The sequence below is a fragment of the Streptomyces sp. NPDC017936 genome, assembly GCF_044328485.1.
Lineage (GTDB): Bacteria > Actinomycetota > Actinomycetes > Streptomycetales > Streptomycetaceae > Streptomyces.
The window spans coordinates 1-112193 of sequence record NZ_JBIRHK010000020.1 but is presented as its reverse complement, the minus strand read 5'-3'; the positions used below and the strand labels follow the sequence as shown (position 1 = coordinate 112193).

Sequence of the window (112193 nt, the reverse complement as noted above, 5' to 3'; positions counted from 1 at the left end):
CTGGACGTCGTCGCGTACGCCGGTGAGAACCACGGCAACGTCAAGCCCGCCAACTTCCTGGACATCGGTGGCGGCGCCTCCGCCCAGGTCATGGCGAACGGCCTCGAGATCATCCTCGGCGACCCGGACGTCAAGTCCGTGTTCGTCAACGTCTTCGGCGGCATCACCGCCTGCGACGAGGTCGCCAACGGCATCGTCCAGGCCCTGAAGCTCCTGGAGGACCGCGGCGAGAACGTCTCCAAGCCGCTCGTCGTCCGCCTCGACGGCAACAACGCCGAGCTGGGCCGGCAGATCCTCACCGACGCCAACCACCCGCTGGTCCAGCGCGTCGACACCATGGACGGCGCGGCCGACAAGGCCGCCGAGCTGGCCCACGCCGCCAAGTAAGCACTCAGGACGAGGACACCAACACACCATGGCTATCTGGCTCAACAAGGACAGCAAGGTCATCGTCCAGGGCATGACCGGCGCCACCGGCATGAAGCACACCAAGCTCATGCTCGGTGACGGCACCAACGTCGTGGGCGGCGTGAACCCGCGCAAGGCGGGTCAGACCGTGGACTTCGACGGCACCGAGGTACCCGTCTTCGGCACCGTCAAGGAGGCCGTCGAGAAGACCGGCGCCAACGTCTCCGTCATCTTCGTGCCGGAGAAGTTCACCAAGGACGCGGTCGTCGAGGCGATCGACGCCGAGATCCCGCTGGCCGTCGTGATCACCGAGGGCATCGCCGTGCACGACACGGCCGCCTTCTGGGCGCACGCCGGCAAGAAGGGCAACAAGACCCGCATCATCGGCCCGAACTGCCCCGGCATCATCACCCCGGGCCAGTCGAACGTCGGCATCATCCCGGGCGACATCACCAAGCCGGGCCGCATCGGCCTGGTCTCGAAGTCCGGCACGCTGACGTACCAGATGATGTACGAGCTGCGGGACATCGGCTTCTCGACCGCCGTCGGCATCGGTGGTGACCCGATCATCGGCACCACGCACATCGACGCGCTCGCCGCCTTCCAGAACGACCCCGAGACCGACCTGATCGTCATGATCGGTGAGATCGGCGGCGACGCCGAGGAGCGGGCCGCGGCCTTCATCAAGGAGAACGTGACCAAGCCGGTCGTCGGCTACGTCGCGGGCTTCACCGCCCCCGAGGGCAAGACGATGGGCCACGCCGGCGCCATCGTCTCCGGTTCGTCCGGCACCGCCCAGGCGAAGAAGGAGGCCCTCGAGGCCGCCGGCGTCAAGGTCGGCAAGACGCCGACCGAGACGGCGAAGCTGGCGCGGGAGATCCTGGCCGGCTGAGGTCCTTCGGCCGCACGTCGGTGGGCCCGTTCCCCTGGTGGGGGCGGGCCCGCCGGCGTGTCCGGCCCGCGCGGCGACCGCCCGGCGCCCGGAGCCGGGGCCTTTCTTCCGGGCCGTGCCGGAGCCGCCGGCCCTAGCGCGGCACCGGTACGAGCCGCTCCGGGCCGTGGGCGGTCTCCGCGCGCAGCTTCGCCCGGAGGGTGAGTTCCGTGGCCGACAGGGGGCCCGGGGCCGCCCTCGGCGGGATCCCCCGTACCGTCGCGCCCGGCGGGACCGGGGGCTCGTAACGGGTGGGGGCCGTGTGCAGGGTCAGGGAGGTCGCGCCGATCAGGGCGACCGTGAAGGCGATGGCCGCGCGGGTCCAGAAGCGGGCGCGGCGTTCGCCCTCCAGGCGGACGGCCGGCGGCCGGGCGGCGCGCAGGCGTTCCGCGGAGGCGGTCCGCACCAGGCGGCGGTGCAGTTCGACGGGGTCCGCCAGGTGGGGGAGGCGGGCCGCGACCGCCTGGCGGGCGTGCAGCAGCCGGTGGGCGGCCGCGGGCGTGCTCGCCTCCGTCTCGGCCGCCGTCTCCGGCAGGTCGAGGCCGACCCCGTCGTACAGCAGGAGGGTGCGGCGGTGGGGTGGCGGAAGGGCCAGGAGCGCGTCCAGCAGCGCGCGGTCCTCCGCGACGGCCGGCGGGGGTTCGGGGTGGCGGTGGCGGGGGCGGAACCGGTGCCAGGGGGAGAGCGCGTACTCGTAGACCGCCGCCCGCACCCAGCCCGCCGGGTCGGCGTCGACGGCCACCTCGGGCCAGCGCTGCCAGGCGAGCTGGAAGGACCGCTCGACCGACTCGCGCGCGAGTTCGCGGCGGCCGGTGAGGAGGAAGGCCTGGCGCACCAGGGCGGGTGCGCAGAAGGCGTAGAGCGCGTCGAAGGCCTGAGCCGGAGTCAGGAACCGGGAGCGGCCGCAGGACGAGTCCCGTTCCGGCGCGACGTCCGCTCCGGCCGGCATCGCGGCCGGGAAGCCGGTGGGTACCGAGGCCGCGGCTCCGGCCGGTCCCGACACCGGGGCCGGTGCCGGGGCCGCGGCGGGCGCCGCGGGCGGGCTCGCGCCGGGCGGTGCGCCGTCGGCCGCGGTCGCCCGCGTCCGCCACGCCGTCCCGGCCGCCGGCGCCGACGGGTCCCCCGCCGGGTGCGCCAGTGACGTCAGCAGGCGCGCGTACGCCTCCCCCACCTGGCCGCGGGGAGTCGCGCGGCCGGATTCCCAGGTGTGCAGCATCTCCCGGCCGACGCCGAGCCGAGCGGCGAGCTGAGCCTGCGTCAGCGAGGCCGCCTGGCGCAGGCGTCGGCGTTCCTTCGGCGGGGGGAGCGGGGTGTCGGAGTCGTGTGTCACCGGACGCCCCTCCGTACGGAAAAGTACATAAACATATATTGGGTGACACGGCGGAGGTTCTCCCGTTACAACGGAAAAGCGCGTGTCGTTGGGAGCATGACGGTCGTGACCCAGATGACCGCTCGCCGACCGTCGCCGTCCCCCCTGCTCGGCCGGATGCGCCACCGCCCGCCCGGGCTGGGGGCCAGCCTCCTGACCGGGGTGCTGGCGGCCGGGCTGGGACTCGCCTCGTCCGCCGTGCTCGTGATCGTGCTGTGGATCAGTTCGCCGTACCCGGACAGCGGGCCGGGCGGTGCGCTGCACGTCGCCGCCGCGCTGTGGCTGCTGGCCCACGGGGCGGAGCTGGTGCGCGCCGACACCTTGTCCGGGGTGCCGGCGCCGGTCGGGGTCACGCCGCTGCTGCTGCCGGTCCTGCCCGTGTGGCTGCTGCACCGGGCCGCGCGGGACGCGGTCTACGGGGCGGCGGGGGAGGACGGTCCGCTGGTGGGGGTGCGGACGGCGTGGGCCGGGGTCGTGGCCGGGTACCTCGCCGTCGGGCTGGCCGCGGCGGTGTACGCGGCGCAGGGCGCGCTGCGGCCCTCGTGGCTCTGGACGGCGGTGTGTCTGCCGGCCGTGGCGGTGGGGGCGGCCGGATGGGGCGTGTGGGCGGCGTACGGGTGTCCGCGCGGGCCTGCCGGACGGGTGCTGCCGGTGCTGCCGAGGTGGGCGCGGCGTCCGGTGCTCGCGGTGTCGGGACAGGGGTGGGCCGAGGCGGCCGTCCGGGCGGCGGCGGCCGGGGTGGCCGTGCTGGTCGGCGGTGGGGCGGTGCTGGTGGCGGCGTCCTCGCTGTGGCACCTCGGGGCGGCGCAGGAGGCGTTCCTCCGGCTGACCGAGGGGTGGTCCGGCCGGTTCGCGGTGCTGTTGCTGTGTCTGGCGCTGGTGCCCAACGCGGCGGTGTGGGGAGCGGCGTACGCGCTGGGGCCCGGGTTCGTCCTCGGCGTCGGGCACGTGGTGGGGCCGCCGGCCTCGGACCCCGCGCCGCTGCTGCCGCCGTTCCCGCTGCTGGCCGCGGTGCCGGAGGCGGGCCCCGGGGGACCGTGGAACTGGGCGGCCGGGGTGGTGCCGGTGATGGCCGGCGCGACGGTGGCGGTGTTCGTGGCGCGCGGGGCGGTGGGGCGTTCGCGGTGGTGGGCCGTGGGCGTGGTGCTGCTGGCGGCGGTGGTGGGCGGCGTGCTGACGGCGCTGCTCGGCGCGTGGGCGGGCGGGCCGATGGGGGCCGGCTCCCTCGCCGGCTTCGGGCCGGTGGGGTGGCAGGTGGGGCTGGCGGCGTCGGCGTGGGTGGTGTCGGTGGGGGTGCCCCTCGTCCTGGGGGCGCGGTGGTGGTTGCGCCGGAAGGCGCCGACGGCCGGCGGAGGGGGAACCGTCCGGGTGCCCGTACCGGCGCCGTCCGGCGTCCGGCCGGAGGAGACCGGCTTCGGGTGCGAGCCGTACGACGTCACCCGGGCGGAGCCCGTGGAGGCGGCGCAGCCGGTCTGGTACGCCGACGAGGTGCGGGAGGCCCGCTGGGCCGCCTTGCGGCAGGCGGGGGCGGAAGAGGGCGAACGGCAGGGCGGGGAGAAGGAGGAGGCGCGGGCGAAGGGGAAGGCCGGGAGGACCGGGAAGGCCGAGGAGAGGAAGAAGGCCGAGAAGGGGAAGAAGGCCGAGAAGGGGGCCGAGGGAGGCGGGGAGGGGAAGCCGGACCCACGGTGACCGACGGCACGGGATCGTCCTGCGCCGCCGCCACGGAAACCGGCGGCCCCCCAGCCACGCACCCCGGGCATCCTCCGTCGCGCACCCCGGGAATCCCCGGCCATGCGCCTCGGGGACTCTCAGCCCCCCACGCCCGACCCCCTCAGCCGCTCATCCCCCGAACCCTCAGCCGTTCGTCCCGCGAGCCCTCAGTCGCTCACCCCGAGGACCCCGCGCAGTTCCTTCGGCAGCAGATCGCTGCACGACTGCTTCGCCTCGTTCGTCAGCGCGTCGCTGGTGCACGTGTAGTAGTCCCGGTAGACCAGCTGCGCGGTGAAGGTCACCGCGACCAGGGCCAGGGCCAGGCCCGCCGTGACCAGGCCGCTGACGGCCGCGGTCGTCTGGGGGCGGCCGCCGGTCCCGGGGACGGGCGGGTCGTCCGGACCCGGGGTGCGCGGCTTGGCGCGCAGGGCGCTGATGCCCCAGTGGAGCGCCAGCGCGCCGAGCAGCAGGGCCACGTAGGGCCAGCCGAAGAGGGCGAAGAAGAAGGCCCACATGCCGGACAGCAGCGCGTACCGCGCGCGGCGCTGGGCGGGGTCGGCCGGGTCCCAGCGCGGGGTGGGCTTGGGGCCGCCGGGACCGCCCTCGGGGCCGCCGCCGGGGCGCTCGCCGAAACCGCCGGGGGAGCGGCCGGGCTGCTGGTCGCTCCACTGGCTGCCCCAGGGGGAGCCGTCGTGCTGCCGGCCGTCGCCGGGGTCGCCGCCGCCCCGGGCCGGACGGCGGGGCTGCCACGGGCGGTCCGGGGTGCCCTCCGGCGGCGGGGCGAAGGGGTTGTCGTCCTGGGACGGGGGCCCGGCGTCGCTCTCGTCGCCGCTCCCGCGGCCCGAGGGCGCGTCGGGCGGGGAAGCTGGGCGCTCCCGCAGCAGCACGGCGCCGCGCTCCCCTCCCTGTGGTGACTGCGGGGGGAGCGTGAGGAGTCGCAGACTGCGGTCCGGCATCAAGTGAGCGTCTTCCCCTAAGTGATCACGACGGTGATTCAACGGATACGGCTGTCTGGTGCGGGTGGTTACCCCGGGAACGATCCGCGCGTCGGCCGCGTTCCCGTGCCCGCTCGCCCCAGACGCTACCTTCCGGCCACGCCCCCGTCCCGTGGGGGCCGTCCGGTGTGCCGGTATCGTTGCTGACGGTCGGCCGCTTCGTAGACTTCCCCGTATCCCGGGGCGCGAAGCATTCGTATGAATGTACAAGCATGTGCGCGTGTGCGGATGCGGGCGTGTGCTACGGGCCGGCCGAAGGACAGAACGCTTCCCGAGAAAGGGCCCCGCCGTGGCCGCCAAGCCCGTGGCCAAGCAGGCCAAGCGCCTGGTCGTGCTGGTCTCCGGATCCGGTACGAACCTCCAGGCGCTGCTCGACGAGATCGCCGCCACCGGTGCCGAGGCCTACGGCGCCGAGATCGTGGCCGTCGGAGCCGACCGCGAGGGCGTCGAGGGGCTCGCGCGGGCCGAACGCGCCGGGATCCCGACCTTCGTGCGGAAGGTCAAGGACCACGCGACGCGTGAGGAGTGGGACGCCGCCCTCGCCGAGGCCGTCGCCGTTCACGAACCCGACCTCGTGGTGTCCGCCGGGTTCATGAAGATCGTGGGGAAGGAGTTCCTCGCGCGGTTCGGCGGACGGTTCGTCAACACCCACCCCGCGCTCCTCCCCAGTTTTCCCGGTGCCCACGGCGTGCGCGACGCCCTCGCGTACGGCGCCAAGGTCACCGGCTGCACCGTCCACTTCGTCGACGACGGCGTCGACACCGGCCCGATCATCGCCCAGGGCGTGGTGGAGGTCCGGGACGAGGACGACGAGAGCGCGCTGCACGAGCGCATCAAGGAAGTCGAGCGAAGGCTGCTCGTCGAGGTCGTGGGGCGGCTCGCCCGCAACGGCTATCGCATCGAGGGACGAAAGGTAGTTATCCAGTGACCGCCGAGAGCAACAAGCGGGCCGTCCGACGGGCGCTCGTCAGCGTCTACGACAAGACCGGCCTCGAGGACCTCGCACGCGGACTGCACGAGGCCGGCGTGGAGCTCGTCTCCACCGGGTCCACCGCCGCGAAGATCGCCGCCGCGGGCGTCCCCGTCACCAAGGTCGAGGAGCTCACCGGCTTCCCCGAGTGCCTGGACGGCCGCGTCAAGACCCTGCACCCGAAGGTCCACGCCGGCATCCTCGCCGACCTGCGCCTGGAGGACCACCGGAGCCAGCTCGCCGAGCTGGGCGTGGAGCCGTTCGACCTCGTCGTCGTCAACCTCTACCCGTTCCGCGAGACCGTCGCCTCCGGCGCCTCCCCCGACGAGTGCGTCGAGCAGATCGACATCGGCGGGCCGTCCATGGTGCGCGCCGCCGCCAAGAACCACCCCTCCGTCGCCGTCGTCACCAGCCCCGCCCGCTACGACGACGTCCTCGCCGCGGTCGAGGCCGGCGGCTTCGACCTCACCGCCCGCAAGCGGCTCGCCGCCGAGGCCTTCCAGCACACGGCCGCTTACGACGTGGCGGTCGCCTCCTGGTTCGCCGCCGACTACGCGCCCGTGGACGAGTCGCGGTTCCCCGACTTCCTCGGCGCCACCTGGGAGCGCAAGAACACCCTCCGCTACGGCGAGAACCCGCACCAGCCCGCCGCCCTCTACGTCGACGGCACGGGCGGCGGTCTCGCCGAGGCCGAGCAGCTGCACGGCAAGGAGATGTCGTACAACAACTACACCGACACGGACGCCGCGCGCCGTGCCGCGTACGACCACGACGAGCCGGCCGTCGCGATCATCAAGCACGCCAACCCCTGCGGCATCGCGACCGGCGCGGACGTCGCCGAGGCGCACCGCAAGGCGCACGCCTGCGACCCGCTGTCGGCGTTCGGCGGCGTGATCGCCGTGAACCGGCCGGTCAGCAAGGAGATGGCGGAGCAGGTCGCCGAGATCTTCACCGAGGTCATCGTCGCGCCCGACTACGAGGAGGGCGCCCTCGAAGCCCTCACCAAGAAGAAGAACATCCGGGTGCTGCGCGCCCCCGAGGCCCCGTCCGCCCCGGTCGAGGTCAAGCCGATCGACGGCGGCGCGCTCCTCCAGGTCACCGACCGCCTCCAGGCCGACGGCGACGACCCGGCGAACTGGACGCTGGCCACCGGCGAGGCCCTCTCCGAGGCGGAGCTGGCGGAGCTCGCCTTCGCCTGGAAGGCCTGCCGGGCCGTGAAGTCCAACGCCATCCTGCTCGCCAAGGACGGCGCCTCCGTCGGCGTCGGCATGGGACAGGTCAACCGGGTCGACTCCGCGAAGCTGGCCGTCGAGCGGGCCGGCGCCGAGCGCGCGCAGGGGTCGTACGCCGCCTCGGACGCGTTCTTCCCGTTCCCCGACGGCCTGGAGATCCTCACCGAGGCCGGTGTGAAGGCCGTGGTCCAGCCGGGCGGCTCGGTCCGCGACGAGCAGGTCGTCGAGGCGGCGCGGAAGGCCGGCGTCACGATGTACTTCACCGGGACGCGGCACTTCTTCCACTGAGCCCGCGCCTCACGGCACAGGGGCCGGACCCACTCCCCTCGGGATGGGTCCGGCCCCTGTGCCGTACCGGGCGCGCGGTCAGTACCGCGGGCGGCGGAACCAGTCCGCGGTGGCGCGCTTCGCGCAGAAGACGATCACCAGGACGGCGACGGCGATGATGACCAGGCCGAGGCCCCAGGCCGCCAGCATGAAGATGCCGGTGACGATCGCGAACGAGGCGTAGACGATCGAGCACACCCGCACCCCGTTGCCGCCCTTGGCGTACTGGAGCAGCAGGGCCACGCCCAGCAGCGTGAACACGGTGGCCAGGCCCAGGAAGAAGACGACGACGCCCTTGCCGAGGTCGGCGTACCGCTCCGCGTCCGCGTCGCCGGTCACGCCCGCCTCGAGCATCTCCTCGTCCCACCGGGACAGCACCCAGACGTACGAGCCGGCGATGATCGCGTGGGCCAGGGCGAGGACGCCCAGCAGGATCTGCGCGGCGCGCGTGATGCCCGGCATCGTCAGCGGGCCGCCCGGATGGCCGCCCGGGTACTGCGGGTCCCCGCCCGGGTACTGCGGGTACCCCTGCTGCGGGTACGGCGGCGCCGGCGGGGTGCCGTACCCCTGCGGGGGCGCGCCCGGCGGCGGACCCTGCTGCGGGTAGCCGTACGGGGGACCGGCCGGGGGCTGCTGGGGCGGCGGCCCGTAGGGGTTGTGCGGCTCGCCGAAACTCATGGCGGTCCTTCCTCCGTTGTGCTCGAGTGCGGGGACGACGCGCGGCACGGTGCGGAGGAAGCGCTTACGGACGCGGTCCGTCCCCCCGGTACTGCCCGCGGCACTGCGCGTCAATCGTTCTTCAGCGGCCGGTTCGTTGTCCAGCGGCTCCGACCGGACGTTGTGCGAGTGCAACCTCGCCGGCCGCACCGCGACGACCACCGGACCGGGCCGGGCGCGCGCCCGACGGGACCCGGGTCACCCGGATTGGAACCGGGAGGCCGTCATCCGGGAGGATGGGGCCATGACCGCCCAGATTCTCGATGGCAAGGCCACCGCAGCCGAGATCAAGTCGGATCTGACCGCCCGCGTGGCGGCGCTGAAGGAGAAGGGCGTGACGCCCGGCCTCGGCACGATCCTCGTCGGGAACGATCCCGGCAGCCAGAAGTACGTCGCCGGCAAGCACCGCGACTGCGCCGAGGTCGGCATCGCCTCCATCCAGCGCGAACTGTCCGGCACGGCGACACAGGAGGAGATCGAGGCGGTCGTGCGCGAGCTGAACGAGGACCCGGCCTGCACCGGGTACATCGTCCAGCTCCCGCTGCCCAAGGGCATCGACGAGAACCGCGTCCTGGAGCTGATGGACCCGGCCAAGGACGCCGACGGCCTGCACCCCATGAACCTCGGCCGGCTCGTGCTGAACGAGCCCGCCCCGCTGCCCTGCACCCCCAACGGCGTGCTGACGCTCCTGCGCCGCCACGGCGTGGAGATCAAGGGCGCCGAGGTCGTGGTCGTCGGCCGCGGCGTCACCATCGGCCGCCCGATGCCGCTGCTGCTGACCCGGCGCAGCGAGAACGCGACCGTGACCCAGTGCCACACCGGCACCCGGGACCTGTCCGCCCACCTGAGGCGGGCCGACGTCATCGTCGCCGCCGCCGGTTCGGCGCACCTGATCCGGGCCGAGGACGTCAAGCCGGGCGCGGCCGTCCTCGACGTCGGCGTCTCCCGCAGCGCGGAGGGGAAGATCGTGGGCGACGTCCACCCGGACGTCCGCGAGGTCGCCGGCTGGATCTCCCCGAACCCGGGCGGGGTCGGCCCGATGACCCGCGCGCAACTGCTCGTCAACGTGGTCGAGGCGGCGGAGCGCAGTGTCGGCTGAACCCCGTGACACCCCCGGCAGGACCGAGGACGTCGAGGACATCGAGGACATAGAGGTCCGCGACCCGGTCAGCGCGCCCGACGTCGACGGCGTGCCGCGCCGCGCCACGCGCCGCTTCCCGCTGTTCACGAGGGACACCGCGCGTCCCGAGGGCGCCGGCCGGGCCGCGCCCGGCGACGCCCTGGCGGCCCGGCAGTGGCCGATCATCGCCGTCCTGGGCGTGGTCGCACTCGGCCTGCTGGTGACCGCCTTCGACCAGTTCCGGATCGGCACCGTCCTGATCGGCGTCGCCCTGCTCGGCGGCGCGGTCCTGCGCTGGCTGCTGCCCGGCGTCGGCATGCTCGCGGTCCGCTCCCGCTTCACCGACATAGCGACCTACGGCGTGCTGGGCGCCGCGATCGTCCTGCTGGCGCTGATGGCCCAGCCGGATCCGTGGCTGGAGATCCCGTTCCTGAAGGACACCCTGCACTTCACGGTCGACAGCTGACCGTACGATCCGCGCGGCGGCCCGTCCCCTCCCCCGAGCCGGGACGGGCCGCCGGCGTGTTCCACGCTCCCGCACCGCCGGCCCCCTGTTCAACGGCCGGCCGCGCGCTGTGGCACAGCGGTGACGCTTTCGCCACCGTGTGCCCGCCCTGCCACAGTTCCCGCCGGTCCGGGAACCGGCCGGCCGCGGGACGTCGTCCCCCGATCAGACCGAAGGGGAGGACCGGGGGGACGCCGAGTGACGAGTGCCTGGCAGCCGCTGCCCGACGAACTGCCGTCGGAGGTGCGGCACTTCGTGGAACAGCTGCGGCAGCTGAAGGACGCCACCGGCCTCAGCCTGGCCGCGCTCGGCGCCCGCACCGCGTACAGCAAGTCCTCCTGGCAGCGCTACCTCAACGCCGTCCAGCCGCCGCCCCGGCAGGCCGTCGCCGCGCTCTGCCGGGTCGCGGGCCTGGCCGGCCCGGACGCCGAACGCCACTCGGTCCGCTGGGAACTGGCCGTCGAGGCCTGGCCCAGACCCGCTCCACCGCCCGTCACGGACCCGGGCGCCACGGACGGCCCGGGGAACGCGGGGCACACCGACGGCCCGGGGCGTCCGGAGGGCGCGCGGGACACCGGGGACTACGAGGACGAGCCCACGGTCCCCTGGTGGGACCGTCCGCAGGAGCCGGCGCCCCGGCCCGCCGGCCGGCGGCTCCTCCTGACGGCGGTTCTGCTGTTGCTGTTCCTGCTGGTCGCCGCGGTCTCAGGAGCCGTGACGTCCGGCTGAGCGCTAACGTGGCCGGAAGGGGACACGGCGGAGGAAGGGGGGGATCGATGCCGCGCTGGAAGGACCTGCCGGACGCACTCGACCCGCAGGTCAGGGAGTTCGCCGGTCAGCTGCGCCGGGTCGTGGACCGCGGCGGCCTGACCCTGGATCAGCTCGCCGACCGCACGCACTACGGCAAGGCGTCCTGGGAGCGGTACCTCAACGGCCGGCTGCTCGCCCCCAAGGGCGCGGTCGTCGCGCTCGCCGAGGTCACCGGCACCGACCCCGCCCCCCTGGTCACCCTGTGGGAGCTGGCCGAACGCGCCTGGAGCCGGACGGAGCTGCGGGACGACCGGGCGTCGCAGGCCGTACGCCTCTCCCGCGCGCAGACGGTGACGGCGCCGAAGCCCGGCGCCGCCCGTCCCGCGGGTGCCGCCCCCGTCCCGCCGTCGGTCCCCGGGGACCCCGGTGCGGCTTCCCGGGAGGAGGCCGGTCCGCCCACGAGCCGCCACGCGCGGCGGCCGGCGCTGTTCCTCGCCGGCGTGGCCGGGGTGGTGATCGTCGTCGTGGGCGCCTTCTTCCTCACCGACGGCGGCGACCCGCCGCGGAACGCGGCCGCCTCCACCTCTCCCTCCCCGTCCGCCACCCCCCGTCCCTCCCTGCCGCCGGGCGTGCTGTGCGCCGGAGCCGCCTGCACCGGCAAGGACGCGGAGGCGATGGGGTGCAGCGGCGGCCTCGGGACCACGGCCGAGAGCGTGACCGTCGGCACGACCCTCGTCGAGGTCCGCTACAGCAGGACGTGCGGTGCGGCCTGGGGACGGATCACCCAGGCCGGTCCGGGCGACGTGGTGCGGGTGACGGTCGGCTCCGTCCGGCAGACCGGCGACGTCACCACCGCCGGCGACACGATCGCGTACACCCCGATGATCGCGGTGAAGGAGCCGGGGGAGGCGCGGGTGTGCGCGGTGCTGGCATCGGGCCGGGAGGGCTGCACGCCGTAGGAGGCGGGCCGCCCCGGGAACCGTCCGGTGAGCCACCCGCCGGGCCGACCGGATCACCCGTTGGGCCGACCGGGTGAGTCGCGGCGCGCGGGCGAAAAAACCGGTGCGCACAGGAATACCGGAGCCGTCCGTGGGCACGCGACACGTACCCCCACGGGAGTCCGGCACCACCCGGCACCCCCACCCGGCGGCCGCCCGTTCCCCTCTCCCGGACCGGCGGCCGCCGCTTCGTGCCGGCTCCGGGGCCGGGATTCGGACCGGGCGGGCGCACCGGCCCACCGGGCTGTGGGACGGACCACACTCCACCCCGGCCGTCCGGCATCCCGGATGCGCGATAGCCTGACCGCCGAGAGATCTCTTGATGCCAAGAGATCGATCAAACGTCCGGGGCAGGGACGCCCCACCGCCAGCTGTCATACGGAGAACGCCATGACCCGCACTCCCGTGAACGTCACCGTCACCGGCGCGGCCGGCCAGATCGGTTACGCCCTGCTCTTCCGCATCGCCTCCGGCCAGCTGCTCGGCGCGGACGTGCCGGTCAAGCTGCGCCTGCTGGAGATCACCCCGGCGCTGAAGGCGGCCGAGGGCACGGCCATGGAGCTGGACGACTGCGCGTTCCCGCTCCTGCAGGGCATCGACATCTCGGACGACCCGAACGTCGCGTTCGACGGCACCAACGTCGCCCTCCTCGTCGGCGCCCGCCCCCGCACCAAGGGCATGGAGCGCGGTGACCTCCTCGAGGCCAACGGCGGCATCTTCAAGCCGCAGGGCAAGGCCATCAACGACCACGCGGCGGACGACGTCAAGGTCCTCGTCGTCGGCAACCCGGCCAACACCAACGCCCTCATCGCCCAGGCCGCCGCCCCGGACGTACCGGCCGAGCGCTTCACCGCGATGACCCGCCTCGACCACAACCGCGCGCTGACCCAGCTCGCGAAGAAGACGGGCTCGACGGTCGCCGACATCAAGCGCCTGACCATCTGGGGCAACCACTCCGCCACCCAGTACCCGGACATCTTCCACGCCACCGTCGCCGGCAAGAACGCCGCCGAGGTCGTCAACGACGAGAAGTGGCTGGCCGAGGACTTCATCCCGACCGTCGCCAAGCGCGGTGCCGCGATCATCGAGGCCCGTGGCGCCTCGTCGGCCGCCTCCGCCGCCAACGCCGCCATCGACCACGTCCACACGTGGGTCAACGGCACCGCCGAGGGCGACTGGGTCTCCATGGGCATCCCGTCCGACGGCTCCTACGGCGTCCCGGAGGGCCTGATCTCCTCCTTCCCCGTCACCACCAAGGACGGCGCGTACGAGATCGTCCAGGGCCTGGAGATCAACGAGTTCTCCCGCGCCCGGATCGACGCCTCCGTGAAGGAGCTGGAGGAGGAGCGCGAGGCGGTCCGCTCGCTCGGCCTCATCTGAGTCCTCCCGCTGTTCTCCCGCACCGGTCCCCGGGCGGCCGCGGCCGCCCGGGGACCGGTGCGTTCACCGTGCCGCGCGCTCGGCCGGGCGCGAGGACGGCACCCGGCGCGTCGCCCGCGGCGGGGCGGGGCGGGAGCTCGTGACGGGGGGCCGCCGGCCCCTCCCGCCCGCGACCGCGGCGCCCGCGCCCTGGAGGCCTACCCGGTGATCACGACACCGGGCGTGGAGATCACCTGGGGTGAGCTGCACGTCGGCAGCCGCGAGGTGTTCGCCGCGGCGGGCTTCACGGAGGTGAGCCGGCCGACGCCGCGGCGGGTGGTGATGCGCGTGGACTTCTGGCCGCCCGCGCACTTCTGACGCGTCGTCCGCTCCGGACCGTCGCGCTCCCGTCCCCCGCGAGCCGGCCGCAGCTACCGGGAGCGCCCACCGTCCCGGCCGCCCCTGCCCGCCGGGCCGGCGAGGCCGTCCCTGAGCCGGTCGGCCGTCTCCCGCAGGGCCCGGGCCGTCCGGCGCTGCAGTCCCGGTCCGAACGTGACGCGGGTGGCCCCGAGCGCACCGAGCTCGCCGGGCGAGGGGTCCTCGCCGTCCAGCCGGGCGAGCACGTTGACCGGTCCCCGGATCCCGGACCGCAGCAGCGGCAGCACGGCGACCGGGGCGCCGATCGGGTACACGCAGTCGGCGCCGGCGGCGACGTACAGCGCGGCCCGCTCGATGGCGCGGCCGGGATCGGTGACGCCCCGCAGGAAGGTGTCGACGCGGGCGTTCACGAAGAGCCGGTCGGCGGCCGCCGACCGCACCTCGGCGAGCCAGTCGGCGTGGGCGTGCGCGTCCTTGAGGACGCCTCCGACGGAGTCCTCGAGGTTGCAGCCCACGACGCCGGCCTCCAGCAGCCGTTCGACCAGTTCCTTCGGCGGCAGGCCGTAGCCGTGCTCGACGTCCGCCGACACCGGCACGTCCACCGCCCGCGCGATCCGCGCGACCGCCGCGAACATCTCGTCCGCCGGGGTGCGCCCGTCCTGGTGGCCGAGGGAGGCGGCGATGCCCGCGCTGGGCGTGGCGAGCGCGGGGAAGCCGGCGTCGGCGAGGACCCGGGCGCTGGCCGCGTCCCAGGGGCCGGGCAGGACCAGCGGGTCCTCGGGCACGGGACGGCGGTGCAGCGCACGGAACGTCTCGATCTTGCTCACGGCCGGTGACCTCCCGGTGGGACACGGCGGGAGACCATCACCCGGTTCCAGTTGTTGACGGCGACGACCAGCGCGACGAGATGGGCGAGCCGGGTCTCGTCGAAGTGCTCGGCGGCCCGCTCGTACACCGCGTCCGGGACGAAGCCGTCCGTGAGGACCGTCACCGCCTCCGTCAGCGCCAGCGCGGCCCGTTCCCGCTCGTCGTAGACGTCCCCGGCCTCCTCCCAGGCGCTCAGCAGGTCGAGCTGCCTCTGGCCGACACCGTGCTCGCGGGCGAGCGCGAGGTGCATGTCGAGGCAGAACGCGCAGTGGTTGAGCTGGGAGGCCCGGACCACGACGAGCTCGGCGAGCGCGGGGTCGCCGAGCCCCCTCCTGGCGGCGGCGCTGAGCGCGGACATGGCCTCTCCGACGGCCGGGTCCAGCAGCGCGGTACGCGGCTCGGTCACGCGTGCCGCCCCGGCTCGTAGTGCCCCGGGACCAGCCGGCAGGTCACCCCGAACCGGTTCCACGCGTTGATCACCGTGATCGCGGCGATCAGCTGGGCCAGCTCCGCCTCCTCGAAGTGCTCGGCGGCCCGCTCGTACACCGCGTCCGGGACGAAGCCGTCCGTGAGGACCGTCACCGCCTCCGTCAGCGCCAGCGCCGCGAGCTCCTGCTCCGTGTAGAAGTGCTCCGACTCCTCCCACGCGCTGAGCTGGATGATCCGCTGGACGCTCTCGCCCGCCGCGAGCGCGTCCTTGCTGTGCATGTCGACGCAGAGCGCGCAGCGGTTGATCTGCGAGGCGCGGATCTTCACCAGTTCCAGCAGCTTCGCGTCGAGGCCCTTCCGGGCGGCGGCGTCCAGCCGGACCATCGCCTTGAAGACGTCGGGGGCCAGCTCCGCCCAGGCCAGGCGGGGAGTGTGCGCGGGGGCGTGTTCCACGGTCGTCGTGCTCTCGTCGTACGTCGTCATGCCCTCGACCCTAGGAGCGGAACTGCCCACGGGTATGGTCCACTTCCATGCCGGAACACTGGGCCACTTCGGGCGTCGACCTCCATCTCGAACCGTCCGGTCCGGGCCTGCGCAGAGGCCTGACCGACGCCCTGCGCGAGGCGGTCCGCAGCGGCCGGCTGGCCCCCGGCACCCGGCTGCCCTCCTCCCGCGCGCTCGCCGCCGACCTCGGCGTCGCCCGCAACACCGTCGCCGACGCCTTCGCCGACCTGGTCGCCGAGGGCTGGCTCACCGCCCGGCAGGGCTCGGGCACCCGGGTGGCCGAGCGGGTGGCGGCCCCGCCGGCCCCGTCGGCCGGCGCGGCGCCCCGCCCCCGTGAGCGCGAACAGCCCGCCCACGACCTGCTCCCCGGCCGGCCCGACCTCGCGTCCTTCCCGCGCGCCGAGTGGCTCAGGGCGGCGCGCCGCGCCCTGACCTCGGCGCCGTACCACGCCCTGGGCTACGGTGACCCCCGCGGCCGTGCCGAACTGCGCACCGCGCTCGCCGGCTACCTCGCCCGCGCGCGGGGGCTGCGCGCCGGCCCCGACCGCGTCGTGGTGTGCGCCGGCATCTCGCACGGCCTGGGCCTCCTCGCCGCGGTCCTGAAGGCACGCGGGGTGCGCACGGTCGCCGTCGAGTCGTACGGCCTGCGTCCGCACCGCGAGCTGCTGGAGGCCGCCGGCCTGCGCACCGCGCCCCTGCCGTTCGACGGACTCGGCACGGACCCGGCCGGCCTGGCGGACGCGGGCGCCGTGCTGCTCACCCCGGCCCACCAGTTCCCGATGGGCGTGCCCCTGCACCGCGAACGGCGGGCGGCCGTGCTGGAGTGGGCGCGGCGCACCGGCGGCCTGGTCCTGGAGGACGACTACGACGGCGAGTTCCGCTACGACCGCCAGCCCGTCGGCGCGCTCCAGGGCCTGGACCCCGGCCACGTCGTCTACCTGGGCACCGCGAGCAAGTCCCTCGCCCCCGGCCTGCGGCTGGGCTGGGCGGTGCTGCCGCCCGGACTGCTCCAGGAGGTCGCCGACGCCAAGGGCGGCGTCGACACGTGCGGGGTGCTGGACCAGCTGACGCTGGCGGAGTTCATCACCTCGGGCGCCTACGACCGCCACATCCGCGCGGCCCGGCTGCGCTACCGGCGCCGTCGGGACGCCCTGGTGGCCGCACTCGCGCAGCGGGCCCCCTCGGTCCGCGCCACCGGCATCGCGGCGGGCCTGCACGTGCTGCTCCGGCTCCCCGAGGGCACCGAGCCGCAGACCCTGCGGGCGGCGGCCTGGCGGGGGCTGGCGGTGGACGGACTGCACCGGCACCGGCACCCCGAGGCGGCCGTGGAGCGCTGCGACGCGCTCGTCGTGGGGTACGCGACCCCACCGGACCACGCGTGGTCGGCGGCGCTGGACGCGCTGTGCGCGGTGCTGCCCGAATGACCGGCACGGGCGCGGGCGCCGGCGCCCGCCCCTCCGGCGGCGATCGCGGGCGCCGGCACCGCCACCCGTGCCGCTCCTCCCGCGTGCGCACCCCGGCACCCCCCGCGCCCACCGCCGCCGTACCGCGGCGGACCGCCGCACCAAGGGGGCGTACCGCGGCGAACGGCGCAAACGGGCCGTGGTCGAGCGGCCGGTCCGGGGGCCCGCCGCGGGCGCGTTCCCGCAGCTCTCTAGGCTGGCCGCCGGACACACGCACCGCACACCGGGACGACGGGGAGACGGGGACATGGCGGACACACGCAGACGGCTGCGCTCCAGCACGGTCGTCCTCGGCGGCATGGGCGTCGTCGCGGCGGCCCTCACCTCCTGCGGTTCCGACCCCGACCGCCGCTGCGTGGACCGCGACAGCTACGACTACGTCCACGGCTACAAGGTCGTCGCCGACAAGAACTGCTCGTCCTCCGCCTCGGGTTCGTCGGGCGCCGGCCGCAAGAAGACCGGGAGCGGCACCTCCGGCACGTCCGGCGGCTCCGGCTCGGGCAAGAAGACGGACGCCGCCTGGTACTACGACGCCGACGTCAGCTCCGGCTACGCCGACGACGGCACCTTCAGCCGCAGCGAGGCCGTGGACCGCGGCGGCTTCGGCTGCTCGGGCTCCGGCAGCGGCGGCGGCTGAGCGCACCCCCGGACGCCCCGCGAGAGCACGCCATGGAACGCCGCACGACAGACCCCCGCCCCGGCTGGCAGCAGACCGTCGAGGAGCAGGGCCTCGTCCACCCCCTCACCCGCCACCCCGACGGCGCGCTGCGCCCCTACTGGGACGAGAGCGCCTACTACGTCTTCGGCCTCGACGAGGTGGAGGCGCTGGAGGAGACCGTCGAGGAACTCCACCGCATGTGCCTCGCCGCGGCCGCCCACATCGTCGAGACCGACCGCCTCGCCGACCTCGGCATCACCGACCCGCGCGTCGCGGCGGCGGTCACCGAGGCCTGGCACCGCCGCGCCGAACTCCCCTCCGTCTACGGCCGCTTCGACCTGCGCTACGACGGCGGCGGCCCAGCCAAGCTGCTGGAGTACAACGCCGACACCCCGACCTCCCTGGTGGAGGCGGCGAGTCCCCAGTGGTTCTGGATGGAGGAACGGTTCCCCGGCGCCGACCAGTGGAACTCCCTGCACGAACGCCTCGTGGACGCCTGGCGCAAGCAGGCCCCGCTCCTCCCGCCCGGTGGTCCGCTGTACTTCGCGCACTCCCTCGCCGACGAACTCGGCGAGGACCTGATGACGGTCGCCTACCTGAAGGAGACGGCCGAACAGGCCGGCCTCGACACCGCCTGGATCCCCATGGAGGACATCGGCTGGGACCGCCTCTCCGGCCGCTTCGTCGACCACCGGCTCCGCTTCGTCCGCAGCTGCTTCAAGCTCTACCCCTGGGAGTGGCTGACCACCGACCGCTTCGCCGGCCACGTCCTCGACACCCTCGACAACGGCGGCGGCACGGGCACCACGCTGTGGATCGAGCCCGCCTGGAAGATGCTGCTGAGCAACAAGGCGCTGCTGGCGGTCCTGTGGGAGCTCCACCCCGGACACCCCAACCTCCTGCCCGCCTACCTGGACGGCCCGAGGGAGCTGGCGACGACGACGGGCTACGTCGCCAAGCCGCTGCTCGGCCGCGAGGGCGCCGGCGTCACCGTCCACGCACCCGGCGCGCCGGACGGCCCGGCCGCCGTCGTCCGCGAGGAGCCCTGCTGCTACCAGGAGCTGGCGCCGCTGCCCGCCTTCGACGGCAACCACGTCGTCCTCGGCGCCTGGGTGGTCGCGGACGAGTCCGCCGGCCTCGGCATCCGGGAGTCGTCCGGCCTGATCACGGACGAGTACGCCCGCTTCCTGCCCCACGTGATCCTCTGAACCCGCGGACCGGCCGCGCCGTTCCGGCCCGCGCGCGTCCGGACCACCCGGACGCGCCGGAACCCCGCGCCCACGGCACGCCCCGCAGGCCGGCCTCGTCCGCGGCACGCCGCGCCGGCCGGCACGACGTCCGCGCACGCGCCGTCGGCCGGCCCCGTCCCGGAAGCGTGACCGGCCGGTCCCGTCCCCGGCGTGCCCCGCCGCACGGGTCTCAGAGCCCGAGCACCGCCCGCAGCTGGTCCAGGCCCCAGTCCAGGTCCTCCTCGCCGATCACCAGCGGCGGCGCGATCCGGATCGTCGCCCCGCGCGTGTCCTTCACCAGCACCCCCCGGTCCATGAGCTTCTCGGAGACCTCCCGCCCCGTCCCGTACCGGGGCGCGACGTCCACGCCCGCCCACAGCCCGCGCCCGCGCACCGCCGTCACCCGCCCGGTGCCGGTCAACGCCCCCAGCTCCCGCAGCAGACGCTCCCCGAGCCGCGCCGCCCGCGCCTGGAACTCACCCGACCGCAGCATCGCGATCACCTCCAGCGCCACCGCGCAGGCCAACGGGTTCCCGCCGAACGTCGACCCGTGCTCCCCGGGCCGGAAGACCCCGAGGACGTCGGCGCTCGACACCACCGCCGACACCGGCACGATCCCGCCGCCCAGCGCCTTCCCCAGCACGTACACGTCCGGCACCACCCCCTCGTGCTCGCACGCGAACGTCCGCCCGGTCCGGCCCAGCCCCGACTGGATCTCGTCGGCGACGAACAGCACGTTCCGCTCCCGGGTCACCTCCCGCACCGCCGCCAGGTAGCCCGCCGGCGGCACCAGCACGCCCGCCTCGCCCTGGACCGGCTCCAGCAGCACCGCCACCGTGTTCTCGCTCACCGCCGCCCGCAGCGCCGTCACGTCCCCGTACGGCACGATCTCGAAGCCCGGCGTGTAGGGGCCGTAGTCCGCCCGTGCCTCCGGGTCGGTGGAGAAGCTGATGAGCGTCGTCGTCCGGCCGTGGAAGTTGTTGCCCGCGACGACGATCTTCGCCATCTCCGCCGGCACGCCCTTCACCCGGTAGCCCCACTTGCGGGCCGTCTTCACCGCCGTCTCCACCGCCTCCGCGCCGGTGTTCATCGGCAGCACCATCTCCATCCCGCACAGCTCGGCCAGCTCCGTGCAGAAGGCGGCGAACCGGTCGTGGTGGAAGGCCCGGGACGTCAGCGTCACCCGCTCCAGCTGCGCCTTCGCCGCCGCGATCAGCCGCCGGTTGCCGTGCCCGAAGTTCAGGGCCGAGTAACCCGCCAGCAGATCCAGGTACCGCCTCCCCTCCACGTCGGTCATCCAGGCGCCGTCCGCGGTGGCGATCACCACCGGCAGCGGGTGGTAGGTGTGCGCGCTGTGCTGCTCGGCGGCGGCGACGAGCGTTTCCGTGGTGCTCACGGGACCTCCAGGAGAGCGGCTGCCGGGTGGCCGCGGTGCGGCCGCCCTCCCTTCCTATCGTCGCTCGCATGGTGGACGCGGCACCTTCGCGCCCCGGCGCGCCCGGTAGGCTTTCGACAGGCCGTGACTGGCGCGCAGGGATGGGACGGACCATCGGGGAGCGGCCTGAGTGACGAGTGCCGTGCGCCTGGGCCAGACCGAGAACCGTGACCGCTCGCACGCCACGCCACCGGAGGCCGACGACATGTCAGAGCAGCAGCCCCTCTCCACCGAGTCCACCGCCTTCCGCGCCGCCCTCGACGTGATCCGCGCGGTGGAGCCGCGCGTCGCCGACGCCATCGGCCAGGAGGTCGCCGACCAGCGCGAGATGCTCAAGCTGATCGCTTCCGAGAACTACGCCTCCCCGGCCACCCTGCTGGCGATGGGCAACTGGTTCAGCGACAAGTACGCCGAGGGCACCGTCGGCCGCCGCTTCTACGCCGGCTGCCGCAACGTCGACACCGTGGAGTCCCTCGCCGCCGAGCACGCCCGCGAGCTCTTCGGCGCCCGCCACGCCTACGTCCAGCCGCACTCCGGCATCGACGCCAACCTCGTCGCCTTCTGGGCGGTGCTCGCCGACCGCGTCGAGGTCCCCTTCCTGGAGAAGGCCGGCGCCCGCCAGGTCAACGACCTCACCGACGCCGACTGGGCGGAGCTGCGCCAGGCCTTCGGCAACCAGCGCATGCTCGGCATGTCCCTGGACGCCGGCGGCCACCTCACCCACGGCTTCCGCCCGAACATCTCCGGCAAGATGTTCGACCAGCGTTCCTACGGCACCGACCCGGCCACCGGCCTGATCGACTACGAGGCCCTGCGCGCGAGCGCCCGCGAGTTCAAGCCGCTGATCATCGTCGCCGGGTACTCCGCCTACCCCCGTCTGGTGAACTTCCGGATCATGCGCGAGATCGCCGACGAGGTCGGCGCCACGCTCATGGTCGACATGGCCCACTTCGCCGGTCTGGTCGCCGGCAAGGTCCTCACCGGCGACTTCGACCCGGTCCCGCACGCCCAGATCGTCACCACGACCACCCACAAGTCGCTGCGCGGCCCGCGCGGCGGCATGGTGCTGTGCGACGACTCCCTCAAGGACCAGGTGGACCGCGGCTGCCCGATGGTCCTCGGCGGCCCGCTCCCGCACGTCATGGCCGCGAAGGCGGTCGCCCTCGCCGAGGCGCGGCAGCCCGCCTTCCAGGACTACGCCCGGCGGATCGTGGACAACTCCCGCGCGCTGGCGGAGGGCCTGACGCGCCGGGGCGCGACCCTGGTGACCGGCGGCACCGACAACCACCTCAACCTGATCGACGTCGCGACCTCCTACGGCCTCACCGGCCGCCAGGCCGAGGCCGCCCTGCTGGAGTCCGGCATCGTCACCAACCGCAACGCCATCCCCGCCGACCCGAACGGCGCCTGGTACACCTCCGGCATCCGCGTCGGCACCCCCGCCCTGACCACCCGGGGCCTCGGCACCGCCGAGATGGACGAGGTCGCCGGCCTCATCGACCGCGTCCTGACCACGGCCGAGCCGGGCACCACCAAGTCGGGCGCCCCCTCCAAGGCCGGTCACGTCCTCGACCCCAAGATCGCGGACGAGATCTCCCGCCGCGCGACCGACCTCGTGGCCGGCTTCCCGCTGTACCCGGAGATCGACCTGGGCTGACGCCTCCGGGCGGGAGCCCCCCGCCCCGGGGCCGCCGACGCCCCGGCTCCCCGTCCTGCTCCTCCCGCGCGGCGGTCCGGTCCCACGCCGGGCCGCCGCGCGGCGCGTCACGGCGCCGGGGACGTTTCAGGCCGCCCCCGGCGACCTGAGAGAATGGTGAACATGGCCAACGACCGACCCCGCGTGCTCTCCGGAATCCAGCCCACCGCAGGCTCGTTCCACCTCGGCAACTATCTCGGCGCCGTCCGCCAGTGGGTGGCCCTGCAGGAGTCCCACGACGCGTTCTACATGGTCGTCGACCTGCACGCGATCACGGTCCCGCAGGACCCGAAGGAGCTCACGGCCAACACCCGCCTGGCCGCCGCCCAGCTCCTCGCGGCCGGTCTCGACCCGGACCGCTGCACGCTGTTCGTGCAGAGCCACGTCCCCGAGCACGCGCAGCTCGCCTGGGTCATGAACTGCCTCACCGGCTTCGGCGAGGCGTCCCGCATGACGCAGTTCAAGGACAAGTCCGCCAAGCAGGGCGCCGACCGCGCGAGCGTCGGCCTGTTCACGTACCCGGTCCTCCAGGTGGCCGACATCCTGCTCTACCAGGCCCACGAGGTCCCGGTGGGCGAGGACCAGCGCCAGCACATCGAGCTCACCCGCGACCTCGCCGAGCGTTTCAACGGCCGCTTCGGCGAGACCTTCACGATCCCCAAGCCGTACATCCTGAAGGAGACGGCGAAGATCTACGACCTCCAGGAGCCGTCGATCAAGATGAGCAAGTCGGCGTCCACGCCGAAGGGCCTCATCAACCTGCTCGACGAGCCGAAGGCGACGGCGAAGAAGGTCAGGAGCGCGGTCACCGACACCGACACCGTCATCCGCTACGACGCCGAGAACAAGCCGGGCGTGAGCAACCTGCTCACCATCTACTCGACGCTGACCGGCACGAGCGTCCCGGAGCTGGAGCAGCAGTACGAGGGCAAGCTCTACGGCGCGCTCAAGACGGACCTCGCCGAGGTCGTGGTCGGGTTCGTGACGCCGTTCCGGGACCGCACGCAGCAGTACCTGGACGACCCCGAGACGCTGGACTCGATCCTCGCCAAGGGCGCCGAGAAGGCGCGTGCCGTCGCCACGGAGACGCTCTCCCAGGCGTACGAGAGGGTCGGCTTCCTGCCCGCGAAGCACTGAGGGCGCACGACCGCACACACGTTCCGCGGGCAGAGCGCTGCACATCACTTCTGCTGCGCCTGCCCACGGGACTGCCGTGGCCGTACAGTCGATAACCGTACGACCGGCCACGACCGGCACGAATCCGGCAGCATCCGGCAGCACACCCGGCACGACGACAGGAGACGACGTGGGGACCGTAACGATCGGCGTGTCGATCGCGGTCCCGGAGCCCCACGGCAGCCTGCTCCAGGAGCGGCGCGCGGGCTTCGGCGACGCCGCGGCTCACGGCATCCCCACGCACGTCACCCTGCTTCCGCCGACCGAGATCGACGACACCGTGCTGCCGGCCGTCGAGGCGCACCTCGGCGCGGTCGCCTCGGCGGGCCGTCCGTTCCCCATGCGGCTGTCGGGCACGGGCACCTTCCGGCCGGTGTCGCCGGTGGTGTACGTGCGGATCGTCGAGGGCGCCGAGGCGTGCGCCCGGCTGCAGGCGCGGATCCGCGACGCCTCCGGGCCCGTCGCCCGCGAACTGCAGTTCCCCTACCACCCGCACGTCACCGTGGCGCACGGCATCGACGACGCGGCGATGGACCGGGCGTTCGAGGAGCTCGCCGACTACGCGGCCCAGTGGTCCTGCACCGGGTTCGCCCTCTACGAGCAGGGCGCCGACGGCGTGTGGCGCAAGCTGCGCGAGTACGCCTTCGGAGGCCCCGTGGTGCCCCCGCAGGCCGCGCACGTCGAGCACGACCCCCTGTCCGCCCGGTAGCACGCGCCCCGGACGGGCGGCCCGGCCCGGCCGGCCTCAGACGGTCAGTCTCCGCAGGACGCCGCGGGGCAGGTGCCGCAGCACCGACATCACCACCCGCAGCACCCCCGGCACCCACACCGTCTCCGAACGGCGCCGCAGCCCCAGCTCGACGGCCGTGGCGACCGCCTCGGGGGTGGTCGCCAGCGGCGCCTCCTCGAGTCCGGCGGTCATCCTCGTCCGCACGAACCCGGGGCGCACGACCATGACGTGGACGCCGGTGCCGTGCAGCGCGTCGCCCAGGCCCTGGGCGAAGGCGTCCAGGCCGGCCTTGCTGGAGCCGTAGATGAAGTTGGCGCGGCGGGCGCGTTCGCCGGCGACGGAGGAGAGCACGACCAGGGAGCCGTGGCCCTGGGACTGGAGGGCGCGCGCGGCGACCAGGCCGGCCGAGACCGCTCCGGTGTAGTTGGTCTGCGCGACGCGGACGGCGGCCGCCGGCTCCCGCTCGTCGTGGGCCTGGTCGCCGAGCACACCGAACGCCAGCAGCACCATGTCGACGTCGCCCTCGGCGAAGACCTTGCCGAGCACGGTCTCGTGGGACGCGGGGTCGAGGGCGTCGAAGGGCACGATGCGCACCTCGGCGTCGAGGGCGCGCAGTTCGGCCGCGGACTGTTCGAGGGCGGTCGAGGGGCGCCCGGCCAGCCAGACCGTGCGGGTGCGGCGGGCGATCAGGCGGCGCGCGACGGCCAGCGCGATCTCGGACGAGCCGCCGAGGACGAGCAGGGACTGGGGGAGGCCGAAGGCGTCCTTCACGACAGCTCCTTGGGGACGGCCTGGAGGCGGATCGCCTACAGGGAGAGGCGGCGGGCGAGGTCGGAGGTGAAGATCCCGCGCGGGTCCAGCCGGGCGCGCAGGGCGCGGAAGTCGTCCAGTCGCGGGTACATCGCGGCGAGCAGCTCGGGCCGCAGCCGGGAGTCCTTGGCGAGGTAGACGCGTCCGCCGGCGGTGGCGACCTCCTCGTCGAGTTCGTCGAGGAAGGCGGCGAGGCCGGGCAGTCCGGCCGGGATGTCCAGGGCCAGCGTCCAGCCCGGCCGGGGGAAGGAGAGCCAGCCCGGGTCGGCCTCCCCGAAGCGCTTGAGGACGGCCAGGAAGGACGGGCATCCGCGGCGCGCGATGCGGCCCACGATCCGGCGCACGGCGTCCTGTTCGCCGTGCCCGACGACGAACTGGTACTGCACGAAGCCGCCGCGGCCGTAGACGCGGTTCCAGTGGGGGACGCCGTCGAGGGGGTGGAAGAAGGCGGACAGCCTCTGGATCTCGCCGGTCCGCGCGTGGGGGGCCCTGCGGTACCAGAGTTCGTTGAACAGCCCCACGGTCCGGCGGGTGAGCAGTCCGTCCGGGAGGAAGGCCGGGGCGGGCGGGAGGCGGGAGGGGCGGAAGGCGAGCGGGGCCCTGCGCGCACGGGCGGGCAGGGCGTCGAGGGGGGTGTGGTCGCCGCGGGTCAGCACGGCGCGTCCGGTGGCCGCGCCGCGCGCGAGGAGGTCGATCCAGGCGACCGAGTAGCGGTGGCGGTGGTCGGTGGCCGTCAGCCGGGTCATCAGGGCGTCGAGGTCGCTCACGCGTTCGGTGTCGACCGTCATGAACGTCGTCTCGACCGGCTGGAGGCGGACGGTGGCCGTGAGGATCACGCCGGTCAGGCCCATGCCGCCGGCGGTCGCGTCGAACAGGGGGGTGCCGCGGCCGACCGTGCGGACCGAGCCGTCGGCGGTGAGCAGCTCCAGCGACAGGACGTGGCGGGAGAAGGAGCCGGCCCCGTGGTGGTTCTTGCCGTGGATGTCGGCGCCGATCGCGCCGCCCACGGTCACGTGACGGGTGCCGGGGGTGACCGGCACGAACCAGCCCAGCGGCAGCAGGACCTCCATGAGGCGGTGCAGGGAGACGCCCGCGTCGCACAGGACGGTCCCGCCGGCGACGTCGACGGAGTGGATCCGGTCCAGGCCCGTCATGTCGAACACGGTCCCGCCGGCGTTCTGCGCCGCGTCCCCGTACGCCCGCCCCAGACCCCGGGCGATGCCTCCGCGCGGCCCGCAGCCCCGGACCGCGGCCACGGCCTCTTCGTACGTCCGGGGGCGGGTCAGCCGGGCGACGGAGGGGGCGGTGCGGCCCCATCCCGTGAGGGGCACGGTCGCGGGAGGGGCCCCGGAAAAGGCCCCGGCAGCGGTCTCGGCAGGCATGTCGGCGACCGTATCGCCCCTTTGTGACCGACAAGTTCAGAAACATTCGTTCCCTCACTGAAACGGGTGATTAATGGGATGTCGTCGGATATTGCCGGAGTTCCGGAGCGGTCGGCGTGAACAGTGGCTCTCCATGGACCGTCCCACGGATGACCTCGACCACCGCATCCTCGCGGCGCTCCACGCGCGGGGTGCGGATCCTCGTGTGGCCCGCGTCGCGTGCGCGCTCTCCCGGGCGGGCGAGCACGGAGCCCTGTGGCTCGCGGCGGGGCTCGCGGGCGCCGTCGTGGACGTCCCGCGGCGCGGCGCCTGGCTGCGCGCCACGGCGCTCACCGCGGGCGCCCACCTCGTCGGCTCGCTCGTGAAGCGGATCGTGCGCCGCCCCCGTCCCGTCCACGTCGAGCCGCTGGTGCGCACCGCCGGCCGGCACTCCTTCCCCAGCTCGCACGCGACCTCCGCGGCGGCCGCCGCCGTCGCCTACGGCGCCCTGGGAGTGCGGGGCGTGCCCCCGCTGGCCGCCGCGATGTGCCTCTCGCGCCTGGTCGTCGGCGTCCACTACCCCACCGACGTGGCGGCCGGCGCGGCGCTGGGAGCGCTCACGGCGCGCGCGGGAGCGCGCTGGGTGAAAGGGGGCGTGCGGGAGGTGCAGGGGGGAGCACATGACTGACGCCGTGCCCCTCGCCGGCACCCGGTGCCCCACCGCGTGCCCCCCGCCGTGCCCCGCCGCCTGCCCCCACCCGGACCGGCACCCCGGCACCCGCCGGCCGGCACCGCCCGGCACCGGCGCCCGCACCGGCACCCTCCTCGCCGGCCTCCTGCGCACCGCCCGACCCAAGCAGTGGGTCAAGAACGCCCTGGTCGTCGCCGCGCCCGCGGCCGCCGGACGGCTCTTCTCCTGGCCGGCGCTCACCCACCTCGCCCTCGTCTTCGCCCTGTTCACCGCCTGCTCCGCCGCCGTCTACCTGATCAACGACGCCCGGGACGCCGCCGCCGACCGCGCCCACCCCACCAAGCGGCACCGCCCGGTCGCCGCCGGACAGGTCCCGGTGCCCGTCGCCCACGCCGTGGGAGGCGCCCTCGCGGTCCTCGCGCCCACCGCCGCGTTCTGGCTCACCCGGCCCCCGGTCGCGGCCCTCCTGGCGGTGTACGTCGGCATGCAACTGGCGTACTGCGTCAGCCTGAAGCACGTCCTGGTCGTCGACCTCGCCGTCGTCACGACCGGGTTCCTGATGCGGGCCATGTCCGGCGGGCTCGCGCTCGGCATCCCGCTGTCGCGCTGGTTCCTGATCACCACCGGGTTCGGGGCGCTGTTCATGGTGTCGGCCAAGCGCTACTCCGAGGCCGTGCAGATGGCCGGCCGGGAGGGCGCCACGCGCGCGCTGCTCACCGAGTACAGCCCCGGCTACCTGCGCTTCGTGTGGCAGCTGGCCGCCTCCGGCGCCGTCCTCGGCTACTGCCTGTGGGCCCTGGAGGGGGGCGGTGTCCCGCACGCCGACCTCCTGCCCTGGCGCCAGTTGTCGATGGTCGCGTTCATCCTCGCGGTCCTGCGGTACGCCGTCTTCGCGGACCGGGGCACCGCCGGCGAACCCGAGGAGGTCGTCCTCGGCGACCGCCCCCTCACCCTGATCGGCGTGGCCTGGATCGCCATGTACGGGCTGGCGGTGGCCCGTTGGTGAGCACCGGCCCCACCGCGCGGGCGGCGTCCTCGGCGCCGGAACCGGTGTGACGCCGGCCACCTTTCGCGGTTCCGGGGTACACGGACAGGGGTGTCCGGTGCCGGGCGGAGCATCGGCCGGATCTCACGAGGGCAAGGTCGGATCATGGACTGGCTGAGGAAGCTCCCCGGCGTCGGGCCGTTCTTCGCGCGCCTGATGGCCACGCACGCGTGGCGGTCGTACGAGCGGCTGGACCGGGTGAAGTGGACGCGGCTGGCCGCCGCGATGACGTTCACCAGCTTCGTCGCGCTCTTCCCGCTGCTCACCCTGACCGCCGCGTGCGCCGCCGCCACGCTCAGCACCGAGCAGCAGGAGACCCTCCAGGACAAGCTCGTCGAGCAGGTGCCCGGCATCTCCGACCAGCTGGACGTCGCCGGCCTGGTGCAGAACGCCGGCACCGTCGGTCTCATCGCCGCCGCCGTCCTGCTGTTCACCGGCGTCAGCTGGGCGGGCTCGATGCGCGAGTGCCTGCGCGCGGTGTGGGAGCTGCCCGACGAGGAGGAGAACCCGGTCCTGCGCTACGCCAAGGACCTGGGCATCCTCCTCGGACTCGGCGGCGCCGTCCTCGCCACCCTCGCCATCTCCACCGTCGCCTCCGCACTGGTCGGCTGGGTGATCCGGCAGCTCGGCATCGCCGAGGCCGGCTGGGGCAGCGCCCTGCTGCGGACCGCCGCCTTCCTCGTCGCCGTCCTCGCCGACTTCCTGCTGCTGCTCTACGTCCTGACCCTGCTGCCCGGCGTCGAGCCGAAGCGCCGCCGCCTCGTCGTCTCCGCGCTGACCGGGGCGGTCGGCTTCGAACTGCTGAAGCTGCTGCTCAGCGGCTACCTGCAGGGCGTGGCCACGAAGAGCATGTACGGCGCGTTCGGCGTGCCCATCGCCCTGCTGCTGTGGATCAACTTCACCGCGAAGCTGGTCCTGTTCTGCGCCGCCTGGACGGCGACCGGCAGCGCGCCGGAGCCCGGCGCGGCCGGCGTCAGCGACGACGGCGTACCAGATCCGGCAGCGGCCAGCGGCGGTTGACCAGGAACGCGGCGCCCGCGAGCAGCACCAGCAGACCCCCGGCGACCGCCAGCGCGACGCCCATGCCGCCGGCGCCGTCCTCGGTCACCGCGCTCGCCACGGGCTTCTCGGCGACGTTCCCCGCGCCGCCGGCCTGCCCGGCGTCCCCGGACCCGGCGTCGTTGGCGCCGGGCTGCGCGCTCGCCTGCGCGGTGCCCTTCGGCGGGACCAGCTCGCCCACCGGCTGCACCTTCCCGGCGGCCTGGAAGCCCCAGTCGAACAGGGCGGCGGTCTCCCTGTAGACCTCGTTGTGGTCCGTCTTCTGCGGGTTCATCACCGTCACGAGCAGCACCCGGCCGTCGCGTTCGGCGACGCCGGTGAAGGTGGCGCCCGCGTTGGTGGTGTTGCCGTTCTTGACGCCGGCGATGCCCTGGTACTGGCTCATGTCGTAGTCGCCGGTCAGCAGCCGGTTGGTGTTCTGGATCTCGAAGGTCTCGCGGACCGTCTTGCCCTTCTTCTTCTTGGTCTCGCCGGGGAACTTCGCCGTCAGCGTCGAGCAGTACTCCCGGAAGTCCGCCTTCTGCAGCCCGGAGCGGGCGATCAGCGTCAGGTCGTAGGCCGAGGAGACCTGACCGGAGGCGTCGTAGCCGTCGGGGGACTCCACGTGGGTGTCGAGGGCCTGGAGCTCCTCGGCGTGCTCGTTCATCTCCGCCACCGTCTTGGTGATGCCGCCGTTCATCGACGACAGCACGTGCACGGCGTCGTTGCCGGAGCGCAGGAAGACGCCGAGCCACAGGTCGTGGACGGTGTAGGTCTCGTTCTCCTTTATGCCGACCATGCTGGAGCCGGAGCCGATGCCCTCCAGGTCCTGCGGCAGCACCTTGTGCTGCGTGGTCTTGGGGAAGCGCGGCAGCACGGTGTCGGCGAAGAGCATCTTCATGGTGCTCGCCGGGGGGAGCCGCCAGTGCGCGTTGTGCGCGGCGAGGACGTCCCCGGACTCGGCGTCCGCGACGATCCACGACCGGGCGGTCAGGTCCTTCGGCAGCACCGGCGCTCCGCCCGCGAGCGCCACCTGCGTCCCGGCCCGGCCGAGGCGGGCGCCGCCGACGGTCGACATGTTCGCCGGGGGAGTGGCCGACGGTGACGGGCTCGGGGCCGCCAGGGAGACGGGCGCGGTCAGCGCGAGGGACGCGAGGGTCGCGGAGACGACCAGCAGGGAGCGCCTGACGGTCTGCTTCAAAGGTGCGGGCACGACGGAGAAAGTACCTGGCGGGCGACGGGAAGTCCCGCCCCCCTCCCCACCCCCGTCAGGGAACCGGACACCGGGCGGCGATACTGAAGACATGAAGCTCAGCCGCCCGGTGTCCTGGTTCCTGCTCGCCTTCGGGGTGTGGAGCTGGGTCATCTGGGTCACTTTCGTCAAAAACCTGGTCAAGGACAGCAGCGGACTCGCCTTCGAGGACGGCGATCCGACGGCGTACTTCTGGGTCCACCTGACCCTCGCTGTCGTTTCCTTCGTATGGGGGACGGTCATCGGGGTCATCGGGTTGCGCGGACTGCGCGCCCTGCGCCGAACCTCATAGCCGGACGGCCGAAAGCCGGGGGCCGGACGGCGGAAAGCCGTTCCCCGGACGGCCGAGAGCCGGACACGGCGAACCGGACGCCGTGCGCCGGACGCCGTGCGCCGGACCGCCGGTCCGCACAGCCCGACCGCCGCACCGCACAGCCGAACCGCCGGACGTCCCACCGGACGCCCGAGCCGACAGCGGGGATTACGACACCGTGGCCTTCCTTCTCGTGCCGCTCGTCCTGGCCGTCCTGGTGACGGCCAACTGGTACCTGTGGCGCCGCCTGTTCCGCGACACCACCCGCGCCCCGGGCCCGGTCCGCCGCGGCGGCGCGGTGCTGATCGCGGGCGGCTGGGCCCTGGCCGTCGGCGCCCTCGTCGCCGAACGCGCGGGCGCCCCCTTCCGGCTCCAGCGCGTCCTGGCCTGGCCGGGCTTCCTGTGGCTGGCGCTGTCGGTCTACCTGCTGCTGGCCGTCGTCGCCGGAGAGGCCGTACGGCCGTTGCTGCGGCGGTACCTGGAGCGCCGGCGGTCCGCCGGGGCGGCCGTGCCGCCGGCGGAGGGGCCGAAGGACGCGCCGCGCGAGGAGACGGAGCCCGTGCCGGCGGGCCGGACACGGGAGGAGACGGCCCCGGCGGCGGCCGCACCGGCCGAGGGAACCGTTTCGGCGGCCGGGGCGCCCGGGGAAGCGCCGGCGCCGGGCGCACGGGCCGGCGCGACCGCGGACGCGGCTGCCCACGCCCCCGGGACGGCCGACGGCTCCGGCCCCTCCGCCGGCGACGCGGCCGGCGCCTCCCCGCCGGTCGCCGCCCCCTCCCGCCGGCTGTTCGTCTCCCGCGTCATCGGCGGCGCCGCGGCCGCGGCCGCCGTCGGGACGGTCGGCTACGGCACGTACGGCGTCCTGAGGGGGCCGGAGGTGAAGCGGGTCACGGTGCCGCTGGCCAAGCTGCCGCGCGCGGCGCACGGCTACCGGATCGCCGTCGTCAGCGACATCCACCTCGGCCCGGTCCTCGGCCGGGGGTTCGCCCAGAAGGTCGTCGACACGATCAACGGCACCCAGCCGGACCTGATCGCGGTCGTCGGCGACCTGGTCGACGGCAGCGTGAAGGACCTGGGTCCGGCCGCCGCCCCGCTCGCCCGGCTGAAGGCGCGGCACGGCAGCTTCTTCGTCACCGGCAACCACGAGTACTTCTCCGGCGCCGAGCAGTGGGTCGAGGAGGTGCGCCGGCTCGGGCTGCGCCCGCTGGAGAACGCGCGCACCGAACTGCCCTGGTTCGACCTGGCCGGCGTCAACGACGTCGCGGGCGAGAGCGAGGGCCAGGGCCCCGACTTCGCCCGGGCGCTCGGCGACCGCGACACCACGCGCGCGTGCGTGCTCCTCGCCCACCAGCCCGTCCAGATCCACGACGCCGTCGACCACGGCGTCGACCTCCAGCTCTCCGGCCACACCCACGGCGGTCAGCTCTGGCCCGGCAGCCTCCTCGCCGCCGCCGCGAACCCGACCGTGGCGGGTCTGGAGCGCTACGGCGACACCCAGCTGTACGTCTCCCGCGGGGCCGGCGCCTGGGGCCCGCCCACGCGCGTGGGCGCCCCGTCGGACATCACGGTGATCGAACTGGCGTCCCGGCAGGCGTAGTTCCCGGCCCGCCCGAGGACCTGACGGGAACTCACCGGCGCCCGCCCGGGCCGTGGCCGACGGCCGCGGCGGCCCTGTGGGCATCCTGTGAAACCCGGCCGAAACAGCCGCTCGGGTAAGTTCTTTCCCATCTCGCCAGATTCCCTTCCGCGGCAGAAACACCTGTGGTTAGGTGAGCCGCGCCGCCACAGGGGGGTGGCAGGGGCCGGGCCCCGGGGGCCCGGGGAGGGCGGGACACCACCGTGCGATCGGTTCGCATGCGCATGTTCGTGACGCTGCTGGTTCTCGCGGTCGCCGCAGTGGGCGCCTGGCAGTTACTGCCGTCGCAGGGCGGTTCGGACAGGGCCATCAGGGTCGGCACGACGGACACCGTCACCTCGCTCGACCCGGCCGGCGCCTACGACGCCGGCTCCTGGGCGCTGTTCAGCAACGTCTTCCAGTCGCTGCTCACCTACGAGCCGGGCGGCGTCGCCCCGGTGCCGGACGCGGCCGAGAGCTGCTCCTTCGGCGCCGGCGGGCTGACGACGTACGTGTGCGAGCTGCGCGACGACCTCACCTTCCCCAGTGGCCGCGGCGTGGACGCCCGGGACGTGAAGCACTCCTTCGACCGGGTCAAGGAGATCGACGCCGACGTCGGCCCGGCGTCCCTGTTCTCCACCCTGAGGTCCGTGGACGCCCGGGGCCGGACCGTCACCTTCCACCTGTCGTCGCCGGACGCCACCTTCCCGTTCAAGGTGGCCACCGGAGCCGGCTCGATCGTGGACCGCGAACGCTACCCGGCGGACGCCCTGCGCACCGGCGGCCGGGCCGACGGCACCGGGCCGTACGAGCTCACCGGCTACACCGAGGGCGAACGGGCCGACCTCACGCCCAACTCCCGCTACCGGGGCGCCGTGCAGACCGGCCGGCCCATCGAACTGCGCTACTACGCCGACCCGGAGGCGCTGGCCGAGGCCTGGCAGGCCGAGGACGTCGACGCCGCCACGCGACAGCTCCCGCCGGGCGTCTCCGCCGCCCTCGACCCCAGCGACCCGGACCAGCGCGTCACCGAGGCCGACAGCTCCGAGACCCGCAACCTGTACCTCAACACCCGCTCCGGCTCGCCGCTGCACGACGCCGGCGTCCGCAGGGCGATGGCCTGGCTGATCGACCGCGAGCAACTCGCCGACACCGTGTACGAGGGCACCGTCGACCCGCTGTACTCGCTCATCCCGACCGGCATCACCGGCCACACCACGTCGTTCTTCGACGACTACCCCGACCAGAACCCCGAGAAGGCGCGCAAGCTGCTCAAGAAGGCCGGCGTCGCCATCCCGGTCCGCTTCACCTACGGCTACGGCCGGGGCAGCGGCGCCGCAGCCGCCGAGGCCCAGGAACTCGAGCGGCAGCTGGAGGCCAGCGGCCTGTTCGAGGTGACCGTCGAGGGCTACGAGTGGACCGACTTCCAGAAGCGCTGGGCGACCGGCACGCTCGACGCGTACGCCGTCGGCTGGGTCGCCGACTACCCCGACCCGGACACCTTCTCGGGCCCGCTCGTCGGCACCGGCTCCACCATGAACACCGGCTACAGCAGCAAGGAGGCCGACCGCTACATCCTGAACAGCCGGCAGTACGCCGAACGCGGCCGTGCCGCCGGCGACCTCCGCGGCCTGCAGGCGGTCATCGCCCAGGACGTGCCGGTCATCCCGCTGTGGCAGCGCAAGGAGTACGTCCTCAGCAGCGTCGACGTCGTCGGCGGGCAGTACCTGGCGGACGGCAACGGCGTGTTCCGGCTGTGGAGGCTGAACTGGATCTGAGCCGGATCCGGTCCGGATCCGGTCCGGCCCGGGCATGCGCCCGCACCTCACCGGGCAGTCACCCGACGGGGCGCCGTGCGGCGGAGGCGCGCACGGGGTGAGGAGCAGACGTGGTGAGACGCGACGCCTTCCGGCTGCCCCGGCACCCGGCCTCCGTGGGGCTCGCCCGGCGCCGGGTGCGTGACCACCTCGCCGACTGGGGCCGCGGCCCGGACGACCCGGCCGTCGAGGACGCGGCCCTGCTCGTGTCCGAACTGGCCACCAACGTCATACGCCACGCGCCCCCGCGGGAGCGCGAGTTCGAGGTGGCCGTCACCGCCCTCGCCGACGGCTCCTGTCTCATCGAGGTCTCCGACGAGGGCCGGCCCGTACCCCGCCTGCGCGCCGTCGACGAGCGCCAGGAACACGGCCGCGGCCTGCACCTCGTGGAACACCTCGCGTCGGCCTGGGGCGTGTGGAGCAGGGGCCGCCACGGCAAGACGGTGTGGGCCCTGCTGACCCGCCCGCCCGCCCCCGCCGACGCGACCCACCCGCCCGATCCCCGCCCGTCCCCGCCGACGTGACCCGCCGTCACGGCGTCCCCGGCCCTCCGACGACACCGGCCGCCCGACGCCCCGCCCGACACCGGCCGCCCGACGCCCCGCCCGGGCCCGGCCGCCCGGCCTCCCCGGACCGCCCGGCCTCCCCGGACCGCCCGGCCTCCCCGGACCGCCCGGCCTCCCCGGCCGCCCGGCCCCACGGGGCTCCCGGCCTCACCCCGGCTTCCCGGCCTCCCCGGGGTCTTCGGTCTCGCCCGGTCGGCCCTGGCACGGGCCGGCGGTCCCGCCGGATCCCTCGCCCCGTCCCTCGTCCTCACTCCGGCCTGCGCACGGGCAGTTCGACCGTCGCCGTCAGGCCCTCGCCGGGGGCCGTCCGGACGGTGACCTCGCCGCCGTGGGCGTGGGCCACGCCCCGGACGATGGCCAGGCCCAGGCCGCTGCCGGCGCCGCCCCCGGCGCGGAAGAAGCGGTCGAAGACGCGGGCGGCGTCCTCCGGGGCCAGCCCGGGGCCCTTGTCCTCGACGAGGATCCGCACGACGCCGTCGGAGCGGGCCACGCCGAGGCGGACCGGCACGTCGGCGGGGGTGTGGGTGCGGACGTTGGCCAGGAGGTTGGCGAGGACCTGGCGCAGGCCCGCCTCGTCGGCCCGCAGCAGGACCGCCCCGTCGGCGTCGACGGTGACGGGCCGGCCGGGCTGCTGGGCGCGCAGGTCCTCGGCCGCGTCCCGCACCAGCCGGCTCACGTCCACGCCGCGCAGCCGCAGCTCGGGCCGCTGGTCGAGGCGGGCCAGCGTGAGCAGCTCGTCGACGAGCCGGCCCATGCGGTCCACCTCGCCGTTCATCCGGTCCCAGGCCCGCCGCCGCTCCGCCGGATCGCGCAGCATGCCCTGGTCGTACAGCTGGAGGTAGCCGCGGATCGCGGACAGCGGGGTGCGCAGCTCGTGCGAGGCGTCGGCGACGAAGCGGCGCAGCTGGGCCGCGCTGCGCTCGCGGGTGCGGTATGCCGTCTCCACCTGGTGGAGCATGGAGTTCAGGGCGAGCCGCAGCTGTTCCACCTCCTGCGTGGGGTGGTGGCTGGAGGGCACGCGCCGGGTGAGGTCGCCCTCGGCGATCGCCGACGAGGTCTCCACCATGTCCTCCAGCGGCCGCATCCGCCGCCGCACGCTGAACAGCGTCAGACAGGCGAGCAGCGCCAGCAGCAGCGTGCCGACGGCCAGGTCGAGCTTGAGTGCCCTGACCATGCCCTTGTGCAGGGCGTCGGTGGAGGCGGCCAGCAGGATGTACGAGCCGTCGGCGAGGCGGGTCGCGGTGACCCGGTAGGGGGAGCCGTCCACGGTGACGTCGTGCGGGTCCGCGTCCCGGGCGAGGGCGCCGGGTTCGCCGACGGCGTCCGCCAGCTCCCGTTGCGCCCCGGTCGGCTCGATGCCGAGCGCGGTCACGGCCCGGCCCCGGCCGTCCACCGCGGCGAAGACCGAGTCCGGCGACGGCTGCTCGGCGGCGCGCTCCGGCACCAGCCGGTCACGGACGAAGCCCAGGACGCCGACCGAGTCGATCTGCCGCAGGGTGAGCCGCGAACCGCCCAGCGAGTCACGGGTCTTGACCAGCTCGGAGTCCACCTGGTCCAGCAGGTAGTGCCGCATCCCCATCAGGCTGACGGCGGTCGCGGCGACGATGCCCAGGGCGAGCAGCACCACGTTCGCCGCCGTGAGCTTGGCGCGCAGGGAGTGCACGCCGTGCCGGTGGAGCCGTCTCATGCCAGCCCGTACCCGACGCCCCGCCGGGTGGTGATCACCGGCGGCCCCAGCGCGTCCAGCTTGCGCCGCAGGTAGCTGATGTAGGTCTCGACGACGGTCGACTCGGGCGGGGTGTGCTCGTACTGCCAGACGTGCCGCAGCAGTTGCTCCTTGGGCACGATCCGGCCGCCGTTGCGGACGAGGAAGCGCAGCAGCGCGTACTCCGTCGGGGTGAGCTCGACCGTGCGGCCCGCGCGGCGCACGCTGTACGTCGTCTCGTCCAGCTCCAGGTCGCCGTAGCGCAGCGGCGGCCGCTGCGGGAGGACGTCGGCCAGGGGACGGGTGCGGCGCAGGACCGCCGTGACGCGGGCGACCACGACGTCGATGTCGAACGGCTTGGTGATGTAGTCGTCGCCGAAGCCGAGGGCGCCGACGATCTCGGCGGGCGCGTCCCGCGCGGTCAGGAAGACCAGGGCCAGCTGCGGCTGCCGCTCGCGCAGGTGCCGGCCCAGCGCCCGGCCGTCCCCGTCCGGCAGCATCACGTCCAGCAGCGCCACGTCGGGCCGGGCGCGCGCGGCCAGCGCGAGGGCCTCGCGGACGGTGCCGGCCGTCATGACCTCGAAGTGGTGGAAGCGCAGGGCGATGGCGAGGACGTCCGCGATGCTCGGCTCGTCCTCCACGACCAGCACGGTGCCGGGGGCCGTCGTCATGCCCCCAGTATCGGCGGGGCCGCCGGCGACGGGGCCGGTTCCCGCTTTGGAGTTCCTTGAGAGTCACGGCCGTTCGTCTCCCCGCGCGCGTGCCGCCGCCGATCCTGGTGTCCAGGACCTGGGGGACCGACCGACCGATTCGACGGACGACGAAGGAGCTCGAGCGTGGCGGCATTGGCACGATGGTGCTATCGGCACCGGCTGGTGGTCCTGTTGCTGTGGGTGGGGGCGTTGTTCGGCCTGGGCTTCACGGCCTCGACGGCCGGCACGGACTACGCGAACGTCTTCTCCCTCCCGGACACGGACTCCAAGAAGGCGTACGACCTGATGGAGAAGGCGTTCCCCGCACGTGCGGGCGACACCGACACCGTGGTGTGGAAGGTCGACGAGGGCTCGGTCCGCGACCAGGACGTACGGTCCCGGATCCAGCCCGCGCTCGACGAGATCGCGGGCATGGAGGGCGTCGGCAGCGTCACCGGCCCCTACGCCGGGCCCGGGGGAGCGGCGCAGATCAGCCGTGACGGGCGGATCGCGTACGCGCAGGTGACCTTCACCGACCAGGCGAACGCCGTCCCGAAGGAACTCGTCCAGGACGTCGTCGACACCGCGCAGGGGGCCGGACGGGACGGACTGGAGGTCGAGCTGGGCGGTCAGGCGATCCAGCGGGTGCAGGAGCCGCCCACCGGCCTGGCCGAGATGGTCGGCCTCGCGGCCGCCGCGATCGTGCTGTTCCTCGCCTTCGGCTCGCTCTTCGCGATGCTGCTGCCCATCGCCGTGGCGGTCTTCGGCGTGGGCATGGGGCTGTTCGGCACCCAGCTCCTCAGCCACGTCACCGACATCCCCGACCTGGCGCCGCTGCTCGCCTCCCTGATCGGCCTCGGCGTCGGCATCGACTACGCCCTGTTCATCGTCACCCGGCACCGCAAGGGCATCCTGCGCGGCGTCGACCCGGAGGAGTCGGCGGTGACCGCCCTGAACACCTCGGGCCGGGCCGTGCTGTTCGCGGGCGGCACGGTGTGCATCGCGCTCGCCGGCATGCTGGTGACCAACCTGCGCTTCCTGGACGGGGTGGTCGTCGGCACCTCCCTGACGGTCGTCCTGAGCGTGCTGGCGGCCACGACCCTGCTCCCCGCGCTGCTCGGCTTCCTCGGCCCGCGCGTGCTCAGCCGCAGGCAGCGGCGCCGGCTCGCCGAGCAGGGACCGGAGGAGGAGCGGGCGAGCGGTCCGGCGGCCCTCTGGTCGGCGGGCGTGCAGCGCCGGCCCCGTACGGTCGCCGCGCTCGCCCTCGCCGTCATGGCGGTGCTCTCCCTGCCGGTGCTCTCCCTGCGCCTGGGCGCCACCGACCAGGGCAACGACGACACCACGACGACCACCCGGCAGGCCTACGACCTGCTCGCCGAGGGCTTCGGGCCGGGCTTCAACGGCCCGCTCCAGGTCGTCGTCTCGGACGGCGACCCGGCGGTCCTGGCCAAGGACATCGAGGCCACCCCGGGAGTCGCCCGGGTCGCCGCGCTGCCGTCCGCCCGGGGCGTCACCGTCATCCAGGTGATCCCCACGACCTCGCCCCAGTCGCAGGAGACGGACACCCTCATCGACCGGCTGCGCGACGAGGTCGTCCCGCGGGCCGGGGCCGAGGCGCACGTCGGCGGCGTCACCGCCGTGTCCAAGGACTTCGCGACGGTCACCGGGGACCGCCTGCCCCTGTTCGTCGCGACCATCATCGGCCTGGGCTTCCTGCTCCTGCTGGTGGCCTTCCGCTCCCTGGTGGTGCCGCTGACGGCCGCCGTGATGAACCTGATCGCGGCGGCGGCCTCCTTCGGCGTCCTCGTCGCGGTCTTCCAGTGGGGCTGGGGCCTGGACCTGCTCGCCCTCGGCAAGGAGGGCCCGATCAACGCCTTCCTGCCGGTCATCATGCTCTCGCTGCTCTTCGGCCTGTCGATGGACTACCAGGTGTTCCTGGTCAGCCGGATGCACGAGGAGTGGGTGCACACCCGGGACAACGCGCGCGCGGTCCGGGTCGGCCTGGCGGAGACGAGCAGGGTCATCAACAGCGCGGCCCTGATCATGGTCTGCGTGTTCCTCGCCTTCGTCCTGAGCGGCGACTCGGGCGCGGCGATGGCGGGCGTGGGCCTGGCGGCCGCGGTCGCCCTGGACGCGTTCCTGCTGCGCACGGCCCTGGTGCCGGCCGCGATGCACCTGCTCGGCAACTCCAACTGGTGGCTGCCGGCCCGGCTGGAGAAGCGGCTGCCGCACCTGGCGGTGGAGCCGAGGGAGGAGCCCGGGGCGCCGGTGGGGCAGGACGGCCCCTCCTCCGCGGTCCACGGCTTCGTGCGGGACCCGGCCGGCGATCCCGTCGAGGGCGCGGCGGTCACCCTGATGTCCAAGGGGGGACGCCAGCTGGACCACGTCACCTCGCTCGCCGACGGCTCCTACATCCTCGCGGTGCCGGCGCCCGGGACGTACCTGCTGGCGACGACGGCCCGCTCGTACGCCTCCCGCGCACGGCAGGTGATGATCGCGGACGAGCCGCTCGTGTACGACGTGGAGCTCACCGAACTGTCGGGCGACGAGGTCGACGCGATCAACTGACCCGCGCACCCGGAGCCCACACCTGACCCCGGGGCCCGTGCCCCGGGGCCCCGCCCCCGTCTCCCGGGACCCGGCGTCCAGGGGCCGGACTCAGCCCTTCGGCCTCTCCGGCCTCTGCGGCGCCTCCGGCTCCTTCGGCCGGTCCGGCGGAGCCGGTGCGTCCGTCTTCCTCGCCGGGTCCGGCAGGGCCTTGGTCATACCGGGCAGGAAGTCCGTGAACAGCTCGTGCACCTCGTGGACGAGGGGCCGCAGCACCCGGAACCGGGACAGCGCCACCCCCCGCGCGGTCAGCCGCGCACCCCGGTCGGCGAGCCGGTAGCTGCGCTCGCGGCCCTCCGTGCGGTCGAAGATCCAGTACAGGACGAGCCCCATCTGGGAGAGCCACATCAGCTCGGGCAGCACCTCCCGCAGCTCCTGCGGCACCTTCGTCCTCGTCGCGCCCGCCAGGACCTCCTTGTGGACGCCGATCGCCTCCACGCGCGCGTGCTCCGACTCCGGGGAGAAGGGGCTGAGCGGGCTGTCCGGGTCGGCGGCGTTCTTGAAGAACTGCACCGCGAACTCGTGGTACGGCGTGGCCACGTCCAGCCAGGTCCGCAGCACGCCCGCCAGCCGCGCCTCCAGGCTCGTCTCCCGCGCCAGCACCTCCCGGACCGCCGCCCGGTGCTCGGCGGCGAGCCGGTCGTAGAAGCCCTGGATCAGGTGCTCCTTGCCGGCGAAGTAGTAGTACGCGTTGCCGACGGAGACCCCGGCCTCCTGGGCGATCGCCCGCATCGTCGTCCGGTCGTAGCCGCGCTCCTGGAACAGCCGCATCGCCGTCTCCAGGATGAGCGCCCGGGTCTGCTCGGACTTGGGCCGCGCGGCCGCCGCGCGGGACTCGGTGGGGGGAGCGGCCTCGGCGGGGCCTTCGTGGTTCGCGGACACGGGAACAGAGCCTAACCAGTGGCGCGGCCGCCACCGCCGCACGCGCGCGGGGCGCGGCCTACCGGCGGGCCAGCTCCGGGCGCTTGCGGTAGTCCGTGAGGCCCAGGACGTTGCCCCACGGGTCGGCGAACTCGACCGTCCAGCCGGTGGCCACCTGGAACGGCTCCTCGAGCGGCGCGACCCCGCTCTCCGTCAGCCTGCGCGCCGCCACGCGCGCGTCCGGCACCTCCAGCCACACGCGCGGGGAGGGCCACGGCGGCGGCCGGTGCCCCAGTCCGTCCTCCCGGCGCAGCAGGATGCCCGGCGTCTCGGCCCCCACCCTCAGCAGGGCGATGCCCGCCTCGTCGAACCGGAAGCCCACCGCGAACCCCGCCCGCTCGTAGAAGGCCACCGCCTCGTCGAGGTCCCCGACGGCCAGCAGGACGTTGTCGAACCCGAGCAGCTCGTACGACTGGTTGTCTGACATACCGTCAGAATAGGAGAAGGTGGGAGAAATCGTGTGACGGGACACGAAAGACCCACCGGCCGTGGCCCGGGGCGAGGCCCTGCGAGGCCCTGGCTTCACCGCCGCGGAATTCTTCGGGCAAGATGACCTGAACTCACTCAGCAGCAGTCCGATGATCTGGTCTCGGGGGTCACCTTGTCCGAACAGCCTCAGCAGCCTCAGCAGCCCCAGCAGCCGCCCCAGCCCGGCTACGGGTACCCGAACGCCGGGCAAGGGCCGTACGCGGGCGGCCAGGCCGGCCCCTACGGCTACCCCCAGGACGGCTACCAGCAGCAGGCCTACCAGCAGCCCGGGTACCAGCAGGCCGGCTACCCGCCGCCCGGCTACGGCGGTGACCCCCACGCGCCCTACGGGTACGACCCCTACGGCCGCCCCTACTCCGACAAGTCGAAGATCGTCGCGGGCATCCTCCAGCTCTTCCTGGGCAGCTTCGGCGTCGGCCGGTTCTACATCGGCAACGTCGGGATCGGCCTGGCCCAGCTGTTCACCTGCGGCGGGCTCGGCATCTGGGCGCTCGTCGACGGCATCATCCTGCTGACGAGCAACGACAAGACCGACGGTCAGGGCCGGATCCTGCGTGGCTGACGCGGTGGGCGGGGAGCGCGCGTCCCCGCTGCGGCATCCGGCGGCGGCACCCCTCGCGGTACTCGCCGCCGGCACGGCCGGCTCCGCCTACCTGTACGTCACCGACCCCCACGAGCCCGGGCACCTGCTGCCCCGGTGCCCGTTCCGGTTCGTCACCGGGCTGCTCTGCCCCGCCTGCGGCGGTACCCGCATGGTCTACGACCTGATGCACGGTCACCTCGGCCAGGCCTGGCTCGACAACCGCGCCCTGCTGCTCGCCGCCCCGTTCGCCCTCGCCCTGCTGGCGCGGTGGGCGGTGGAGGGACTGCGCGGGCGGCGCTGGCGGCCCCGCCTCGGCCGGCCGGCCCAGGCCGTCGTCCTCGGCCTCGCCGTCGCCTGGACCGTCGTGCGCAACCTCCACTAGCGCGAGACGGCCCGGAACTCCTCTTGCGGTGGCGCGATGTGATCACGGAATAGGAACGATCGCTCGCCCCCACTCCCTCTCGCCCCGCTCTCCTGCCTAGGCTCACCGCTCACAGGGGGGACGTTCCGGCATGCGCGTGATGTCCGTGCGCGGCCGGTGCGGTCGAGTTGTCGTCGTGTCCCTCCTGGCGTCCCCGTTCGAAGTCGTCCCAGGAGCAGTGCACATGACCGTCCCCACCCCTGAAGCCCCCTACGGCGTCGACCCGCTGGGTCGTCCGTACTCCGACAAGTCGAAGATCGTCGCGGGCATCCTCCAGCTCTTCCTGGGCACCCTCGGCATCGGCCGCTTCTACGTCGGTTCCGTCGGCGTGGGCGTCGCCCAGCTCCTGACCTGCGGCGGTCTCGGCTTCTGGGCGCTGATCGACGGCATCCTGTTCCTCACCAGCAACGACCGCACCGACGCGCAGGGCCGCGTCCTGCGCGGCTGACGGCGCACCGCCCGCACGGCGAGGGCCCCGCTCCCGTCCGGGAGCGGGGCCCTCGCCGTCGTGAGGCCGGCCGGCCTCAGTAGCGGCGGGTGATCAGTGCCCGCTTGACCTCCTGGATCGCCTTCGTGACCTCGATACCGCGAGGGCAGGCGTCCGTGCAGTTGAAGGTCGTGCGGCAACGCCACACGCCGTCCTTGTCGTTGAGGATCTCCAGGCGCTGCTCGCCGGCCTCGTCACGCGAGTCGAAGATGAAGCGGTGCGCGTTGACGATGGCCGCCGGGCCGAAGTACTGGCCGTCGTTCCAGAAGACCGGGCACGAGGACGTGCAGGCGGCGCACAGGATGCACTTCGTCGTGTCGTCGAAGCGCTCGCGGTCCTCGGCCGACTGCAGACGCTCGCGCGTCGGCTCGTTCGTGTCCTTCGTGATGAGGAAGGGCATGACGTCGCGGTACGCCTGGAAGAACGGCTCCATGTCCACGACCAGGTCCTTCAGGACCGTCAGGCCCTTGATGGGCTCGATCGTGATCGGCTTCTCGGGGTTGATGTCCTTGATCAGCGTCTTGCACGCGAGGCGGTTCTTGCCGTTGATCCGCATCGCGTCGGAGCCGCAGATGCCGTGGGCGCAGGAGCGGCGGAAGGTGAGCGTGCCGTCGACGTCCCACTTGATCTTGTGGAGGCCGTCGAGGACGCGCTCCTTGGGGTCGATCTCCAGCTGGAAGTCTTCCCAGGCCGCCTCCGCCGAGACCTCCGGGTTGAACCGGCGGACCCGGAAGGTGACGGTGATGTACGGGGAGGCCCCGGACGCGGAATCGGGGGTCTCGACCTTGTCCATGACAGGGGTTGCCATCAGTACTTACGCTCCATCGGCTGGTAGCGGGTCTGGACGACCGGCTTGTAGTCGAGACGGACGGTCTCGGTGCCGTCGTCGCCGACCTCGCGGTACGCCATGGTGTGGCGCATGAAGTTGACGTCGTCGCGGTTGGGGTAGTCCTCGCGGTAGTGACCGCCGCGGGACTCCTTGCGGGCGAGGGCGGACACGGCCATGACCTCGGCCAGGTCGAGCAGGTTGCCCAGCTCGATGGCCTCCAGCAGGTCGGTGTTGAACCGCTTGCCCTTGTCCTGGATCGCCACGTTCCTGAAGCGCTCGCGCAGCTCGGCGATCTTCTCGACGGCCGTCTTGATCGTCTGCTCCGTGCGGAACACCATGACGTTCGCGTCCATGGTCTCCTGGAGCTCGCGGCGGAGCGTCGCCACCCGCTCGGTCCCCGTGGAGTTGCGCAGACGCTCGATCTGCTCCTCCACGAAGGCAGCCGGGTTCTCCGGCAGCTCGACGTAGTCGGCCTTCTGCGCGTACTCGGCGGCGGCGATGCCCGCGCGGCGGCCGAAGACGTTGATGTCCAGCAGCGAGTTGGTGCCCAGACGGTTGGCGCCGTGCACGGACACGCAGGCGACCTCGCCGGCGGCGTACAGGCCCGGCACGACGGTGGTGTTGTCCGCCAGGACCTCACCCTCGACGTTCGTCGGGATGCCGCCCATCGCGTAGTGCGCGGTGGGCTGGATCGGGATCGGGTCGGTGTACGGCTCGATGCCCAGGTAGGTGCGCGCGAACTCGGTGATGTCCGGGAGCTTGGCGTCCAGCTGCTCCGGCGGGAGGTGCGTGAGGTCGAGGTAGACGTGGTCGCCCTCGGGACCGCAGCCGCGGCCCTCGCGGATCTCCGTGTAGATGGAGCGGGAGACGACGTCACGGGACGCGAGGTCCTTCATGACCGGCGCGTACTTCTCCATGAAGCGCTCGCCGTCCTTGTTGCGCAGGATGCCGCCCTCACCGCGGGCGCCCTCCGTCAGCAGGATGCCCATGCGCCAGATGCCGGTCGGGTGGAACTGGAAGAACTCCATGTCCTCCAGCGGCAGACCGCGGCGGTACACGGCGGCCTGGCCGTCACCGGTCAGGGTGTGCGCGTTGGACGTGACCTTGAAGAACTTGCCGCAGCCGCCGGACGCGTAGATCACGGCCTTCGCCTGGAAGACGTGGATCTCGCCGGTCGCCAGCTCGTAGGCCACGACACCGGCGGACCTGCGGACGCCGTCCACCTCGGTGATCAGCTGGTCGAGGACGTAGAACTCGTTGAAGAACTCCACGCCCTCCTTGACGCAGTTCTGGTACAGCGTCTGGAGGATCATGTGGCCGGTGCGGTCGGCCGCGTAGCAGGAACGGCGGACCGGGGCCTCGCCGTGGTTGCGCGAGTGACCGCCGAAGCGGCGCTGGTCGATGGTGCCGTTCGGGGTGCGGTTGAACGGCAGGCCCATCTTCTCCAGGTCGAGGACGGAGTCGATGGCCTCCTTCGCCAGGATCTCGGCGGCGTCCTGGTCGACCAGGTAGTCACCGCCCTTGACCGTGTCGAAGGTGTGCCACTCCCAGTTGTCCTCCTCCACGTTGGCCAGCGCGGCGGCCATGCCGCCCTGCGCGGCGCCCGTGTGGGAGCGGGTGGGGTAGAGCTTGGTCAGCACGGCGGTGCGGCTGCGCTTCGTCGACTCGATGGCGGCGCGCATACCGGCGCCACCGGCGCCGACGATGACGGTGTCGTACTTGTGGATCTTCATGATTGTCGCAGCCCCGTGCCTAGCGGATGTTCGGGTCGAAGGTGAAGATCACCAGCGTGCCCAGCAGGATGGTGAACACCGTGGCGGTGTAGAGCAGGCCCTTGAGCCACAGCCGGGTGTTCGCGCGCTCCGCGTAGTCGTTGATGACCGTGCGCAGGCCGTTGGCGCCGTGCAGCATCGCGAGCCACAGCATCAGCAGGTCCCAGACCTGCCAGAAGGGGGAGGCCCAGCGGCCGGCCACGAAGGCGAAGCCGATCTTGGAGACGCCGCCGTCCAGGACGAGCTGGATCAGCAGGTGGCCGATGACCAGGACGACCAGCACGACGCCGGACAGGCGCATGAACAGCCAGGCGGCCATCTCGAAGTTGCCGCGGGTGGACCGCGGGGTCTTCTTGGTGCGCTTGCGCGGGGCCTCGATCAGGGGCGCCGGGTTGTCGACGCCGTAGCCGGAACCGTTCTCGACGGCTCCGATCGCGGACGCGGTGGGTTCAGTGGTGGCCATCTGTCTCAGCTCCCGAAGACTTCACGAGCGGCGTGGCCGAGGACGGGATAGATCGCCCCGAGCATCAGCACGAGCCAGATGCCGACGACGGTCCACAGCATCTGCTTCTGGTAGCGCGGGCCCTGGGACCAGAAGTCGACGGCGATGACGCGCAGGCCGTTGAGGGCGTGGAAGAGGATGGCGGCGACGAGGCCGTACTCCAGGCACGCGACGATCGGGGTCTTGTACGTGGCCACGACGTCGTCGTAGGCCTCGGGGGAGACACGCACGAGTGCGGTGTCCAGCACGTGAACGAACAGGAAGAAGAAGATGAGGACGCCGGTGACTCGGTGAGCCACCCAGGACCACATTCCTTCCCGGCCGCGGTACAGCGTTCCAGCCGGCACGGAAGAACCCTCCGGGAGCGGGGACTGGGGCCTGCCGGCTTCGGCGTCGGACGGGCCCGGCCGGGTACGGTCCACCGGCCCCCAGCATCGTAGCGACGCGCCGGGCCTGAGCTCAGCGGGGGTCTCGCGGTGTGATCAAAGTGGCACGCGTTCGGGTGAGCGGGGGTGGCATACGGGACGGTGTGTCCTGTTATCTACCGCCCGTGGGCCCATCGTGCCTGGTCGGACCGCGTCTCGTGCCCCCGAGGCGGGTCGTCAGCCGTCCTCTCGTCAGGCGCCGCAGTTCCTCCGCCGCCACCTCCCGCTCCCGGTCCGGATCGTTCGTCAATCGTGACCGGATGGCTTCGAGAGTGTGATCGAGGGTTTCCTCCGGCGGCGTGTCGCCGAGGTAGAGGACGAAGGCGTGGCCGAAGCGGTCCTCGTAGGCGGCGTGCGCGGCGTCCAGGGCGGTGTGGGCCGCGCCGTACGCGTCGGCCGGCAGGGCGGGGAGGGATTCCCGGGCCAGGGCCTCGGTCAGGTCGCCCGGGGCCAGGTCGTAGGCCGCCTCGTCGGACGCGGCCAGCAGGGCGTCCAGGGTGGGGTAGGGGCGGTGGGCCGCGATGCGCCGGGCCCAGCGGGGGCTGCGCAGGCAGGTGAGGAGGGTGTGGTGGGCCTCCTCGGCGGGCGCGGCGTTGAACGCCTCCAGCGGATGCGGGGAGGGAGGGGTCCGGGGTTGCTCCGGGAGCGTCGGTATGGCCGTTCGGCCGGAGGGGCGGGAGAGGCGGTGCGCAGGCAGCGTGGGTCCTCGCGTCACGTGTGAGGTGGCAGGGGATGTGGTGAAAGGTGTGACGTTACGTTATCGAGAGTGGTCATGACGTGTCCGACGCTTGCCCGAATCTCACTCGAAAGAGAGAGTTTCGGGCGGCGCGGTGGACCCCTCCCGCGCGCCTCGGCCGAGCCGGGGCCGTAGGTTGGCGGGGTGAGCAGGCACAGGCACAGGCACCGGCGCCGGGCGCCGGAGAGGAACCCGCAGCGGACGACGGTGCGGCGGGCCCTGGTGGCCACCGGTCTCGTCGTGGTCCTCGGCGCGGGCGTCGGCGTGTGGGCGTCCGGTGACGGGGGCGGGACGCCGGCGGGGTCGGCGGCGCGGCAGTCCGGTGCGGCGGGTTCGGGCGATCCGGCCGGGTCCGGCACCGGGACGGCGGCCAGTCCGGCCCCCGGCCGGTCCTACGCGCTCTCGCAGACCCCGCGGACGATCCCCGCCGTCCGTGCCCACACCCCCGCCCGCGGCCCCGGCTGGCGGCCCGCCGCCGGACACCGGGTCGTGGTGAGCGACGCCGGGCTCGCCGACGAGGGGCGGCTGATCGCCGGTGAGCTGGGGATGTCGTACGCGGGCGAGCGGGACGACGTGCGCGCCGGCGACCTGCGGCTCGCGCTGAACGACGACGAGGGCGCGAACCCCGAGTCGTACACGATGACCGTGCGCGGCGGGCGGGTGACCGTCAGCGGGCCGTCCGACGCGGGCGTGTTCTACGGGACCCGCACCCTGAAGCAGGAGGTGCACGGCGGAGCCACGGCGCCGGAGGGCGTCGTGCGGGACGAGCCGGCCAAGCCGCGGCGCGGGTTCATGCTGGACATCGCGCGCAAGAACTTCACGGCCGGCTGGATCGAGGACCGGGTGCGCGAGCTCGGGGACCTGAAGTTCAACGAGCTCGGTCTGCACTTCTCCGACGACCAGTCCTTCCGGATCCAGTCCGACACGCACCCGGAGATCGTCTCCTCGCCGCACCTGACCAAGGCGCAGGTGAAGAAGATCGTCGCCCTCGCGGCGAGCCGGCACATCACCGTCGTGCCCGAGATCGACTCGCCCGGACACCTCGGCGCCGTCCTCGCCGCCCACCCCGAGCTCCAGCTGCGCAACGCGCAGGGCGAGGCGACGCGGGGGGCGATCGACATCTCCAAGGACGCCTCCGCGGCCCTCCTGGACGATCTGCTGGACGAGTTCGCCGGACTGTTCCCCGGCAGCCAGTGGCACCTCGGCGGGGACGAGTACCAGGCCCTGACGGTGTCCGACCCGCAGGCCTCGTACCCGCAGCTCGCCGCCGCCGCCCGGCAGGCCCACGGATCCGGCGCCACCGTCGCCGACCTGGCCACCGGCTGGCTCAACGACCGCGCCGCCACCGTCCGCGCCCACGACCGCACCGTGCGGGCCTGGAACGACGGCTTCTACCGGAGCGCGTCGTCGGTGAAACCGGCCGCCGACCTGGTGGTCGCCTACTGGACGGGCAAGGAGATCGGCGCGCGGAAGCCGGCGGAGTACCTCGGCGCGGGCCGCAAGGTCCTCAACTACAACGACGAGTACCTCTACTACGTCCTCGGCGAGCCGCAGACCTTCGTCTACCCGACCGGCCGGCGCATCTACGAGCAGTGGACCCCGCGGGTCCTGCGCGGCACGACCCCCGTGCCGGCGCGGTACGACGCCCAGATCCTCGGCGGGACCTTCGCGGTCTGGTGCGACCTGGCCGCCTCCCAGACCCAGGACCAGGTCGCGGCCGGCATCCGGATGCCCCTGCGGGCGACCGTGCAGAAGCTGTGGGACCCGGACGCGCCCGAGCTGACCTGGGCCCAGTTCACGGCGCTGGCGGAACGGCTGGGCTGAGGCGGGCGCGGGGCGGGGCATACCCATTGGTTGAACCATGACCAGTTGAACAAGGACCAGTTGAACAAGGAGCAGTTGAACAACCAGCAGGTGAACGGCGAGCAGTTGAACGCGCGGCTGGTTGAAGGCACTGCTGGTTGAACGGGCAACACCGCACCCGGCGTTGCCCGTTGACGACGGAGCGGCTGACCGATTGCGGGGCATTCGGGGCGGAGTAGCCTGGAATGGACCGACGGTCGCCTGATTCTGGAGGTAGGCGATGTTTCTCCGACTGCTGCGCCGTCGCACGCCGTACTGGCTCGTCCTGCTCGGCAACGGGCGTCTGATCCGGGGCTACAGCGGCAGCTACTACGACGGTCACGGATACCAGTACTGACCCGCTCCTGGAGGACGTGCGGTGACAGAGGACGCCGATTCCCTGGAAGCCCTGAGGCGGATCCTGTCACCGCACTGCCGTGCGACCAGGACGTCGAACGGAGCGCTGATCGCGGACTGGAGACGGACGCGTTTCCTCGGCATGACGACGGCGGACCTCCGCGGGTTCGCCGACGGGGGCCCCGGGGACCGCGCGCGGCTCGTCGCCGGTCTCAGCCGCGCCGGATGCGCCACGGCCCGCCCGAAGGAGTACTCGGACCGCGAGGTCGGGCTCTGGCTGCGCGGGGTGCACCTGACGATCCGGGCCCTCGGATTCGGGCGCGTCCTGCGGCTCCTGTCCCTGGCGGCCCCGGACTACGTGCGCGCGGATCCCCCCGCCGCCGAGGAGGTCGCACGGCTGAAGCGGGCGGTGCAGTCGCTCGGCCGGGAGAGCTGGCTGATCGACCACGACTGCAAGACCGAGGCGGTGACGGCCTACCTGCTGCTGCGGCGGCGGGGCCTGGCGGCCGTGCTGCACGTCGGTGTGCGCGAGCCGCCGCTCGCCCTGCACACCTGGACGTCCTCGGCCGGCCTGTGCGTCCCGGACGCCGATCCGCGCGGACGCGCGTTCGCGCCGGTGCTCTCGATCGCCGGCGGAGGGCAGTGACGTGGAAGCGCTCGGCCTCACGTGGGCCGGGGACACCCCGCGGCTGTGGACGTCCGAGGCCCTGGCGCGGCGGGGACTCGTGACGAGCGTCTCCTCACCGGCCGGCACCGCGGCCGTGGTCGGCTGGGCCGGCTCGTTCCACGACCGCGAGGCGGGCGCGCGCCGTCTCCTCGACGACTTCGGCCGGCCGGGAGCCGCGCCCCCGCTGCCCAACGGCGACTACGCGGCCGTCCTGGTGTGCCGTGACCGCGTCCTGCTGATGAGGGACGAACAGGCCCGCATGCCCCTGTTCCTCAGGGAGTCCGGTGGCCGGGTGAGCGCGGCCGGCACCTCGGCACGGCGCCTGGGCGGCGGCGCGGAGCCGGAGCTCCGCTACTTCTGCCGGTACCTGACCGGCAACATGGCCCAGCAGCACTCGCCCCTCACCCCGTTCGCCGGGGTGCGCCGCGTCCTCGGCGGCGAGGTCGTGGAACTGTCCCTCACGGGACAGCCGCGCGGCCGGGCGTCCCGCGTCCCGCGGGCAGACGACCCGTCAGGTCCGCTGGCGGACGGGCACCTTCCGGGCGGGGCCGCGCGGGAGCTGCGCCGCGCACTGGAACACGCGGTCGGGCGCCGGCTGGGCACCACCACGGCCTGCCACGTCTCCGGCGGGACCGACTCCACGAGCGTCGCGCTGCTCGCGGCGCGTCTGCTCGCCGCGGGACAGGGCCACGGCGAGGGCCTCGTCCTGCTCGCCGGGCGCTTCGGCACCGGAGAACTGGCGGGGGACCAGCCGTACCTGGACGAAGCGGTGGAGGAGCTGCGCCGCCTCGCCCCCGGGGCGCGGACGCTGGTCGTGGACGCCGACGACGTGGCCGACTTCGACGACTTCCCGCACCACGCGGGCGACGCCGACGAACCGTGCGCCCACGCCTTCCGCGCCCCGTTCTGGAGCAGGCTGCACGCCGCCGCGGCGGCACAGGGCTGTGACGTCCTGCTGACCGGCTGCGGGGCCGACCCGATCGCCGACGCCAACCCGTTCCACCTGCACGGGCTGGCCCGCAGAGGACAGCTGCGGCAGCTGACGAAGCAGGCCCGCGCCTGGGCCGGGGGCAGCGAGCGGGGTCTGCGCGGCGTCGTCTCCGACTGCGTCGTGCGGCCGGCCGCACCGCTGGCGGCCGAACGGATCACGGCGCTCGTCCGCCGGCGCGGAACGGTGCTCGGCGGCCTCGGCGCCTTCACCCGCCCCCGCTGGCTGCGCCCCGGATTCGCGCGGGCCCACGGGTACCGCGAGGCCGGCGTCGCGGAGAGCCGCTTCGTGTTCGGCCGCGATCCCGAACGGTCCCTGTACGACGCGGCCAACTACCTGGCCGCCCCCGACCCGCTGTCCTGGGACCACGCACGGCGCAACGGCTTCTTCCTCACGCACCCCTTCCTCGACCCGGAGGTCGTCGCCACGATGCGCCGTCTCCCCGCCGGTGCCGCGTTCCGGCCGGGCCTGCCGAAGGCGGTCCTGCGCGAGGCCGTGGCCGACCTGCTCCCGCCCCGCATCCACGACCGGGCCCCCAAGATCCCCTTCAACGAGGTCTACGCCCGCGGCCTGCGAACACACGGCGAGGAACTCATCGACCTCTGCCGCTCCGCACGGCACCCGCTGGTCGCCGAGATGTTCGACGTCGGGACGCTGTGCCGGGCGGTGCGGGAGGCACAACTCGGCCTGGGGGACGCCTGCTCCTGGGACCGCGTGAACAGCTCGCTCGCCCTCGTGGCGTGGCTGGAGCACCTGGACCGGCACCAGGGCGGACAGGACGGCCGTGCCGGTCGTCACTGAGTCTTGATGTCCCACAGCGACCGCTCGAGCGGACCCATCCGGGTCCGGACGATCCCGTACCGGTCCACCAGCTCGTGCGATTCCGCGTCGCTCGCGGTGCGGTCCTCCTCACCGGTCCGCGTGACGGATTCGATCACCTCCGCGCCGTGCGGGCCGAACGCCCAGTAGACGGTGATGAAGCGCGGATCCCTCGTCTGTTCGTCGAGCGCGTTGTTCTCGCGCACCCTGCCGCGGTAGATGACGGAGTCGAGGTCCCCCTGTGACATCCACGCCGGCACCCTGCCTCCGGACCAGGTGTTCCCCCCTGGCCGGACCTGCCCCAGGCTGAGCTTGTCCTTGCGCGCGAAACTCCCGGTGGCGTAGAAGGCCAACTGGTCGTACGGCGTGTCCATGGGGAGCTGCACCACCGTCCGGGTGACGAACTCGTCGCCCGGCTCGACCCAGTCCCCGGGGGACATCCACGGCTGAGCCGCCACCAACTGGCCGGGCTGGTGGATCTCCCTGCGGGACAGCGGGCGTGTCTCCGGGGATGATGTGTTCCACTGCTCGGCATCGGCACGCCACTGCGTGCGGAGCCGGTCCGTCGCGCTCAGCGGCACCCGTTCCCCCATGGTGTGGAACTCGGCGCCGAGCACGTAGAACCCCAGGTCGCTCCGGTTCTCGAGCTTGATGTCGACCGGCACCGAGAACGCTCGGCGATCCTTTCGCAGGACCGGCTCGCCCACGGCCATCTTGATGACCGGCCTGCCCGTGTCCTGGTAGGGCTTGTAGAGGGTCTGGTAGCCGAAATTGGCCAGTGCGAGGGCCGAGGAGGCGATCACCGCCGTCGCCACCCGCTTGGGAGCGGGGATCACGGGCGACGTCCGCCACAGCGCGAAGGCGGCCCACAGACAGCCCGCCGCGAGCAGGGTCCACAGCACTCGGTAGGTCAGGGAATCCCCGTTGAGCGTCTCGAGCAGCAGCATCACGTTGGCCAGCAGCGCCACGGCCGTACCGATCAGCGCGACCAGTCCCGAGTAGGCGAAGCAGTTCCGGTACCAGTGGTCCACGACCGCGGCGGCCCCCGCCACCGTGGTGACCGAGCTCACGATGAGGACGGCGCCGGTGATGCGTCCCGTGTAGGTCAGGGCCCAGCTGAGGTTCTCGACGCCGAACCAGCCCGTCAGAAGCGCCGACAGGAGGAGGACCAGCAGGATCCCCACCAGGACCGCCAGTGACCCCCTGGGGCTCTTCGGGATCCGCGGCAGCCGTCGGCGCGAGCCGGCGCCGGGCGCGGAGGGGAGAGGGATCACGGGCGGCTCCTTCGACCGTCACGGGGGCACGGCGGGAGCGGGGGCTCCGGCCGGTGGGCTCGCGCTCCATCGTCCGGGGACGTCCACGGGCTCACCATCCGGATGCCTCCCGCCGGCCTAATCCGCCGCCCGCGGGAGGGAGTTCGGGTTGGCCGAAAACCTCTCCCGCGTGACCGCTGTGACACTCCCGGGCTGTTGCACGCAGTAAGGGGAAGTGCGGGCTCCGTGAGGATGGCGCCCCGGACAGGGAGGCGTGCATGAGTCTGGTGGACCTCATCGCCGAGGCGGACGACCGCGGACTGGCCACGAGCGGGCTGGCTTGTTTGGATCGGTGCGTGCCCCTTCTCGGCGGCGACGACGAGACCCTGCGCCCGCTGTGGGGGGACCTCGCGGACACCTCCGACGCGGCCTCCTGGGGCGAGCTGCTGGAGCGGGTGCGCGCCGCGCTGGGCTCCGCCGGGGACGTCCCCGGCGAGGCCGGTGACGAGGAGGCCGTGGTGCTCGCCCGCGGGATGCTCGAGGCGGCCCCCGCCGAGCGGTCCGCCGCCGCGCTGCGGGTCTGGGCCGACGCCTGCTCGGTCGCCTCGCTCCGGATCCACCTGCTCCTCGACCCCGCCGCCGACGCCTCTCCGATCGACGTCCGCCGGTCCGGCGCCACCGAGGGCATGCCGCCGCTCGCCGCCGCCGAGCTGCGCCGCCAGGTCACCGTCCTGGAGGTCCTCGCCGGGCACGGGGCGGGCGGGCTGCGCCGGGCCCTGGAGGTGTCCACCGAGGGGCGGCGCGTGCTGCGGGCGGTGGTGTCGCGGCGGGCGCGCGGGCGCAAGTGACCCGGCGGCCCCGGCCGGGCGGCCGGGTCACCGGCGCGTCCCCGTACCGTGCGCCGCTCGAAGAGCCCTCGCGGCCAGGTCGTGCTGCGGCGCGGCGCCGGGGCGGTACGGCGCGGACGCGGAGGCACGCGCTCGTCGCCGGGAAGCGCACGGGAGGGCAGGGGTGTCGCTCCCGTGTCCGGTGTGCGGGGGAGCCGGGGCGGTCCTGCGCCGGTCCGGCGGACCAGCCGGGCCCAGGGTGATGGTTCGACGGCGGTCGGCGCTCTTTCCCATGTGACCAGTACGACGACTCAGCAGACCCAGCAGACCCAGCAGACCCGACCCCAGGCCGCCGCCAGACCCGCGCGGTGGGCGGCGGACGCCGTGGCCACGCTGCGCGAGGGCGCGCGGCTGCGCCTCGACTACTCGGCGCAGAGCCTGTGGCGCGTCGACCGGCTCATCGACGACCTGCGGCGCGAGGACACCCCGTACGCCGCCGTGGAGAGCGTGCTGCGCGGACTCGGCGCGTACGCCGGCGAGGTGATCGTCCGGCAGACCGGCGCCGAGTGGTGGGCGACCGGCGGCGACCACTGGATCCGTACGCCGGACGGCCGGCTGTGGGACCCGGTCGACGAGGCGCGCCGCTGCTTCGCCGGCCACGGCTCGCTGCGGCTGCTGTGCCGGGACGCCGTGGGCGGCGGCCGCGGATGAGCCGTGCGCCGGCCCGGGACCGGCACCCGCTCCCCGGCCCCGGACGGGCGGCCCCGGTGCGCCGGCCGGCTCTCCCGAGCGCGTCGGGCCCGGGTGGCCGGGCTCCCCGCCCCGACGACGGCCGCGCCCGTGCCCGGAGGGGTCGGTGTGACCACTGACACAGCGGTGGCCCGTGATGTTCGCGGGGGCCGCTGCGCTGGGGCAGGCGGGGGAGCCCCGGCCCGGTGGTCTCCCCGTGTGACGGAGGGGGACGGACCCATGGAAGACGCGAGCGGGATGCGGGCGTGCGCGGCCGGCTTCGTCGCACGGGCCACGGCGCGCAACCGGCTGCCGTTGGACTACTCCGTCGCCAGCCTGCGCGTCGTCGACTTCCTGGTCGACGGGCTGCGCAAGGGCGGCGCGGACCGGGAGCGGGCGCACGACACGCTGGTCGGGCTCGGGGCGTACGTCGGTGAGGTGCTCGTGCGCCGGGCCGGCGCGAAGTGGGTGGACCTCGACGAACGGCAGCGGGCCTACTTCGGCCAGTCCGTCGGCGCGCGCATGCCCGACGGGCGGATCTGGAACCCCCTCGGCCGGGTCGTCAACCGGTTCCGCACGGGCGGCGCCGACGAGTCGCTGCACACCTTCTACCTCACCCTGCACGGCAGGGCCCGGCGGGTGCCGGCCGGCAGGCCGGCGGCCAGGGGCACGGCGGCCTGACCACAGCGCCCCGGCGCCGCCGGCACGGACCCGTGGCGGGGAACCGCGCCGGACGGCGCCGCCACCCTGTGACAGATCCGTGGGACGGGACGCTGATGACCGTGGGGGGCGTGGACACGGCCGTGGCGGGTGCACGGAGCGCTGCCCCGCGCACCTGCCGGAAACTCCGTACGAACGAGGACAGTCTTGGGCCAGGGAGGGGAACCCCGGCGCGCGCACGCGTACGACGGGGAACTGGGCGCGGCCGTGGCACGGGCCCAGGGCGGCGACGAGGCCGCGTTCGCGGTCGCGTACCGGATCCTGCAGCCGGGCCTGCTCGGCTACCTGCGCGGCATCGTCGGGGACGACGCCGAGGACGTCGCCTCCGACGCCTGGCTGGAGATCGCCCGTGACCTGGGGCGGTTCAAGGGGGACGGCGCGGGTTTCCGGGGGTGGACCGCCACCATCGCCCGGCACCGGGCACTCGACCACCTGCGGCGGCTGCGGGTACGGCCCCGCTCGTCGGCGCTCGAACAGGACGTGCTCGACCTGCCCGGCCCGCACAGCACGCACGACCAGGTCCTGGAGACGCTCTCCACCGAGCGGGCCCTGGAGCTGGTGCGCGGGCTGCCGAGGGACCAGGCCGAGGCGGTGCTGCTGAGGGTCGTGGTGGGCCTGGACGGACCGGCCGCCGCCCGCGTGCTCGGCAAACGGCCGGGCGCGGTGCGCACCGCCGCCCACCGGGGCCTGAAACGGCTCGCCCGCCAGCTGGGCGTCGAGGGTGTGACGGATGGCGGTCCCCGGACGCTGGGGGAGTCGGAATGAACGCAGACGGCCGCGGCCCGTATGGATCAGGGGCGGCGGACGTTCCCGGAGGCGGCACGTCGCACGGCTCGGGCGCCCGGAACGGCTCGGACGCCGTGCGTGGCGCGGGAGCCGCACGCGGCTCGGACGGCCGCACGGCCCGGACGGACCGGATGATCCGGACGGCTCGGACGACCCGAGCGGCGCACACGGCTCGAACGACTCGGACAAGCAGGACAGGCGGAAGCGGACATGGGTGAACGGATGAGCGACGGCGGGTACCTCGGCCGTCGGCGTGCGCACCCTGGCGGCACCGCCTCCGATCCGGGCGACGGCCCCGGCCCGGATCGCGGCCCCGCGCCGCACGGCGCTTCCGGCCCGGATCGCGGCCTCGAACCGCACGGCGCCTCCGGCCCGGATCGCGGCCTCGAACCGCACGGCGCTTCCGGCCCGGATCGCGGCCCCGCGCCGCACGGCGCTTCCGGCTCCCACGGCGCGGGCGCCGGTGTCGAGGCGCTGCTCGCGGCCGCCCTCCGCGGCCGCACCCCCGCGGACGCCGACGAGGGCGAGCGGCGGGCCGTCGCGGCCTTCCGGGCCGCGCGGGACGCGGGCGCGCACGGGACCGCCCGGACCCGGCGCCGGGACGACTGGCGGCCGCACGGGCGGCGCTTCCCCTCACGTTCGCTGAGGACCACGCTCTCCGTGCTGGTCGCGAGCCTGGCCCTGGGCGGGGTCGCGGTCGCCGCGATCGGCGCCGGCGGCGGATCGTCCTCCGACGACGCCGGCCCGGCCCGTGCGCAGCAGTCGGCGAGCGCCCGCCAGCACCGGGAGGCCACGCCGTCCGGCCCACCGTCCCCGGCCGCCACCGCGGACCGGGACCGGGACCGCCCGGCGTCCGCCCAGGACACCGAGGCCCACTGTCGCGCCTACGAGCGGGTCCGGGGCCGGGGCAAGGCGCTGGACTCCACGGCGTGGCAACGGCTCGTCACCGCCGCCGGCGGGGAGGAGAACGTCGCCGCCTACTGCGCGGGGCGGAGCGCGTCCGCGTCCGAGGCCGCCTCGGCCGTCCCGTCGCACGCGAACGGCCAGGACAGGTCCGGTGGCGCCTCCGACGCCCCCGGGAACGGAAACGGCACGGGGACCGGCGACGGGGCCGGAAACGGCCAGGAGCAGAAGGCCGAGAGCACCCCGAAGGCCAAGGGCAGGAACCAGTAAGGGCCGCCGGGGACCGGCGGACGGCACGGCCCAGGGGGCCGCAGGGGTCACCCGGTGGCCGGCCGTCAAGGCGCCGGCCGTGCCCGGCGCGGGACCCCGCCCGCGGGCGGCCCCGCACGTCGCCGAGGCGACGGCCGGGGCCGCCACCCCCCACAGGAGAGGCCCCGGCCGTCGCGCGGCACGGGCCGCGCGGCGGCCCGTACTTCCTACAGCGCCATGAGTGCGTTTTCTGTCACACCCCGCGCTCGGTCACCGCGTCACGAGTTAGTTGCATCTTGTACGGACGTGGACGACCGGCGGTTTCAGGTCGTAACGTGCCTTTCGCGCCGGACGGCGGAGCGGCTGGACCACCGCGACCACCTGCGGCCGCGACCAGCTGCGGGTCGGTGACACCGCAACCATCAACCGAGGAACCACGACGTGGGGGACGACGCGGAGCTGACAGCCGCGGTGCTTGCGGCACAGAACGGGGACGAGACCGCTTTCCGGGCCGTGTACCGCGCGGTGCACCCGCGGCTCCTCGGGTATGTCCGGACGCTCGTCGGCGACCTCGACGCCGAGGACGTCGCCTCCGAGTCCTGGCTCCAGATAGCCCGTGACCTGGAGCGCTTCAGCGGCGACGCCGACCGCTTCCGCGGCTGGGCCGCCCGGATCGCCCGCAACCGCGCCCTGGACCACATCCGCATGCGCGGGCGCCGCCCCGCGATCGGCGGCGACGAGACGGAGCTGACCGGCCGGCCCGCCGAGTCGGACACCGCGGGCGAGGCCATCGAGGCGCTCGCCACCGGCCGCACCCTCGACCTCATCGCCCGGCTGCCGCAGGACCAGGCCGAGGCCGTCGTCCTCAGGGTCGTCGTGGGCCTGGACGCCAAGACCGCCGCCGAGACGCTCGGCAAGCGGCCCGGAGCCGTCCGCACGGCCGCGCACCGCGGCCTGAGGAAGCTCGCCGAGCTGCTCGGCGACGATCCCGAAGCGGCCGGCGTGCTCGACGCGCTCCCGCCCCAGCCAGGACCGCGCTCGCGCGCGGTGACGTCCGCCGGTGTGACGCATGCGTGCGCGCGGACGCAGAAGGACATGTGATGGCCGACGAGCGCTGTGTCTTCCCGGGAGACGGGGAATCCCCCGGCGACAACGCCGGACGCCGCGGTCCCGGCCGCTGGCTGGACCCGGCCACGGCGGAACGTCTGCTCGGCGGAGAAGCGCCGGACAACGCTGTCGATCCCGCCCACCGCGCCGAGGCCGAACGGCTCGCCCGCACCCTGGGCGCCCTCGCCGCGCTCTCCGAGCCCGCCCCGGCCGGCGAGGAACTCCCCGGCGAAGCGGCCGCCCTCGCGGCCTTCCGCAAGGCCCGCGCCGAGCGCGCGGCCGCGCCGACGGCCGCGGCCCCGGGCGAGGCCGGCCCGGGTGACGTCCCCCTGGGCGAGGTCCCGGGCGAGACCGCCGCCCCGGCGGCCTTCCGCACGATCCGCGCCGGCCGCACCGCCGGACCCGTCGGCGCCACGGGCCGCCCGGACGGTTCCGCGGACCACCCGGACCGGCGCACCGCCGACGGCGAGCCGGTGCGCATCGGCCGGCGGGGCGCGGCCGGCGGCCGGCCCCGCCGCCGGCATCCCGCCCGGCTGGCACTGGCCGCCGCGCTGGCCGTCGGCATGGCCGGCGGGGCCGCGGTCGCGGCCGGTACGGGAGTGCTGCCGACCCCGTTCGGCGGCGCGGAACCGGGGCCCGCCTCCTCCGTGTCGGCCGCCGCCACCCCCGGCCCGGAGCGACCGCTCGACTCGCCCTCGTCCGAGGTGAACGGCGGCGCCGAGGATCCGGCGACCCCCGGCGGCACCCCGGCCCCGACCGCCGAGGGGACCCCCGGGGCCGCCGACCGCGACGGCGCCGGCCTCCCGGACGGTGTCGCCTCGGCCTGCCGTGACGTCCGCGACGGCCGGACGCTCGACATCGTGCGCCGCCGCACCCTGGAAGGCGCCGCGGGCGGTTCCTCGCGCGTGCGGTCGTACTGCGCGCGGGTCCTCGCCCCGTCGGCCGGACCGGGAGCCCGCACCGGCGGGACCGGGAACGGCAAGGGCGAAGCACACCCGGAACGGGGCGGCGGGAGCGGCGGCCAGGGCGGCGGGGACGGCGAAGGCGACAAGGGCACCGAGGGCACCGAGGGCGACAAGAGCGGCACGAAGAACGGCAAGAGCGACAAAGGCAACAAAGGCAACAAAGGCGACAAGGGCAACAAGGAAGGCAAGGGCGGCAACGGCGGAGGCAACGGCAACGGCGGAGGCAACGGCAACGGCGGAGGCAACGGCAACGGCGCCGGCTTCTCCGGGTCGTCCGGCGCTCCCGGTGCCCTCGACCGGCACGGCGATGGCGTGAGCGTCTCGCCCGCCCCGACAGTCACAAGCCTCTGACCTGCGGGTTCATGAATCTCGGCACGTTCTCGGAAATTTCTCGGCGACGGGTGTGACGTTTTCGGCGGCCGCAGCGCAGTAAGAAGTGAGCCGACTGGTCATCGGCCCTCGCACTGAGCCGGGGTTCCCCCCGTACCCACGGCTCGTGCACCTGGCGCGGGCGGGGCACGTTCCCCCGGTCCCGCCCGCGCCCCAGAACCTCACCGGGAGACGACGACCTTGTCGCCGTTGCGCACCTGCGCGAACAGCCCCGCGATCGCCGCCTCGTCCCGTACGTTCACACAGCCGTGCGAAGCCCCGGCGTATCCCCGGGCCGCGAAGTCCGACGAGTAGTGCACCGCCTGCCCGCCGCTGAAGAACATCGCGTAGGGCATCGGCGAGTCGTAGAGCGTGGACACGTGGTGGCGGGACTTCCAGTAGACGTGGAACACGCCCTCCCGCGTGGGCGTGTACTGCGAGCCGAAGCGGACCGACATCGTCGACACGGTCCGCCCGTCGATCATCCAGCGCAGCGTCCGGCTCGCCTTGTCGATGCACAGCACCCGCCCGGTCAGGCACCGCGGGTCCGGCGCCGCGGCCGGCCGGCCGGCCGTCGCGTACAGCTCCCCCTTCTCCGGCGCGCGCGTCATCCCCAGCAGCCGCTCCCAGGTGACCGTGTCCGTCCACCCGGTCCGCGGCAGCCCCCGCCGGCCCTGGAACCCCCTCACCGCCTGCTCGGTGGGCGCGTCGTACGCACCCGTCGGGCCGGAGGACAGCCAGGCGATCTGCCGCAGCCGGGCCTGGAGTTCGCGGACGTCCCGCCCGGTGTCGCCGCGGGACCAGAGGACGGGGGGAGGGGGAGCCGGGCTGCCGGAGGCGGGGGCGGCGCTCGGCGGTTTGGCGTCGGCGGCGGACGACGCGGAGGCCCGGGGAGTCGCGGAGGCCCGGGGAGGCGTGGAGGTCCGGGGAGCCGCGGGGGTCCGGGGAGGCGTGGAGGCCGCCGCCCTCGTGGCCGCCGTGGCCGTCGGAGCCGGTGCGCCGGCGCCGACGCGGACGGGCGAGCCCGCCCCGCCCCCGGAGCCGGTGGTCTGCACCGCGCAGCCGCACGTCGTCGCCAGGGCCGCCGCGCCCGCCACGACGGCGAGCGATCTTCGCATGCTGGTCATGTCCGAGATGTTCCCCGCGGATGACGGCTCGCGAACGGCACGGCATGGTTGTGACCGGGACCGCAACCACTCTGTGAGGAAGGTCCCAGCGTGCTCCCCTCCACCGGGTGCACGCCCGCCGCTACAGTCCGTCGAGGAGTCGGTCCGTACTGGCGGGTAACTGGCGAGTAACTCGAGCAACTGCTCAGCGGGAGGCATCACACCATGGCGCGCGAGTCGGAGTCCGGACTGCCCATCGAGCCGGTCTACGGGCCTGCCGCCCTGGAGGGCTGGGACCCGGCGGAGAAGCTGGGCGAGCCGGGGGCGTACCCCTTCACCCGGGGCGTGTACCCGTCGATGTACACGGGCCGGCCGTGGACGATGCGTCAGTACGCCGGTTTCGGCACGGCGGTGGAGTCCAACGCCCGGTACCAGCAGCTGATCGCCAACGGCACGATGGGTCTGTCGGTCGCGTTCGACCTGCCCACCCAGATGGGCCACGACTCCGACGCGCCGATCGCGCACGGCGAGGTCGGCAAGGTCGGTGTGGCGATCGACTCGGTCGACGACATGCGGGTGCTGTTCGGCGGGATCCCGCTGGACAAGGTCTCCACGTCGATGACGATCAACGCGCCCGCCGCTCTCCTGCTGCTGATGTACCAGCTGGTCGGCGAGGAACAGGGCGTCCCGGCCTCCCGGCTCACCGGCACGATCCAGAACGACGTGCTGAAGGAGTACATCGCCCGCGGCACGTACATCTTCCCGCCGAAGCCGTCGCTGCGGCTGATCGCGGACATCTTCAAGTACTGCAAGGCCGAGATCCCGAAGTGGAACACGATCTCGATCTCCGGCTACCACATGGCCGAGGCGGGCGCCTCGCCGGCGCAGGAGATCGCGTTCACGCTGGCGGACGGCATCGAGTACGTGCGCACGGCGGTCGCGGCCGGCATGGACGTCGACGACTTCGCGCCCCGCCTCTCCTTCTTCTTCGTCGCCCGCACGACGATCCTCGAGGAGGTCGCCAAGTTCCGCGCCGCGCGCCGGATCTGGGCGCGGGTGATGAAGGAGGAGTTCGGTGCGAAGAACCCCAAGTCGCTGATGCTGCGCTTCCACACCCAGACGGCCGGCGTGCAGCTGACGGCGCAGCAGCCGGAGGTCAACCTCGTCCGCGTGGCCGTTCAGGGCCTGGCGGCCGTCCTCGGCGGCACCCAGTCGCTGCACACCAACTCCTTCGACGAGGCGATCGCGCTGCCGACGGACAAGTCCGCGCGCCTCGCGCTGCGCACGCAGCAGGTGCTGGCCTACGAGACGGACGTGACCGCGACGGTCGACCCGTTCGCGGGCTCGTACGTGATCGAGAAGATGACCGACGAGGTCGAGGCCGCGGCGCTGGAGCTGATGCAGAAGGTCGAGGACCTGGGCGGGGCGGTCTCCGCGATCGAGCACGGGTTCCAGAAGAACGAGATCGAGCGCAGCGCCTACCGGATCGCGCAGGAGACCGACTCCGGCGAGCGGGTCGTGGTCGGCGTCAACCGCTTCCAGCTCGACGAGGAAGAGCCGTACGAGCCGCTGCGCGTGGACCCCGCCATCGAGGCCCAGCAGGCCGAACGCCTGGCCAAGCTGCGCGCCGAGCGCGACCAGGCCGCCGTCGACACCGCCCTGGCCGCCCTGAAGAAGGCCGCCGAGGGCGAGGACAACGTCCTGTACCCGATGAAGGACGCGCTGAAGGCCCGCGCCACCGTGGGCGAGGTGTGCAACGCGCTGCGGGAGGTCTGGGGGACCTACGTGCCGTCGGACGCCTTCTGACCTGGCCGGTCACCCCCTATGAGTGATCACGGGCGGAAGCGGTCCGCCCCCGGTCACCCTCGTGGAGAGTGGGCCCCGGAAAGGAGGACGCCATGGCCGTACTGCAGCAGGAGCTGACCCTGGGCGAGGCAGCCGACCAGCTCGCCCGCGCACTGCCTGGCCACCGCGTGGAGATCCTCCAGGGGAGGCTCACCGCGACACCGCCGCCGGACGGCTCGCACGCCCTGTCGCTGACGAAATTGGGCAGGGCCCTTGACCGGGCAGGGCTCGTCGAGGCCGGATGCGAGTACGTCCAGGGCGTCGGGCTCTGGCTGACCACTTTGCCTGCGGACTTCGCGATCCCCGACCTGTCCGTCGTCGACGAGGACTTCCGCGACGCCCACGTCACCAAGAACTCCTACGCCCCGAACGTCTTCCGCATGGTCGTCGAGATCACGTCGTCCGACTGGTCCGACGACCTCGGTCCCAGGGCCGAGTGTTACGCCCAGGCGGGCATCCCCGCCTACCTGGTCGTGGACCGCAAGCACGACGAGGTCCTGCTCCACACCGATCCTGCCGACGGCAAGTACCCCGACCCCCAGCGCTTCGAGCGGGGCCAGGACGTGACCGTGCCGGAGTCGGTCGGCGTGCGCGTCGAGATCCCGGTGGACACCCTTCTCGACGGCTGACCCACCGGAGCGGAGTGCGCACCCCCGTGCGACACTCCCCCCATGTTCGGCGTCATCGACCTCCCCACCTACCTGGCAGGACTCGTCCTGATCGTCCTCCTGCCCGGCCCCAACTCCCTGTACGTCCTCTCCGTCGCCGCCCGGCGCGGGGTACGCGCCGGGTACACCGCCGCGGCCGGGGTCTGGTGCGGCGACGCCGTGCTGATGACGCTCTCCGCCGCCGGCGTCGCCTCCCTCCTCCAGGCCAACGCCGTGCTGTTCGGGATCGTGAAGTACGCGGGGGCCGGCTACCTGACCTGGCTCGCGGTCGGGATGCTGCGGGCCGCGCGGGGCATGTGGCGGGAGCGGCGGAGCTCCGGGCAGCCGGCCGCCGCCGACGGGACCGCGGCCGCGGCCGACGAGCGGCCCTTCCGGCGCGCCCTGGTCATCAGCCTCTTCAACCCGAAGGCGATCCTGTTCTTCGTCGCCTTCTTCGTGCAGTTCGTCGACCCGGCGTACGCCCACCCCGCCCTCTCCTTCGTCGTGCTCGGCGCCTTCGCGCAGCTCGCGAGCTTCCTCTACCTCAGCGCGCTGATCTTCAGCGGGACGAAGCTGGCGGCGGCCTTCCGGCGGCGCAAGCGGATCGCGGCCGGGGCCACCTCGGCCGCGGGGGCGCTGTTCCTGGGCTTCGCGGCGAAGCTGTCGCTGGCCGGCTCCTGACCGGGGCCCGCCGGGCCGGGCCTGCCGTGCGGCACGTCCGGCCGGGGCCGGTCAGGCCGCAGGCGCGGGCCTAGAGCCGCAGGCCCAGGCGCCTGAGGTGGTCCCCGAGGCCCGCCGCCGAGTCCCCCGCCCAGCCGACGTAGCCGTCGGGCCGCACGAGGAACAGCCCCGTGCCGTACGTCGCGTGGGCGGGCCCGCGGACCAGGCGTACCGCGTCTCCGAGTCCGGGTGCCCCGGCGGCGCCCAGCGCGAGCAGCGTCCAGTGCGGTCCCCGGAAGGCGTCGAAGAGCCGCACGCCGGCCACCGTCCCGTTCGGCGCGCGGTCACCGGCCCGCACCGGGCCCGGGACCTCGCGGGTCTCCCGGGTGAGCGACGACTCCCGGTAGCCCAGCCCGAGCTGACGCGTCGCCCCGCCCCGCCGGGTCTCGCCCCGGTGGACGCTGGTGGACAGGCGCAGCATCTGCTCGGCAACCGGGCGCCGCTCCTCCTCGTACGTGTTCAGCAGCGACGCCTCCGCCCCGTCGCCCAGCACCGCGCCCAGCTTCCAGCCCAGGTTGTAGGCGTCCTGGACGCTGGTGTTGAGGCCCTGGCCGCCGGCCGGTGAGTGCACGTGCGCCGCGTCGCCGGCCAGGAAGACCCGGCCCGCGCGGAACCGGTCGGCGAGCGCGACCCGCGGGCGGAACTCCGAGGCCCAGCGGACCTCCGTGACGTCCTCGGCGGCGAGGTGCGTGCGGGCGGCGACGACCCGCCGCACGCCCTCCAGGGAGAGGTCCACCTCCGTGCCCTCCGCGAACCGGGCGACCAGCTGGAAGTCCTCCGTCCCGGCCAGCGGGCAGACGGCCAGGAGGTCCTCGGCTCCCTCGCCCTGCGGGAAGAAGTGCCAGTTGTCGCGGTCCAGGCCGGTGATCCGCACGTCCGCCACCAGCGTGGGGAGCGGGTCCACCTCCTCCCCGGTCATGCCGACGCCGACCGCCCGGCGCACCACGGAACGGCCGCCGTCCGCCGCGACGAGGTACCGGGCGCGCACCGGCTCGCCGGAGGCGAAGTGCGCGGTCGCCCCGTCCTCGTCCTGGGTCACGCCGGTGACCTCGCGGCCGAAGGCCACCTTCCCGCCGAGCTCCTCGAGCCGCTCCAGCAGGATCTGCTGGGTGCGCCACTGCGGGACCATCCAGGGCTCGTCGTACGGCGAGTCCTCGGTCGGCTCGGCCGGGTCGGACAGATGGTGTTCGCCGAGCCGCTCGCCATCCCGCCAGATCATCCCGACCGGGTAGGTGCCGCCGGCCGCGCGGATCGCGTCGAGCACACCGAGGTCGTCGAAGACCTCCATCGTGCGCGGCTGGATCCCCTTGCCCCGCGAACCCGGGAACAGGCCGTCGGCCCGCTCCACGAGCAGGGCGTCCACCCCGCGGCGCGCGAGGTCGATGCCGAGGGCCAGCCCGCTCGGACCCGCGCCCACGACCAGTACGTCCACCTGTGCGGTCATACGTCCCACTCTCCTTAACGTCGTTAAGTGCGAACGTCGACGAGCATGGCCTTAACGCCGTTAAGCTGTCAAGCGTGAACACGGAACGACGCAGGCCGCTCGACCGGAAGCGGGTGGCCGACACCGCGCTGCGGCTGCTGAACGAAGTGGGCCTGGAGGGCCTCACCCTGCGGGCCATCGCCAAGGAGCTGGACGTCAAGGCACCCGCCCTGTACTGGCACTTCAAGGACAAGCAGGCGCTGCTCGACGAGATGGCGACGGAGATGTACCGCCGGATGGTCGCCGGAACGCCCCTCGACCCGGACGACACCTGGCGGGAGCGTCTGCTGGGCTCCAGCCGCGGACTGCGTGCCGCGCTGCTCGGCTACCGCGACGGCGCGAAGGTCTTCAGCGGCTCGCGCTTCACCGGCATCGAGCACGCCGAACAGATGGAGGAGAACCTGCGCCTGTTCACCGCCGCCGGCTTCACCCTCGCCCAGGCCGTCCGCGCGACCACGACGACGTACCTGTACACGCTCGGCTTCGTCACCGAGGAACAGGGCGTCCAGCCCCGGCCCGGCGAACGGCACGAGGGCTTCGACCTGGCGGAACGCACCCGCCGGATGAGCGAATTCCCTTTGGCCGCGAAGGCGGGTCCGGAGCTGTTCGCCGATTACGACCGGCACTTCGAGGAAGGTCTCGAGATCGTCGTCGCGGGAATCGCGGCGCGTTACGGAGTGCGGTGAGCACGGCGTGAGGAATTGATCCACGAAAGATGACGCGGCCGCCGCCCGACAACCGCGGGCGGCGCATGTCGCTTCACCGCACCCCGTCACTCATCGCGCGTTCGGGCCGCGTTCACATCGCGCCCCTACGTTCGCCGAATGCCAGACGTATCCGGTCGAGCGCAGGTGTCCCGGGTGCCCCGCCCACGTGGCGGTGCCGCGCTCGTCTCCTATGTATTACCCGTCTACAACGAGCAGGACGGCATCCGCCACTTCCACGAGGAACTCGTGGCGGCACTGGGGGAGCGCCCGGAATTCACCTACGAGTTGGTCTACGTCAACGACGGCTCCGCCGACGGCACGCTCGCCGTTCTCGAGGACATCGCGAAGAACGACCGGCGCGTCCGCGTCGTCGACTTCGCCCGCAACTTCGGGCACCAGATGGCCATCACGGCCGGCATCGACGAGGCGCACGGCGACGCCGTGATCGTCATGGACACCGACCTCCAGGATCCGCCGAGGGTCAGCCTCCAGCTGATCGACGCCTGGCGGGACGGCGCCGAGATCGTGCACGCCCGCCGCCGCAGCCGGCAGGACACGTTCTTCAAGAAGACCACCGCGCACGCCTTCTACCGGCTGCTGCGCTCCTCCACCGAGGTCGACATCCCGGTGGACACCGGCGACTTCCGGCTCATGGACCGGCGCGCCGCCGACGAACTGCGCCGCTTCCGGGAGCGCAGCCGGTTCGTGCGCGGCATGGTCGCCTCGATCGGCTTCCGGCAGACCGAGGTCCACTTCGACCGCGACGAGCGGTTCGCCGGCGAGACCAAGTACCCGCTGAAGAAGATGGCGCGCCTCGCCGTCGACGGCCTGACCGGCTTCTCCACCGCACCCCTGCGGATGATCACCAAGCTGGGCTTCGCGGTCCTCGTCCTCTCCCTGACCGGCATCGTCTACGCGCTCGCCATGAAGGTGTTCGCCCCGGACATCACCGTCTCCGGCTGGACCATGCTCATGGTCGTCGTCCTGTTCCTGGGCGGTGTGCAGATGCTCTCGCTCGGCGTGCTGGGCAGCTACATCGGGCGGACGTACGCCGAGGTGCAGGGCCGGCCCCTGTACACCGTGCGGCGGGTCATCGCGCACGGCACGGAGTCCGCCGGTGACGGCGTCCGCCATGACCACTGAGGGCAGGGTGCACGTCGGCTCCCGGACGGGCGCCGACGTCCCGGCGGACGGCGCCGCGCCGTCGGACACCCGCGCCCGGGACCTGCGGCAGCTGATCACGTACGTGCTGGTCGGCGGCAGCGGCGTGCTGCTCGACATGGGCGCGTTCCTGCTGCTCCACAACGTGGCCGGGCTGCACGAGCAGGTGGCCAACGTGCTCTCCACCAGCCTCGGCATCACCAACAACTTCGTCCTGAACGCCCTGTTCACCTTCGGCAGGCGCGACCGCCTGCTCACGCGCTACCTGCGCTTCTACGCCGTCGGGCTCACCGGTGTCGCCCTGACGTTCGTCCTGCTCGCGGTGTTCTCGCGGGGCCTCGGCATCGACCCCAACCTCGTGAAGGCGGGCTCGCTGCCGGTGGTGCTGGTCTTCCAGTTCGCGCTCAACAGAAAGTGGAGTTTCGCATGATTCTCGGCGTCATCGGCGCGGGAGCGACCGGCCTCACCGCCGCGTACGACGCGGTGAAGCAGGGGCACGCGGTCACGGTCCTGGAGGCCGCCGACGAACTGGGCGGCCTCGCCGCGTCGATCACCGTCGGCGGAGTGCCGCTGGAGCGCTACTACCACCACATCTTCCGCAGCGACCGGCAGATGATCGAGCTCATCGAGGAACTGGGCCTGGGCGGCGACCTGCGCTTCCGCAGGACCACCACCGGTGTCTACCGGGACGGCCGTATGCACCCCTTCAGCACCCCGCTGGAGATGCTCGGCTCCCCGCTGTACGGCCTGTTCGCCGGCATCCGCTTCGGGCTGTCCTCGGCGGTGCTGAAGGTCGTGCGGGACGGCGAGCGGTTCACCGACCGCACCGCCCTGAGCTGGCTCAACAGGTGGGCCGGGCGACGCGCCACCGAGGCGGTCTGGGAGCCGCTGCTGCGCGGGAAGTTCGGCGACCGCGCCGACCAGGTCTCCATGGCCTGGCTGTGGGCCCGCGTCCACTGCCGCACCTTCGAACTCGGCTACCTGGACGGCGGGTTCGAGCGCGTCTACGCCACCCTGCGCGACCGGATCGCCGAACGCGGCGGCAAGGTCGAGTTCGGCAAGCGGATGGAGACGATACGCCAGGCCGACGACGAGGGTCCGGTCACCGTGCGCACGGACGACGGTGCCGAGTACACCTTCGACCACCTGATCGTCACCACTCCGCAGCCCGCCTTCGCCAAGGCCGCCGACGCGCCCGCCGACGACGTCGTCCGGCGCAACCAGTACCTGGGCGCGACCTGCTTCGTCCTGGAGCTGGACCGCAGCGCCGTCCCGTACTACTGGCTCAACGTCAACGAGCCGGACTTCCCGTTCCTCGCGGTCGTCGAGCACACCAGGATGATCGACCCGGCGGAGTACGGCGGACGGCACATCCTCTACGTCGGCAACTACGTCGAGCGCGACGACTGGCGCTTCACCACCGACCCGGCCGAGCTGCTCGACCGCTACCTGCCGTACCTGAAGCGGCTCAACCCCGACTTCGACCGCTCCTGGATCCAGGACTGGCACTTCTCGCGGGCGCCGTTCGCGCAGCCGGTGGTCACGCCCGAGTACAAGGCGCTGATCCCCGGTCACCGCACGCACCTCAGCAAGGTGACGCTGGCGACGATGGCGCAGATCTACCCCCAGGACCGGGGGCAGAGCTACTCGGTCGAGCTGGGCCACAAGGCGGCGCGCATCGCGGGCGCGGTCTGACCCGTCCCGCCGGCCGGGCGGCGAGGACCGAGCGGGGAGGGCCCCGGCGGAGCACTCCGCCGGGGCCCTCCCCGTCGCGTCCGGGCGGTCCGGCTCATTCCGGCCGGCGCAGGGTGCACACCACGAGCTGCCGCCCCTCCGGCTTCGGGCACCTGTACGTGTTCCGGATGCCGGCGGCGATCCGCGGGTCGATCACGCCCAGCGACAGCCAGCTCGGCTGGTAGACGGCGTAGGCGGGCGGGTGCTCCTGCGTGACGCAGCGGACGTTCTCCCGGGTCGAGGTGAGCGAGGGGACCTCGGTCAGCTGCTCGGGCACGTTGAAGAACGTGGGGAAGGGGTAGCGGCAGGGGGTCGGGTGGCCGAGGTAGTACGCCTGCTGCCCGAAGGCGAGGTACTGCACCTCCGCCCCGGCCGGGAGTTCGGCGTCCACCTGCTCCGCGGCGGTCCGCGCCGCCCGCGCCTGCACCTTCAGCTCCGCGTTGGTGGTGACGATGCGCCCGAGGACCACCCGGACCCCCGACGTCGGCCACACGGTCGCGGCCAGGCACACCACCAGCGCGAGGACGGGCAGCGCCACCGGGACACGGCCGGTGCGCGGCCGCGGCGCCCGCGCCCGCAGCAGGTCCGCCGCGCCGGCGAGGAGGGCCGCGGCCGAGGCGAGCCACGCGAGCACGTCCACGTCGACGTCCGCGCGGACGTGGGCGAGCAGCGGGGTCAGCACCCCGTACAACAGCGCGAGCACGGTCAGGCACAGCGGGGGGCGGCCGTGCCGTCCGTACCAGCGGCCGATCGCGAGGCCGGTCAGGGCCGCGGCCACCACCGGCAGGCTCTCGCCGTGGTACGCGAACCAGTTGCCCTGGTAGACCACGACGGCCAGGCCGACGACGAGGAGCAGCAGGGTGACGAGCACGGCCTCGACGCGCTGCCGGCGCGACGGGAGGGTGGCGGCGAACAGCAGCAGCGCTCCGGGCAGCAGCGCGAGGACCGGAGTGAGCGCGATCCGGTCGCCCAGGTACGCGGCGGTCCGCTGGAGCAGGTCCGGGACGACGATCGGGTCGGCGCCCAGCGCGTGCGCGTTGATGTGCGGCATGTCGCGCAGCCACTGCAGCTCGCGCGAGCCCGACCAGGCGCTGACCGCGAACAGCAGGCCGGTGCCGGCGGCGGTCGCGGCGGCCAGCAGCAGGCCCCGTACGCGGTCCAGGGCGAAGACGACCAGGAGCGCCATCGCGGCGGTGCCGGCGGTGGAGTACTTCATCAGCACGGCGAGGGAGAGCGGCAGCGCGGCGAGCGCGACGGCCCCGAGGCGGTCGCGGACGCCGAGCGCGGCGGCGACGCCGCCCGTCGCGAAGACGATCGCGAACCACTCCGGCTGGAGGTAGTCGATGACGGGCGCGAAGGCCAGGGTGAGGCCGGTCAGGCCCGCGACGAGGACCGCGTCCCGCTCGGGCAGGCGGCGGCGCAGGGCACGGTGCAGGAGGAGACCGGCGGCCGCACACAGGGCGAGCCCGACGAGCCGCATGAGGGCTTCGCGCACCGCGTCGGACCCGCCGGTGACGGAGTCCAGGCCGGCGATCAGCCAGCGGTAGAAGAAGGGCCGGTGGACGAAGACCTCGGAGGGGGACAGACCGCTCGCCCCCGTCGTCCGCAGCGCGGCCAGCACGTACCGCAGGTCGAGGAAGACGCCGGCGGTGAGGGTCGTGTGGAGCAGCAGCGCGGCGGTGGTGAGGACGGTGGTCCACCCCGCGGGAGAGGTGAGGCGCGGCCGACGGGATGCCGGGAATTCGGTCACGTGCGCGAACCTAGCATCCGATTCCCCGGGGAAAACGGGGCGGTGAAACGCCGGAGGGATGAGTCACCGCCTCTTCATCCGGAGTTCTCCTCGCGAGGGCACGGAGTTATCCGTCCTTCAGATCTCGCTTTCTTAGGATCATGCGACTTTCCGCTGAGAATTCAGGTGCGCACCCGTGGCCAACCAGACAACCCTGTCCGTCGTCGTCCCCTGCTACAACATCGAGTCGTACGTGCCGGAAACCGTGACCAGCCTGGTCAACAACGCCCGGGACGATTTCGAGTTCCTCTTCGTCGAGGACAGGTCCACCAAGGACAGGACGTACGAGGCCCTCCTCGCCCTGACGGAGCGGCTCCCGAACAGCCGGGTGATCCGGCACGAGCGGAACGGCGGACTGGCGACCGCGCGCAACACCGGGATCGACGTGGCGGAAGGCCGCTACCTCACCTTCCTCGACGGCGACGACTGGCTGGCGCCGGGCCACCTGGCCCGGCTGGTGGACGTGATCGAGCGGTTCGACGTCGACTTCGTCCGCACCGACCACGTCCAGGTCACGGGCGTCGAACGGGCCGTGCACCGGGCGCCCGAGGGCCGCCGCGACACCCCGCTGGACCCGCGCACCTCCATCCTCCCCGTCGACGACACCACGATGGTCGACTACCCGTACGCCTGGGCCGGCGTCTACCACCGCCGCCTCCTCGACCGGGGCATGCTCCGCTTCCCCGACGGACTGCGCACCGCCGAGGACCGCCCGTGGATCTGGGACCTGCACCGCAGGGCGGAGTCCTACGTCGTCTCCGGCCTGCACGGGGTCTTCTACCGCCGGGGCGTCGCCGGCTCGCTCACCCAGATCGGCGATGTGCGCCAGCTGGACTTCTTCCGCGCCTTCGACCTCGTCCTCGCCGGGCTCGCCGACGACCCCGAGGCCGGCCGGCTGCGCACGAAGGCGCTGCGCGACTACTGCGTCGTCATCGCCCACCAGCTGCTCGACCGGGGCCGGTTCGAGCGCGGTGTGGCCGCGCGGCTGAAGCGGCTGGCCGCCGAGGCGCTGGGCCGGATGGACGACGACGAACTGAGCGAGGCCGTGGTGGGGATGGGCGAGGAACGCGTACGCGTGCTGCGCCGGGTCCGGGGCGGCCTGAAGGGAGCGGCGGCATGATCCAGTTGTTCTTCTCGGCCACCCAGTACGCGGCCGCGACCGTCACCGCCGCGATCCGCGCCGGCCGGTTCGGCCCGCGCGACGGCGTCCGCCGCGTCCTCGTCGTCAGCGACACCGCCGCCGTACCGGAGGTCGGCACGCCGCTGGACCGGATGGCCGGCTTCGAGAAGCTGCGCCCGGAGTTCGACGAGGTGCGCTCCTGGAACGAGTTCATCTCCCCGCACCACCCGGCCGGCTGGTCGCCGCGGGCCCAGGACGCCCCGCTCTGGGAGAAGGCCGTGCGCCTCGCCTGGGACCTGGGCGACGAGCCGGTCGAGATCGCCTGCGAGTCGATCCAGGCCAACCCCTCCCGCGCGGTCGCCGACATCTTCGCGGACAGCCCGATCCACGTCTACGCGGACGGCCTGATGAGCTACGGCCCCACCCGCAACCGCCTCCCGCACGGCCTGAGCAGCCGTATCGTCCGCGTCCTCCACCTCGACCTGGTGCCCGGCCTGCGGCCGATGCTGCTGTCCGAGTACGGCGTCCGGCCGGAGACGGTGCCGAACGAGGCGATCGTCGACGTCCTCGCGCAGATCGGCGAGTCCGGCGCCGGCCTCCTCGCCGAACGCCTCCCGGCCGGCGCCCCGCCCACCGCCGTGCTCCTCGGCCAGTACCTCTCCGCCATCGACCTGATCACCCAGGACGAGGAGGAGCGGCTGCACCTGCGCATGCTGCGCGCCGCCGCCCGCGCGGGCCACCGGGACGTGCTGTTCAAGCCGCACCCGAGCGCCCCCGCCGCCTACGACGAGTCCCTGGAGGTGGCCGCCCGGGAACTCGGCGTGCGGCTCACCGTGCTGAACGAACCCGTCCTCGCCGAGACGGTCTTCGCGTTCCTGAAGCCGAAGCTCGTCATCGGCTGCTTCTCCACGGCCCTGATGACCGCCGCCGCCTTCTACGGCATCCCCGTCGCCCGCGTCGGCACCGAGCTGCTCCTGGACCGCATCACGCCGTACGAGAACAGCAACCGCATCCCGCTCACCGTCATCGACGCGGCGCTGCCGGACGCGGAGCGGGCGGACCCCATCACGCCCCTCGAACTCGATGTCCTGGCCGAGGAGTTGACGCCGCTGGTGCGGGCCGTGGGCTACTGCATGCAGTCCCGCAGGCACCACGCCCTGCGCGAGGAGGCGGCGACCTGGCTCACGGCCCACCTGGCCGAGTACGGGCGCTACTTCAAGCGGCGCCGCCTGACGAGCCTGCGGCTGCCCGGCGGCGCCCCGGTACGGGCCGAGGCGCTGCGCCGCCACCCGGTCGTCCGGCAGGCGGTGCGCCGGCTGCGGGCGTGAGGGGCGCACCCCTCGACCGCCCGGGGCCGTGCCGGCACACGGCTCCGGGCGCCTGGGCGCGACCCGCCCCGCTCTTCTCCCGGCGCTCCCGGCGGAGCTATCCCCGCGCTCCCCGCGGTGTGCGGAGCGCCCGCTTCAGCCGCGGCCCGAACGGCTTCTCCACGAACCGGTGCAGCAGCCAGGCGATCCCCAGCAGGGACAGCACGGTCGTGGCGAGCGTGACGTACGGGCTCAGCCCGGCCCCGCGGTACAGCACCCGGATGAAGAACCAGCCCAGGTGCTCGTGGATCAGGTAGAAGGGGTACGTCAGCGCCCCGGCCACCGTCAGCCAGCGCCAGTTCGCCCGGCTCGTCCAGCCCAGCGCCACCGCGGCGACCGCGGCGAAGGCGACGAGGACGATCAGCTGGATGACGTGCGGATCGCGGTGGAAGGCGCCCTGCGCCCCCGGGTGCCACAGGGCCGTGACCGAGTAGCGCTGCCCCAGCAGGAAGCTGAACGCCACGATGCCCCACAGCAGCAGGTCGCTGCCGAAGCGGTGGATCAGGTACAGGGCGAGGCCGCCGATGAAGTACGGCGCGTGGTCGCGCATCACCAGCTGGTCGGTCAGCGGATGGTCGGCGACCCGGGCGAAGACGCCGGCCAGCGTCCACAGGAGGCAGAACGTCACCACCCGGCGGTAGGTGACGCCCCGCCAGACCACGAACAGCGCGAACAGGGCGTAGAAGCGCACCTCCACCCACAGCGTCCAGTCCACGCCGAGCACCCGGGGCACCCCCATCGGCTGCTGGAGCATGGTGAGGTTGACGAGCACCTCGTCCGAGCGGAGCGGCTCGGAGACCACCGGCAGCAGGACGCACGCGGCGGTGACCAGGACGATCGCCGCCCAGTACGCCGGGTACAGCCGGGCGACCCGGGAGCGGAAGAAGTCGCCCGTGCTCCGGCCCCAGCTGCTCATGCAGATCACGAACCCGCTGATCAGGAAGAAGAACTGCACGCCCAGGCTGCCGTAGGTGGCGAACTGCGACAGCGTCGGGAACTTCCCGGCGGGGGACTGGTACCAGGACTGCGCGACCTCGCCGTTCTTGCCGGCGTAGTGGTAGAGGCAGACCATCAGGGCCGCCAGCAGGCGCAGCCCGTCCAGGGCGCGCAGCCGGCCCTCCGTCCGGGGACGGACCGGAGCCCGGTCGGGAAGGAGGGCATCCGGCCGGAACGCCGGTGACGGTGCCGGTGGTGTCGCCGGTGCCGTGGCCTGGTCAGCCGCGCTCATCCTGAGGACCTTCCGTGGGAGCCGGGAACTTGCGCTCGCACGTTAGGCACCTGCCACGAGTGAAGGATGTGGAGCGGCTGACCCGGGAGAAGCGCCGAGATGGCGATCCGGTGAACCGGCGTGCCGCTACCGTCCGCCGGCCTTCCGCCTCAGCGTCCGCGCCCGGCGTGCGAGCCGGCGGACGGTCGCGTTGCGCGGGACGAAGGCGAGCCGCGCCGGGACCGCGCCGGGGAGGGCCAGCGCCGCCAGCCGCCGGCGGGTGAAGTAGCGCCAGGTGTGCGCGTTCAGGTGCGCGGACAGGTAGCGCTCCGCGTCGCCGCGCAGCCCCGGGTGGATCCTGTGCTGCATTGCGAAGCCGACGGCCCTGAGCAGCGCGGCCAGCTCCTCCACCCGCTCCGCCGACGGCATGGTCCACGCCTTCACCGCGGGCCCGTCCGCCAGGTCCGGCAGCAGCGCGTCGACGAGGGTGACGGGCACCCGGTTGCTGTTCTGGTAGGGCGCGAGCCGGGCCAGCACGGTGTCGGTGCCGACCCGGGCGACCGGGAGGCCGTACAGGCCGGCGGCGGTCAGCAGGGCGGTGGAGAAACAGCCGACGACGAGGGCGGGCCGCAACCGCTGGTAGGCCACCTCCGCGAGGACCGGCCGGTCGAGCAGGGTGAGCTCGGCGCCCAGCCCCGCCGCCTCGTCCTCCAGCAGCCGGGACCAGCGGGCGGGCGCCGTGGGGTGCGGCTTGAAGACGAGCCGGCGGTGCCCGAGCGCCACCGCCCCGCGCACCATGCGCAGGTGCAGCTCCTCCTCCTCGGCGTCGCCGAGGATGCCGAGCGCCGACAGGTACTGCCCGAGCAGCAGGGCGGGCGGCTCGGCCGGAGCGGCCGGCCCGGTCTCCGCCTCGGCCAGTTCGCCGAGCACCTTCAGGAACACCTCGGACGGCACCAGGACCGGCGGCACGCCGAACTCGGTGAGCAGCAGCGGGGTGAGCCCCGGCACCAGGTCGAGGTGCAGCAGCCGGCCGACCCGGGTGCCGACCAGCGGGTCGAGCTTGTCGCGCGTGGGGCCGTAGCTCATGAGGCCGTCGGCGTAGACGTCGACGGGGGCGCCGGTGAACAGCTGGCACAGCGCCAGCGACGGATTCACCTGGATCGACTCCACGGCCAGGTGCACCTCGTCGTCGCCGAGGCCCCACAGCAGCCGTACGTACCGCTCCCACAGCGGGATGTCGTCCCCGCGCGGTCCCCAGCCACCGGGGTGGAAGGGGGAGACGGTCTCGTTCCAGGACAGCACCTCGTCGAAGCGCTCACGGATCCGGGCGAAGCCCGGCATGGCGTCGACGGACGGCGTGGTCTCCGGATTGGCCGCGTTGTTGGTGACCAGCAGCAGCCGGCGGTCGGTCGGTGCGAAGAGTCCCGCGTCGAGGGCGGCGGCCAGGGTCGCGGCGCCGAACAGGGTGGACACGCAGAAGATCCGGGTCGTGCGGGGCATCAGACGGCCACCGTCCGCGCCGCCGTCGTGCGCGCCGCGACCGGTCGGCGCCGTACGCGCCGCAGCCTGCCGGCCCGCTCGGCGTCCATCGTGTCCATGACCTCCGCCAGGAGGTCCTGCGGCAGCCTCCTCAGGGCCGCGGCGCACAACGAGCGCAGCTTCCGGGCCACGGCGGGCTCGAACCTCCCGGCCGAGCCGAGGTGGTGCGCCATGATCGCGCAGTAGGTGCGCACCGCCTTGGGCAGGAACCTGTCCGCCTCGGGATCGCGCGCCGTCTCCTCGACCACCTGGTCGAAGGCGCGGAGGAAGTCCAGCTGGCGCACGTCGCCGATCTGGGTGAGCGAGGAGGCCACACCGCGCCGGTAGTGGACGCCCAGCAGCCCCACCACGGCGAAGGTGTCCGCCTCCCGGTGGAGCTTCCAGATCCACGGCCGGTCCTCGGCCGTCCGCAGTCCGTCGGTGAAGTGCAGCAGCCCGCGGTCGACCAGCCGGCGGTCGTAGACACCGGCCCAGGCATAGGCGTAGTCCACCGAGGTGGACCGGTCGGCGGGCAGGATCGCCTCCCGCGGATTCAGCACCGTCGACCGGCGGCCGTGCGGGACCCGGTGAATGCCGCGCGCCCGTCCGGTGCACTGCACGTGGTCGGTGCGGACGAAATCGCAGCCCAGTTCCTCGATGGCGGCGAGGAGCTGCGGGAGATATCCGGGAGCGAGCCAGTCGTCGCCGTCCAGAAAAGTCAGATAATCGCCGCGCGCTGTGTCGATGCCGGTGTTTCTCGCGGTCGCGAGCCCTTCGTTCCTCTCGTGTCCGACCAGCACCGCGCCCGGCAGTTCGCGCACCGCGCGTTCGAGGATGTCCGAGGTCGCGTCGGTCGAACAGTCGTCGACCAGGACGAACTCGATGTCCTCACGCGCGTTCGAGCGCAGGCTCCTGAGGGTGTCGGGCGCGTACTGCTGCACGTTGTAGAACGGCACGATCACGGAAAGCTTCGGCACCCGCGAAAGCCTAGGAGCAGGCCCGGCAACGGAAATTTCCGCTGTCCGTCCGGTGGATGAACGCGATGTGTCGGATCGGTGCATCCCGTGTATTGCCCGGCGTCCGGCGAGCCGGTTCCGGCTCCGGTGGCGCGCTGTTAACTTCCCGTTGATTCGAGGTTGGGCCAACCACGGGATTTGCTTTCTAGCGTCTTCGCCGTGCCAGCCAGTCCTTCGAATCCTCCCCGGATCGCCGTGCTCGCGGACTCCGACACCCGCTGGAAATGGGGCGCGTCGACCGCGGGCCGGATCGCCCCGGGCGGGCGCACGGCGCCGTCCGCGGACGCCGGGTCGCGCGGCGGCGCGCACGCCGCCCCCGCACCGGCTCCCGTCCTGGACGGGTTCCTGCTGCGCGGCCGCGCCACCCCCACCCCCCGCCAGCTGGCCGAGGTGGGCGTGCGCGCCGACTCCCTGCGCGAGGTCACGGCCGTCGAGTTCCTGCGCGTCATGGCGCGGGAGTCCTACGACGTCCTCGTCCTCGCACTGGTCGGCGGGGGCGTCCAGGCGGTCCTGCACGGGCTGAAGCGGATCTGGGAGGGCACCGGCGAGCGGCCCGTCGTCGTCACCGGCTACGTCGGCGTCGTCTACGAGAAGCTCGCCGACGGCCTGCTGCTGCGGCACGGCGCGGACCTCGTCCTCGCCAACTCGCGACAGGACGCGGAACGTTTCCGCGCGGTGTACGAGGGCGTGGGCGCCGACGCCGCCCCGGTGACCGAGGTGGCCCTGCCGTTCCTGGGCGGCACCCCGTACACCGGCGAACACGACCCGTACACGGTGGTGTTCGCCGCCCAGCCCTCCGTGCCGGAGAGCCGCAAGGACCGCGCGTACCTGCTCGACCGGCTCGTCCGGCACGCCCGGCTGCACCCCGAGCGCGAGGTGCTCCTCAAACTCCGCTCCCGGCCGGGCGAACACACCACCCACCTCGAGGAACTGCCGTACCAGAAGCTGGTCCAGCGGATCGACCCGCCGGCCAACTTCCGCCTGGTGTACGGCAACATGGGCGAGGTCCTGGACCGCGCCGACCTCATGGTCACGGTCAGCTCCACCGCGGCCCTCGAATCCCTCCACCGCCGGATCCCCACCGTGGTCCTCACCGACCTCGGCATCCGCGAGGCCCTCGGCAACCACCACTTCGTCGGCTCCGGCTGCCTCGCCTCCTGGGACCAGCTCGACGCCGGCCACCGGCCGGCGGCCGACGAGGAGTGGGTGGCCCGCCAGGGCGTGGCGGCCGACGGCGCGTACGAGCGGGCCTTCGACACGGCCCGCGAACGCATCGCCCGCCTCCTCGCCCGGCCCGGCGGACTGCCCCCGCTCACCCCCTACTACACACCCGCCACCGCGCCCGGCTACCTCCCCGGCATCCTCGCCCGCCACCACCTCGCCCCCGACGGCAGCCCCCTGCCCGGAGCCCCGGCCGCCGACGCGGAACCCGGCCCGGTCCGCCGCATCGTCCGCCGCGCCGCCCGCGGCGCCTACCGGCACGGGGTGCAGCGCGTGGCGCCGGTCGTCCGGCGGATGGGGGAGCTGTGAGCGCCGGCCGCCACGCGGGGGAGCGCCCGGCGGGCGCCGTGACCGCCGCCGGGGGCGACGCCGAGCGTGACCGTCCGCGACGTCGAGGAGTCCCAGCCATGTCCCACTCCCAGGCGGGGGCGCGCCGCGTGCTCGCCGTGATCCCCGCGCGCGGCGGCTCCAAGGGCGTCCCCGCGAAGAACCTCGCTCCCGTCGGCGGAGTGCCGCTGGTGGCGCGGGCGGTGCGCGCGTGCCGGGCGGCCCGTCTGGTGACGGACGTCGTCGTGTCCACCGACGACCGGACGATCGCGGCGGCGGCCCGGGAGGCCGGGGCCGAGGTCGTGCTGCGGCCGGCCGCCATCGCCGGCGACACGGCCACCTCGGAGGCCGCGGTCCTGCACGCCCTGGACAGCCACGAGGCCCTGCACGGGGTGCGCGTCGACACGGTGCTGCTGGTGCAGTGCACCAGCCCGTTCCTGGTCCGCGAGGACGTCGACGGGGTCGCCGCGGCCGTCGTCGAGAACGGCGCGGACACGGCGGTGACCGTGGCCCCGTTCCACGGGTTCGTGTGGCGCGACGGCGACGGCGACGGCGACGGTACCGGTACGGCCGGCGCCGGCGGCCACGGCGTCAACCACGACAAGGCGCACCGCCCCCGCCGCCAGGACCGCCCCCAGGACCTCCTGGAGACCGGCGCCGCCTACGCCATGGACGCGGCCGGCTTCCGCGCCCACGGCCACCGCTTCTTCGGCCGCACCGACCTCGTCCGCACCGACCCCGCCCGGGTGCTGGAGATCGACGACCCGCACGACCTCGCCCGGGCCCGGGCGCTGGCGCCGCTGTTCGACGCCGGCCTCCCCCACTCCCGGCTCCGCCCGGGCGGGGGGACCCCCCTCGGCGCCCTGCCGACCGCCGGGGACGTCGACGCGGTCGTCCTCGACTTCGACGGCACCCAGACCGACGACCGGGTGCTGATCGACGCCGACGGACGGGAGTTCGTCTCCGTGCACCGAGGCGACGGACTCGGCATCGCGGCCCTGCGCAGAAGCGGGCTGCGGATGCTGATCCTGTCCACGGAACAGAACCCGGTCGTCGCCGCCCGCGCCCGCAAGCTCAGGCTCCCCGTGCTGCACGGCGTCGACCGCAAGGACCTCGCACTCAAGCAGTGGTGCGACGAGCAGGGCATCGCGCCGGAGCGCGTGCTCTACGTCGGCAACGACGTCAACGACCTCCCCTGCTTCACCCTCGTCGGCTGGCCCGTGGCGGTCGCGAGCGCCCACGACGCCGTACGCGGCGCCGCGCGCGCGGTCACCGCGCTCCCCGGTGGCGACGGCGCGATCCGGGAGATCGCCGGCTGGCTCCTCGGCCCCTCCCTCGACTCCTCCGCTCCCCTCCCCGAGTAAGGAACCCCCTGACATGAGCACCAACTCCCGCCTGCGCCGGTTCGGTCAGCGCACCGCCGGTCCCGGCCACCCCGTCTACGTCTGCGGCGAGATCGGCATCAACCACAACGGCGAGCTGGAGAACGCCTTCCGGCTCATCGACGTGGCCGTCGAGGCCGGCTGCGACGCCGTCAAGTTCCAGAAGCGCACCCCGGAGATCTGCACCCCGCGCGACCAGTGGGACATCGAGCGCGACACGCCCTGGGGCCGGATGACGTACATCGACTACCGCCACCGCGTCGAGTTCGGCGAGGACGAGTACCGCCGGATCGACGCGTACTGCAAGGACAAGGGGATCGCCTGGTTCGCCTCCCCCTGGGACACCGAGGCCGTCGCCTTCCTGGAGAAGTTCGACGTCCCGGCGCACAAGGTCGCCTCCGCCTCCCTCACGGACGACGACCTGCTGCGCACCCTGCGCGCCACGGGCCGCACGGTCGTGCTGTCCACCGGCATGTCCACCCCCCAGCAGATCCGCCACGCGGTCGAGGTCCTCGGCAGCGAGAACATCCTGCTCTGCCACGCCACCTCGACCTACCCGGCGAAGGCCGAGGAGCTCAACCTCCGCGTCATCAACACCCTCCAGGCCGAGTACCCGAACGTCCCGATCGGCTACTCCGGCCACGAGACCGGCCTGCAGACCACCCTCGCCGCGGTCGCCCTCGGCGCCACCTTCGTCGAGCGCCACATCACCCTCGACCGCGCCATGTGGGGCTCCGACCAGGCCGCCTCCGTCGAGCCGCAGGGCCTCGCGCGCCTGGTCCGCGACATCCGCACCATCGAGGCCTCCCTCGGCGACGGCGTCAAGAGGATCTACGACTCCGAGCTCGGCCCGATGAAGAAGCTGCGCCGCGTGGCCGGTGTCGTCGCCGAGGCGGAGATCGCCGCGGCCGCCGGCGAGCCCGTCGCGGTCTGACCCCGGAACCCCCTCCACCGCCACGGGTGCCTCACGGAACGGTCGTACGACGATGAGCCCTCGCGCCGGGAACCCCGGCACCGCCCCCCGCACCCTCGCGTTCGTCGAGAGCCCGGTGCAGCTCCTGAACGTCCTGGAGTGGGCGCGTGCCCAGAACCTCCGCCCCCGGGCGGAGCCCGGCGCGGGGTTCACCCTCGTCGTCCTGTCCCCGAACGACCCGATGACCCGCGGCCAGCTGCGCCGCATGGCCGAACTGGCCCGCGACGAGGGCCACGAGGTCCGCTGGGAGGAGGCCCGCGCCGGCGCCGCGGCCCCCTTCCGCACCATCGGCGGCCTCGCCTCCCTGCTGCGCGGGGCCGAACGGGTCGTCATGGGGGACCCCTTCTCCCGCTACGTCCAGCTCCTGCTGGCCGTCACCCGCGCCGCCGATCTCGTCGTCGTCGACGACGGCACGGCGACGATGGAGTTCGTGGGCCAGCTCGCCCGCGGCGAACGGCTGGTGCGCTGGCACCGCAAGGGCGGCCGGCCCGGCCCCCGCGACCTGCTCCTCGCCCCGGTGTCCGCCTCCGCCCGCCGCCGTCTGACACCCGGCGGGGACCGGCGGGTGGAGGTCTTCTCCGCCATGCCGATCGCGGACGCCCCCGCCGGCGTGACGGTCACCGCCAACGCCTTCGCCTGGACCCGGGAGCGGTTCGGTCCGCCGCGCGTGACGAGGGGCGCGGACCTGGTCGGGACGTCCCTCGTCGAGACGGGCGTCGTCGACGGCGACCGCTACCTGCACGCCGTCGGCGTCCTCGCCGGGACCCACGGCGCCTCGCGCTACTTCGCCCACCGCCGCGAGAGCGCCGACAAACTCCACCGGCTGGCCGCGCAGACCGGCCTGGAGGTGGTCCGCCCCGACCTCCCCCTGGAGCTGATCGCCCGCCGCGGCCCCATCGGCCGCACCGTCCTCAGCTTCCCCTCCACCGTCGTCCACACCCTGCCCCTGGCCCTCGCCGGCACCGGCGTCCGCGTCGCCGTCTGCGACATCGACCCCGCCTGGCTCACCTCCCACGCCTCGCCGCGAGCCCGGGGCTTCCTCTCCGGCGTCACGGGAACGGCCCGCGGAGCGGACCGGCTGGCGACGCTGAACACGGCCTGAACAAGAACGGACCGACCACCCGGCCTCGGCCCCACGGCACCGGGTCGCACGCCGCCCCGCCGCCCGATCCCGGCGCGCGCCCCACGCCCCTCACCCCGGCCGTTCCTCCTCCCAACGGCCGAACCCGGCGAAGAAGCCTTCCTCGGCCCCGGCCTCCCGCGGCCCGGCCTCCCGCAGCGCGCCCCCGCGCGCCCGTGGTCCCGGGCTCCGGCGCCGGCCCGTCCCCCTGCCACCACCGCCACCACCGTCCGGCCGCCCGCACCAGCCCTCCCGGCAGCCACCCGGCCAGGAGCGGGGTCACCGGCCCGCCCACGGTCAGGAACGCGAGGCTCCGCAGCGCGGCCCTCGCCGGCGGCTCCGGGGCGGGCCCGCAGCCGCACGCCCACCTCCGCTCCGCCGCCGAGGCCGGTGTGACGGACGCCATGCGGACACCGTTCCCACCCGGCCCTCCCCCCGCGCGCGGCGTGGCGGAACCGGCGCCCGGAGGTGATGCTTCCGGGATCCGGACCCTCCGAGGGGTTCCGGTACCTGGACAACCACGGCGTGCTTGCCGTGACGCGTGGTATCCGTGGAGGAGAGGAAAACAGAGAGATGGGTCCGGATGCCAAGATCCACTCGGGCGAAGCCGGCCGAGTTTACCCATCGCGAACACCAGCCATGCGCCGCGCGGCCAACTATTTCTCCCCGAACGGGTTGAACTTTTGTTGATCGGGTCAGTTGACCGCCCCGGCGTCCTACCCTTCAGAGGGTGAAGCAACTGATGTCCCGAGAGTCCGAGGCCGATTCCACCGGGGGAGCCGTGCTCCCCGGCACCCTGCCGGAATCCCTGTACGCCGAGCTCGTCGCCTTCCGTCGCGACATGCACATGCACCCGGAGCTGGGCAACCAGGAGTTCCGCACGACCGCAGCCATCAAGGAACGCCTGGAGAGGGCGGGCCTGAAGCCACGCGTCCTGACCGCCGGCACCGGACTCATCTGTGACATCGGCGACTGGGCGGACGGCACGTCCGTCCTCGCGATGCGCGCCGACATCGACGCGCTGCCCATCCCGGACACCAAGAGCGAGTGCGCGTACCGCTCGAAGGTGCCCGACCGCGCGCACGCCTGCGGCCACGACGTGCACACCGCCGTCGTCCTCGGCGCCGGCCTCGTCCTCGCCGACCTGCACCGCCAGGGCCTGCTGCCGCGACCGGTCCGGCTGATCTTCCAGCCCGCCGAGGAGGTGCTGCCGGGCGGCGCCGCCGACGCCATCGAGGACGGCGCCCTGGACGGCGTCGGCCGGATCATCGCCGTGCACTGCGACCCCCGGGTCGACGCCGGCCTGATCGGCCTGCGGACGGGCCCGATCACCTCCGCCTGCGACCGCCTGGAGATCGCCCTGGACGGGCCCGGCGGCCACACCGCCCGCCCGCACCTGACCACCGACCTCGTCACCGCCGCCGCCCGGGTCGTCACCGACGTCCCCGCGCTCGTCGGCCGCCGCGTGGACACGCGCGCCGGGCTCGCGGTGACCTGGGGCCGGATCGACTGCGGCCACGCCCCGAACGTGATCCCGCAGCACGCCGAACTGTCGGGCACCGTGCGCTGCCTGGACATCGAGGCCTGGCGGCAGGCGCCCGACCTCGTGGTCGCCGCGATCGACGAGGTCGCCAACCTGCACCGCGCCAAGTCCGAGATCAACTACGTCCGCGGCGTCCCCCCGGTCGTCAACGACGCCGACGTCACCGGCCTGCTGCGCGAGGCCATGGTCGCCCGGCACGGCGAGGCGTCCGTCGAGGGCACCGAGCAGAGCCTCGGCGGCGAGGACTTCTCCTGGTACCTGGAGCGCGTGCCCGGGGCCATGGCCCGCCTCGGCGTGCGCCACCCCGGCGAGCGCACCGTCCGCGACCTGCACCAGGGCGACTTCGACGCCGACGAGCGCGCGATCAAGGTCGGTGTGGAGCTGTTCACCGCCGCCGCGCTGCTCGACGCGGCGAACCGGGTCGCCTGAGCGCCCCGGCGGCCCGGCCGCCCCGGCCCGGACGGAGGGAACGCCCGAAAGGCCCCCCTTCGTCCGCTGGTGTCACCGGGGCGTAACCGGGGGGACCCGGCCGTGACGCGGGGGCGGCACGAATCGATAACGGCCGCGAGGAACCCCGTTCCCCTCCCCTTCTACGCGCGTTACTGTGCGCGAAATCGCCACCGGAAACGGCCTGTTGGGGAGCCGCACCGGAGGCGCCTATTGGGGACACGCGGGCCGTTCGACGGCGCCGCGGGGACGAAGGGGTGCTTGCTGTGCGTCTGATATCTCGGAGGACCAGATTCTCCCAGGCAGCGGTGGCCGTCGCGGTCGTCGCGCTCGCGGCCGCCGGCTGCGGCGAGTCGAGCTCCGGCTCGAAGGCCGGTGACAAGGAGTCCGGCAAGTACTCCGGCAAGGGCATCGGCCTCGCCTACGACATCGGCGGCAAGGGCGACCAGTCGTTCAACGACGCCGCCTACGCCGGCTTCCAGAAGGCCGACAAGGAATTCAAGATGGGCGGCCGGGACGTCGAGCCCCAGGACGGCGAGTCGGACGCGGACAAGGTCCAGCGCCTCACCCAGCTCGCCCAGGCCGGCTACAACCCGGTGATCGGCGTCGGCTACATCTACGGGCCGGCCGTCAAGGAGGTCGCCGCGAAGTTCCCGGACACCACCTTCGGGATCATCGACGACGAGACCGTCCAGGCCAAGAACGTCGCGGACATGGTCTTCCACGAGGAGCAGGCCTCCTACCTGGCCGGCGTCGCCGCCGCCAAGGCCTCCAAGAAGGGCCACATCGGCTTCATCGGCGGCGTGAACATCCCGCTGATCCACAAGTTCGAGGCCGGCTACGTCCAGGGCGCCAAGTCGGTCGACCCGAACATCAAGATCGAGTCGCAGTACCTCACGGAGACCCCCCAGGAGGGCGGCTTCTCCAGCCCCGACAAGGGCAAGGCGGGCGCCGGCGGCCAGATCGACGCCGGCGCCGACGTCATCTACCACGCGGCCGGCCTCTCCGGTCAGGGCGTGATCTCCGAGGCCGCCGGCAAGAAGGTGTGGGCCATCGGCGTCGACTCCGACCAGTACAGCCAGAGCTCGCTCGCCGCGTACAAGGACTACATCCTCGGCTCCGCCCTGAAGAACGTCGGCGGCGCGGTCTACGACCTGGCGAAGTCCGTCTACGAGGGCAAGCCCCTGACCGGCGTGGTCCGCGGCAGCCTCTCCAACGACGGCGTCGGCTTCGCCGACTCCAACCCGAAGTACCAGGCCATGGCCGACGTCGTCGCCGCCGTGGAGGCGGCCAAGAAGGACATCGTCGACGGCAAGGTCACCGTCAACACCAAGTAACGCCTCTCCCGGGGCCGCGACCGGCCCCGGACCGGTCCCTTCCGCGCCCCCGCGGGCGTCCTCGCAGCCCAGCGCCCCTTGCCTCCCGCAAGGGGCGCTTCGCTGTCCGTAATACTGGACGGTGAGTGTGGCCACAGCTCGGTAACGGACCGGACAGAAGGGTTTTTCCGTCAGGTCTACGCGCGTTACGCTGCGGCGGAACCAGCGCCTGGTAGGGCGCTTGCACGAAGGAGTCTCGTTCCATGCGCCGGGTGTCCCGTATCGCGGTTGCGGGTGTTGCGACCGCAGCCCTTGCCGTCACCGTTTCCGCTTGCGGAAGCTCGTCCAAGTCGTCCGCGGGCAGCGGCGACGACAAGAACCTGGGCCTGGCCCTCGCGTACGACGTCGGCGGCAAGGGCGACCAGTCGTTCAACGACGCCGCCACCGCGGGCATGGAGAAGGCCGACAAGGAGTTCGGCTTCAAGTCGACCGCCGTGGAGCCGCAGGACGGCGAGTCCGACGCGGACAAGGTGCAGCGCCTGGAGAACCTCGCCAAGCAGGGCTACAACCCGGTGATCGGCGTCGGCTTCGCCTACGCGCCGGCCGTCAAGGAGGCCGCGGCCAAGTTCCCGAAGACCACCTTCGGCATCGTGGACGACGAGCAGACCAAGGCCGACAACGTCGCCGACCTCGTCTTCTCCGAGGAGCAGGCCTCCTACCTGGCCGGCGTCGCCGCCGCCAAGGCCACCAAGTCCAACGTGGTGGGCTTCATCGGCGGTGTGAACGTCCCGCTGATCCACAAGTTCGGGGCCGGCTTCAAGCAGGGCGTCCAGGACACCAAGAAGGGCGTCACGGTCAAGGAGCAGTACCTGACCGAGACCGCCGCCGAGGGCGGCTTCTCCAGCCCGGACAAGGGCGAGAGCGCCGCCGAGGGCCAGATCGACGCCGGTGCGGACGTCGTCTACGCCGCCGCCGGCCTGTCCGGCCAGGGCGTCATCAAGGCCGCCAGCGCCAACAAGGTCTGGGCCATCGGCGTCGACTCCGACCAGTACAAGCAGGACGCGCTGAAGGCGTACCAGGCCTCGATCCTGACCTCGGCCATGAAGAACGTCGAGGGCGCGGTCTACGAGCTGGCCAAGTCCGTCGAGCAGGGCAAGCCGCAGTCCGGCGTCATCCGCGGCAGCCTCTCCAACGGCGGCGTGAGCCTGGCGAACTCCAACCCGTCCTTCTCCGGCAACAAGGAGATCCAGGACGCCGTGAACAAGGCCGCGGAGGCCATCAAGAACGGCACCATCAAGGTCAAGACCTCCTGACCGCCGGAGTCGTGGGCCTGTCGTAGACCTGTCGAAGGCATGGCCAAAAGGGCGCTGTGATGACAGCGTTACCGCCCGGGAACGGGGCACGGGAAGGATGACCTTCCTGCGCCCCGTTCGCGCGGCAGAATGCTCGGAACGGATCGACGTCCGATCGGAAATTCGATCAAGGTCGATCAACTCCGGGCACTATTTACAGCAGGGGCGCTACGCGCGTAGAGCGGCCCCTTTCCCGAGGAGAGTGCGCCATCGACGCGTCCAGCAGCCCTCCGCTCACCGCCCCGTCGACAGTCGCGGTAGAGCTCGCGGGCATCACCAAGCGATTCCCCGGTGTCGTCGCCAACCACGACATCCACCTGACCGTGCGCAAGGGCACCGTGCACGCCCTCGTCGGCGAGAACGGCGCCGGCAAGTCCACCCTGATGAAGATCCTCTACGGCATGCAGAAGCCGGACGAGGGCACCATCGCGGTCGACGGCGAGCAGGTGAGCTTCGGCAGTCCGGCCGACGCCATCGCCCGCGGCATCGGCATGGTCCACCAGCACTTCATGCTCGCGGACAACCTGACCGTGCTGGAGAACGTGGTGCTGGGCAGCGAGAAGCTGTACGGCATCGGCGGCGGCGCCCGCAAGAAGATCCAGCAGATCTCCGACCGCTACGGCCTGGGCGTCCGCCCCGACGCCCTGGTCGAGGACCTCGGCGTCGCCGACCGCCAGCGCGTGGAGATCCTCAAGGTCCTCTACCGCGGCGCCCGGACCCTCATCCTCGACGAGCCGACCGCCGTGCTCGTCCCGCAGGAGGTCGACGCGCTCTTCGCCAACCTGCGCGAGCTGAAGTCCGAGGGCCTCTCCGTCATCTTCATCTCCCACAAGCTGGGCGAGGTGCTCTCCGTCGCCGACGACATCACCGTCATCCGGCGCGGCACGACCGTCGGCACGGCCGTCCCCTCCGAGACCACCCCGCGCCAGCTCGCCGAGATGATGGTGGGCAGCGAGCTGCCCACCCCGGAGACCGCCGAGTCCACCGTCACCGACCGGCCGGTCCTCGAGGTCAGGAACCTCACCGTCTACGCCGGCGGCGGCGCCTCCGTCGGCTGGGAGGAGGAGCCCGCGGGCGAGGGGCTCACCGAGTTCGCGGGCGGCGGCGACGTCAAACGCGTCCTCGACGACGTCACCTTCACCATCCACGCCGGTGAGGTCATGGGCATCGCGGGTGTCGAGGGCAACGGCCAGACCGAGCTGATCGACGCCCTGATCGGCACCAAGCACGCCCACTCCGGCACCATCGCCTTCCTCGGCGAGGACATCACCCCCTGGCCCACCCGCAAGCGCCGCGAGTCCGGCGTCGGCTACATCCCCGAGGACCGCCACCGCCAGGGCCTGCTCCTGGAGGCCCCCCTCTGGGAGAACCGGATCCTCGGCCACGTCACCGAGAAGCCCAACGCCAAGGGCTTCTGGCTCGACCCCAAGGGCGCCCAGGCCGACACCCGCCGGATCGTCGAGGAGTACGACGTCCGCACCCCCGGCATCGACGTCACCGCCGCCTCCCTGTCCGGCGGCAACCAGCAGAAGCTGATCGTCGGCCGCGAGATGAGCCACGACCCGAAGTTCCTGATCGCCGCCCACCCCACCCGCGGTGTGGACGTCGGCGCGCAGGCGCAGATCTGGGACCGCATCCGCGAGGCCCGCCGCGAGGGCCTGGCCGTGCTGCTGATCTCCGCCGACCTGGACGAGCTCATCGGCCTGTCGGACACCCTGCGGGTGATCTACGACGGCAGGCTGGTCGCCGACGCCGACCCCGCCACCATCACCCCGGAGGAGCTGGGGTCGGCCATGACCGGTGCCGCGTCCGGGCACCTCGAGCACGTCGAAGAAGAAGCCGCCCCGGAGGACGAGGCCCGATGAAGAAGTTCGACAAGGAGCGGCTGCTCCTCGCGGTGGCCGGGCCGGTCATCGCGCTCGTCGCGGCGATCCTGCTGACCTCGGTCGTGCTGATCGCCTCCGGCAAGAACCCGTTCGAGCCGTACAGCCTGATGCTGGAGCAGATCCCCTACTCCGACGTCCAGGTCCTGATCATCAACCAGGCCTCGCTGTACTACATCGCGGCGCTCGCGGTCGCCCTCGGCTTCCGCATGAACCTGTTCAACATCGGCGTCGACGGCCAGTACCGCCTCGCCGCCGTGATGGTCGCGGTGGTCGGCGCGCACGTGGCGCTCCCGTCCTTCCTCCAGATCCCGCTGCTGCTCCTCGTCGGCGCCCTCACCGGCGCGTTCTGGGCGGGCATCGCGGGCGTCCTGAAGATCACCCGGGGCGTCAGCGAGGTCGTCGCGACGATCATGCTCAACGCGATCGCCACCAGCCTCATCGGCTACCTCACCCTCCGCGACAACTTCGGCGTCCTGGTCGGCGACAACGTCACCACCGGCGAGATGAAGGAGTCCGGCTGGGTGCCCGGCATCGACCTGGGCGAGGACGTCGGCGAGATCTACGGCCTGGTCTTCCTCGCCGTCGCCCTCGGCATCGGCTACTGGATCGTGCTCAACCGCACCCGCTTCGGCTTCGACCTGCGCGCCACCGGCGAGTCCGAGACGGCCGCCGCCGCCTCCGGCGTCAACGCCAAGCGCATGGTCCTCACCGCGATGCTGATCTCGGGCGCCGTCGCCGGCCTGTCCGGTCTGCCGCTGCTGCTCGGCTCCGCGCACACCTACAGCCTCAGCTTCCCGGCCGGCCTCGGCTTCACCGCCATCGGCATCGCCCTGCTCGGCCGCAACAACCCCGGCGGCATCGCCCTCGCCGCCCTGCTGTGGGCCTTCCTGGAGAAGACCTCCCCCGCCCTCGACTACGCGACCCCGGTCGCGTACGAGAAGGAGATCGCCACGATCATGCAGGGGCTGATCGTCTTCGCGGTCGTCATCTCCTACGAGTTCGTGCGCCAGTGGGGTCTGCGCCGCCAGCAGAAGCGGGTCGGCGCCGAGCTCGCCGCCCAGGCCGCCAACAACAACGCCAAGAAGGAGGTGGCGGCCTGATGTCCACCGCGACCATCGCCAAGCCGCAGGCGAAGCAGCCCGGCAAGGGCGGCCGCCGCATGTCTCTCCCGGTACTCCTGCTGGTCATCGCGGGCGTGCTGGTCCTCACCTCGGTCGTCCGCCTGATCAGCGGCGCGGACGGCATCACCTCGACCGGCCAGATGTCCACCGCCCTGCGCCTGGCCGTCCCGATCGGCCTGGCCGGCCTCGGCGGTCTGTGGGCCGAGCGCGCGGGCGTCGTCAACATCGGCCTCGAGGGCATGATGATCCTCGGCACCTGGTTCGGCGCCTGGGCCGGCTACCAGTGGGGCCCCTGGACCGGTGTCGCCTTCGGCATCATCGGCGGCGCGCTCGGCGCCGTCCTGCACGCCGTCGCCACCGTGACCTTCAACGTCAACCACATCGTCTCCGGTGTGGCGCTGAACATCCTGGCGCTGGGCACCACCCGCTACCTGTCGAAGTTCACCTTCGAGGACGCCCCGCAGGGCTCCTCCAAGCAGTCCCCGCCGATCGAGTCGCTCGGCACCTTCGACGTCCCCGGCCTGTCCGGCTGGCTGGAGACCCTGAACGAGAAGCACTGGTTCCTGGTCTCCGACGTCGCGGGCCTGGTCGGCGGCCTGGTCACCAACCTCTCGCCGCTCACCGTCGTCGCGGTCGCCCTCGTCCCGGCCACCTGGTACGTGCTGTGGCGCACCGCCTTCGGCCTGCGCCTGCGCTCCTGCGGCGAGAACCCGGTCGCGGCCGAGTCCCTCGGCGTGAACGTCTACAAGTACAAGTACATCGCCGTGATCATCTCGGGCGGCTTCGCCGGCCTCGGCGGCGCGTTCCTGTCCATCGTGGCCTCGAACGTCTACCTGGACGGCCAGACCGCCGGCCGCGGCTACATCGGCCTCGCCGCGATGATCTTCGGCAACTGGATGCCGGGCGGCCTCGCCCTCGGCGCCGGCCTGTTCGGCTACACCGACAGCCTCAACCTGCGCGGCGGCACCACCAACGTCCACGCGCTGATCCTGCTGCTGGCGATCCTGCTGGTGTTCGGCGCGGCCTACCTGGCCTGGCAGAAGAAGTACGTCTCCGCCGTCGTCACCCTGGTGGTCTCGGCCGTGATGTTCTTCTGGTACGCCAGCGTGGACGAGGTCCCGCGCCAGGTCGTCTCGGCCGCCCCGTACCTCGTCACCCTGCTGGTGCTCTCGCTGTCGGCCCAACGCCTGCGCATGCCGAAGGCGGACGGCCTGCCGTACCGGAAGGGACAGGGCAAGTGACCCCGGCCGCGGCCGCCTCCGCGGTCGACTGGGACAAGCTGCGCGAACTGGCCCGCGACGCCATGTCGCACGCGTACGCCCCCTACTCGGGCTACCCGGTCGGCGTCGCGGCCCTGGTCGACGACGGCCGCACGGTCTCCGGCTGCAACGTCGAGAACGCCTCCTACGGCATCGGCCTGTGCGCCGAGTGCGGGCTGGTCTCGGAGCTGCAGCGCACCGGCGGCGGCCGGCTCACGCACTTCACGTGCGTGGACGGCCGGGGCGACATCCTCGTCCCGTGCGGCCGCTGCCGCCAGTTGCTGTACGAGTTCGGCGGCCCGGAGCTGCTGCTGGAGACGCCGGCCGGGATCCTCCCGCTGGCCGAGATGCTCCCGCAGGCCTTCGGCCCGGACCACCTCAAGTAATCCCCCCGCGGCCCCTCCGACCGGCTCGACCGGGCGGAGGGGCCGCGCACGTCACGGATTTTCCGGAACGTCCTCTTCTGGACTGTCTTCTGCACCTCGGAAGGAAAGCCATGGCCATGGACGCCATCTCCGTCATTCGCACCAAGCGGGACCGCGGTGAGCTCAGCGACGAGCAGATCGACTGGGTCATCGACGCGTACACCCGCGGCGAGGTCGCCGACGAGCAGATGTCCTCGCTCGCCATGGCGATCCTGCTCAACGGCATGAACCGCCGGGAGATCGCCCGCTGGACGGCCGCGATGATCGCCTCCGGCGAGCGCATGGACTTCTCGTCCCTGTCCCGCCCGACCGCCGACAAGCACTCGACGGGCGGCGTCGGCGACAAGATCACGCTCCCGCTGGCGCCGCTGGTCGCCGCCTGCGGCGCGGCCGTCCCGCAGCTCTCCGGCCGCGGCCTCGGCCACACCGGCGGCACGCTCGACAAGCTGGAGTCCGTCCCCGGCTGGCGCGCCCTGCTCTCCAACGAGGAGATGCTGCACGTGCTGGACACCACCGGCGCGGTGATCTGCGCGGCGGGTGACGGCCTCGCCCCCGCCGACAAGAAGCTGTACGCCCTGCGGGACGTCACCGGCACGGTCGAGGCGATCCCGCTGATCGCCTCCTCGATCATGTCCAAGAAGATCGCCGAGGGCACCGGCTCGCTGGTCCTGGACGTCAAGGTCGGCACCGGCGCCTTCATGAAGACGATCGAGGACGCGCGCGAACTGGCGTCGACGATGGTGGGCCTCGGCACCGACCACGGCGTGCGGACCGTCGCCCTCCTCACGGACATGTCGACCCCGCTGGGCCTGACCGCGGGCAACGCCCTCGAGGTCCGCGAGTCGGTGGAGGTCCTGGCGGGCGGCGGCCCGGCGGACGTCGTCGAGCTGACCCTCGCGCTCGCCCGCGAGATGCTCGACGCGGCCGGCGTGAAGGACGCCGACCCGGCGAAGGCCCTCGCCGACGGCTCCGCGATGGACGTCTGGCGCCGCATGATCGCGGCCCAGGGCGGCGACCCCGACGCCCCCCTGCCGACCTCCCGGGAGCAGCACGTCGTCAAGGCCCCCGCCACGGGCGTCCTGACCCGCCTCGACGCCTACGACGTCGGCATCGCCGCCTGGCGTCTCGGCGCGGGCCGCGCCCGCAAGGAGGACCCGGTGCAGGCGGCGGCGGGCGTCGAGCTCCACGCCAAGCCGGGCGACACGGTCACCGAGGGCCAGCCCCTCCTGACCCTCCACACCGACACCCCGGACCGCTTCGCCTACGCCCTCCAGGCGGTGGAGGGCTCGTACGACATCGCCGCGGCGGGCACGCCGTACACGGCGTCGCCGGTGGTGCTGGAGCGCATCGCCTGACGGCGCCTCGTGGCGCGGGCCGGTCCGTCCGGCCCGTCCCGGGGCGCCCCCTCCGGGGGGAAGCGCGAGGACGAGGCCCGTTCGCCGGCAGGGGGCCGGGGGCGGCAGCCCCGGAAGGGGAAGGGCACGGGCGGCGGGGGCGCGAGAACCGCCCGCCGCTCCTCACCCGAAGGCGCCCCCCTCGGCGAACGCCAGCGCGGCGAACCGCTCGCCCATGCGCCGGTGCGTGGCGGCGTCCGGATGGAGCTGGTCCGGCAGGGGCAGTTCCTCCACGTCGTCCTCCCCGTACAGCTCACGCCCGTCGAGGTAGTGCAGAGCCGGGTCCTCGGCGGCCCGCTGGGCCACGATCCGGGCCAGCTCGTCCCGGATGACCCGCAGGGTCAGCTTCCCGCCCGCCACCTCCGCCGGATCGCCCATCGGCACGAACCGCAGCCGCCCGCCGCCGAGACCGCCGAGGTCCGGGGCGCTGGGCCCGGGCGTGTCCTCGTGCATGGGGCAGAGGATCGGCGAGACGACCAGCAGCGGTGTCGTGGGGTGACCCTCGCGGATGGTGTCGAGGAAGCCGTGCACGGCGGGTGTGAAGGCACGCAGCCGCATCAGGTCGGCGTTGACCAGGTTGATGCCGATCTTGACGCTGATCAGGTCGGCGGGGGTGTCCCGCAGGACGCGGGCGGTGAACGGGTCGAGCACGGCGCTGCCGCCCAGCCCCAGATTGATCAGCTCCACGCCGCCCAGGGAGGCCGCGAGGGCGGGCCAGACGGCGGTGGGGCTCGCGGCGTCGGAACCGTGGCTGATGGAGCTGCCGTGGTGCAGCCACACCCTGCGCCCGGCGTCCGGCGCGGGTTCGACGGGGGCGTCGGTGCGCAGGGCGACGAGCTCGGTCGTCTCGTTGTGCGGCAGCCAGATCTCGATGTCCTTGGCGCCCTCGGGCAGGTCGGTGAAGCGGAGGGTGCCGGGCCGGCCGGGCCGGTGCTCGGTGGTCCCGTCGGTCAGGTCGACGATGAGGGTGTGGCCGCCGGTCACGGTGGCCTGGGCGGTCAGCCTCCCGTCGACGACCAGGTCGTACACGCCGTCGGGGCGGGGCGGGGCGCCCACGTACTGCCTCTTGGTGGGGAGCGTGTCCAGCTCGACGGCGGTGGCCCGGGTGCGGAAGGCCAGCCGGACGCCGGAGGGCTGGGACTCGGCCGACGCGAGCTGTGCGTCGGCGCACTGGGCGCGGGCGGCGGCGGGCAGCCGGTGCGGCAGGATGCCGTGCTCGGTGCGCTCGACCTCCAGGGCGCCGCGCAGGAGGCCGGCGGTGAGGGGGGTGGTGATCCAGGCGGACTGGGGGTCCATGGGACGCATGGCCTTTCCCGGTAGGCGGACGACGGACGGCGGACGACGGGAGCCGGACGCGCTCGGCAACCCCTGCGCCTTTCAAGAACCCACTGCGCGCGCTCAGGAACCTGCCACGGGCCCCGAAGATCCCGCCACGGATCCCGAAGCACCCGCCACGGATCCCGGAGGGCCGTCGGCGGGCCAGTTCCGCAGCAGTGAGTCGAGGGCGTCCAGGATCCGGGACCACGACTCCTGGGAGTCGGGGGCGCTGTGGCTGAAGCCGCCGGCCAGTTCGAGGTCGACGTAGCCGTGGAAGACGCTGCCCAGCAGGCGGACCGCATGGGTCCGGTCCGGTTCCGCGAGGTCGTAGCCGCGCAGGACGGCCCGGGTCATGCCGGAGTGCCGGGGACCCGCGCTCGCCGCGGCGGCCGCCGGGTCGAGCGGGTACCGGGCGGCCGCGTAGCGGCCGGGGTGTTCGCGGGCGTAGTCGCGGTAGACGTCGGCCAGGGCGGCCAGGGCGTCCTTGCCCGCCCGCCCGGCCAGCGCGGCGGACCCGCGGTCGGCCAGCTCCTCCAGGGCGAGCAGGGCGATCCGGGTCTTGAGGTCCCGGGAGTTCCTGACGTGCGAGTACAGGCTCGCGACCTTGACGTCGAACCGGCGGGCCAGCGCCGAGACGGTGACCTGCTCGAAGCCCGCCTCGTCGGCCAGCTCCGCCCCCGCCCGGACGAGACGTTCGGTCGTCAGCCCCACGCGCGCCATGGATGCCTCCAGCGTCCTTTCGGCTGTTACTGAAGACGAGTATGCATCTGCCTAAAGCTTTTAGGCAAAGAGGTGATGGTGCTATCCAGAGGGTGGCGATGAGTTACCCCGCCCCGCCGGGTCTACCGCTCGTGGACGCGACGACACCCCCCGTGCTCGCCCTGACCGGCCCCGTCACCCGGGACCGGGTGGCGGGACTCTGCGACGACCTGCGGGCGCTGCTGGAGGGCGGCGGGGCCGGGGTGGTGGTGTGCGACGCCGCCGGGATCGGGCCGCCGGGGCTCATGGCGGTCGAACTGCTGGCCCAGCTCCGGCTGACCGCCCGCCGGGCCGGGGGACGCGTGCTGCTGCGCGACCCCGCCCCCGCGCTATGCGCCCTGCTGGACCTCGTCGGCCTCCGCTTCGAGGTGGAGGGGGAGACCGAAGAGGGGGAACCAGCGGGCGGTGTCGAGGAAGAAGTGGAACCCGGTGAGGCCGCCGTCTGAGATCTCCAGGACCTGGATCGCCCACGGTGTGAACCCGCCGGCCTCGGGGTCCGGTTTGTACTGGGCGAAGCCCGGCAGGCCGTTGACCTGGACCGGCAGCAGGCGGGAGCCCGCGCAGGCCGAGCCGAGCGTGGTCATGAAGCCCGTGATGTCGTCGTGGCCCGTCAGCCACAGGTCGAACGGCGGCATCGTCATGACCGCGTCCTCGTGCAGGAGCGCCGTCAGCGCCGTCATGTCGTAGCCCTCGAAGGCGGCGACGTAGCGCTCCAGGAGCTTTCGCTGCTCCTCGTCCAACGGGTCCGACACGGCCGCCTCGGCGCCCCTGTCCCGCTGCTCGGCGAGGGTCGCGCGGGCCCGCTGGAGCGCGCTGTTGACCGAGGCGACCGTGGTGCCGAGCAGCTCGGCGACCTCGCTCGCCCGCCACGCCAGCACCTCGCGCAGGATCAGCACCGCCCGCTGCTTGGGCGGCAGCTGCTGGAGCGCGGCCATGAAGGCCAGCCGCACCGACTCCTTGGCGACGGCCGCCTCGGCCGGGTCCTCGACCGCGGGCAGCACGCGCGCGTCCGGCACCGGCTCCAGCCAGGTGTCGTCCGGGCGGGGGGAGAGGGCGGCCCGGGCGAGCGGGGTGGACTCCGACAGGTCCACCGGCCGGGCGCGCCTGGTGCTCGCGGACAGCATGTCCAGGCACACGTTCGTCGCGATGCGGTAGAGCCACGAGCGGAGGCTGGAACGGCCCTCGAACTTGTCGTAGCTCCGCCAGGCGCGCACCAGGGTGTCCTGCACCGCGTCCTCGGCCTCGAAGGAGGAGCCGAGCATCCGGTAGCAGTACCCGGTCAGCTCGACCCGGTGCTTCTCCAGCCTCGCGTCGAGGTCGTCCAGCGTCGCCGTACCGTCGGTCATCGTCGTCCACCCGCCCCTGGGGCCGTCCTGTCGCGCGCCTGTGCGCCCAGCACTTCGGAAGCTACCGCAGCCCACTGACAACGGCCCGCCGCGCCGCCGAAGGCCCTCGTCGGACCGGCTGTCCCCGCGCGGACGGGCGGATGCGGGGCGGCTCCCGGCGCGGCCCGCCGCGCCGCGCCCGCCATGGGCGCACCCCCCGTCCGGGCCGGTCCCGGCCGCCGGAGCCGGCGACCGCTGACGACCGGACCCGGACAGGGGGTGCGCGGGGGAGCGGGAGGTCTCAGTGCGCGGCCGCCGGGCGCCGTGCCGCGAGGCGCGCCGCCCGCGTGCCGAACACCGTGATCGTCACGACGCCGAGCACCGCGAGGACGCCCATGCCGACCGTGCCGGCCCAGCCGCCCGCGTGGAAGGCCGCCGCGCCGGCCGTGCTGCCCGCGCTGGAGCCGATGTAGTACGCGGACTGGTAGAGCGCCGAGGCCTGCGCGCGGCCGGTGGTCGCCGTCCTGCTGACCGCCGAGGAGGCCACCGCGTGGCCCGCGAAGAAGCCCGACGTGATCAGCACCAGGCCCAGCAGGACCAGGGGCAGGGAGTCCGCCAGGGAGAGCAGCAGCCCCGCCGCGGTGGTGCCGCCGGCCAGGTAGAGCGCGCCGCGCCGGCCCAGGCGTCCGACCAGCCGGCCCGCCGTCGACGCCGACACCGTGCCCACCAGGTAGACCAGGAAGATCGAGCCCACGATGCCCTGCGGGAGCGAGAACGGCTCCTCCGTCAGGCGGTATCCGATCACCGTGTACACGCCGCCGAAGACCGTCATGAACAGCGCGCCGATCGCGTACAGGCGGCGCAGCAGCGGGTCGGCGAGGTGGTCGCGGACCGTGCGGGCGAGGACCCGGGGGCGCAGCGAGCCCGGGGCGAAGTGCCGCGGCGCCGGCAGCAGCAGGCGGAAGGCCACCGCGCAGGCCACCGCGACCGCGCCGATCACGCCGACGGCGACCCGCCAGCCCCACTCCTGCGCGACCCAGCCGGTGATGACCCGGCCGCTCATCCCGCCGACGCTGTTGCCCGCCACGAACAGGCCGATCGCCGTGACCAGGGCCCTCGGCCGGACCTCCTCCGCCAGGTAGGCGGTGGCGGAGGCGGGCAGCCCGGCCAGGGCGGCGCCCTGGACGCCGCGCAGCACGACCAGCGCGCCCAGCGACGGGGCGAACGGCACGAGCAGGCCGACGCCCACCGCGACCGCCAGCGAGGCCGTCATCACCGCACGGCGGCCGTAGCGCTCCGACAGGGCGCTCATCGGCAGGACGAACAGCGCCAGCCCGCCGGTCGCCGCCGCCACCGTCCAGCTCGCCTCGCTCGCCGCGACCCCGAACTCGCCGGAGATCAGCGGCAGGAGCGCCTGGGTGGAGTACAGCAGGGCGAAGGTCGCCACCCCGGCCAGGAAGAGGGCGAAGCTCATCCGGCGGTAGCCGGGGCCGCCGGGGGCCATGCGGGAGTCGTGGGACGGGACGCGGGGAGCGGCGGAGGCGGTCGGTTCGGCGCCCACGGTGGTGGACGCCCCGGTACTGGCGGGAGACATGCCTCGAACCTACGGACGCCCCGCTCATCCGTCCAATGCACGGAATCGGCATAATCGTTCCCATGGTGCATCAGCAGAGGTCGCAGGGGCGGCTGTCACCGTCCAGTGACACAGAAGACATCGTCACCCTGCTCGCCCCGCGGCTCGCGTACTTCGCGGGCGTCGCCCGCACCGAGCACGTCACGCGGGCCGCTCAGGAGATGCAGGTCCCGCAGTCCACGCTCTCCCGGGCCATGGTCCGCCTGGAACAGGACCTGGGCGTCGACCTGTTCGCCCGGCACGGCCGGACCGTCTCGCTCACCCCCGCCGGACGCGCCTTCCTCACCTCCGTGGAGCGCGCCCTCGCCGAGATCGAGAAGGCCGCCGACGCGGTGCGCGCCGACGCCGACGCGGCCACCGGCAAGGTCGCCTTCGGCTTCCTGCACACCATGGGCGCCGAGACCGTGCCCGGCCTGATCCACGCCTTCCGCGCCGACCACCCCCGCGTCCGCTTCAGCCTCGTGCAGAACTACGGCGAGGCCATGCTGGGGCGGCTGCGGGCCGGCGAACTCGACCTCTGCCTGACCTCACCGGTCCCGGACGCCCCCGACCTCGTGGCCCGCCGCCTCGACGAGCAGAAGCTGCGTCTGGTCGTCCCCGCCGACCACCGCCTCGCCGCCCGCAGACGGGTCCGCCTCGCCGAGGCCGCCGACGAGACCTTCGTGACCCTGGAACCCGGCTACGGCCTGCGCCGCATCACCGACGACCTCTGCCAGGAGGCGGGCTTCCGGCCGCGGGTGGCCTTCGAGGGCGAGGAGGCGGAGACCCTGCGCGGCCTGGTGGCGGCGGGACTGGGCGTCGCCCTGCTGCCCCCGCCCGCCGTGCCCCGGCCGGGGGTGGTGGAGCTGACGGTGACGGCCCCGAGGGCGGTCCGGGAGATCGGCGTGGCCTGGCTGGACGGCCATCCGGACACCCCTCCGGTCGCCGCCTTCAAGAAGTTCCTGCTGTCGAGAAGGGGCAACCTGCTGCCGACGTGAGGGCGGCGGACCCGAGGGGCGCGGGGCCGGGTCGGCACGCGGCTCCGCCGCGTGGGGGGCGACGACCGGCCGCGGCCGACCCGCACCCCGAAGACGCCCGCACCCCCGGTCGTCAACGCCGCAGCGACCGGCCGAACCCCGCGGCCAGCGGCATCCGCAGCCCCAGCGGCGGAGGCGCCGCCAAGGCGTCCTGCACCGGCCGCGAGAACCGTCGCCCGGACAGCACCCCCCGCACGAAGTCCTCGGCCAGGCAGAGGACTTCCTCCCGGTACTGGTGCAGCCCGTGCCCGTCGGAGTGCACCTCGAACCGGCACACCTCCCGGTTCACCTTCTTCGCCCGCGCCGCCAGCCGGAAGGACAGCTCCGGATCGGTGCGCTCGTCGTTCGTGCCGTGCACGATCAGCACCCGCCGCCCGACCAACTGCTTCACCGGTTCGGGTGGCACCGCCATGTCCTCCTCCGGCAGCCAGGGGGCGACCGCCAGCACGGAGTTGACGGCCTCGTGACCGCCCGCGCGCAGGGCGGCCCGCCCGCCCATGCCGACACCGGCCAGACACACCGGGACGTCCCCGTAACGCCGTACGGCCTCGTCGGCGGCCCAGGCGGCGTCGGCCGCGAGATGGGCCTCGACGCCGTTCCAGCCGCGGTAGCGGTAGCGCACGACGTGGACGGCCAGTCCGTCCTGCCGTCCCGTACGGGCGAGTGCGCGGCCGAGGGCGCGGACCGGGCCGTTCGTCCACAGGGCGGGGGGCCTGCGGTCGGAGACCTCCTCGCCGCCCGGGAGCAGCAGCACCACGCCGCTCACCGTCTCCGGCTCCGGTCCGATCGCCTTCCCCAGCCTGGCCGTTCGCACCGGCGTCACTTGCTGTCCCATGACAGAACAGTGTCAGAAACGGCGCTGTACTCCACCCGTCCGTGCGGTCACCGTTACGTATCGACGAAGCGGCGCACCGCGCTGTCTACGCGCGTAGGAGTTAGAGTGCGGAAATGACGAGCCAGACCATGCGAAGCGGCGTCACCCCGGACCCGGACCAGATCCGCCGGGCGCCCAAGGTTCTGCTGCACGACCATCTCGACGGCGGGCTGCGCCCCGGCACGATCGTCGACCTCGCCGGGGAGACCGGCTACTCCCGGCTCCCCGAGACCGACCCCGACAAGCTCGGCATCTGGTTCCGGGAGGCCGCCGACTCCGGTTCCCTGGAACGGTACTTGGAGACCTTCTCGCACACGGTCGGCGTCATGCAGACCCGCGGGGCCCTGGTGCGCGTCGCCCGTGAGTGCGCCCAGGACCTCGCCGCCGACGGTGTCGTCTACGCCGAGATCCGCTACGCGCCCGAGCAGCACCTGGAGGGCGGACTGAGCCTCGAAGAGGTCGTCGAGGCCGTCAACGAGGGCTTCCGCGAGGGGGAACGGCTCGCCCGGGAGGCCGGCCAGCGCATCCGGGTCGGCGCCCTCCTCACCGCCATGCGGCACGCGGCCCGCGCCCTGGAGATCGCCGAACTCGCCAACCGCTACCGCGACCTGGGCGTGGTCGGCTTCGACATCGCCGGCGCGGAGGCCGGGTACCCGCCCACCCGGCACCTCGACGCCTTCGAGTACCTCAAGCGGGAGAACAACCACTTCACCATCCACGCCGGCGAGGCCTTCGGGCTGCCGTCCATCTGGCAGGCGCTCCAGTGGTGCGGCGCCGACCGGCTCGGGCACGGCGTGCGCATCATCGACGACATCGAGGTCGCCGAGGACGGCTCGGTGAAGCTCGGACGACTGGCCTCGTACGTCCGGGACAAGCGCATCCCGCTGGAGATGTGCCCCAGTTCCAACCTCCAGACGGGGGCGGCCGCCTCCTACGCCGAGCACCCGATCGGGCTGCTGCGCCGGCTGCACTTCCGCGCCACGGTCAACACCGACAACCGGCTGATGTCCGGGACGAGCATGAGCCGGGAGTTCGAGCACCTGGTCGACGCGTTCGGCTACACGCTCGACGACCTCCAGTGGTTCTCGGTCAATGCCATGAAGTCGGCATTCATTCCTTTCGATGAACGACTGGCCATGATCAATGACGTGATCAAGCCCGGATACGCGGAACTGAAATCCGAATGGCTGTTCCAGCAGACCGCCTCGACCAGCGGTTCCGTGACCACGGAAGAGTGAAACCCCGGTATTTCCGGCGGTGACGTGCGAGGGGGTCTTCACGGGCCGTCCGCATTTCGATGTTTGCGGCGGACGCCTTTCCGTGTTTACGGTCGTGGACCGCTCAGTTCCCCGTATTCGAGGACGCATTCATCATGAAGCAGTCTGCTGCCAAGACCCTCGGCGTCGCCGCCCTCGGTGCCGCCTTCGCCGCCGCCGGTGCGGGCGCCGCCAACGCCGCCCCGGCCGTCCCGGACGCCACCCAGGTCCTCGGGGGCGTCGCCCGGACGCTGCCGGCGGAGAACGTCACCCAGGAGCTGCCGGGGGCCGGTGAGGCGCTGGCGCAGGCCCGGCCGGCGGTGGGCACCGCCCTGGCCGCCGCGCAGCCGGCCACCGAGCAGGCGCTCGCGGAGGGCCCGACCAAGCCGGTCGCCGGACTGCTCGGCGGTCTGCCGGTCGGGCAGGGACTGCCCACGCACGGGCTGCCGGTCAACGGGCTCCCGCTGGGCTGACCCCCGGGCCCTCGTACGCCGTCGGGCGCATCCGGTCGGACCGGATGCGCCCGACGGCGTTTCCCGTGCGGTGCGGTGCCCGCGGGGCTCACCAGGCCGTGCGGGCCTCGTCCTCGGCCGGCAGGAAGATCCACAGGGCTATGTAGAGCAGGAACTGCGGGCCCGGCAGCAGGCACGAGAGCAGGAAGATCACGCGCATCGTCGTCGCGGAGGTGCCGAAGCGCCGGGCCAGCGCGGCGCACACTCCGCCGATCATGCGGCCGTGGGTGGGGCGGGCGAGGCTGCTGGACATCTGCGGCTCCTTCGTGGGCGTCGGTCCGAGGCGGCCTCCGACGGCCGCCTCGTCTGTCTTCGACGCTACGCGGACGAAGGGGAGGAAACGTCGCTCTACGGGGCGATCCCGACCCTGGGAATCGTCGGGGTCCGTCCCTGAGCCGGCTCCTCCTGGCGGTCCGCACGGTGGTCGCGGAGCTCGCTGCGGTGGCGCAGACGGGCGCGGACCGCCGGGACCACCGCCGCGTGCGCCAGGGCCACTCCGACGGTGCTCAGCAGGATCGAGTCGACGTCGGCCACCTGGCCCGGCACCCCGGTCTGCAGCAGCTCGACGGCCAGCGACAGCAGGGCGCCCACCGTGACCGTGCGGACCAGGGAGGCGAGCGGTGAGACGCGGAGCCTGCCGTGGGCCAGCGGGAGGAGGACGCCCAGGGGCGCCAGCAGCCCGAGCTCCGCGCCGATCCGCCGCACGGCCTCCGGCCCGCCCAGCGTCAGATCGGCCCGGATGCCGGCGAACGGGCGCAGGTTGGCGGGCATCACCCAGGGGACGTCCAGGGGGCGCAGCGCGAACCAGGCGACGAACACGAGGTGGGCGACCAGGAGGACACTCCCGATCACACGGACGCGGAACGCGGCGCTGCCGCCGATGGAGCCTTGACGCTGCACGTCCCCCTAGACGCGGCCCACCGCACGATCGGTTCCGCACCCCGCCGACCCGCCCGCACCGCACCCGGGGCCGGGACACCCGCACCCCCGCCGGGCCGTGGGCGTGTCCCGCGTGCCCGGCCGCCGCCGGTGGTCCGTCAGCTGTCCGTCAGCTGCCGGTGACCTCCGTCGACGGGGGCTCGGCGGTGCCCGGGCGGGAGCGGACCTCGTCCGTGCACCGGTAGCGGCGGGGCCGGTCGGCGCCGGGACCGCCCAGGACCACCGAGCCGTCGCCCTCGGCCGCCGCCGAGTCGGAGAAGGTGCACACGAGCTGGGCCAGGGCGTACGAGGTGAGGTCGCCGGGGGAGGTGCTCAGGCGCAGGGTGTCGTCCGGGTCCTCGGCGGCCGGGCCGCTCACCGTCATGCCGCCGCGCACGTCCGTGGTGTAGCCGGCCTCCTTCTCGGTGGCCGACGGGGACTCCGCGAGTTCGTCCAGCAGGCCCTGGGCGACCAGCACGCGCCGCTCGGAGTCCGCCGCGCCGTCCGGGACCGGGACCGTGCGGTCCACGGCGACCAGGGAGGAACCGCACAGCAGGAACACCCGCACCGGCACTCCGCGCGAGGTCTGGGTGGTGATGCTCGGCTCGGTCAGCGAGCAGCGGACCCGGGAGGGGGCGGGGCCGAAGTCGGTCGGCACCTCCGTCGCCCGGATCCCGCAGCCGGCCAGCACCGCCGCGAGGAGCGGGAGGGCGAGGAGACGGCGCGGGCGGCGGACGGGCATGGCGTGTGCGGTCATCGGGAGTCCCCCTCGTCCTTCTTCTCGCCCCGCTCCGCCAGCTCCGAGACGTCCCGGGGCAGGCGCAGGGTGAAGACCGCGCCCGACTCGGGGGAGTTGGCGGCGGTGATCTCGCCGCCGTGGATGTGGGCGTTCTCCAGGGCGATGGACAGGCCCAGGCCGCTGCCCTCGGAGCGGGGGCGGGAGGCGCTCGCCTTGTAGAAGCGGTCGAAGACGTGGGGCAGGACGTCCTCGGGGATGCCGGGACCGTGGTCGCGGACGGCGATGACCACCTCGTCGGCCGTCTCCCGCACGGACACCCGCACCGGCGAGCCGCCGTGCTTGAGGGCGTTGCCGATGAGGTTGGCGAGGATCACGTCCAGGCGGCGCGGGTCGAGGCGGGCGTGGATGCCGCGCTCGGCGTCCAGGTCGACGGCGTCCAGCCAGGCGCGCGCGTCGATGCAGGCGGTGATCTGGTCGGCGACGTCGACGTCGTCCAGCACCAGACGGGCCGTGCCGGCGTCGAAGCGGGTGACCTCCATCAGGTTCTCGACGAGGTCGTTCAGCCGCCGGGTCTCGGAGACCACCAGGCGCACCGCGGGTTCGATCATCGGGTCGATGCCGCCCGACTCCGCGTCCAGCTCCTCCTCCAGCACCTCCGTGACGGCGGTGATCGCGGTGAGGGGCGTGCGCAGTTCGTGGCTCATGTCCGCGACGAAGCGGCGGGACGCCTCGTCCCGGGCCGCCATGTCCGCGACCCGCTTCTCGAGGGCCTCGGCCGTCCGGTTGAACGTCCGTGACAGGTCGGCCAGCTCGTCCGTCCCGGAGACCAGCAGCCGGGTGTCCAGCTTGCCCTCGCCGAGCCGGCGGGCGGCGACACCGAGCCGGTGCACCGGCTTCAGCACGGTCGTGGCCGCCGCCTGCGCGAGGAGCGCCGCGCCTATCAGCGCCAGACCGGTGGCGATGCCCAGGGACCAGGCCAGCGAGTTGAGGTCCTTGGCCTCCGGCTCCAGCGACTTGCGCATGTAGCCGGTCGGCCCGCCCCCGATCACCTTCGTCCCGGCCACCAGGTACGGCGTGCCGTGGTCGACCACCCGCTGCCAGTACAGGTGGTAGGGCGACTTGTTGCCGGCGGTCGTGTCCTGCTCCCTGTTCACCGCCGTGCGCAGCGACTTGGGCACGTCGTCCAGCGAGAAGCCGTTCAGCCCGCCCGAGTTGCCGTACACGGTCCTGCCGTCGGCGCCCTCGGCGACCAGCAGCACGCTGAAGCGCTGGCTGCTGTTGGCCATCTGGCCGGCCGTGTGCTGGAGCTCGTCCTGCGACGGGTGCTCGGGCAGCGCGCCCGCCCGGTTCTGCATCTCCTGCTCGAAGTCCCGCAGGACCGCGCCCTGGGTGCGGGTCAGCACGGCCTCGCGGTTGAGCCAGTACGCGATGCCGGACGCGGATACGGCGGCGGTCAGCGCCACCAGCCCGAAGACCAGGACGAGCCGCAGTCTCAGGCTGGTGAAGCGCAGCCGTGAAAGATGTCCCTTGCGCGCCGCGGACCAGCCGCGGACCCCCCCTTGCCCCGGTGTCACTGAGGGGTGTCCAGGCGGTAGCCGACTCCGCGCACGGTACGGATCAGGGTGGGCGACGACGGCACGTCCTCGACCTTGGCCCGCAGGCGCTGGACACACGCGTCCACCAGCCGCGAGTCGCCGAGGTAGTCGTGCTCCCACACCAGGCGCAGCAGCTGCTGCCGGGACAGCGCCTGACCGGGGCGCCGGCTCAGTTCGAGCAGCAGCCGCAGCTCGGTCGGGGTGAGCTGGAGGTCCTCGCCGTTCTTGGTCACCGTCATCGCCGCGCGGTCGATGACGAGGCTGCCGAAGGTCGCCGAGTCGTTCGACTCGCGTTCCCCGCGCCGCAGCACGGCCCGGATCCGGGCGTCCAGCACCCGCCCCTGCACCGGTTTGACGACGTAGTCGTCGGCGCCGGACTCCAGCCCGACGACCACGTCGATGTCGTCGCTGCGCGCGGTGAGCAGGATGATCGGCAGCTGGTCGGTGCGCCGGATCCGCCGGCACACCTCGAAGCCGTCGATACCGGGCAGCATCACGTCCAGCACGATCAGATCCGGCCGCTGTTCGCGCAGCAGCTTCAGACCGTCCTCACCGCTCGCAGCGGTCGCCACGCGGTGTCCCTGGCGCGTCAGTGAGAGCTCCAGGGCCGTACGGATGGCGTCGTCGTCCTCGATCAGCAACAGGGAAGGCACGGGCTCATTCTGGCCCATGGAGGCGCTGTCGTTCGACCCGTGGGCCGGGGCCCGGTGCTCAAGTCCGTGGTTTCCGCGCCGCGCGCCGCGCGCGGGGGGCTCCGGGGCCCTCCCCGGAACGCCGTCCGCGGCCGGGGCGGACGGCGTACCGCCGACCTCTGTGAACGGGCTGTCGTGCCGCCGTGACGGACCCCTGTGACAGGTCTGTGACAGTCGACGGACACGGCGATGAAGTGGCCCGGGCAAGCTTTTCGGCACAGGCAAGGCAGTACGCCGGGCCGAACGGAACGAACCGGGACACCGGAAGTCCACGACGGGGGGCGCATGATGAACACGCTGCACGGCCTCAGCACCAGCGCAGTGGTCACGCGCCTGCACGACGTGCACCGGGGTCACGAGAAGTCCGGTGCCGACGGGGGGTCCTCCCGCACGAGCGTGTGCGAGCGCGGGGGAGCACGGGGGGCCGCCCGTGGCGCCGGGCGTCAGCACACCGCCTTCATGACGGTGGTCGACGCGCACACGGGGGAAGGGGCTCACGGGGGAGCCGCGTACGGGGAGGACACGGGGGAGCGTCGCTCGCTGACGGAGGCGGAGTTCACCGCCTACGTCCAGGAGCGCCGCGCCTCCCTGTACGCCACGGCCTACCACCTCACCGGTGACCGCTTCGAGGCCGAGGACCTGCTGCAGAGCGCGCTGTTCTCGACCTACCGGGCCTGGGACCGGATCAGCGACAAGGCCGCGGTCGGCGGATACCTCCGCCGCACCATGACCAACCTGCACATCAGCGCGTGGCGCCGCCGCAAGCTGAACGAGTACCCGACCGAGGAACTGCCGGAGACGGCCGGCGACACGGACGCGATGCGCGGCACCGAGCTGCGCGCGGTCCTGTGGCAGGCGCTGGCCCGGCTGCCCGAACTCCAGCGGACGATGCTGGTCCTGCGGTACTACGAGGGCCGCACCGACCCGGAGATCGCGGACATCCTCGGCATCAGTGTCGGCACGGTGAAGTCCAGCATCTGGCGGTCGCTCCGCCGGCTGCGCGAGGACGAGGTCCTCAGCTTCGGCCGTGACGAGGAGGACGCCTTCGGCGAGCTCGTCGCCTGAGGTGCACGGGGGAGCCGGCTCCGTTCAGGGAAGCCGGCGAACGGGGGAAACACGGGGGAGCGGTACCGGGGGGACCCGACGGGGGACGTACGGGGGAGCGGTACCGCACCTTCACGGGGGAAGCACCACCGGGGGGACACGGGGGAGCACCACGGAAGCGGGGCTGGAGGGCCGGGGGGTCCGTCCGGTCCCGCTTCTGCACGTCCGCCCGTCAGGCGTCCGTGCGCCCGTCGGGCGTCCGCCGGGCATCCACAGACTCGTCATACGGCGAGCCAGGCGTCCGTACGCGCGTCAGACGGCCGTCCGCGCCGTCGTGGCGCGCGGGCCCGCGGCGGCGGCCGCCAGCCGGCCCAGCGCCTCGTCGCGGTCGCAGGCGTACGCGCCGAGCGCGGTCTGCCGGGCCACGATGGACCGCTCGGCGCGCATCAGGCGCCAGCCGCGGCGCAGCAGGAACGGGACCGACTTGCGGCCCTCCTTCAGGTCGCGCAGGAAACGGCGGCGGAAGGTGGTCACCGGGCCGCGGCTCAGGCACAGCGCGTCGGCCAGCACCCCCAGGTCCCGGCAGCGGCCGACGATCTCGGCGGCGAAGATGCCCTCGGCGATGAACAGCGGGGTCCGCCCGATCTCGACCGTCTCCTCGCCGGTGCGGGCGCTGAGCGCGATGTCGTAGACGGGGACCTTCGTACGACCCGTGCGGCACAGGTCGGTGATGGCGGCGATCGCCGTGTCCGCGTCCCACGAGCCGGGGTGGTCCCAGTCGATGTCGGAGCTCCCGGCCACCTGCGGCAGCGTCGGGTCGTCGCACTCCTTGTAGAAGTCGTCGAGCCGCAGCACCGGCAGACCGGAGCGGGCGGCGAGGAGGGACTTGCCGGAGCCGGAGGGGCCGCAGAGCAGCACGACTCGCGCGGTGACGGGCGGTTGGGAACTCACGGGACACCAGTGTGCGGCATCCGCGGGGCCCGCAACGACCCCGCGGACCGGCTTTGATGCGTGCGTCACACCTCAACTACCCTTCGTGTCGAACCGATCACCCCGAGCAGCAGAAAGTGGGCAGCGCGATGGCCCGACACGACTCCCCCCACACCACGGCCGGCCGGCGTGCCCTGGTCGCCCTCGCCACGGCGGGGGTGGCCCTGGGCGCGGGCGCCGGGACGGCGGCGGCCGCCGGGACCGCACCGGTCCTGGACGGGACGCGCACGCGCCCCGCGTCGCCCGGCGAGGTCGACCCCCGGGCCGGCCTCCAGGCGCTCACCGGCACCGTCGGACACGCCACCGGCCCCGTGGCGGGCCTCAAGCCCAACCCGCTCGCCGGCACCGGCGCCGACCCGCTCGACAACGGCGTCGGCACCCAGGTCGCCGACTTCCGGCCGGTCGCCTCGCGGACGCTGACGGGGCCGGTGGCGCAGGCGGAGTCGGTCGGGGCGATCCCGGTGGCGGGGCGGGCGACGGGGCTGCTGGGCGGCTGATCCGCGCACGGACGCGGCGGGCCGCGCCCCTCCGGACGGAGAGGGGCGCGGCCCGCCGGCCGTGACGGGTCGTCAGTACGACGAGCCCGACGCGCCCAGCGACCCCGTCGGGTGCCAGACCGTCTTCGTCTCCAGGAACGCCGTCATGCGGTCGGTGCCGGGGGTCGCGGACCAGTCGTCCACAGGCTGTGGACGCAGGACGCGCTTCAGGTTGTCCGCGGCCGCGACCTCCAGCTCCTTCGCCAGGACGTCGTCGGCGCCCGCGAGGTCGATCGCGTTGACGTCCTGGTGGGCGGCGAGCGGCGCCGCGATCTCCGCCGTACGGCCGGAGAGGACGTTGACGACACCGCCGGGGACGTCGGAGGTGGCCAGGACCTCGGCCAGGGACAGGGCGGGCAGCGGGGACTTCTCGGAGGCCACCACGACCGCCGTGTTGCCCGTGGCGATCACCGGGGCGACCACCGAGACCAGGCCCAGGAGGGACGACTCCTGCGGGGCCAGGACGGCCACCACGCCCGTCGGTTCGGGCGAGGACAGGTTGAAGAACGGACCCGCGACCGGGTTGCCGCCACCGATCACCTGGGCGATCTTGTCGGTCCAGCCCGCGTACCAGACCCAGCGGTCGATCGCCGCCTCGACCTGCTCGGCGGCCTGGGACTTGGACAGGCCCTCGGCGTCGGCGACCTCGTGGACGAACTGTCCCCTGCGGCCCTCCAGCATCTCGGCCACGCGGTAGAGGACCTGGCCGCGGTTGTACGCCGTCGCGCCGGACCAGCCGCCGAACGCCTTGCGGGCGGCGACGACCGCGTCACGGGCGTCCTTGCGGGAGGACCGCGGTGCGTTCGCCAGCCACTTGCCCTTTGCGTCGGTCACCTCGTACACCCGGCCGCTCTCGGAACGCGGGAACTTCCCGCCGACGTACAGCTTGTAGGTCTTGAAGACAGTCAAGCGCTCAGACATCGAGGTACGCCTCCAGGCCGTGGCGGCCGCCCTCGCGGCCGAAGCCCGACTCCTTGTAGCCGCCGAACGGCGAGGTCGGGTCGAACTTGTTGAACGTGTTGGACCAGACGACGCCGGCCCGGAGCTTGTTCGCCACCGCGAGGATGCGGGAGCCCTTCTCCGTCCAGATGCCCGCCGACAGGCCGTACGGGGTGTTGTTGGCCTTGGCGACGGCCTCGTCCGGGGTGCGGAAGGTGAGGACCGACAGGACGGGGCCGAAGATCTCGTCGCGGGCCACGGTGTGCGCCTGGGTGACGTTCGTGAAGAGCGTCGGGGCGAACCAGTAGCCGGCGGACGGGAGCTCGCAGGCCGGGGACCAGCGCTCGGCGCCCTCCGCCTCGCCCTGCTCGGCGAGCGCGGTGATGCGGGCGAGCTGCTCGGCGGAGTTGATCGCGCCGATGTCGGTGTTCTTGTCCAGCGGGTCGCCGAGGCGGAGCGTGGACAGGCGGCGCTTGAGGGAGTCCAGCAGCTCGTCGTGGACCGACTCCTGGACCAGCAGGCGGGAGCCCGCGCAGCAGACCTGGCCCTGGTTGAAGAAGATGCCGTTGACGATGCCCTCGACGGCCTGGTCGACGGGCGCGTCGTCGAAGACGATGTTGGCGCCCTTGCCGCCCAGTTCGAGGGTGAGCTTCTTGCGGGTGCCCGCGACCGTGCGGGCGATCTCCTTGCCGACGGCGGTGGAGCCGGTGAAGGCCACCTTGTTCACGTCGGGGTGGGCGACGAGCGCGGCGCCCGCGTCGCCGTAGCCGGGGAGGATGTTGACGACACCCTTGGGCAGGCCCGCCTGGCGGCAGACGTCCGCGAAGAACAGGGCCGACAGGGGGGTGGTCTCGGCGGGCTTGAGGACGACCGTGTTGCCGGTCGCCAGCGCCGGGGCGATCTTCCAGGCCAGCATCAGCAGCGGGAAGTTCCAGGGGATGACCTGGCCGGCGACGCCGAGGGGCTTCGGGTCCGCGCCGAACCCGGCGTGGCCGAGCTTGTCCGCCCAGCCCGCGTAGTAGAAGAAGTGCGCGGCGACCAGCGGGAGGTCGGCGTCGCGGGTCTCCCTGATGGGCTTGCCGTTGTCCAGGGTCTCCAGGACGGCCAGCTCACGGCTGCGCTCCTGGACGATGCGGGCGATGCGGAAGAGGTACTTCGCGCGCTCGGAGCCGGGGAGCGCCGACCACTTCTCGAACGCCTTGCGGGCGGCCCTCACGGCGCGGTCGACGTCCTCGGCGCCGGCCTGCGCGACCTCGGAGAGGACCTCCTCCGTCGACGGCGACACCGTCTTGAAGACCCTGCCGTCGGCCGCCTCCACGAACTCGCCGTCGATGAAGAGGCCGTAGGAAGGGGCGATCTCGACGACCGAGCGGGACTCGGGCGCCGGTGCGTACTCGAATGCGGAAGCCATGTCGATCAGTCCACCGTCACGTAGTCGGGGCCGGAGTAGCGGCCGGTGGCCAGCTTCTGACGCTGCATCAGCAGATCGTTCAGGAGCGAGGAGGCGCCGAAGCGGAACCAGTGGTTGTCCAGCCAGTCCTCGCCCACGGTCTCGTTGACCAGGACCAGGAACTTGACGGCGTCCTTGGAGGTGCGGATGCCGCCGGCCGGCTTCACGCCGACCTGCACCCCGGTCTGCGCCCGGAAGTCGCGGACGGCTTCCAGCATGAGGAGCGTGTTCGCGGGGGTCGCGTTGACGGCCACCTTGCCGGTGGAGGTCTTGATGAAGTCGGCGCCGGCCATCATGCCGAGCCAGCTGGCGCGGCGGATGTTGTCGTACGTCGACAGCTCGCCCGTCTCGAAGATGACCTTCAGCCGGGCGGACGTGCCGCAGGCCTCCCGCACGGCGACGATCTCGTCGTACACCTTCAGGTAGCGGCCGGCGAGGAAGGCCCCGCGGTCGATGACCATGTCGATCTCGTCGGCGCCCGCGGCGACGGCGTCGCGGACGTCGGCGAGCTTCACCTCCAGGGCGGCGCGGCCGGCCGGGAAGGCGGTGGCGACGGAGGCGACCTTCACACCGGAGCCCGCGACGGCCTCCTTGGCGGCGGCGACCATGTCGGGATAGACGCAGACCGCCGCGGTCGCGGGCGTCGTCCGGTCGGTCGGGTCGGGGTGGACCGCCTTCGCGCCGAGCGCCCGGACCTTGCCCGGGGTGTCCGCGCCTTCCAGCGTCGTCAGGTCGACCATGGAGATGGCGAGGTCGATGGCGTACGCCTTGGCGGTCGTCTTGATGGAACGGGTCCCGAGGGACGCGGCGCGTGCCTCCAGGCCGACCGCGTCGACGCCGGGCAGCCCGTGGAGGAAGCGGCGCAACGTGCTGTCGGACGTGGTGACGTCCGCGAGGGCGCTCGCCGCGGTGGGTGCATTGGTGGGCATGGTCACCAGACGAGCATATCTACGCGCGTAGCGGCTGTACACCCCGGAGGACGGCTCCTTCGTCGGGCGGGGGGCGGAGGGGGTGTCGGGCGGGGGGCGGAGGGGGTGTCGGGCGGGGGTGCCGGGCGGGGGTTGCCGGAGGGGGGGCAGGCGGGGGTGTTGGGCGGGAGGGCCGGAGGGGAGCGGGCGGGGGTGTCGGGCGGAGGTGCAGGGCGGGGCGGGGCGCGGCTTCCGGGCGGTGGGGGTTGGTGCGCCGTCGTGCGGGTGCGGGTGCGGGTGCGGGTGCGAGGTGGTCGGGGGTGCGGGTGCGGGTGCGGGTGCGAGGTGGTCGGGGGCGCGGTGCGGGTGCGGGGTCGTCGGGGCCGTGGCGCGGGCGTGGGGCACAATCGGGGCCATGACGAGCCCGGAAGACCAGTCGCCAGCGCCGCAGCCCCCGGCCCCCGAGCCCAGGGACCGCATCTACCGGTCGCCCGCGGGCATGGCCGGCGGCGTGCTGCTGCTCGGGCTCGTCGGCTGGCTCGGCATCGACGCGATCGTCGCGGGGGACGGCCGGACGCCGTGGCTGGCGCTCGCGACGCTGATCCTGCTGGTGCCGCTGATCGTCGCCTTCACGCTGCGCCCCGCCGTGTTCGCCGGCCAGGACCGGCTGCGGGTGCGCAACCCGCTCCGGGTGGTCGTGCTGCCCTGGGGGCAGGTCGCCTCCCTGCGGGCCGGCTACTCGAACGAGGTCGTCGCCGCGAGCGGCAAGAAGTACCAGCTCTGGTCGATCCCGGTGTCGTTGCGGGCGCGGAAGAAGGCGGCCCGGCGGGAGGCGCGGGCCGCGTCGGAGCGCGCGGCCGAGCGGCAGGGCCGGGGCGGCCGGGGCTCCGACGGGCTCGGGTTCGGCGGTCTCGGCGGTTTCGGGGGCGGGGCGTCCGCGCGCGGGCGCTCCGAGGGCGGGGTGCCGGACGGGCCCGTGCGGGCCGAGAGCGACAAGATCATGCTCGAGCTGCGCGAGCTGTGGGAGGCCCGGGAGAAGGCGGAGAGCGCCCAGGGCGAGGTGACCGTGCGGTGGGCCTGGGAGATCGTGGGGCCGGCGGTCGCCGGGGCCGTGGTGCTGGGGATCCTGCTGGCCGTGGGCTGAGGCAGGTCCGTTCCGCGGAGGGCGCCTGCGGGTGGGTGCCTGCGGGTGGGCGGCTTCCGGTGGGTGCCTGCGGGTGGGGGGTGGGTCGGGGTCGTGGGGGGGGGGGGGGGCCCCCCCCCGGGGGGGGGGGGGGGGGCGGCGGGCAC

Annotated in this window: 106 protein-coding genes and 1 riboswitch (1 of these 107 running past the window's edge); of the genes, 66 read left to right on the top strand and 40 right to left on the bottom strand. The window is 73.5% G+C overall.

The annotated features are described in order from the left end of the window. Together sucC and sucD are read left to right on the top strand one after the other, a co-directional pair. Positions 1-387: the final stretch of an ADP-forming succinate--CoA ligase subunit beta gene (sucC, locus tag ACH4F6_RS33550; protein WP_397964142.1), read on the top strand. It extends 795 nt beyond the left edge of the window; 387 of the gene's 1182 nt are visible here — the last part of the coding sequence; its start codon lies off the left edge, out of view; the stop codon is at positions 385-387. A gap of 28 nt (positions 388-415) precedes the next feature. Further along, on the top strand, positions 416-1300 hold the full coding sequence (gene sucD / locus ACH4F6_RS33545; protein ID WP_397964141.1) for a succinate--CoA ligase subunit alpha: 885 nt from the start codon (positions 416-418) through the stop codon (positions 1298-1300). 133 nt (positions 1301-1433) lie between these two features. Here the strand turns inward: sucD and ACH4F6_RS33540 are convergent, their stop codons facing one another. Then, complete coding sequence (locus tag ACH4F6_RS33540; RefSeq protein WP_397964140.1) at positions 1434-2669, bottom strand: helix-turn-helix domain-containing protein; 1236 nt, start codon at positions 2667-2669, stop codon at positions 1434-1436. Positions 2670-2765: 96 nt separating this feature from the next. On the opposite strand from ACH4F6_RS33540, the gene ACH4F6_RS33535 reads away from it, so the two are divergent. Further along, a complete protein-coding gene (locus ACH4F6_RS33535) occupies positions 2766-4397 on the top strand; it encodes a DUF6350 family protein (protein ID WP_397964139.1) in 1632 nt (543 codons plus the stop codon). Between the two features lie 188 nt (positions 4398-4585). On the opposite strand, the gene ACH4F6_RS33530 is transcribed toward ACH4F6_RS33535, so the two are convergent. Next, positions 4586-5374: a hypothetical protein gene (locus ACH4F6_RS33530; protein WP_397964138.1), complete on the bottom strand. Its 789-nt coding sequence runs from the start codon at positions 5372-5374 to the stop codon at positions 4586-4588. Between the two features lie 328 nt (positions 5375-5702). Between ACH4F6_RS33530 and purN the strand changes: the two genes are divergently transcribed. Both purN and purH read left to right on the top strand, forming a co-directional pair. Continuing rightward, positions 5703-6341: a phosphoribosylglycinamide formyltransferase gene (gene purN / locus ACH4F6_RS33525; RefSeq protein ID WP_397964137.1), complete on the top strand. Its 639-nt coding sequence runs from the start codon at positions 5703-5705 to the stop codon at positions 6339-6341. Then, positions 6338-7903, top strand: a complete 1566-nt coding sequence (gene purH / locus ACH4F6_RS33520) for a bifunctional phosphoribosylaminoimidazolecarboxamide formyltransferase/IMP cyclohydrolase (protein WP_397964136.1) — start codon at positions 6338-6340, stop codon at positions 7901-7903. The genes purN and purH overlap by 4 nt, the downstream gene beginning before the upstream one ends. 78 nt (positions 7904-7981) lie before the next feature. Here the strand turns inward: purH and ACH4F6_RS33515 are convergent, their stop codons facing one another. Continuing rightward, positions 7982-8620 (bottom strand): hypothetical protein, encoded by a 639-nt coding sequence (locus ACH4F6_RS33515; protein ID WP_397964135.1) that lies wholly within the window; start codon positions 8618-8620, stop codon positions 7982-7984. Between the two features lie 283 nt (positions 8621-8903). Between ACH4F6_RS33515 and ACH4F6_RS33510 the strand changes: the two genes are divergently transcribed. The 6 genes from ACH4F6_RS33510 (at position 8904) to ACH4F6_RS33485 (ending at position 13769) form a co-directional block, all read left to right on the top strand. Beyond that, positions 8904-9758 carry a bifunctional methylenetetrahydrofolate dehydrogenase/methenyltetrahydrofolate cyclohydrolase gene (locus ACH4F6_RS33510; RefSeq protein WP_397964134.1) on the top strand — a complete coding sequence of 285 codons (855 nt, stop codon included), beginning with the start codon at positions 8904-8906 and terminating at the stop codon, positions 9756-9758. Further along, entirely contained in the window at positions 9748-10245 is a 498-nt protein-coding gene (locus tag ACH4F6_RS33505; protein WP_397964133.1) for a DUF3017 domain-containing protein, read from the top strand. Before ACH4F6_RS33510 ends, ACH4F6_RS33505 begins: the two co-directional genes overlap by 11 nt. A 237-nt stretch (positions 10246-10482) precedes the next feature. Continuing rightward, positions 10483-11013: a helix-turn-helix domain-containing protein gene (locus ACH4F6_RS33500; protein WP_397964132.1), complete on the top strand. Its 531-nt coding sequence runs from the start codon at positions 10483-10485 to the stop codon at positions 11011-11013. Positions 11014-11060: 47 nt separating this feature from the next. Further along, positions 11061-11993: a DUF2690 domain-containing protein gene (locus ACH4F6_RS33495; protein WP_397964131.1), complete on the top strand. Its 933-nt coding sequence runs from the start codon at positions 11061-11063 to the stop codon at positions 11991-11993. 429 nt (positions 11994-12422) lie between these two features. Then, positions 12423-13412 carry a malate dehydrogenase gene (locus ACH4F6_RS33490; protein WP_397964130.1) on the top strand — a complete coding sequence of 330 codons (990 nt, stop codon included), beginning with the start codon at positions 12423-12425 and terminating at the stop codon, positions 13410-13412. A 204-nt stretch (positions 13413-13616) separates the two neighbouring features. Further along, positions 13617-13769, top strand: a complete 153-nt coding sequence (locus ACH4F6_RS33485; RefSeq protein ID WP_397964129.1) for a hypothetical protein — start codon at positions 13617-13619, stop codon at positions 13767-13769. A 53-nt stretch (positions 13770-13822) separates the two neighbouring features. Here the strand turns inward: ACH4F6_RS33485 and ACH4F6_RS33480 are convergent, their stop codons facing one another. Genes ACH4F6_RS33480 through ACH4F6_RS33470 form a run of 3 tightly spaced genes read right to left on the bottom strand, consistent with a single transcriptional unit; the run spans position 13823 to position 15548 of the window. Continuing rightward, entirely contained in the window at positions 13823-14596 is a 774-nt protein-coding gene (locus tag ACH4F6_RS33480; RefSeq protein ID WP_397964128.1) for an isocitrate lyase/phosphoenolpyruvate mutase family protein, read from the bottom strand. Further along, positions 14593-15042 carry a carboxymuconolactone decarboxylase family protein gene (locus ACH4F6_RS33475; protein ID WP_397964127.1) on the bottom strand — a complete coding sequence of 150 codons (450 nt, stop codon included), beginning with the start codon at positions 15040-15042 and terminating at the stop codon, positions 14593-14595. Before ACH4F6_RS33475 ends, ACH4F6_RS33480 begins: the two co-directional genes overlap by 4 nt. After that, a complete protein-coding gene (locus ACH4F6_RS33470; RefSeq protein WP_397964126.1) occupies positions 15039-15548 on the bottom strand; it encodes a carboxymuconolactone decarboxylase family protein in 510 nt (169 codons plus the stop codon). Before ACH4F6_RS33470 ends, ACH4F6_RS33475 begins: the two co-directional genes overlap by 4 nt. 47 nt (positions 15549-15595) lie before the next feature. Here ACH4F6_RS33470 and ACH4F6_RS33465 point away from each other — a divergent pair, with 47 nt between their 5' ends. The 3 genes from ACH4F6_RS33465 to ACH4F6_RS33455 all read left to right on the top strand — a co-directional run bounded on the left by ACH4F6_RS33465 (position 15596) and on the right by ACH4F6_RS33455 (position 18898). Continuing rightward, the gene (locus ACH4F6_RS33465) at positions 15596-16993 is read left to right on the top strand and encodes a PLP-dependent aminotransferase family protein (RefSeq protein ID WP_397964125.1); all 1398 of its coding nucleotides are present in this window, start codon (positions 15596-15598) and stop codon (positions 16991-16993) included. 286 nt (positions 16994-17279) lie between these two features. Then, positions 17280-17669: a hypothetical protein gene (locus ACH4F6_RS33460; protein ID WP_397964124.1), complete on the top strand. Its 390-nt coding sequence runs from the start codon at positions 17280-17282 to the stop codon at positions 17667-17669. Between the two features lie 32 nt (positions 17670-17701). Next, complete coding sequence (locus tag ACH4F6_RS33455; RefSeq protein WP_397964123.1) at positions 17702-18898, top strand: glutathionylspermidine synthase family protein; 1197 nt, start codon at positions 17702-17704, stop codon at positions 18896-18898. A gap of 211 nt (positions 18899-19109) precedes the next feature. Here the strand turns inward: ACH4F6_RS33455 and rocD are convergent, their stop codons facing one another. Further along, on the bottom strand, positions 19110-20315 hold the full coding sequence (gene rocD / locus ACH4F6_RS33450) for an ornithine--oxo-acid transaminase (RefSeq protein ID WP_397964122.1): 1206 nt from the start codon (positions 20313-20315) through the stop codon (positions 19110-19112). Between the two features lie 113 nt (positions 20316-20428). Then, positions 20429-20515, top strand: a riboswitch (ZMP/ZTP riboswitch). Positions 20516-20559: 44 nt separating this feature from the next. Between rocD and ACH4F6_RS33445 the strand changes: the two genes are divergently transcribed. The 3 genes from ACH4F6_RS33445 (at position 20560) to ACH4F6_RS33435 (ending at position 23935) form a co-directional block, all read left to right on the top strand. Further along, the gene (locus ACH4F6_RS33445; protein ID WP_397964199.1) at positions 20560-22011 is read left to right on the top strand and encodes a glycine hydroxymethyltransferase; all 1452 of its coding nucleotides are present in this window, start codon (positions 20560-20562) and stop codon (positions 22009-22011) included. Between the two features lie 162 nt (positions 22012-22173). After that, complete coding sequence (trpS, locus tag ACH4F6_RS33440) at positions 22174-23187, top strand: tryptophan--tRNA ligase (RefSeq protein WP_397964121.1); 1014 nt, start codon at positions 22174-22176, stop codon at positions 23185-23187. A 169-nt stretch (positions 23188-23356) separates the two neighbouring features. Then, complete coding sequence (locus ACH4F6_RS33435; RefSeq protein WP_397964120.1) at positions 23357-23935, top strand: 2'-5' RNA ligase family protein; 579 nt, start codon at positions 23357-23359, stop codon at positions 23933-23935. 36 nt (positions 23936-23971) lie between these two features. Here ACH4F6_RS33435 and ACH4F6_RS33430 read toward each other — a convergent pair whose 3' ends face one another. Together ACH4F6_RS33430 and ACH4F6_RS33425 are read right to left on the bottom strand one after the other, a co-directional pair. After that, positions 23972-24727 carry a decaprenylphospho-beta-D-erythro-pentofuranosid-2-ulose 2-reductase gene (locus ACH4F6_RS33430; RefSeq protein WP_397964119.1) on the bottom strand — a complete coding sequence of 252 codons (756 nt, stop codon included), beginning with the start codon at positions 24725-24727 and terminating at the stop codon, positions 23972-23974. A gap of 35 nt (positions 24728-24762) precedes the next feature. Beyond that, positions 24763-26148 (bottom strand): FAD-binding protein, encoded by a 1386-nt coding sequence (locus ACH4F6_RS33425; protein ID WP_397964118.1) that lies wholly within the window; start codon positions 26146-26148, stop codon positions 24763-24765. Positions 26149-26281: 133 nt separating this feature from the next. Between ACH4F6_RS33425 and ACH4F6_RS33420 the strand changes: the two genes are divergently transcribed. The 3 genes from ACH4F6_RS33420 to ACH4F6_RS33410 all read left to right on the top strand — a co-directional run bounded on the left by ACH4F6_RS33420 (position 26282) and on the right by ACH4F6_RS33410 (position 28883). Then, positions 26282-26815: a phosphatase PAP2 family protein gene (locus ACH4F6_RS33420; protein ID WP_397964117.1), complete on the top strand. Its 534-nt coding sequence runs from the start codon at positions 26282-26284 to the stop codon at positions 26813-26815. Continuing rightward, positions 26808-27824, top strand: a complete 1017-nt coding sequence (locus tag ACH4F6_RS33415; protein WP_397964116.1) for a decaprenyl-phosphate phosphoribosyltransferase — start codon at positions 26808-26810, stop codon at positions 27822-27824. The genes ACH4F6_RS33420 and ACH4F6_RS33415 overlap by 8 nt, the downstream gene beginning before the upstream one ends. Before the next feature lie 144 nt (positions 27825-27968). Continuing rightward, the gene (locus ACH4F6_RS33410) at positions 27969-28883 is read left to right on the top strand and encodes a YihY/virulence factor BrkB family protein (protein ID WP_397964115.1); all 915 of its coding nucleotides are present in this window, start codon (positions 27969-27971) and stop codon (positions 28881-28883) included. On the opposite strand, the gene ACH4F6_RS33405 is transcribed toward ACH4F6_RS33410, so the two are convergent. Further along, positions 28837-30114 (bottom strand): D-alanyl-D-alanine carboxypeptidase family protein, encoded by a 1278-nt coding sequence (locus ACH4F6_RS33405; protein ID WP_397964114.1) that lies wholly within the window; start codon positions 30112-30114, stop codon positions 28837-28839. The two genes, ACH4F6_RS33410 and ACH4F6_RS33405, sit on opposite strands and share 47 nt — an antisense overlap. A gap of 91 nt (positions 30115-30205) precedes the next feature. Here ACH4F6_RS33405 and ACH4F6_RS33400 point away from each other — a divergent pair, with 91 nt between their 5' ends. The 4 genes from ACH4F6_RS33400 to ACH4F6_RS33385 all read left to right on the top strand — a co-directional run bounded on the left by ACH4F6_RS33400 (position 30206) and on the right by ACH4F6_RS33385 (position 34422). After that, positions 30206-30445, top strand: a complete 240-nt coding sequence (locus ACH4F6_RS33400; RefSeq protein ID WP_397964113.1) for an SCO4848 family membrane protein — start codon at positions 30206-30208, stop codon at positions 30443-30445. A 199-nt stretch (positions 30446-30644) separates the two neighbouring features. Further along, entirely contained in the window at positions 30645-32063 is a 1419-nt protein-coding gene (locus ACH4F6_RS33395; protein WP_397964112.1) for a metallophosphoesterase, read from the top strand. Positions 32064-32320: 257 nt separating this feature from the next. Beyond that, on the top strand, positions 32321-33859 hold the full coding sequence (locus tag ACH4F6_RS33390; protein ID WP_397964111.1) for an ABC transporter substrate-binding protein: 1539 nt from the start codon (positions 32321-32323) through the stop codon (positions 33857-33859). A gap of 110 nt (positions 33860-33969) precedes the next feature. After that, positions 33970-34422 carry an ATP-binding protein gene (locus ACH4F6_RS33385; protein WP_397964110.1) on the top strand — a complete coding sequence of 151 codons (453 nt, stop codon included), beginning with the start codon at positions 33970-33972 and terminating at the stop codon, positions 34420-34422. 289 nt (positions 34423-34711) lie between these two features. Here ACH4F6_RS33385 and ACH4F6_RS33380 read toward each other — a convergent pair whose 3' ends face one another. Both ACH4F6_RS33380 and ACH4F6_RS33375 read right to left on the bottom strand, forming a co-directional pair. After that, on the bottom strand, positions 34712-36151 hold the full coding sequence (locus tag ACH4F6_RS33380; RefSeq protein WP_397964109.1) for an ATP-binding protein: 1440 nt from the start codon (positions 36149-36151) through the stop codon (positions 34712-34714). Further along, positions 36148-36840, bottom strand: a complete 693-nt coding sequence (locus ACH4F6_RS33375; RefSeq protein WP_397964108.1) for a response regulator transcription factor — start codon at positions 36838-36840, stop codon at positions 36148-36150. The genes ACH4F6_RS33380 and ACH4F6_RS33375 overlap by 4 nt, the downstream gene beginning before the upstream one ends. A 174-nt stretch (positions 36841-37014) precedes the next feature. Between ACH4F6_RS33375 and ACH4F6_RS33370 the strand changes: the two genes are divergently transcribed. Then, entirely contained in the window at positions 37015-39429 is a 2415-nt protein-coding gene (locus tag ACH4F6_RS33370; protein ID WP_397964198.1) for an MMPL family transporter, read from the top strand. 90 nt (positions 39430-39519) lie between these two features. On the opposite strand, the gene ACH4F6_RS33365 is transcribed toward ACH4F6_RS33370, so the two are convergent. Next, positions 39520-40350, bottom strand: coding sequence for a TetR/AcrR family transcriptional regulator (locus tag ACH4F6_RS33365; protein WP_397964107.1), 831 nt, complete (start codon positions 40348-40350; stop codon positions 39520-39522). 58 nt (positions 40351-40408) lie between these two features. Further along, positions 40409-40816 carry a VOC family protein gene (locus ACH4F6_RS33360; protein WP_397964106.1) on the bottom strand — a complete coding sequence of 136 codons (408 nt, stop codon included), beginning with the start codon at positions 40814-40816 and terminating at the stop codon, positions 40409-40411. A 174-nt stretch (positions 40817-40990) separates the two neighbouring features. Here ACH4F6_RS33360 and ACH4F6_RS33355 point away from each other — a divergent pair, with 174 nt between their 5' ends. The 3 genes from ACH4F6_RS33355 to ACH4F6_RS33345 all read left to right on the top strand — a co-directional run bounded on the left by ACH4F6_RS33355 (position 40991) and on the right by ACH4F6_RS33345 (position 42330). Next, a complete protein-coding gene (locus ACH4F6_RS33355) occupies positions 40991-41440 on the top strand; it encodes an NINE protein (protein ID WP_397964105.1) in 450 nt (149 codons plus the stop codon). Beyond that, positions 41433-41843: a DUF2752 domain-containing protein gene (locus ACH4F6_RS33350; protein ID WP_397964104.1), complete on the top strand. Its 411-nt coding sequence runs from the start codon at positions 41433-41435 to the stop codon at positions 41841-41843. The genes ACH4F6_RS33355 and ACH4F6_RS33350 overlap by 8 nt, the downstream gene beginning before the upstream one ends. A 223-nt stretch (positions 41844-42066) precedes the next feature. Then, positions 42067-42330: a TM2 domain-containing protein gene (locus ACH4F6_RS33345; RefSeq protein WP_397964103.1), complete on the top strand. Its 264-nt coding sequence runs from the start codon at positions 42067-42069 to the stop codon at positions 42328-42330. A gap of 76 nt (positions 42331-42406) precedes the next feature. Here the strand turns inward: ACH4F6_RS33345 and ACH4F6_RS33340 are convergent, their stop codons facing one another. The 5 genes from ACH4F6_RS33340 to ACH4F6_RS33320 form a co-directional block, all read right to left on the bottom strand. Then, positions 42407-43177, bottom strand: a complete 771-nt coding sequence (locus ACH4F6_RS33340) for a succinate dehydrogenase iron-sulfur subunit (RefSeq protein ID WP_397964102.1) — start codon at positions 43175-43177, stop codon at positions 42407-42409. Next, on the bottom strand, positions 43177-44931 hold the full coding sequence (gene sdhA, locus ACH4F6_RS33335) for a succinate dehydrogenase flavoprotein subunit (protein WP_397964101.1): 1755 nt from the start codon (positions 44929-44931) through the stop codon (positions 43177-43179). Before sdhA ends, ACH4F6_RS33340 begins: the two co-directional genes overlap by 1 nt. Positions 44932-44950: 19 nt before the next feature. Beyond that, on the bottom strand, positions 44951-45433 hold the full coding sequence (locus ACH4F6_RS33330) for a succinate dehydrogenase hydrophobic membrane anchor subunit (protein ID WP_397964100.1): 483 nt from the start codon (positions 45431-45433) through the stop codon (positions 44951-44953). A gap of 5 nt (positions 45434-45438) precedes the next feature. After that, the gene (gene sdhC, locus ACH4F6_RS33325) at positions 45439-45819 is read right to left on the bottom strand and encodes a succinate dehydrogenase, cytochrome b556 subunit (RefSeq protein ID WP_397964099.1); all 381 of its coding nucleotides are present in this window, start codon (positions 45817-45819) and stop codon (positions 45439-45441) included. 190 nt (positions 45820-46009) lie between these two features. Beyond that, positions 46010-46612, bottom strand: coding sequence for a 2-oxo-4-hydroxy-4-carboxy-5-ureidoimidazoline decarboxylase (locus ACH4F6_RS33320; protein WP_397964098.1), 603 nt, complete (start codon positions 46610-46612; stop codon positions 46010-46012). Between the two features lie 243 nt (positions 46613-46855). On the opposite strand from ACH4F6_RS33320, the gene ACH4F6_RS33315 reads away from it, so the two are divergent. The 3 genes from ACH4F6_RS33315 (at position 46856) to ACH4F6_RS33305 (ending at position 51288) form a co-directional block, all read left to right on the top strand. Further along, the gene (locus tag ACH4F6_RS33315; protein ID WP_397964197.1) at positions 46856-48457 is read left to right on the top strand and encodes a glycoside hydrolase family 20 protein; all 1602 of its coding nucleotides are present in this window, start codon (positions 46856-46858) and stop codon (positions 48455-48457) included. Between the two features lie 397 nt (positions 48458-48854). After that, positions 48855-49478: a lasso peptide biosynthesis B2 protein gene (locus ACH4F6_RS33310; RefSeq protein WP_397964097.1), complete on the top strand. Its 624-nt coding sequence runs from the start codon at positions 48855-48857 to the stop codon at positions 49476-49478. Between the two features lies 1 nt (position 49479). Next, complete coding sequence (locus ACH4F6_RS33305; RefSeq protein ID WP_397964096.1) at positions 49480-51288, top strand: asparagine synthase-related protein; 1809 nt, start codon at positions 49480-49482, stop codon at positions 51286-51288. Here the strand turns inward: ACH4F6_RS33305 and ACH4F6_RS33300 are convergent. Further along, positions 51282-52580, bottom strand: a complete 1299-nt coding sequence (locus ACH4F6_RS33300; RefSeq protein ID WP_397964095.1) for a hypothetical protein — start codon at positions 52578-52580, stop codon at positions 51282-51284. The genes ACH4F6_RS33305 and ACH4F6_RS33300 overlap by 7 nt on opposite strands. A gap of 257 nt (positions 52581-52837) precedes the next feature. Here ACH4F6_RS33300 and ACH4F6_RS33295 point away from each other — a divergent pair, with 257 nt between their 5' ends. The 7 genes from ACH4F6_RS33295 to ACH4F6_RS33265 all read left to right on the top strand — a co-directional run bounded on the left by ACH4F6_RS33295 (position 52838) and on the right by ACH4F6_RS33265 (position 59196). Beyond that, positions 52838-53407 (top strand): hypothetical protein, encoded by a 570-nt coding sequence (locus tag ACH4F6_RS33295; RefSeq protein WP_397964094.1) that lies wholly within the window; start codon positions 52838-52840, stop codon positions 53405-53407. A gap of 273 nt (positions 53408-53680) precedes the next feature. Further along, positions 53681-54097: a hypothetical protein gene (locus tag ACH4F6_RS33290; RefSeq protein ID WP_397964093.1), complete on the top strand. Its 417-nt coding sequence runs from the start codon at positions 53681-53683 to the stop codon at positions 54095-54097. 258 nt (positions 54098-54355) lie between these two features. Continuing rightward, complete coding sequence (locus ACH4F6_RS33285; RefSeq protein ID WP_397964092.1) at positions 54356-54796, top strand: hypothetical protein; 441 nt, start codon at positions 54356-54358, stop codon at positions 54794-54796. Positions 54797-54982: 186 nt separating this feature from the next. After that, positions 54983-55600 carry an RNA polymerase sigma factor gene (locus ACH4F6_RS33280; RefSeq protein WP_397964091.1) on the top strand — a complete coding sequence of 206 codons (618 nt, stop codon included), beginning with the start codon at positions 54983-54985 and terminating at the stop codon, positions 55598-55600. 231 nt (positions 55601-55831) lie between these two features. Next, complete coding sequence (locus ACH4F6_RS33275) at positions 55832-56794, top strand: hypothetical protein (RefSeq protein WP_397964090.1); 963 nt, start codon at positions 55832-55834, stop codon at positions 56792-56794. A 420-nt stretch (positions 56795-57214) separates the two neighbouring features. After that, positions 57215-57874, top strand: a complete 660-nt coding sequence (locus ACH4F6_RS33270; RefSeq protein WP_397964089.1) for an RNA polymerase sigma factor — start codon at positions 57215-57217, stop codon at positions 57872-57874. Beyond that, on the top strand, positions 57874-59196 hold the full coding sequence (locus ACH4F6_RS33265; protein WP_397964088.1) for a hypothetical protein: 1323 nt from the start codon (positions 57874-57876) through the stop codon (positions 59194-59196). Before ACH4F6_RS33270 ends, ACH4F6_RS33265 begins: the two co-directional genes overlap by 1 nt. 200 nt (positions 59197-59396) lie before the next feature. Here ACH4F6_RS33265 and ACH4F6_RS33260 read toward each other — a convergent pair whose 3' ends face one another. Next, on the bottom strand, positions 59397-60332 hold the full coding sequence (locus tag ACH4F6_RS33260; RefSeq protein WP_397964196.1) for a L,D-transpeptidase family protein: 936 nt from the start codon (positions 60330-60332) through the stop codon (positions 59397-59399). 213 nt (positions 60333-60545) lie between these two features. Here ACH4F6_RS33260 and ACH4F6_RS33255 point away from each other — a divergent pair, with 213 nt between their 5' ends. From ACH4F6_RS33255 to leuE, 3 genes are all read left to right on the top strand, one after another. Beyond that, positions 60546-62126, top strand: coding sequence for a methylmalonyl-CoA mutase (locus tag ACH4F6_RS33255; protein ID WP_397964087.1), 1581 nt, complete (start codon positions 60546-60548; stop codon positions 62124-62126). Between the two features lie 92 nt (positions 62127-62218). After that, complete coding sequence (locus tag ACH4F6_RS33250; RefSeq protein ID WP_397964086.1) at positions 62219-62794, top strand: Uma2 family endonuclease; 576 nt, start codon at positions 62219-62221, stop codon at positions 62792-62794. A gap of 42 nt (positions 62795-62836) precedes the next feature. After that, positions 62837-63493, top strand: a complete 657-nt coding sequence (gene leuE, locus ACH4F6_RS33245; protein ID WP_397964085.1) for a leucine efflux protein LeuE — start codon at positions 62837-62839, stop codon at positions 63491-63493. 70 nt (positions 63494-63563) lie between these two features. Here the strand turns inward: leuE and ACH4F6_RS33240 are convergent, their stop codons facing one another. Beyond that, the gene (locus tag ACH4F6_RS33240) at positions 63564-64976 is read right to left on the bottom strand and encodes an FAD-dependent oxidoreductase (protein ID WP_397964084.1); all 1413 of its coding nucleotides are present in this window, start codon (positions 64974-64976) and stop codon (positions 63564-63566) included. Between the two features lie 74 nt (positions 64977-65050). Between ACH4F6_RS33240 and ACH4F6_RS33235 the strand changes: the two genes are divergently transcribed. From ACH4F6_RS33235 to ACH4F6_RS33220, 4 genes are all read left to right on the top strand, one after another. After that, the gene (locus tag ACH4F6_RS33235; RefSeq protein ID WP_397964083.1) at positions 65051-65701 is read left to right on the top strand and encodes a TetR/AcrR family transcriptional regulator C-terminal domain-containing protein; all 651 of its coding nucleotides are present in this window, start codon (positions 65051-65053) and stop codon (positions 65699-65701) included. A 174-nt stretch (positions 65702-65875) separates the two neighbouring features. Further along, a complete protein-coding gene (locus ACH4F6_RS33230) occupies positions 65876-66865 on the top strand; it encodes a glycosyltransferase family 2 protein (protein ID WP_397964082.1) in 990 nt (329 codons plus the stop codon). After that, positions 66855-67313 (top strand): GtrA family protein, encoded by a 459-nt coding sequence (locus tag ACH4F6_RS33225; RefSeq protein WP_397964081.1) that lies wholly within the window; start codon positions 66855-66857, stop codon positions 67311-67313. The genes ACH4F6_RS33230 and ACH4F6_RS33225 overlap by 11 nt, the downstream gene beginning before the upstream one ends. Then, positions 67310-68578 carry an NAD(P)/FAD-dependent oxidoreductase gene (locus tag ACH4F6_RS33220; RefSeq protein WP_397964080.1) on the top strand — a complete coding sequence of 423 codons (1269 nt, stop codon included), beginning with the start codon at positions 67310-67312 and terminating at the stop codon, positions 68576-68578. Before ACH4F6_RS33225 ends, ACH4F6_RS33220 begins: the two co-directional genes overlap by 4 nt. Positions 68579-68672: 94 nt before the next feature. Here the strand turns inward: ACH4F6_RS33220 and ACH4F6_RS33215 are convergent, their stop codons facing one another. After that, positions 68673-70367: a hypothetical protein gene (locus ACH4F6_RS33215; protein WP_397964079.1), complete on the bottom strand. Its 1695-nt coding sequence runs from the start codon at positions 70365-70367 to the stop codon at positions 68673-68675. 175 nt (positions 70368-70542) lie between these two features. On the opposite strand from ACH4F6_RS33215, the gene ACH4F6_RS33210 reads away from it, so the two are divergent. Next, on the top strand, positions 70543-71526 hold the full coding sequence (locus ACH4F6_RS33210; protein WP_397964078.1) for a glycosyltransferase family 2 protein: 984 nt from the start codon (positions 70543-70545) through the stop codon (positions 71524-71526). Next, positions 71523-72854, top strand: coding sequence for an alpha-2,8-polysialyltransferase family protein (locus ACH4F6_RS33205; protein WP_397964077.1), 1332 nt, complete (start codon positions 71523-71525; stop codon positions 72852-72854). Before ACH4F6_RS33210 ends, ACH4F6_RS33205 begins: the two co-directional genes overlap by 4 nt. A 97-nt stretch (positions 72855-72951) precedes the next feature. Here the strand turns inward: ACH4F6_RS33205 and ACH4F6_RS33200 are convergent, their stop codons facing one another. The 3 genes from ACH4F6_RS33200 to ACH4F6_RS33190 form a co-directional block, all read right to left on the bottom strand. After that, a complete protein-coding gene (locus tag ACH4F6_RS33200) occupies positions 72952-74121 on the bottom strand; it encodes an acyltransferase family protein (RefSeq protein ID WP_397964076.1) in 1170 nt (389 codons plus the stop codon). 126 nt (positions 74122-74247) lie between these two features. After that, complete coding sequence (locus ACH4F6_RS33195; protein WP_397964075.1) at positions 74248-75600, bottom strand: polysialyltransferase family glycosyltransferase; 1353 nt, start codon at positions 75598-75600, stop codon at positions 74248-74250. Further along, positions 75600-76595: a glycosyltransferase family 2 protein gene (locus ACH4F6_RS33190; RefSeq protein WP_397964074.1), complete on the bottom strand. Its 996-nt coding sequence runs from the start codon at positions 76593-76595 to the stop codon at positions 75600-75602. The genes ACH4F6_RS33195 and ACH4F6_RS33190 overlap by 1 nt, the downstream gene beginning before the upstream one ends. Before the next feature lie 198 nt (positions 76596-76793). Between ACH4F6_RS33190 and ACH4F6_RS33185 the strand changes: the two genes are divergently transcribed. The 12 genes from ACH4F6_RS33185 to ACH4F6_RS33130 all read left to right on the top strand — a co-directional run bounded on the left by ACH4F6_RS33185 (position 76794) and on the right by ACH4F6_RS33130 (position 92361). Next, complete coding sequence (locus tag ACH4F6_RS33185; protein WP_397964073.1) at positions 76794-78164, top strand: DUF6716 putative glycosyltransferase; 1371 nt, start codon at positions 76794-76796, stop codon at positions 78162-78164. A 98-nt stretch (positions 78165-78262) separates the two neighbouring features. Beyond that, entirely contained in the window at positions 78263-79546 is a 1284-nt protein-coding gene (locus ACH4F6_RS33180; RefSeq protein WP_397964072.1) for a cytidylyltransferase domain-containing protein, read from the top strand. A gap of 13 nt (positions 79547-79559) precedes the next feature. Further along, entirely contained in the window at positions 79560-80498 is a 939-nt protein-coding gene (locus tag ACH4F6_RS33175) for an N-acetylneuraminate synthase family protein (protein WP_397964071.1), read from the top strand. A gap of 52 nt (positions 80499-80550) precedes the next feature. Beyond that, a complete protein-coding gene (locus ACH4F6_RS33170) occupies positions 80551-81639 on the top strand; it encodes a hypothetical protein (RefSeq protein WP_397964070.1) in 1089 nt (362 codons plus the stop codon). A gap of 760 nt (positions 81640-82399) precedes the next feature. After that, positions 82400-83629 (top strand): M20 family metallopeptidase, encoded by a 1230-nt coding sequence (locus ACH4F6_RS33165; RefSeq protein WP_397964195.1) that lies wholly within the window; start codon positions 82400-82402, stop codon positions 83627-83629. A 293-nt stretch (positions 83630-83922) separates the two neighbouring features. Beyond that, entirely contained in the window at positions 83923-84984 is a 1062-nt protein-coding gene (locus ACH4F6_RS33160) for a BMP family protein (protein ID WP_397964194.1), read from the top strand. A 242-nt stretch (positions 84985-85226) separates the two neighbouring features. Further along, positions 85227-86276, top strand: a complete 1050-nt coding sequence (locus tag ACH4F6_RS33155; protein ID WP_397964069.1) for a BMP family protein — start codon at positions 85227-85229, stop codon at positions 86274-86276. Positions 86277-86524: 248 nt separating this feature from the next. Next, a complete protein-coding gene (locus ACH4F6_RS33150) occupies positions 86525-88180 on the top strand; it encodes an ABC transporter ATP-binding protein (RefSeq protein WP_397964193.1) in 1656 nt (551 codons plus the stop codon). Then, positions 88177-89301 (top strand): ABC transporter permease, encoded by a 1125-nt coding sequence (locus ACH4F6_RS33145; RefSeq protein WP_397964068.1) that lies wholly within the window; start codon positions 88177-88179, stop codon positions 89299-89301. Before ACH4F6_RS33150 ends, ACH4F6_RS33145 begins: the two co-directional genes overlap by 4 nt. Beyond that, positions 89301-90563 carry an ABC transporter permease gene (locus tag ACH4F6_RS33140; protein ID WP_397964067.1) on the top strand — a complete coding sequence of 421 codons (1263 nt, stop codon included), beginning with the start codon at positions 89301-89303 and terminating at the stop codon, positions 90561-90563. Before ACH4F6_RS33145 ends, ACH4F6_RS33140 begins: the two co-directional genes overlap by 1 nt. Then, positions 90560-90967: a cytidine deaminase gene (locus ACH4F6_RS33135; protein WP_397964066.1), complete on the top strand. Its 408-nt coding sequence runs from the start codon at positions 90560-90562 to the stop codon at positions 90965-90967. The genes ACH4F6_RS33140 and ACH4F6_RS33135 overlap by 4 nt, the downstream gene beginning before the upstream one ends. Before the next feature lie 116 nt (positions 90968-91083). Then, the gene (locus ACH4F6_RS33130; protein WP_397964065.1) at positions 91084-92361 is read left to right on the top strand and encodes a thymidine phosphorylase; all 1278 of its coding nucleotides are present in this window, start codon (positions 91084-91086) and stop codon (positions 92359-92361) included. Positions 92362-92523: 162 nt separating this feature from the next. Here ACH4F6_RS33130 and ACH4F6_RS33125 read toward each other — a convergent pair whose 3' ends face one another. Together ACH4F6_RS33125 and ACH4F6_RS33120 are read right to left on the bottom strand one after the other, a co-directional pair. Further along, the gene (locus ACH4F6_RS33125; protein WP_397964192.1) at positions 92524-93696 is read right to left on the bottom strand and encodes a GDSL-type esterase/lipase family protein; all 1173 of its coding nucleotides are present in this window, start codon (positions 93694-93696) and stop codon (positions 92524-92526) included. A gap of 102 nt (positions 93697-93798) precedes the next feature. Then, the gene (locus tag ACH4F6_RS33120; RefSeq protein WP_397964064.1) at positions 93799-94437 is read right to left on the bottom strand and encodes a TetR/AcrR family transcriptional regulator; all 639 of its coding nucleotides are present in this window, start codon (positions 94435-94437) and stop codon (positions 93799-93801) included. 98 nt (positions 94438-94535) lie between these two features. On the opposite strand from ACH4F6_RS33120, the gene ACH4F6_RS33115 reads away from it, so the two are divergent. Next, the gene (locus tag ACH4F6_RS33115) at positions 94536-94922 is read left to right on the top strand and encodes an STAS domain-containing protein (RefSeq protein WP_397964063.1); all 387 of its coding nucleotides are present in this window, start codon (positions 94536-94538) and stop codon (positions 94920-94922) included. On the opposite strand, the gene ACH4F6_RS33110 is transcribed toward ACH4F6_RS33115, so the two are convergent. Further along, positions 94806-95822 (bottom strand): sigma-70 family RNA polymerase sigma factor, encoded by a 1017-nt coding sequence (locus tag ACH4F6_RS33110; RefSeq protein ID WP_397964062.1) that lies wholly within the window; start codon positions 95820-95822, stop codon positions 94806-94808. The genes ACH4F6_RS33115 and ACH4F6_RS33110 overlap by 117 nt on opposite strands. 280 nt (positions 95823-96102) lie before the next feature. Next, on the bottom strand, positions 96103-97395 hold the full coding sequence (locus tag ACH4F6_RS33105) for an MFS transporter (protein WP_397964061.1): 1293 nt from the start codon (positions 97393-97395) through the stop codon (positions 96103-96105). A 62-nt stretch (positions 97396-97457) separates the two neighbouring features. On the opposite strand from ACH4F6_RS33105, the gene ACH4F6_RS33100 reads away from it, so the two are divergent. Next, entirely contained in the window at positions 97458-98411 is a 954-nt protein-coding gene (locus tag ACH4F6_RS33100; RefSeq protein ID WP_397964060.1) for a LysR family transcriptional regulator, read from the top strand. Between the two features lie 112 nt (positions 98412-98523). Here the strand turns inward: ACH4F6_RS33100 and ACH4F6_RS33095 are convergent, their stop codons facing one another. Further along, the gene (locus ACH4F6_RS33095; protein WP_397964059.1) at positions 98524-99285 is read right to left on the bottom strand and encodes an alpha/beta hydrolase; all 762 of its coding nucleotides are present in this window, start codon (positions 99283-99285) and stop codon (positions 98524-98526) included. Between the two features lie 113 nt (positions 99286-99398). On the opposite strand from ACH4F6_RS33095, the gene ACH4F6_RS33090 reads away from it, so the two are divergent. After that, on the top strand, positions 99399-100562 hold the full coding sequence (locus tag ACH4F6_RS33090) for an adenosine deaminase (RefSeq protein WP_397964058.1): 1164 nt from the start codon (positions 99399-99401) through the stop codon (positions 100560-100562). A gap of 134 nt (positions 100563-100696) precedes the next feature. Further along, positions 100697-101053 carry an ATP-binding protein gene (locus ACH4F6_RS33085; RefSeq protein ID WP_397964057.1) on the top strand — a complete coding sequence of 119 codons (357 nt, stop codon included), beginning with the start codon at positions 100697-100699 and terminating at the stop codon, positions 101051-101053. 88 nt (positions 101054-101141) lie between these two features. On the opposite strand, the gene ACH4F6_RS33080 is transcribed toward ACH4F6_RS33085, so the two are convergent. The 5 genes from ACH4F6_RS33080 to afsQ1 form a co-directional block, all read right to left on the bottom strand. Continuing rightward, on the bottom strand, positions 101142-101345 hold the full coding sequence (locus ACH4F6_RS33080) for a PspC domain-containing protein (protein ID WP_397964056.1): 204 nt from the start codon (positions 101343-101345) through the stop codon (positions 101142-101144). 95 nt (positions 101346-101440) lie between these two features. Continuing rightward, a complete protein-coding gene (locus ACH4F6_RS33075) occupies positions 101441-101992 on the bottom strand; it encodes a VanZ family protein (protein WP_397964055.1) in 552 nt (183 codons plus the stop codon). A 148-nt stretch (positions 101993-102140) separates the two neighbouring features. After that, positions 102141-102767 (bottom strand): hypothetical protein, encoded by a 627-nt coding sequence (locus ACH4F6_RS33070; protein WP_397964054.1) that lies wholly within the window; start codon positions 102765-102767, stop codon positions 102141-102143. Continuing rightward, on the bottom strand, positions 102764-104323 hold the full coding sequence (locus ACH4F6_RS33065; protein WP_397964053.1) for an ATP-binding protein: 1560 nt from the start codon (positions 104321-104323) through the stop codon (positions 102764-102766). Before ACH4F6_RS33065 ends, ACH4F6_RS33070 begins: the two co-directional genes overlap by 4 nt. Then, complete coding sequence (gene afsQ1, locus ACH4F6_RS33060; RefSeq protein WP_322725081.1) at positions 104320-104997, bottom strand: two-component system response regulator AfsQ1; 678 nt, start codon at positions 104995-104997, stop codon at positions 104320-104322. The genes ACH4F6_RS33065 and afsQ1 overlap by 4 nt, the downstream gene beginning before the upstream one ends. A gap of 327 nt (positions 104998-105324) precedes the next feature. Here afsQ1 and ACH4F6_RS33055 point away from each other — a divergent pair, with 327 nt between their 5' ends. Continuing rightward, a complete protein-coding gene (locus ACH4F6_RS33055) occupies positions 105325-106101 on the top strand; it encodes a SigE family RNA polymerase sigma factor (protein WP_397964191.1) in 777 nt (258 codons plus the stop codon). Between the two features lie 291 nt (positions 106102-106392). Here ACH4F6_RS33055 and ACH4F6_RS33050 read toward each other — a convergent pair whose 3' ends face one another. Beyond that, a complete protein-coding gene (locus ACH4F6_RS33050) occupies positions 106393-107100 on the bottom strand; it encodes a uridine kinase (RefSeq protein ID WP_397964052.1) in 708 nt (235 codons plus the stop codon). A gap of 59 nt (positions 107101-107159) precedes the next feature. Here ACH4F6_RS33050 and ACH4F6_RS33045 point away from each other — a divergent pair, with 59 nt between their 5' ends. Next, positions 107160-107567 carry a hypothetical protein gene (locus tag ACH4F6_RS33045; protein ID WP_397964051.1) on the top strand — a complete coding sequence of 136 codons (408 nt, stop codon included), beginning with the start codon at positions 107160-107162 and terminating at the stop codon, positions 107565-107567. Between the two features lie 72 nt (positions 107568-107639). Here the strand turns inward: ACH4F6_RS33045 and ACH4F6_RS33040 are convergent, their stop codons facing one another. The 3 genes from ACH4F6_RS33040 to deoC are packed head-to-tail and all read right to left on the bottom strand — an operon-like array spanning position 107640 to position 110924. Then, entirely contained in the window at positions 107640-108527 is an 888-nt protein-coding gene (locus ACH4F6_RS33040; protein ID WP_397964050.1) for an aldehyde dehydrogenase family protein, read from the bottom strand. Next, on the bottom strand, positions 108520-109956 hold the full coding sequence (locus tag ACH4F6_RS33035; protein WP_397964049.1) for an aldehyde dehydrogenase family protein: 1437 nt from the start codon (positions 109954-109956) through the stop codon (positions 108520-108522). Before ACH4F6_RS33035 ends, ACH4F6_RS33040 begins: the two co-directional genes overlap by 8 nt. A 5-nt stretch (positions 109957-109961) precedes the next feature. Beyond that, complete coding sequence (gene deoC, locus ACH4F6_RS33030) at positions 109962-110924, bottom strand: deoxyribose-phosphate aldolase (RefSeq protein ID WP_397964190.1); 963 nt, start codon at positions 110922-110924, stop codon at positions 109962-109964. Between the two features lie 394 nt (positions 110925-111318). Between deoC and ACH4F6_RS33025 the strand changes: the two genes are divergently transcribed. Beyond that, positions 111319-112047, top strand: coding sequence for a PH domain-containing protein (locus ACH4F6_RS33025; protein WP_397964048.1), 729 nt, complete (start codon positions 111319-111321; stop codon positions 112045-112047). Positions 112048-112193: the final 146 nt, after the last annotated feature.

Excerpts from the sequence above, each read along its gene's own strand:
- sucD (WP_397964141.1), top strand. The coding sequence starts at position 416 with ATGGCTATCTGGCTCAACAAGGACAGCAAGGTCATCGTCCAGGGCATG.
- ACH4F6_RS33535 (WP_397964139.1), top strand. The coding sequence starts at position 2,766 with ATGACGGTCGTGACCCAGATGACCGCTCGCCGACCGTCGCCGTCCCCC.
- ACH4F6_RS33530 (WP_397964138.1), bottom strand. The coding sequence starts at position 5,374 with ATGCCGGACCGCAGTCTGCGACTCCTCACGCTCCCCCCGCAGTCACCA.
- ACH4F6_RS33515 (WP_397964135.1), bottom strand. The coding sequence starts at position 8,620 with ATGAGTTTCGGCGAGCCGCACAACCCCTACGGGCCGCCGCCCCAGCAG.
- ACH4F6_RS33510 (WP_397964134.1), top strand. The coding sequence starts at position 8,904 with ATGACCGCCCAGATTCTCGATGGCAAGGCCACCGCAGCCGAGATCAAG.
- ACH4F6_RS33495 (WP_397964131.1), top strand. The coding sequence starts at position 11,061 with ATGCCGCGCTGGAAGGACCTGCCGGACGCACTCGACCCGCAGGTCAGG.
- ACH4F6_RS33490 (WP_397964130.1), top strand. The coding sequence starts at position 12,423 with ATGACCCGCACTCCCGTGAACGTCACCGTCACCGGCGCGGCCGGCCAG.
- ACH4F6_RS33470 (WP_397964126.1), bottom strand. The coding sequence starts at position 15,548 with ATGACGACGTACGACGAGAGCACGACGACCGTGGAACACGCCCCCGCG.
- ACH4F6_RS33465 (WP_397964125.1), top strand. The coding sequence starts at position 15,596 with ATGCCGGAACACTGGGCCACTTCGGGCGTCGACCTCCATCTCGAACCG.
- ACH4F6_RS33460 (WP_397964124.1), top strand. The coding sequence starts at position 17,280 with ATGGCGGACACACGCAGACGGCTGCGCTCCAGCACGGTCGTCCTCGGC.
- ACH4F6_RS33455 (WP_397964123.1), top strand. The coding sequence starts at position 17,702 with ATGGAACGCCGCACGACAGACCCCCGCCCCGGCTGGCAGCAGACCGTC.
- ACH4F6_RS33445 (WP_397964199.1), top strand. The coding sequence starts at position 20,560 with ATGTCAGAGCAGCAGCCCCTCTCCACCGAGTCCACCGCCTTCCGCGCC.
- trpS (WP_397964121.1), top strand. The coding sequence starts at position 22,174 with ATGGCCAACGACCGACCCCGCGTGCTCTCCGGAATCCAGCCCACCGCA.
- ACH4F6_RS33425 (WP_397964118.1), bottom strand. The coding sequence starts at position 26,148 with ATGCCTGCCGAGACCGCTGCCGGGGCCTTTTCCGGGGCCCCTCCCGCG.
- ACH4F6_RS33420 (WP_397964117.1), top strand. The coding sequence starts at position 26,282 with ATGGACCGTCCCACGGATGACCTCGACCACCGCATCCTCGCGGCGCTC.
- ACH4F6_RS33415 (WP_397964116.1), top strand. The coding sequence starts at position 26,808 with ATGACTGACGCCGTGCCCCTCGCCGGCACCCGGTGCCCCACCGCGTGC.
- ACH4F6_RS33410 (WP_397964115.1), top strand. The coding sequence starts at position 27,969 with ATGGACTGGCTGAGGAAGCTCCCCGGCGTCGGGCCGTTCTTCGCGCGC.
- ACH4F6_RS33400 (WP_397964113.1), top strand. The coding sequence starts at position 30,206 with ATGAAGCTCAGCCGCCCGGTGTCCTGGTTCCTGCTCGCCTTCGGGGTG.
- ACH4F6_RS33390 (WP_397964111.1), top strand. The coding sequence starts at position 32,321 with ATGCGCATGTTCGTGACGCTGCTGGTTCTCGCGGTCGCCGCAGTGGGC.
- ACH4F6_RS33380 (WP_397964109.1), bottom strand. The coding sequence starts at position 36,151 with ATGAGACGGCTCCACCGGCACGGCGTGCACTCCCTGCGCGCCAAGCTC.
- ACH4F6_RS33375 (WP_397964108.1), bottom strand. The coding sequence starts at position 36,840 with ATGACGACGGCCCCCGGCACCGTGCTGGTCGTGGAGGACGAGCCGAGC.
- ACH4F6_RS33360 (WP_397964106.1), bottom strand. The coding sequence starts at position 40,816 with ATGTCAGACAACCAGTCGTACGAGCTGCTCGGGTTCGACAACGTCCTG.
- ACH4F6_RS33345 (WP_397964103.1), top strand. The coding sequence starts at position 42,067 with ATGACCGTCCCCACCCCTGAAGCCCCCTACGGCGTCGACCCGCTGGGT.
- ACH4F6_RS33340 (WP_397964102.1), bottom strand. The coding sequence starts at position 43,177 with ATGGCAACCCCTGTCATGGACAAGGTCGAGACCCCCGATTCCGCGTCC.
- sdhA (WP_397964101.1), bottom strand. The coding sequence starts at position 44,931 with ATGAAGATCCACAAGTACGACACCGTCATCGTCGGCGCCGGTGGCGCC.
- ACH4F6_RS33330 (WP_397964100.1), bottom strand. The coding sequence starts at position 45,433 with ATGGCCACCACTGAACCCACCGCGTCCGCGATCGGAGCCGTCGAGAAC.
- ACH4F6_RS33295 (WP_397964094.1), top strand. The coding sequence starts at position 52,838 with ATGAGTCTGGTGGACCTCATCGCCGAGGCGGACGACCGCGGACTGGCC.
- ACH4F6_RS33285 (WP_397964092.1), top strand. The coding sequence starts at position 54,356 with ATGGAAGACGCGAGCGGGATGCGGGCGTGCGCGGCCGGCTTCGTCGCA.
- ACH4F6_RS33275 (WP_397964090.1), top strand. The coding sequence starts at position 55,832 with ATGGGTGAACGGATGAGCGACGGCGGGTACCTCGGCCGTCGGCGTGCG.
- ACH4F6_RS33265 (WP_397964088.1), top strand. The coding sequence starts at position 57,874 with ATGGCCGACGAGCGCTGTGTCTTCCCGGGAGACGGGGAATCCCCCGGC.
- ACH4F6_RS33260 (WP_397964196.1), bottom strand. The coding sequence starts at position 60,332 with ATGCGAAGATCGCTCGCCGTCGTGGCGGGCGCGGCGGCCCTGGCGACG.
- ACH4F6_RS33255 (WP_397964087.1), top strand. The coding sequence starts at position 60,546 with ATGGCGCGCGAGTCGGAGTCCGGACTGCCCATCGAGCCGGTCTACGGG.
- ACH4F6_RS33250 (WP_397964086.1), top strand. The coding sequence starts at position 62,219 with ATGGCCGTACTGCAGCAGGAGCTGACCCTGGGCGAGGCAGCCGACCAG.
- leuE (WP_397964085.1), top strand. The coding sequence starts at position 62,837 with ATGTTCGGCGTCATCGACCTCCCCACCTACCTGGCAGGACTCGTCCTG.
- ACH4F6_RS33240 (WP_397964084.1), bottom strand. The coding sequence starts at position 64,976 with ATGACCGCACAGGTGGACGTACTGGTCGTGGGCGCGGGTCCGAGCGGG.
- ACH4F6_RS33225 (WP_397964081.1), top strand. The coding sequence starts at position 66,855 with ATGACCACTGAGGGCAGGGTGCACGTCGGCTCCCGGACGGGCGCCGAC.
- ACH4F6_RS33220 (WP_397964080.1), top strand. The coding sequence starts at position 67,310 with ATGATTCTCGGCGTCATCGGCGCGGGAGCGACCGGCCTCACCGCCGCG.
- ACH4F6_RS33205 (WP_397964077.1), top strand. The coding sequence starts at position 71,523 with ATGATCCAGTTGTTCTTCTCGGCCACCCAGTACGCGGCCGCGACCGTC.
- ACH4F6_RS33200 (WP_397964076.1), bottom strand. The coding sequence starts at position 74,121 with ATGAGCGCGGCTGACCAGGCCACGGCACCGGCGACACCACCGGCACCG.
- ACH4F6_RS33195 (WP_397964075.1), bottom strand. The coding sequence starts at position 75,600 with ATGCCCCGCACGACCCGGATCTTCTGCGTGTCCACCCTGTTCGGCGCC.
- ACH4F6_RS33180 (WP_397964072.1), top strand. The coding sequence starts at position 78,263 with ATGTCCCACTCCCAGGCGGGGGCGCGCCGCGTGCTCGCCGTGATCCCC.
- ACH4F6_RS33175 (WP_397964071.1), top strand. The coding sequence starts at position 79,560 with ATGAGCACCAACTCCCGCCTGCGCCGGTTCGGTCAGCGCACCGCCGGT.
- ACH4F6_RS33170 (WP_397964070.1), top strand. The coding sequence starts at position 80,551 with ATGAGCCCTCGCGCCGGGAACCCCGGCACCGCCCCCCGCACCCTCGCG.
- ACH4F6_RS33165 (WP_397964195.1), top strand. The coding sequence starts at position 82,400 with ATGTCCCGAGAGTCCGAGGCCGATTCCACCGGGGGAGCCGTGCTCCCC.
- ACH4F6_RS33155 (WP_397964069.1), top strand. The coding sequence starts at position 85,227 with ATGCGCCGGGTGTCCCGTATCGCGGTTGCGGGTGTTGCGACCGCAGCC.
- ACH4F6_RS33145 (WP_397964068.1), top strand. The coding sequence starts at position 88,177 with ATGAAGAAGTTCGACAAGGAGCGGCTGCTCCTCGCGGTGGCCGGGCCG.
- ACH4F6_RS33140 (WP_397964067.1), top strand. The coding sequence starts at position 89,301 with ATGTCCACCGCGACCATCGCCAAGCCGCAGGCGAAGCAGCCCGGCAAG.
- ACH4F6_RS33130 (WP_397964065.1), top strand. The coding sequence starts at position 91,084 with ATGGACGCCATCTCCGTCATTCGCACCAAGCGGGACCGCGGTGAGCTC.
- ACH4F6_RS33125 (WP_397964192.1), bottom strand. The coding sequence starts at position 93,696 with ATGGACCCCCAGTCCGCCTGGATCACCACCCCCCTCACCGCCGGCCTC.
- ACH4F6_RS33120 (WP_397964064.1), bottom strand. The coding sequence starts at position 94,437 with ATGGCGCGCGTGGGGCTGACGACCGAACGTCTCGTCCGGGCGGGGGCG.
- ACH4F6_RS33115 (WP_397964063.1), top strand. The coding sequence starts at position 94,536 with ATGAGTTACCCCGCCCCGCCGGGTCTACCGCTCGTGGACGCGACGACA.
- ACH4F6_RS33110 (WP_397964062.1), bottom strand. The coding sequence starts at position 95,822 with ATGACCGACGGTACGGCGACGCTGGACGACCTCGACGCGAGGCTGGAG.
- ACH4F6_RS33105 (WP_397964061.1), bottom strand. The coding sequence starts at position 97,395 with ATGTCTCCCGCCAGTACCGGGGCGTCCACCACCGTGGGCGCCGAACCG.
- ACH4F6_RS33100 (WP_397964060.1), top strand. The coding sequence starts at position 97,458 with ATGGTGCATCAGCAGAGGTCGCAGGGGCGGCTGTCACCGTCCAGTGAC.
- ACH4F6_RS33095 (WP_397964059.1), bottom strand. The coding sequence starts at position 99,285 with ATGGGACAGCAAGTGACGCCGGTGCGAACGGCCAGGCTGGGGAAGGCG.
- ACH4F6_RS33090 (WP_397964058.1), top strand. The coding sequence starts at position 99,399 with ATGACGAGCCAGACCATGCGAAGCGGCGTCACCCCGGACCCGGACCAG.
- ACH4F6_RS33085 (WP_397964057.1), top strand. The coding sequence starts at position 100,697 with ATGAAGCAGTCTGCTGCCAAGACCCTCGGCGTCGCCGCCCTCGGTGCC.
- ACH4F6_RS33080 (WP_397964056.1), bottom strand. The coding sequence starts at position 101,345 with ATGTCCAGCAGCCTCGCCCGCCCCACCCACGGCCGCATGATCGGCGGA.
- ACH4F6_RS33070 (WP_397964054.1), bottom strand. The coding sequence starts at position 102,767 with ATGACCGCACACGCCATGCCCGTCCGCCGCCCGCGCCGTCTCCTCGCC.
- ACH4F6_RS33055 (WP_397964191.1), top strand. The coding sequence starts at position 105,325 with ATGAACACGCTGCACGGCCTCAGCACCAGCGCAGTGGTCACGCGCCTG.
- ACH4F6_RS33045 (WP_397964051.1), top strand. The coding sequence starts at position 107,160 with ATGGCCCGACACGACTCCCCCCACACCACGGCCGGCCGGCGTGCCCTG.
- ACH4F6_RS33040 (WP_397964050.1), bottom strand. The coding sequence starts at position 108,527 with ATGTCTGAGCGCTTGACTGTCTTCAAGACCTACAAGCTGTACGTCGGC.
- ACH4F6_RS33035 (WP_397964049.1), bottom strand. The coding sequence starts at position 109,956 with ATGGCTTCCGCATTCGAGTACGCACCGGCGCCCGAGTCCCGCTCGGTC.
- deoC (WP_397964190.1), bottom strand. The coding sequence starts at position 110,924 with ATGCCCACCAATGCACCCACCGCGGCGAGCGCCCTCGCGGACGTCACC.
- ACH4F6_RS33025 (WP_397964048.1), top strand. The coding sequence starts at position 111,319 with ATGACGAGCCCGGAAGACCAGTCGCCAGCGCCGCAGCCCCCGGCCCCC.